The organism is Pseudomonas mediterranea CFBP 5447, from assembly GCF_000774145.1.
GTDB classification, from domain to species: domain Bacteria; phylum Pseudomonadota; class Gammaproteobacteria; order Pseudomonadales; family Pseudomonadaceae; genus Aquipseudomonas; species Aquipseudomonas mediterranea.
In genome coordinates, this window is the sequence record NZ_KN322984.1 from 396,274 (window position 1) to 511,616 (window position 115,343).

General features: G+C 61.7%; 101 protein-coding genes, 1 other RNA gene, 1 pseudogene and 1 riboswitch (2 of these 104 only partly in view). Of the genes and pseudogenes, 46 read left to right on the forward strand and 57 right to left on the reverse strand.

Features of this window, described 5'->3' with window-relative positions; translation table 11 throughout:
* The 3 genes from N005_RS11580 to N005_RS11585 all read right to left on the reverse strand — a co-directional run.
* A protein-coding gene (locus tag N005_RS11580; protein ID WP_047701322.1) for a PhoH family protein crosses the window boundary here: on the reverse strand, positions 1-969 show its 5' portion. 426 nt of this gene lie to the left of the window's left edge; 969 of the gene's 1,395 nt are visible here — the first part of the coding sequence; the start codon lies at positions 967-969; its stop codon lies off the left edge, out of view.
* A gap of 86 nt (positions 970-1,055) precedes the next feature.
* Entirely contained in the window at positions 1,056-1,262 is a 207-nt protein-coding gene (locus N005_RS29315; protein WP_154673551.1) for a hypothetical protein, read from the reverse strand.
* A gap of 43 nt (positions 1,263-1,305) precedes the next feature.
* On the reverse strand, positions 1,306-2,430 hold the full coding sequence (locus tag N005_RS11585; RefSeq protein ID WP_047701323.1) for a polysaccharide deacetylase family protein: 1,125 nt from the start codon (positions 2,428-2,430) through the stop codon (positions 1,306-1,308).
* Positions 2,431-2,761: 331 nt separating this feature from the next.
* Here N005_RS11585 and yaaA point away from each other — a divergent pair, with 331 nt between their 5' ends.
* The 13 genes from yaaA (at position 2,762) to N005_RS11650 (ending at position 20,863) form a co-directional block, all read left to right on the forward strand.
* On the forward strand, positions 2,762-3,541 hold the full coding sequence (gene yaaA / locus N005_RS11590; RefSeq protein ID WP_047701324.1) for a peroxide stress protein YaaA: 780 nt from the start codon (positions 2,762-2,764) through the stop codon (positions 3,539-3,541).
* 810 nt (positions 3,542-4,351) lie between these two features.
* Positions 4,352-5,668, forward strand: coding sequence for a nucleotide sugar dehydrogenase (locus tag N005_RS11595; protein ID WP_047701325.1), 1,317 nt, complete (start codon positions 4,352-4,354; stop codon positions 5,666-5,668).
* A 100-nt stretch (positions 5,669-5,768) separates the two neighbouring features.
* Complete coding sequence (alg8, locus tag N005_RS11600) at positions 5,769-7,250, forward strand: mannuronan synthase (protein WP_392397495.1); 1,482 nt, start codon at positions 5,769-5,771, stop codon at positions 7,248-7,250.
* A gap of 35 nt (positions 7,251-7,285) precedes the next feature.
* A complete protein-coding gene (locus N005_RS11605) occupies positions 7,286-8,455 on the forward strand; it encodes an alginate biosynthesis protein Alg44 (RefSeq protein ID WP_047701327.1) in 1,170 nt (389 codons plus the stop codon).
* A gap of 14 nt (positions 8,456-8,469) precedes the next feature.
* Positions 8,470-9,972, forward strand: coding sequence for an alginate biosynthesis TPR repeat lipoprotein AlgK (gene algK / locus N005_RS11610; protein ID WP_047701328.1), 1,503 nt, complete (start codon positions 8,470-8,472; stop codon positions 9,970-9,972).
* Positions 9,973-9,977: 5 nt separating this feature from the next.
* Complete coding sequence (locus N005_RS11615; RefSeq protein ID WP_047701451.1) at positions 9,978-11,462, forward strand: alginate export family protein; 1,485 nt, start codon at positions 9,978-9,980, stop codon at positions 11,460-11,462.
* 26 nt (positions 11,463-11,488) lie between these two features.
* Entirely contained in the window at positions 11,489-13,078 is a 1,590-nt protein-coding gene (gene algG / locus N005_RS11620) for a mannuronan 5-epimerase AlgG (RefSeq protein WP_047701452.1), read from the forward strand.
* Positions 13,079-13,089: 11 nt separating this feature from the next.
* On the forward strand, positions 13,090-14,538 hold the full coding sequence (locus N005_RS11625; RefSeq protein ID WP_047701329.1) for an alginate O-acetyltransferase: 1,449 nt from the start codon (positions 13,090-13,092) through the stop codon (positions 14,536-14,538).
* Positions 14,539-14,561: 23 nt separating this feature from the next.
* Positions 14,562-15,683 carry a mannuronate-specific alginate lyase gene (locus tag N005_RS11630; protein ID WP_144402673.1) on the forward strand — a complete coding sequence of 374 codons (1,122 nt, stop codon included), beginning with the start codon at positions 14,562-14,564 and terminating at the stop codon, positions 15,681-15,683.
* A 193-nt stretch (positions 15,684-15,876) separates the two neighbouring features.
* Positions 15,877-17,442, forward strand: coding sequence for an MBOAT family O-acyltransferase (locus N005_RS11635; RefSeq protein ID WP_047701331.1), 1,566 nt, complete (start codon positions 15,877-15,879; stop codon positions 17,440-17,442).
* A gap of 11 nt (positions 17,443-17,453) precedes the next feature.
* On the forward strand, positions 17,454-18,629 hold the full coding sequence (locus tag N005_RS11640) for an alginate O-acetyltransferase (protein ID WP_047701332.1): 1,176 nt from the start codon (positions 17,454-17,456) through the stop codon (positions 18,627-18,629).
* A 14-nt stretch (positions 18,630-18,643) separates the two neighbouring features.
* On the forward strand, positions 18,644-19,309 hold the full coding sequence (locus tag N005_RS11645; protein ID WP_047701333.1) for an alginate O-acetyltransferase AlgF: 666 nt from the start codon (positions 18,644-18,646) through the stop codon (positions 19,307-19,309).
* A 102-nt stretch (positions 19,310-19,411) separates the two neighbouring features.
* The gene (locus N005_RS11650; RefSeq protein ID WP_047701334.1) at positions 19,412-20,863 is read left to right on the forward strand and encodes a mannose-1-phosphate guanylyltransferase/mannose-6-phosphate isomerase; all 1,452 of its coding nucleotides are present in this window, start codon (positions 19,412-19,414) and stop codon (positions 20,861-20,863) included.
* Positions 20,864-20,947: 84 nt separating this feature from the next.
* Here N005_RS11650 and N005_RS11655 read toward each other — a convergent pair whose 3' ends face one another.
* Positions 20,948-23,785 (reverse strand): RHS repeat domain-containing protein, encoded by a 2,838-nt coding sequence (locus tag N005_RS11655; RefSeq protein ID WP_081993257.1) that lies wholly within the window; start codon positions 23,783-23,785, stop codon positions 20,948-20,950.
* Positions 23,786-23,950: 165 nt separating this feature from the next.
* On the opposite strand from N005_RS11655, the gene N005_RS11660 reads away from it, so the two are divergent.
* Together N005_RS11660 and N005_RS11665 are read left to right on the forward strand one after the other, a co-directional pair.
* Positions 23,951-24,415 (forward strand): hypothetical protein, encoded by a 465-nt coding sequence (locus N005_RS11660; protein ID WP_047701335.1) that lies wholly within the window; start codon positions 23,951-23,953, stop codon positions 24,413-24,415.
* A gap of 39 nt (positions 24,416-24,454) precedes the next feature.
* Complete coding sequence (locus tag N005_RS11665; protein ID WP_047701336.1) at positions 24,455-25,279, forward strand: SDR family oxidoreductase; 825 nt, start codon at positions 24,455-24,457, stop codon at positions 25,277-25,279.
* 233 nt (positions 25,280-25,512) lie between these two features.
* Here the strand turns inward: N005_RS11665 and N005_RS11670 are convergent, their stop codons facing one another.
* The 4 genes from N005_RS11670 to N005_RS11685 are packed head-to-tail and all read right to left on the reverse strand — an operon-like array spanning position 25,513 to position 30,360.
* Complete coding sequence (locus N005_RS11670) at positions 25,513-26,376, reverse strand: efflux RND transporter periplasmic adaptor subunit (RefSeq protein WP_047701337.1); 864 nt, start codon at positions 26,374-26,376, stop codon at positions 25,513-25,515.
* 10 nt (positions 26,377-26,386) lie between these two features.
* Positions 26,387-26,587: a DUF1656 domain-containing protein gene (locus tag N005_RS11675; protein WP_024780658.1), complete on the reverse strand. Its 201-nt coding sequence runs from the start codon at positions 26,585-26,587 to the stop codon at positions 26,387-26,389.
* Positions 26,577-28,769: an FUSC family protein gene (locus N005_RS11680; protein WP_047701338.1), complete on the reverse strand. Its 2,193-nt coding sequence runs from the start codon at positions 28,767-28,769 to the stop codon at positions 26,577-26,579. The genes N005_RS11675 and N005_RS11680 overlap by 11 nt, the downstream gene beginning before the upstream one ends.
* Before the next feature lie 22 nt (positions 28,770-28,791).
* Positions 28,792-30,360, reverse strand: coding sequence for an efflux transporter outer membrane subunit (locus N005_RS11685; RefSeq protein ID WP_231983259.1), 1,569 nt, complete (start codon positions 30,358-30,360; stop codon positions 28,792-28,794).
* Positions 30,361-30,691: 331 nt separating this feature from the next.
* On the opposite strand from N005_RS11685, the gene N005_RS11690 reads away from it, so the two are divergent.
* Entirely contained in the window at positions 30,692-31,660 is a 969-nt protein-coding gene (locus N005_RS11690) for a LysR family transcriptional regulator (RefSeq protein ID WP_047701339.1), read from the forward strand.
* Between the two features lie 30 nt (positions 31,661-31,690).
* Here the strand turns inward: N005_RS11690 and N005_RS11695 are convergent, their stop codons facing one another.
* Positions 31,691-31,921: a hypothetical protein gene (locus N005_RS11695; RefSeq protein WP_047701340.1), complete on the reverse strand. Its 231-nt coding sequence runs from the start codon at positions 31,919-31,921 to the stop codon at positions 31,691-31,693.
* 275 nt (positions 31,922-32,196) lie between these two features.
* Between N005_RS11695 and N005_RS11700 the strand changes: the two genes are divergently transcribed.
* From N005_RS11700 to N005_RS11720, 5 genes are all read left to right on the forward strand, one after another.
* A complete protein-coding gene (locus N005_RS11700; RefSeq protein ID WP_047701341.1) occupies positions 32,197-33,354 on the forward strand; it encodes an efflux RND transporter periplasmic adaptor subunit in 1,158 nt (385 codons plus the stop codon).
* On the forward strand, positions 33,351-36,464 hold the full coding sequence (locus N005_RS11705) for a multidrug efflux RND transporter permease subunit (protein WP_047701342.1): 3,114 nt from the start codon (positions 33,351-33,353) through the stop codon (positions 36,462-36,464). The genes N005_RS11700 and N005_RS11705 overlap by 4 nt, the downstream gene beginning before the upstream one ends.
* A 9-nt stretch (positions 36,465-36,473) precedes the next feature.
* On the forward strand, positions 36,474-37,148 hold the full coding sequence (locus tag N005_RS11710) for a heavy metal response regulator transcription factor (RefSeq protein WP_047701343.1): 675 nt from the start codon (positions 36,474-36,476) through the stop codon (positions 37,146-37,148).
* On the forward strand, positions 37,123-38,502 hold the full coding sequence (locus N005_RS11715) for a heavy metal sensor histidine kinase (RefSeq protein WP_047701344.1): 1,380 nt from the start codon (positions 37,123-37,125) through the stop codon (positions 38,500-38,502). The genes N005_RS11710 and N005_RS11715 overlap by 26 nt, the downstream gene beginning before the upstream one ends.
* Positions 38,503-38,727: 225 nt before the next feature.
* Positions 38,728-40,221, forward strand: coding sequence for a GGDEF domain-containing protein (locus tag N005_RS11720; protein ID WP_047701345.1), 1,494 nt, complete (start codon positions 38,728-38,730; stop codon positions 40,219-40,221).
* A 235-nt stretch (positions 40,222-40,456) separates the two neighbouring features.
* On the opposite strand, the gene lpxC is transcribed toward N005_RS11720, so the two are convergent.
* The 18 genes from lpxC to rsmI form a co-directional block, all read right to left on the reverse strand.
* The gene (gene lpxC, locus N005_RS11725) at positions 40,457-41,368 is read right to left on the reverse strand and encodes a UDP-3-O-acyl-N-acetylglucosamine deacetylase (RefSeq protein WP_010452622.1); all 912 of its coding nucleotides are present in this window, start codon (positions 41,366-41,368) and stop codon (positions 40,457-40,459) included.
* Between the two features lie 112 nt (positions 41,369-41,480).
* A complete protein-coding gene (gene ftsZ / locus N005_RS11730) occupies positions 41,481-42,674 on the reverse strand; it encodes a cell division protein FtsZ (RefSeq protein ID WP_047701346.1) in 1,194 nt (397 codons plus the stop codon).
* A gap of 106 nt (positions 42,675-42,780) precedes the next feature.
* The gene (gene ftsA / locus N005_RS11735) at positions 42,781-44,040 is read right to left on the reverse strand and encodes a cell division protein FtsA (protein ID WP_003205342.1); all 1,260 of its coding nucleotides are present in this window, start codon (positions 44,038-44,040) and stop codon (positions 42,781-42,783) included.
* Positions 44,041-44,055: 15 nt separating this feature from the next.
* Positions 44,056-44,922 carry a cell division protein FtsQ/DivIB gene (locus N005_RS11740; RefSeq protein ID WP_024781279.1) on the reverse strand — a complete coding sequence of 289 codons (867 nt, stop codon included), beginning with the start codon at positions 44,920-44,922 and terminating at the stop codon, positions 44,056-44,058.
* Between the two features lie 3 nt (positions 44,923-44,925).
* A complete protein-coding gene (locus N005_RS11745; protein ID WP_047701347.1) occupies positions 44,926-45,891 on the reverse strand; it encodes a D-alanine--D-alanine ligase in 966 nt (321 codons plus the stop codon).
* Positions 45,888-47,348: a UDP-N-acetylmuramate--L-alanine ligase gene (gene murC / locus N005_RS11750; RefSeq protein ID WP_047701348.1), complete on the reverse strand. Its 1,461-nt coding sequence runs from the start codon at positions 47,346-47,348 to the stop codon at positions 45,888-45,890. Before murC ends, N005_RS11745 begins: the two co-directional genes overlap by 4 nt.
* The gene (gene murG / locus N005_RS11755) at positions 47,341-48,411 is read right to left on the reverse strand and encodes an undecaprenyldiphospho-muramoylpentapeptide beta-N-acetylglucosaminyltransferase (protein WP_047701349.1); all 1,071 of its coding nucleotides are present in this window, start codon (positions 48,409-48,411) and stop codon (positions 47,341-47,343) included. The genes murC and murG overlap by 8 nt, the downstream gene beginning before the upstream one ends.
* Positions 48,401-49,618, reverse strand: coding sequence for a putative lipid II flippase FtsW (ftsW, locus tag N005_RS11760; protein WP_047701350.1), 1,218 nt, complete (start codon positions 49,616-49,618; stop codon positions 48,401-48,403). The genes murG and ftsW overlap by 11 nt, the downstream gene beginning before the upstream one ends.
* A complete protein-coding gene (gene murD, locus N005_RS11765) occupies positions 49,615-50,961 on the reverse strand; it encodes a UDP-N-acetylmuramoyl-L-alanine--D-glutamate ligase (RefSeq protein WP_047701351.1) in 1,347 nt (448 codons plus the stop codon). The genes ftsW and murD overlap by 4 nt, the downstream gene beginning before the upstream one ends.
* 5 nt (positions 50,962-50,966) lie before the next feature.
* Positions 50,967-52,049 (reverse strand): phospho-N-acetylmuramoyl-pentapeptide-transferase, encoded by a 1,083-nt coding sequence (mraY, locus tag N005_RS11770; protein ID WP_041020571.1) that lies wholly within the window; start codon positions 52,047-52,049, stop codon positions 50,967-50,969.
* Positions 52,049-53,416 carry a UDP-N-acetylmuramoyl-tripeptide--D-alanyl-D-alanine ligase gene (locus tag N005_RS11775; RefSeq protein ID WP_047701352.1) on the reverse strand — a complete coding sequence of 456 codons (1,368 nt, stop codon included), beginning with the start codon at positions 53,414-53,416 and terminating at the stop codon, positions 52,049-52,051. Before N005_RS11775 ends, mraY begins: the two co-directional genes overlap by 1 nt.
* The gene (locus N005_RS11780; protein ID WP_047701353.1) at positions 53,409-54,872 is read right to left on the reverse strand and encodes a UDP-N-acetylmuramoyl-L-alanyl-D-glutamate--2,6-diaminopimelate ligase; all 1,464 of its coding nucleotides are present in this window, start codon (positions 54,870-54,872) and stop codon (positions 53,409-53,411) included. The genes N005_RS11775 and N005_RS11780 overlap by 8 nt, the downstream gene beginning before the upstream one ends.
* Complete coding sequence (locus tag N005_RS11785) at positions 54,872-56,611, reverse strand: peptidoglycan D,D-transpeptidase FtsI family protein (protein WP_162843632.1); 1,740 nt, start codon at positions 56,609-56,611, stop codon at positions 54,872-54,874. The genes N005_RS11780 and N005_RS11785 overlap by 1 nt, the downstream gene beginning before the upstream one ends.
* A complete protein-coding gene (gene ftsL, locus N005_RS11790) occupies positions 56,611-56,904 on the reverse strand; it encodes a cell division protein FtsL (RefSeq protein WP_041020575.1) in 294 nt (97 codons plus the stop codon). The genes N005_RS11785 and ftsL overlap by 1 nt, the downstream gene beginning before the upstream one ends.
* Positions 56,901-57,848, reverse strand: coding sequence for a 16S rRNA (cytosine(1402)-N(4))-methyltransferase RsmH (gene rsmH, locus N005_RS11795; protein WP_047701355.1), 948 nt, complete (start codon positions 57,846-57,848; stop codon positions 56,901-56,903). The genes ftsL and rsmH overlap by 4 nt, the downstream gene beginning before the upstream one ends.
* Positions 57,845-58,300 (reverse strand): division/cell wall cluster transcriptional repressor MraZ, encoded by a 456-nt coding sequence (gene mraZ / locus N005_RS11800; RefSeq protein WP_003205355.1) that lies wholly within the window; start codon positions 58,298-58,300, stop codon positions 57,845-57,847. The genes rsmH and mraZ overlap by 4 nt, the downstream gene beginning before the upstream one ends.
* A gap of 307 nt (positions 58,301-58,607) precedes the next feature.
* Positions 58,608-58,961: RNase P RNA component class A (gene rnpB, locus N005_RS27790), an RNA gene on the reverse strand.
* Positions 58,962-59,035: 74 nt separating this feature from the next.
* Positions 59,036-59,908 (reverse strand): 16S rRNA (cytidine(1402)-2'-O)-methyltransferase, encoded by an 873-nt coding sequence (gene rsmI / locus N005_RS11805; protein WP_047701356.1) that lies wholly within the window; start codon positions 59,906-59,908, stop codon positions 59,036-59,038.
* 198 nt (positions 59,909-60,106) lie between these two features.
* Between rsmI and N005_RS11810 the strand changes: the two genes are divergently transcribed.
* From N005_RS11810 to N005_RS11825, 4 genes are all read left to right on the forward strand, one after another.
* Complete coding sequence (locus tag N005_RS11810; protein WP_047701357.1) at positions 60,107-61,918, forward strand: penicillin-binding protein activator; 1,812 nt, start codon at positions 60,107-60,109, stop codon at positions 61,916-61,918.
* Positions 61,918-62,280: a YraN family protein gene (locus N005_RS11815; RefSeq protein WP_047701358.1), complete on the forward strand. Its 363-nt coding sequence runs from the start codon at positions 61,918-61,920 to the stop codon at positions 62,278-62,280. The genes N005_RS11810 and N005_RS11815 overlap by 1 nt, the downstream gene beginning before the upstream one ends.
* Before the next feature lie 111 nt (positions 62,281-62,391).
* Entirely contained in the window at positions 62,392-62,985 is a 594-nt protein-coding gene (locus N005_RS11820; protein WP_024781264.1) for a phosphoheptose isomerase, read from the forward strand.
* A complete protein-coding gene (locus tag N005_RS11825) occupies positions 62,982-63,560 on the forward strand; it encodes a BON domain-containing protein (protein WP_024781263.1) in 579 nt (192 codons plus the stop codon). The genes N005_RS11820 and N005_RS11825 overlap by 4 nt, the downstream gene beginning before the upstream one ends.
* Positions 63,561-64,105: 545 nt before the next feature.
* Here N005_RS11825 and N005_RS11830 read toward each other — a convergent pair.
* The 8 genes from N005_RS11830 to rplM form a co-directional block, all read right to left on the reverse strand.
* Positions 64,106-64,465, reverse strand: a complete 360-nt coding sequence (locus tag N005_RS11830) for a DUF6124 family protein (RefSeq protein WP_047701359.1) — start codon at positions 64,463-64,465, stop codon at positions 64,106-64,108.
* Between the two features lie 1,236 nt (positions 64,466-65,701).
* A complete protein-coding gene (locus N005_RS11840; protein WP_041020582.1) occupies positions 65,702-66,115 on the reverse strand; it encodes a ClpXP protease specificity-enhancing factor in 414 nt (137 codons plus the stop codon).
* A gap of 16 nt (positions 66,116-66,131) precedes the next feature.
* The gene (locus N005_RS11845) at positions 66,132-66,749 is read right to left on the reverse strand and encodes a glutathione S-transferase N-terminal domain-containing protein (protein ID WP_047701361.1); all 618 of its coding nucleotides are present in this window, start codon (positions 66,747-66,749) and stop codon (positions 66,132-66,134) included.
* A gap of 148 nt (positions 66,750-66,897) precedes the next feature.
* Positions 66,898-67,680, reverse strand: a complete 783-nt coding sequence (locus N005_RS11850) for a cytochrome c1 (RefSeq protein ID WP_041020584.1) — start codon at positions 67,678-67,680, stop codon at positions 66,898-66,900.
* Positions 67,680-68,891, reverse strand: coding sequence for a cytochrome b (locus tag N005_RS11855; RefSeq protein ID WP_047701362.1), 1,212 nt, complete (start codon positions 68,889-68,891; stop codon positions 67,680-67,682). The genes N005_RS11850 and N005_RS11855 overlap by 1 nt, the downstream gene beginning before the upstream one ends.
* Positions 68,891-69,484: a ubiquinol-cytochrome c reductase iron-sulfur subunit gene (gene petA, locus N005_RS11860; RefSeq protein WP_047701363.1), complete on the reverse strand. Its 594-nt coding sequence runs from the start codon at positions 69,482-69,484 to the stop codon at positions 68,891-68,893. Before petA ends, N005_RS11855 begins: the two co-directional genes overlap by 1 nt.
* 257 nt (positions 69,485-69,741) lie before the next feature.
* Positions 69,742-70,134, reverse strand: a complete 393-nt coding sequence (gene rpsI / locus N005_RS11865; RefSeq protein WP_003228056.1) for a 30S ribosomal protein S9 — start codon at positions 70,132-70,134, stop codon at positions 69,742-69,744.
* Between the two features lie 14 nt (positions 70,135-70,148).
* The gene (gene rplM / locus N005_RS11870; protein WP_024781110.1) at positions 70,149-70,577 is read right to left on the reverse strand and encodes a 50S ribosomal protein L13; all 429 of its coding nucleotides are present in this window, start codon (positions 70,575-70,577) and stop codon (positions 70,149-70,151) included.
* Positions 70,578-70,822: 245 nt separating this feature from the next.
* Here rplM and N005_RS11875 point away from each other — a divergent pair, with 245 nt between their 5' ends.
* On the forward strand, positions 70,823-71,863 hold the full coding sequence (locus N005_RS11875; RefSeq protein WP_047701364.1) for an NADP(H)-dependent aldo-keto reductase: 1,041 nt from the start codon (positions 70,823-70,825) through the stop codon (positions 71,861-71,863).
* Positions 71,864-71,985: 122 nt separating this feature from the next.
* Here the strand turns inward: N005_RS11875 and N005_RS11880 are convergent, their stop codons facing one another.
* Complete coding sequence (locus tag N005_RS11880) at positions 71,986-73,122, reverse strand: acyl-CoA dehydrogenase family protein (RefSeq protein ID WP_047701365.1); 1,137 nt, start codon at positions 73,120-73,122, stop codon at positions 71,986-71,988.
* 243 nt (positions 73,123-73,365) lie between these two features.
* Between N005_RS11880 and N005_RS11885 the strand changes: the two genes are divergently transcribed.
* Positions 73,366-74,262: a GlxA family transcriptional regulator gene (locus N005_RS11885; RefSeq protein WP_174245351.1), complete on the forward strand. Its 897-nt coding sequence runs from the start codon at positions 73,366-73,368 to the stop codon at positions 74,260-74,262.
* A gap of 184 nt (positions 74,263-74,446) precedes the next feature.
* Here N005_RS11885 and zapE read toward each other — a convergent pair whose 3' ends face one another.
* From zapE to N005_RS11900, 3 genes are all read right to left on the reverse strand, one after another.
* Positions 74,447-75,541 (reverse strand): cell division protein ZapE, encoded by a 1,095-nt coding sequence (zapE, locus tag N005_RS11890; RefSeq protein WP_047701367.1) that lies wholly within the window; start codon positions 75,539-75,541, stop codon positions 74,447-74,449.
* 102 nt (positions 75,542-75,643) lie between these two features.
* Positions 75,644-76,999: a tryptophan--tRNA ligase gene (locus tag N005_RS11895; protein WP_047701368.1), complete on the reverse strand. Its 1,356-nt coding sequence runs from the start codon at positions 76,997-76,999 to the stop codon at positions 75,644-75,646.
* 24 nt (positions 77,000-77,023) lie between these two features.
* Positions 77,024-77,653: an alpha/beta hydrolase gene (locus N005_RS11900; protein ID WP_047701369.1), complete on the reverse strand. Its 630-nt coding sequence runs from the start codon at positions 77,651-77,653 to the stop codon at positions 77,024-77,026.
* Between the two features lie 148 nt (positions 77,654-77,801).
* Between N005_RS11900 and N005_RS11905 the strand changes: the two genes are divergently transcribed.
* The gene (locus N005_RS11905) at positions 77,802-78,236 is read left to right on the forward strand and encodes a Z-ring associated ZapG family protein (RefSeq protein WP_024778106.1); all 435 of its coding nucleotides are present in this window, start codon (positions 77,802-77,804) and stop codon (positions 78,234-78,236) included.
* 284 nt (positions 78,237-78,520) lie between these two features.
* Here the strand turns inward: N005_RS11905 and N005_RS11910 are convergent, their stop codons facing one another.
* The 5 genes from N005_RS11910 to N005_RS11930 all read right to left on the reverse strand — a co-directional run bounded on the left by N005_RS11910 (position 78,521) and on the right by N005_RS11930 (position 87,363).
* Positions 78,521-79,021 (reverse strand): methylated-DNA--[protein]-cysteine S-methyltransferase, encoded by a 501-nt coding sequence (locus N005_RS11910; protein ID WP_047701370.1) that lies wholly within the window; start codon positions 79,019-79,021, stop codon positions 78,521-78,523.
* Between the two features lie 57 nt (positions 79,022-79,078).
* Positions 79,079-81,814, reverse strand: coding sequence for a winged helix-turn-helix domain-containing protein (locus N005_RS11915; RefSeq protein ID WP_047701371.1), 2,736 nt, complete (start codon positions 81,812-81,814; stop codon positions 79,079-79,081).
* A 251-nt stretch (positions 81,815-82,065) separates the two neighbouring features.
* Positions 82,066-83,430 carry a DUF1329 domain-containing protein gene (locus tag N005_RS11920; RefSeq protein ID WP_047701372.1) on the reverse strand — a complete coding sequence of 455 codons (1,365 nt, stop codon included), beginning with the start codon at positions 83,428-83,430 and terminating at the stop codon, positions 82,066-82,068.
* A gap of 24 nt (positions 83,431-83,454) precedes the next feature.
* A complete protein-coding gene (locus N005_RS11925) occupies positions 83,455-85,347 on the reverse strand; it encodes a DUF1302 domain-containing protein (RefSeq protein ID WP_047701373.1) in 1,893 nt (630 codons plus the stop codon).
* Between the two features lie 333 nt (positions 85,348-85,680).
* On the reverse strand, positions 85,681-87,363 hold the full coding sequence (locus tag N005_RS11930; protein WP_047701374.1) for a fatty acid--CoA ligase: 1,683 nt from the start codon (positions 87,361-87,363) through the stop codon (positions 85,681-85,683).
* A 221-nt stretch (positions 87,364-87,584) separates the two neighbouring features.
* Between N005_RS11930 and N005_RS11935 the strand changes: the two genes are divergently transcribed.
* Positions 87,585-88,202, forward strand: coding sequence for a CatB-related O-acetyltransferase (locus tag N005_RS11935; RefSeq protein WP_047701375.1), 618 nt, complete (start codon positions 87,585-87,587; stop codon positions 88,200-88,202).
* A gap of 45 nt (positions 88,203-88,247) precedes the next feature.
* Here N005_RS11935 and N005_RS11940 read toward each other — a convergent pair whose 3' ends face one another.
* Positions 88,248-88,877, reverse strand: a complete 630-nt coding sequence (locus N005_RS11940; RefSeq protein ID WP_047701376.1) for a LysE family translocator — start codon at positions 88,875-88,877, stop codon at positions 88,248-88,250.
* Positions 88,878-89,114: 237 nt separating this feature from the next.
* Between N005_RS11940 and N005_RS11945 the strand changes: the two genes are divergently transcribed.
* The 3 genes from N005_RS11945 (at position 89,115) to N005_RS11955 (ending at position 91,957) form a co-directional block, all read left to right on the forward strand.
* A complete protein-coding gene (locus N005_RS11945) occupies positions 89,115-90,080 on the forward strand; it encodes a 2-hydroxyacid dehydrogenase (RefSeq protein WP_047701377.1) in 966 nt (321 codons plus the stop codon).
* Between the two features lie 33 nt (positions 90,081-90,113).
* Positions 90,114-91,112: a methyltransferase gene (locus N005_RS11950; protein WP_047701378.1), complete on the forward strand. Its 999-nt coding sequence runs from the start codon at positions 90,114-90,116 to the stop codon at positions 91,110-91,112.
* A 50-nt stretch (positions 91,113-91,162) separates the two neighbouring features.
* Positions 91,163-91,283, forward strand: a riboswitch (yybP-ykoY riboswitch).
* 89 nt (positions 91,284-91,372) lie between these two features.
* Positions 91,373-91,957 carry a TMEM165/GDT1 family protein gene (locus tag N005_RS11955; RefSeq protein ID WP_047701379.1) on the forward strand — a complete coding sequence of 195 codons (585 nt, stop codon included), beginning with the start codon at positions 91,373-91,375 and terminating at the stop codon, positions 91,955-91,957.
* Positions 91,958-92,107: 150 nt separating this feature from the next.
* On the opposite strand, the gene N005_RS11960 is transcribed toward N005_RS11955, so the two are convergent.
* Positions 92,108-92,923, reverse strand: a complete 816-nt coding sequence (locus tag N005_RS11960) for a M48 family metallopeptidase (RefSeq protein ID WP_047701380.1) — start codon at positions 92,921-92,923, stop codon at positions 92,108-92,110.
* 1,302 nt (positions 92,924-94,225) lie between these two features.
* Here N005_RS11960 and N005_RS29970 point away from each other — a divergent pair.
* Together N005_RS29970 and N005_RS29975 are read left to right on the forward strand one after the other, a co-directional pair.
* Positions 94,226-94,420, forward strand: a pseudogene (locus N005_RS29970) (HAMP domain-containing protein); the annotation flags it as partial.
* A gap of 114 nt (positions 94,421-94,534) precedes the next feature.
* Complete coding sequence (locus N005_RS29975) at positions 94,535-95,278, forward strand: methyl-accepting chemotaxis protein (RefSeq protein WP_392397197.1); 744 nt, start codon at positions 94,535-94,537, stop codon at positions 95,276-95,278.
* A gap of 105 nt (positions 95,279-95,383) precedes the next feature.
* Here the strand turns inward: N005_RS29975 and N005_RS11970 are convergent, their stop codons facing one another.
* Genes N005_RS11970 through N005_RS11980 form a run of 3 tightly spaced genes read right to left on the reverse strand, consistent with a single transcriptional unit; the run spans position 95,384 to position 96,498 of the window.
* Positions 95,384-96,007: an SOS response-associated peptidase gene (locus N005_RS11970; protein WP_047701382.1), complete on the reverse strand. Its 624-nt coding sequence runs from the start codon at positions 96,005-96,007 to the stop codon at positions 95,384-95,386.
* 35 nt (positions 96,008-96,042) lie between these two features.
* Complete coding sequence (locus N005_RS11975; RefSeq protein WP_047701383.1) at positions 96,043-96,303, reverse strand: putative signal transducing protein; 261 nt, start codon at positions 96,301-96,303, stop codon at positions 96,043-96,045.
* A 12-nt stretch (positions 96,304-96,315) separates the two neighbouring features.
* Entirely contained in the window at positions 96,316-96,498 is a 183-nt protein-coding gene (locus N005_RS11980) for a CPXCG motif-containing cysteine-rich protein (RefSeq protein WP_047701384.1), read from the reverse strand.
* Positions 96,499-96,639: 141 nt separating this feature from the next.
* Here N005_RS11980 and N005_RS11985 point away from each other — a divergent pair, with 141 nt between their 5' ends.
* Complete coding sequence (locus N005_RS11985; protein ID WP_047701385.1) at positions 96,640-97,806, forward strand: 1-acyl-sn-glycerol-3-phosphate acyltransferase; 1,167 nt, start codon at positions 96,640-96,642, stop codon at positions 97,804-97,806.
* A 129-nt stretch (positions 97,807-97,935) separates the two neighbouring features.
* Here the strand turns inward: N005_RS11985 and N005_RS11990 are convergent, their stop codons facing one another.
* Positions 97,936-98,220 carry a hypothetical protein gene (locus tag N005_RS11990; RefSeq protein WP_047701386.1) on the reverse strand — a complete coding sequence of 95 codons (285 nt, stop codon included), beginning with the start codon at positions 98,218-98,220 and terminating at the stop codon, positions 97,936-97,938.
* A gap of 179 nt (positions 98,221-98,399) precedes the next feature.
* Here N005_RS11990 and N005_RS11995 point away from each other — a divergent pair, with 179 nt between their 5' ends.
* Positions 98,400-98,606, forward strand: coding sequence for a hypothetical protein (locus tag N005_RS11995; protein ID WP_041020607.1), 207 nt, complete (start codon positions 98,400-98,402; stop codon positions 98,604-98,606).
* 129 nt (positions 98,607-98,735) lie between these two features.
* Here N005_RS11995 and N005_RS12000 read toward each other — a convergent pair whose 3' ends face one another.
* Complete coding sequence (locus N005_RS12000) at positions 98,736-99,320, reverse strand: YajG family lipoprotein (protein ID WP_047701387.1); 585 nt, start codon at positions 99,318-99,320, stop codon at positions 98,736-98,738.
* A 201-nt stretch (positions 99,321-99,521) separates the two neighbouring features.
* On the opposite strand from N005_RS12000, the gene N005_RS12005 reads away from it, so the two are divergent.
* Positions 99,522-99,755, forward strand: a complete 234-nt coding sequence (locus N005_RS12005; RefSeq protein ID WP_047701388.1) for a hypothetical protein — start codon at positions 99,522-99,524, stop codon at positions 99,753-99,755.
* 734 nt (positions 99,756-100,489) lie between these two features.
* A complete protein-coding gene (gene mqo / locus N005_RS12010; protein ID WP_047701389.1) occupies positions 100,490-101,995 on the forward strand; it encodes a malate dehydrogenase (quinone) in 1,506 nt (501 codons plus the stop codon).
* A 134-nt stretch (positions 101,996-102,129) separates the two neighbouring features.
* Here mqo and N005_RS12015 read toward each other — a convergent pair whose 3' ends face one another.
* Complete coding sequence (locus N005_RS12015) at positions 102,130-102,417, reverse strand: PA4642 family protein (RefSeq protein ID WP_047701390.1); 288 nt, start codon at positions 102,415-102,417, stop codon at positions 102,130-102,132.
* Positions 102,418-102,478: 61 nt separating this feature from the next.
* Positions 102,479-102,964 (reverse strand): hypothetical protein, encoded by a 486-nt coding sequence (locus tag N005_RS12020; RefSeq protein WP_047701391.1) that lies wholly within the window; start codon positions 102,962-102,964, stop codon positions 102,479-102,481.
* 289 nt (positions 102,965-103,253) lie between these two features.
* Between N005_RS12020 and dauA the strand changes: the two genes are divergently transcribed.
* Positions 103,254-104,978, forward strand: coding sequence for a C4-dicarboxylic acid transporter DauA (gene dauA / locus N005_RS12025; RefSeq protein WP_047701392.1), 1,725 nt, complete (start codon positions 103,254-103,256; stop codon positions 104,976-104,978).
* Positions 104,979-105,001: 23 nt separating this feature from the next.
* Here dauA and N005_RS12030 read toward each other — a convergent pair whose 3' ends face one another.
* Positions 105,002-105,475, reverse strand: a complete 474-nt coding sequence (locus tag N005_RS12030; RefSeq protein WP_047701393.1) for a WbuC family cupin fold metalloprotein — start codon at positions 105,473-105,475, stop codon at positions 105,002-105,004.
* 3 nt (positions 105,476-105,478) lie between these two features.
* Positions 105,479-106,036 carry a hypoxanthine-guanine phosphoribosyltransferase gene (locus tag N005_RS12035; RefSeq protein WP_041020499.1) on the reverse strand — a complete coding sequence of 186 codons (558 nt, stop codon included), beginning with the start codon at positions 106,034-106,036 and terminating at the stop codon, positions 105,479-105,481.
* A gap of 162 nt (positions 106,037-106,198) precedes the next feature.
* Here N005_RS12035 and upp point away from each other — a divergent pair, with 162 nt between their 5' ends.
* Together upp and N005_RS12045 are read left to right on the forward strand one after the other, a co-directional pair.
* Entirely contained in the window at positions 106,199-106,837 is a 639-nt protein-coding gene (gene upp, locus N005_RS12040; protein WP_024778135.1) for a uracil phosphoribosyltransferase, read from the forward strand.
* A 2-nt stretch (positions 106,838-106,839) separates the two neighbouring features.
* Positions 106,840-108,114 (forward strand): uracil-xanthine permease family protein, encoded by a 1,275-nt coding sequence (locus N005_RS12045; protein WP_047701394.1) that lies wholly within the window; start codon positions 106,840-106,842, stop codon positions 108,112-108,114.
* A gap of 132 nt (positions 108,115-108,246) precedes the next feature.
* On the opposite strand, the gene hemH is transcribed toward N005_RS12045, so the two are convergent.
* Both hemH and N005_RS12055 read right to left on the reverse strand, forming a co-directional pair.
* Positions 108,247-109,272 (reverse strand): ferrochelatase, encoded by a 1,026-nt coding sequence (gene hemH, locus N005_RS12050; protein WP_047701395.1) that lies wholly within the window; start codon positions 109,270-109,272, stop codon positions 108,247-108,249.
* 13 nt (positions 109,273-109,285) lie between these two features.
* The gene (locus N005_RS12055; RefSeq protein WP_047701396.1) at positions 109,286-110,185 is read right to left on the reverse strand and encodes a TIGR01777 family oxidoreductase; all 900 of its coding nucleotides are present in this window, start codon (positions 110,183-110,185) and stop codon (positions 109,286-109,288) included.
* 196 nt (positions 110,186-110,381) lie between these two features.
* Here N005_RS12055 and N005_RS12060 point away from each other — a divergent pair, with 196 nt between their 5' ends.
* The 5 genes from N005_RS12060 to N005_RS12080 form a co-directional block, all read left to right on the forward strand.
* Complete coding sequence (locus tag N005_RS12060; protein ID WP_047701397.1) at positions 110,382-111,368, forward strand: NAD(P)/FAD-dependent oxidoreductase; 987 nt, start codon at positions 110,382-110,384, stop codon at positions 111,366-111,368.
* Positions 111,369-111,543: 175 nt separating this feature from the next.
* Positions 111,544-112,506 (forward strand): YbgA family protein, encoded by a 963-nt coding sequence (locus N005_RS12065; protein ID WP_047701398.1) that lies wholly within the window; start codon positions 111,544-111,546, stop codon positions 112,504-112,506.
* The gene (locus N005_RS12070; protein ID WP_047701399.1) at positions 112,506-113,444 is read left to right on the forward strand and encodes a MerR family transcriptional regulator; all 939 of its coding nucleotides are present in this window, start codon (positions 112,506-112,508) and stop codon (positions 113,442-113,444) included. The genes N005_RS12065 and N005_RS12070 overlap by 1 nt, the downstream gene beginning before the upstream one ends.
* 13 nt (positions 113,445-113,457) lie before the next feature.
* Positions 113,458-114,912, forward strand: coding sequence for a deoxyribodipyrimidine photo-lyase (phrB, locus tag N005_RS12075; RefSeq protein ID WP_047701400.1), 1,455 nt, complete (start codon positions 113,458-113,460; stop codon positions 114,910-114,912).
* Between the two features lie 121 nt (positions 114,913-115,033).
* A protein-coding gene (locus N005_RS12080; protein WP_047701401.1) for an SDR family NAD(P)-dependent oxidoreductase crosses the window boundary here: on the forward strand, positions 115,034-115,343 show its 5' portion. 449 nt of this gene lie beyond the right edge of the window; the window shows 310 of its 759 coding nt (coding positions 1-310); it begins with the start codon at positions 115,034-115,036; its stop codon lies beyond the right edge, outside the window.

Below are 115,343 nucleotides of genomic sequence, written 5' to 3' on the forward strand. Positions count from 1 at the left end.
CAGGAAGCCGATCTCCTGGTCCAGGCCCTGCACGCTGCGGGTGGCGATGATGCGCCGGTAACGCTTGCTGACCATGGTCTGCTCGATGGCGGCGGCCAGGGCCAGGATGGTCTTGCCGGAACCGGCGGCGCCGGACAGGTTGACCAGGTGGATATCGGGGTCGAGCAAGGCGAACAGGGCCAGGCTCTGGTAGATGTCGCGGGGCTTGAGGCCCCAGGCCTCCTGGTGCAGCAAGGGCTCCTGGTGCAGGTCGAGAATCAGCAGCTTGTCATCCTCGATCTCCTTGATCCAGCCGACGAATCCCTGTTCGTCGATGATGAATTCATTGATGTGCACCGCCGGCAGGTTGTCGATCAGTTGCACCTGGTGCCAGGTGCGACCATGGTCCTGGCGGGTATCGACCTTGCTCACACGGTCCCAGAAGGAGCCGGTCATGGTGTGGTAGCCGTTGGGCAACAGCGAGACGTCGTCGACCAATTGGTCGGTGCTGTAATCCTCCGCCGCAATCCCGCAGGCCCGGGCCTTGAGGCGCATGTTGATGTCTTTGGTCACCAGCACCACGGCGCGATCCTTGTTGCGCGCGTGCAGGTCGATCAACTGGTTGATGATGATGTTGTCGTTCAGGTGTTCAGGCAGCACCAGGTTGGGTTCGGTGCGCTTGCTCATCAGGATCGAGAGCAGCCCCTTCGGGCCACCCTTGCCGCGCTGGATCGGTACGCCCAGCTCGACATCTTCGGGAGAGGCATCCCCCAGGGTCTTGTCGATCAGGCGAATCGCCTGCCGGCATTCGGCCGCGACGCTGTGATGGCCGCTCTTGAGCTTGTCCAGCTCTTCGAGCACGGTCATCGGGATGGCAACGTGGTGTTCTTCGAAATTGAGCAGTGCGTTTGGATCGTGGATCAATACGTTGGTATCGAGTACATAGAGGATTGGCTGGTTGGAGGAAGGGCTACGTCCGTGGTCATCCATACTCGGTCACCTTTGTGGGGGCCATTCGACGCAATACCATGACAGTGCTGCGCCTCGAGGTAGCCACCGGATTCACCCGCGAGGATTCAGGTGAACTGCACACAAACGGGGTCTTGGAAGACGCCACCTGTGTTGCAGGTTTCGGCGGTCTGACTTCTTGATACTCCAAAAACCATGACAGGAAAAAGCACTTTGACGCTTTTTTGAAGTTTATTTTTCAGAGTGACGAAAAGCCCTTGGCGTACTGCCGCTACGCCGTTAAAGTCGGAAGTCCGGTTGCCATGAATGCGCACCGCTTTTTTCCTTTTCCCCAATGTTTCCGGGCCTTGCGCGGTTTCAGCGAAACGCCTCCTGACAATCTTCCCAACCGATCCCGCTTTGCGCCGTTTGCGTGATGAGCCAGGGCATCGCCGTCTTCACCGCATCCTGCTTGGCGTTGAAGTTGATCACTCCGTGGCGCCACAGCAGCATCAAGGTCAGCGCGCGCTGGGCACTCTGCTCGGGCTTGAGCCGGTTGGTGCCGTCCTGGGGATCGATATCCCACAACGCCACTTGCAGGCCCTGCTGCCTGAAAAATGCCTCGGCATCGCCACGCCGCTGGCCCTGGGGCGGGCGGAACAGCGGTACATAGTTCTCCGGCAGCTTGCCCTTCACCAGATCGACGCTGCGCCGTACCGAGTCCTGCCAGTCCTGCCAATAGCTATGGGAGCGGAACTCCCAGCCCTGCACACCCACGCACTGCTCTGAATACAACGACTGGAGGTCGTTGACGGACTCTTCCACCAGCCGCGCCTGGATGTCCTTGCCCAGCACGAAGAACGTGCCGTTTATGTTCGACTTGCGCAAGTAATCCGTCAGCCAAGGCGTGTTGTCCGGCGCAACGTTGGCACCGCTGTCGAACGTCAGCAAGAACAGCCGGTCGTGCATCTCTTCGCCGTTGCGTTCGTAATCGCCAAAACGTTCGATTTCGCTGGTGGTTTGCGGAAAAAGCGCGGCTTTTCGCAACAACTCATCCCGGTATTGGGTATGAAAGATCTGGCTCGGCCCGGCCCATTTGAAATAGAACGAGTCCTCATCGAGATGGAATCGGCGCGCCTCCTCACGCAAGGTTGCCATGTTCTCCACCAGGTAGCAGAAAGAGGCGTCCTGGTCACAACTTTGCTGGGCGAAGTTGTAGCCGGCCAGCAAGCGCTGCCACAACCGGGCACGCAGGGCAGTGATCGCCGCCATGTTCACCGAGCGCAGCCCCAGGTACTGCTTGAGGGCGATTTCGTCCATGGCATCGGTATCCAGCAACACCCGGGCGAACATCAGGATCTCGGCCCGCGAAGCGACGTCGAACAGGGTCGGGCTGGTGAGTTGTTCCGGCCAGGTGCTGCGATCCAGGGTGGCGATGTCATTGGGCGCGGCAAGGGCGTTGAGACTCAGGAACCAGGCCGATAACAGAAGCACGATGCGCAAAAGGGATATCTCCATTAACGAAACCCGCGCGGCATCATAGCTGATCCAAGAACGACGCCCGCTTATCTCATTGCTCGAACAGGCTTTTGTGGCGAGGGGATTTATCCCCGCTGGGCTGTGAAACAGCCCTAAAAGCGCCCGCGCGGTGCTTCAGGCTGATCTCGCTTCACTTTGTTGGGCGTGCTGCGCAGCCCAGCGGGGATAAATCCCCTCGCCACAATTGAGGGGCTTTGAATATTTCCTTTACACCACCGATCACCTATCACCCCAATAGCTGGAGTCCACCCGGACAACCCCCTAGAATCGCCGCACCTTTAAAAGGAGACGATTCATGCTGATGGTGATTTCCCCCGCCAAGACCCTCGATTACGAAACACCGCCGGCCACCGAACGCTTTACCCTGCCGCAGTACCTGGACCACTCCCAGGAACTGGTCGAGCAATTGCGCGAGTTCTCGCCGGCACAGATCAGTGAACTGATGCACGTCTCCGACAAGATCGGCGGCCTCAATGCCGCGCGATTCGGCAGTTGGACCCCGGCGTTCACCCCGGCCAATGCCAAGCAGGCCCTGCTCGCTTTCAAGGGTGACGTGTACACGGGCCTGGATGCACAGAGCTTCAGCGAAGCCGACTTCGATCATGCCCAACGGCATCTGCGCATGCTCTCCGGTCTCTATGGCCTGCTGCGACCGTTGGACCTGATGCAGCCCTACCGCCTGGAAATGGGCACGAAACTGGCCAATGCCCGGGGCAAGGATCTTTATGCATTCTGGGGCAACCGCATCAGCGAATGGCTGAACGAAGCCCTGGCCGACCAGGGCGACGACGTGCTGTTGAACCTGGCCTCCAACGAGTACTTCTCGGCGGTCAAACGCAGCGCCTTGAATGCACGCATCATCGATACCGAATTCAAGGACCTGAAGAACGGCCAGTACAAGATCATCAGCTTCTACGCAAAAAAAGCCCGCGGGTTGATGAGCCGGTTTGTCATTCAGGAACGCATCAACGATCCAGCCTTGCTCAAACAGTTCGATGTGCAAGGCTATCGTTACAGTGCCGAGCAATCCTCGACCGAAAAACTGGTTTTCCTGCGCGACCACGCCCCACAATAACGCAGCCCCCTTCCGGGCCCCTGATCAGGGGCCTCGATCAGACCCCGACAAGTCATCCCACTTCCCCACTCAATTCGCCACTTTACTGGCGTCAATATTCAAACCACTCTCTGGCCTAACTTTTCTTTCACTCGACAATTGTCAGTTTTTTCCGTAGTGGCACAGAAAATTTTCAACAGTAGTGGCAAAAAAATATCGAGGCCTTTTAACGCCCCGTAACTAAAGGGCGAAATCGCCAGTGCTATCAATTTGAGAGCAGTGCCATCTCGGCCAATATTTCAAAAAATTTCAGAAATCGCGATGAGCGGGCTGGAACTATGTCCAAATGCACGGCTCATACCACCCGTAACGATTCTCGCCGAGCGTGTACGAGATAACTTACAAGGGACGTCGACTGAAGTAACCAAGTTGTCACAGCAACTAAGCGAAACGGTCGTCCTTATGGATCCAAGATGAAAAGGACAGGAGATAAGGCACCATCACTATCCCCTACAAGGCCAAGGCTGCGCCCCTATAACGTGTTCACCCGAACACACAAGCTTCTGATTTTGTGGGCTTTTTGCCAGAAATCAGAAGTGAACGACCTTTGCACGAACGTTCTGGACAACGAGGACTGGCTGCATAACAGGGCAGGTCATAACAAGAAGGCCGCATTGCGCACAACTTGAGTGCAATTATTTAGACACTCGGAACTTAGTATGCCTGCACACGGCACTGTGGCGCCTGCATTCCACACTTCCGAGTGCACTATGACCGCTGAACACTATTAACTCCGGCCATTTAATGGCGTGAAAAACAGAGGTAAATGCGATGCGCATTAGCATATTTGGTTTGGGTTACGTCGGTGCAGTATGTGCCGGTTGCCTGTCTGCACGGGGCCATGATGTGGTTGGCGTAGATGTCGCCAAAGACAAGATCGATATGATCAACGCCGGCAAATCGCCAATTGTTGAACCGGGTCTTGGGGAGTTGTTGGCACAAGGTATTCAAACAGGTCGCCTGCGTGGCACCACCAACTTCGCGGAAGCCATTCGCGATACGGACCTGTCGATGATTTGCGTCGGCACGCCGAGCAAAAAGAACGGCGACCTGGAACTGAACTACATCGAAGCCGTCTGCCGCGAGATCGGTTTTGTCCTGCGTGAAAAAACCACCCGCCACACCATCGTAGTGCGCAGCACAGTATTGCCAGGCACTGTCGCAAACGTTGTCATCCCGATCCTCGAAGACTGCTCCGGCAAAAAGGCCGGTGTCGATTTCGGCGTCGCGGTCAACCCTGAATTCCTGCGTGAAAGCACCGCGATCAAGGACTACGACCAGCCTCCGATGACCGTCATCGGCGAGTTCGACAAGGCCTCCGGCGACGTCCTGCAATCGCTGTACGAAGAACTCGATGCGCCGATCATCCGCAAGGACATCGCGGTCGCCGAGATGATCAAGTACACCTGCAACGTCTGGCACGCCACCAAGGTGACCTTCGCCAACGAGATCGGCAACATCGCCAAGGCCGTGGGTGTCGATGGCCGTGAAGTGATGGATGTGGTCTGCCAGGACAAGGCCCTGAACCTGTCCCAGTACTACATGCGCCCAGGCTTCGCCTTCGGTGGCTCGTGCTTGCCCAAGGACGTACGCGCCCTGACCTATCGTGCCAGCTCCCTGGACGTGGAAGCACCGCTGCTCAACTCGCTGATGCGCAGCAACGAATCCCAGGTGCAGAACGCCTTCGACATCGTCTCCAGCCATGAAAAACGCAAAGTCGCCCTGCTGGGCCTGAGCTTCAAGGCCGGTACCGACGACCTGCGCGAAAGCCCACTGGTAGAACTGGCGGAAATGCTGATCGGCAAGGGCTATGACCTGCGCATCTACGACAGCAACGTCGAATACGCCCGCGTCCACGGTGCGAACAAGGATTACATCGAGTCGAAGATTCCTCACGTCTCGTCCTTGCTCAACTCCGACTTCGACTCGGTGATCGACAACTCCGACATCATCATCCTCGGCAACCGCGACGAGAAGTTCCGTGCGCTGACCGAGAACGTACCGGAAGGCAAGCAGGTCATCGACCTGGTTGGCTTCATGTCCAAGGCCACGACTCCAAATGGCCGGACCGAAGGCATCTGCTGGTAAGTCTGTTTGCCGGCCGGGGCTCGCCCCGGCCGGCCTTTCGCCTGCCTTAACCCATCGGGCCGCCCACAAGGCCCGCCCGAGATAGAGACGGATGCAGATTATGCACAGGCTAAAGCACGGCCTGCTTCAGGCCGCCGGTTGGCTGTTTTACTTGAGTTTATTGATGGGCATCGCCACGGCGTTGCCCACGTCCACGTTCGACTCCGAATCCAAGGATTTCATTTTCCTGATCGGCGCCGTGGGCATCTGGCGTTACTCCATGGGAGCAACGCATTTCGTGCGTGGCATGATCTTCCTGTACATCGTCTACCCGCACCTGCGTCGCAAGGTACGCAAGCTGGGCGCGGCGGCGGATCCTTCCCACGTCTACCTGATGGTCACCAGTTTCCGTATCGACGCGCTGACCACTGCCCAGGTCTACGGCTCGGTGATCCGCGAGGCCATCGACTGCGGGCTGCCGACCACCGTGGTCTGCTCCATCGTGGAAATGTCCGACGAACTGCTGGTCAAGAGCCTCTGGGCCCGCCTGAACCCGCCAGAGCGGGTCAAGCTCGACTTCGTGCGCATCCCGGGCACCGGCAAGCGTGACGGCCTGGCCTACGGTTTCCGCGCCATCTCCCGCCACTTGCCGGACGACCGTGCCGTGGTTGCCGTGATCGATGGCGACACCGTGCTCGCCGAAGGCGTCGTGCGCAAGACCGTGCCGTGGTTCCAGCTGTTCGGCAACGTCGGCGGCCTGACCACCAACGAGTTCTGCGAAGTACGTGGCGGCTACGTCATGGCCGAATGGCACAAACTGCGGTTCGCCCAGCGTCACATCAACATGTGCTCCATGGCCCTGTCCAAGCGCGTGTTGACCATGACCGGGCGCATGTCGGTGTTCCGCGCCACTGTGGTGACCAACCCGGACTTCATCGCCGACGTGGAAAGCGACTCGCTGCAACACTGGCGCCTGGGTCGCTTCAAGTTCCTGACCGGTGATGACAAATCGAGCTGGTTCAGCCTGATGCGCCTGGGCTACGACACCTTCTACGTACCCGATGCGGCGATCAACACCGTTGAGCACCCGCCGGAAAAAAGTTTCATCAAGGCCAGTCGCAAGCTGATGTTCCGTTGGTACGGCAACAACCTGCGGCAGAACTCCCGGGCACTGGGCCTGGGCTTGAAACGTCTGGGCCTGTTTACCTCGGTGGTGCTGTTCGACCAGCGCGTGTCGATGTGGACTTCGCTGCTGGGCCTGACCGTGGCACTGATCGCCAGCTTCAAGTACGGCACCGCGTTCATCCTGGTGTACCTGCTGTGGATCGGCATCACCCGGTTGATCCTGACCCTGTTGCTGTCGTGCTCCGGACACCGCATCGGCCCCGCTTACCCGGCGATTCTCTATTACAACCAGATCGTCGGCGCGCTGGTGAAGATCTATGTGTTTTTCCGCCTCGATCAACAGTCCTGGACCCGCCAGCCCACTTCTCTTACCCGTGATCTCGCCAGCTTTCAACGTTGGTTCAACACCTGGTCGTCTCGGACCATGACCTTCTCTGCCGGCAGTATTTTCGTCGCCGTGCTGTTGACGATGGTCTGACCGAACTCGCCTGAATTAACTAGGAAATCGCCCCTATGAACACCGCCGTGAACGTCAACGTAGTGCATGAATCCGAAGCCCAGCGCCAACACGCCCGAGTGAAAATCCCGGCCAAGTTGCGCTTCTTCGGCCCCGACCGTACCCCTATGGAAGTCAAGGTCCTGGACCTGTCCGCCGGCGGCCTGAGCTTCAACGCCGGCCAGATGCCGCTCAAGGTGGGCGAGGCCTACAAGGGTCGCCTGCAATTCGTCATCGACAACCTTGGCCTGGCCATGGACGTGGAATTGCAGATCCGCTCCCACGAGCGCCAGACCGGCCGCACCGGCTGCCAGTTCCAGAACCTGGAACCACGGGACATCTCGACACTGCGTCACATCATCACCTCGCACCTGGCCGGCGATATTGTCGGCGTCGGCGATGTGCTGGCGACCCTGCAACGCGACAACTTCACCAAGGCGCGCAAGCAGAAGGATGAAAGCAATGGCATGAGTGCCCTGGGCCGCCTGCGGGCCGTGACCTTCAGCCTGGGCGTGTTCATCGTCGGCCTGGCGGCGTTCGGGTTCATCTTCAAGTCGTTGTATGGCATGTACTTCGTCAGCCACGCCCAGGCAGGCCTGGTGAACGTGCCGGGCATGGCGATCACCATGCCGCGCGACGGCACCGTACAGAGCCTGGTCAAGGCTGACGGCGTGGCCGCCAAAGGCGCCCCGCTGGCGACCTTCAGCACCAGCATGCTCGACGTGCTCAAGGGTCACCTGGACGATAACCAGCTGCAACCGGCCAAGGTCGAAGAGCTGTTCGGCAAGCAAATGACCGGCACCCTGACCTCCCCTTGCGACTGCATCGTGGCTCAGCAATTGGTCGCCAACGGTCAATACGCCAGCAAGGGCGACGTGATCTTCCAACTGGTTCCCCGCGGCACCGAAGCCAACGTGGAAGCCCGCTTCTCCTATCGCCAGTTCGGTGAAGTGCGTCCAGGCACCTCGGTCAACTTCCAGGTCGCCGGCGAAGACGTCACCCGCACCGGCAAGATCATCAGCAGCACCAGCCTGAAAAGCGAAGACCTGTCGTCGGATATCCGCGTGCTGATCAAGCCCGACGAGCCTCTGGACAGTGCCCTGGCCGGTCGTCCCGTGGAAGTCAACAGCGACCGTGGTCCGAACCTGAACTGGCTGGTCGAAAAAGCCATGGCTGTCGGTAAGTAAGCGGAGGACTGCCCGTGACGACTCCACAAAACAACAATGCGCTGCATTCCCTGTGGGAGCGAGCCTGCTCGCGATGGGATCAGCGCGGTGTGTCTGATGTATCGAGCTGCCCGCATCGCGAGCAGGCTCGCTCCCACACGGGTGCATTCTGTGCGTTGGCATTGGCCGTAAGCCTGGCCGGTTGCGCCGGCCTGCCCGACCAGCGCCTGGCCAACGAGGCCCTCAAGCGTGGTGATACGACGCTGGCACAGCAGAACTACCAGCAACTGGCCGACCTGGGCTACAGCGAGGCCCAGGTGGGTCTGGCCGATATCCAGGTGGACAGCCGCGATCCCGAGCAGATGAAAAAGGCCGAGGCCACCTACCGCGCCGCCGCGGATATTTCGCCGCGGGCCCAGGCTCGCCTGGGTCGCCTGCTGGTGGCCAAGCCGGGCTCCACCGAGGCCGAAAAGCACGAAGCCGAAGGCCTGCTGAAGAAAGCCTTCGCCAACGGTGAAGGCAATACCCTGATCCCGCTGGCGATGCTGTACCTGCAATATCCCCACAGCTTCCCGAACGTCAACGCCCAGCAGCAGATCAGCCAGTGGCGCAGCGCCGGCTACCCGGAAGCCGGCCTGGCGCAGATCCTGCTCTATCGCACCCAGGGCACCTACGACCAGCACCTGGACGAAGTCGAGAAGGTCTGCAAGGCCGCCCTGGCAACGACCGACATCTGCTACGTCGAACTGGCCACGGTCTATCAGAAACGCGGCCAGCCGGAACAGCAGGCCGAATTGCTCAAGCAGATGCAGGCCGGCCACGCCCGTGGCGTCGTATCCGCCCAGCGCGTAGACAGTGTCGCCCGCGTCCTGGCCGATGCCAGCCTGGGCAAGACCGATGAGAAAACCGCTCAGTCGCTGCTCGAAGGCATCGCCCCCGGCTACCCCGCTGCCTGGGTCAGCCTGGCGCAACTGCTTTACGACTTCCCCGAACTGGGCGATGTCGACAAGATGATGCAATACCTGGAAAACGGCCGCGCCGCCGACCAGCCTCGCGCCGAGCTGCTGCTGGGCAAGCTGTACTACGAAGGCAAATGGGTGCCGGCCGACGCCAAGGCCGCCGAGGCACATTTCCAGAAAGCCGTCGGCCGCGAAGTGGCCGCCGATTACTACCTTGGCCAGATCTATCGCCGTGGCTACCTGGGCCAAGTGTACTCGCAGAAGGCCCTGGACCATCTGCTCAAGGCCGCCCGCAACGGCCAGAACAGTGCCGACTTCGCCATTGCCCAGTTGTTTTCCCAAGGCAAGGGCACCAAGCCCAACCCGGTCAACGCCTATGTGTTCAGCCAGTTGGCCAAGGTCCAGAACACCCCGCAAGCCATCGAGCTTGCCCAGACCCTCGAAGCACAATTACCGCCGGAGCAGCTTGCCCAAGCCAAACGCCTGCTACAACAAGAGCAGGCCATTCGTGGCGTCATGAGCCCCGATACGCTGGAACTGCAAGCCCTAAAAGAAGATAACGGCGAGGAACAACTATGAAGCCCTTGAAGCTCAATCCTTTTGTGCAGGCCGGAATTGGCCTGACGTTCGCACTGATGTGGTCCTGCCCGACCCTGGCGGCCCTGACCGAAAGCAAGAATTTCGGCCTGGAAGTGAAGATCACCGGCCAATCCGAAGACGACCGCGACCTGGGTACCCAGAGCGGTGGCGACGTCAACGGCGTGGGCCTGGACCTGCGTCCATGGGTCTATGGCGAAAGCGGTAACTGGAGCGCCTACGCCATGGCCCAGGCGGTGACGTCTACCGATGTCATCGAGACCGACACCCTGCAACAGTCCGATGGCGCCACCCAGCAGACTGACAGCGGCGACCGCGAAGCCAAGAAGAACTACTTGGCCATGCGTGAATTCTGGATTGGCTACAGCGGCCTGACCCCGTATCCGGGCGAACAGTTGAAGTTCGGGCGCCAGCGCCTGCGTAACGACGACGGCCAATGGCGCGACACCAACATCGAAGCCCTGAACTGGACCTTCGACACCACGTTGCTGCGAGCCAACGTCGGCGTCGCCGAACGTTTCAGCGAATACCGCACCGACCTCAAGGAACTGTCGCCCAAGGACAAGGATCGCCTGCACGTCTATGGCGACGTGGCTTACCAGTGGATGCCAGGCCAATGGGCCGGTATCCGTGCCCATCACACCCATGACAACGGCAGCCTCGATTACCCGACCCCGGGCGAGCCCACCGACACCCTGGACAAGACCCAGAACGGCGACTTGACCTGGCTCGGCCTGGAAGCCAACAGCGACGCCTACAACTGGCGCAACACCAACACCGTCAACTACTGGGCCAGCCTCACCGGCATGTCCGGCGACAGCGACACCGTCAACCCGCTCAACGCCGACGGCACGCGTCCTGCGCAAGCCAAGCGCAGTGAAGACCTGAACGGCTGGGCCACTGACCTGGGTATCCGCCTGCGCCTCGATCCGCAATGGCAAGTCGGTGCGGCCTATGCCCGCGCCAGCGATGAGTACCAACAGAACGGCCTGCAGAGCAACCGCTCGAACTTCACCGGCACCCGCTCGCGGGTCCACCGTTTCGGCGAAGCGTTCCGTGGCGAGATGGCCAATACCCAGAGCGCCAGCCTGTTCGGCTCCTGGCAGCTGCGCGACGAATACGACGCCAGCCTGGTGTACCACAAGTTCTGGCGTGTGGACGGCAACAAGCCGGTGGGCAGCAACGGCATCAACGCCGTGCAGAACAACACCGACGACGTGACCGGCGCCATCCTCTCCACCTCGACCCTGCCGCTGCGTGACGGCGACAAGGACCTGGGCCAGGAGGTCGACCTGGTGGTCACCAAGTACTTCAAGCAAGGACTGCTGCCGGCCGCACTGAGCCAGTCCATCGATGAACCCTCGGCGCTGGTGCGCTTGCGTGGCGGCGTGTTCAAGCCAGGCGATGCCTACGGCAAAGACGTCGACTCGTACATGCATCGCGCCTTTGTCGACGTGATCTGGCGCTTCTGATGCGAATGGCCATGGGAGTGCCCGAAATGAACCGCTACCTCAGGAACAGCCAGGCGATGAAAGGTTCGATCAGCCTGTTGGTCGCAGCGATGCTGCTGGCCGGCTCGCCGGCGTTCGCCAACGTTGAACCGGTGGTCAAGCCGGGCAACGTGGTCAAGGAACTGCAACGCGCCAAGACCTACACCGTCAACAGCGCGCCGACCGCGCCACTGGAACTGGCCAAGCCGACCTTGCCCGACCTCAAAGGCTTCACTGCCGAAGCGGTCGCGGCCAAGATCGTGCGGACCAAGCCCGGCAAGGTCAGCGTGCGCCGGATGATGCAGGAAAACGCCCTGAAGGACTTCATCGGCGGTGACAACAAGATGGCCGAGTGGGTGGTGCGCCAGCACGGCATCCCGCAGGCCATCTTCATCGACGACGGCTACATGAACTTCAAGGACCTGGCCAAGAAGCTGCCCAAGTACATCATCGAAACCTCGCCGGGTGTCTACCTGGCGAAGATTCCGATCGTGGTCGGCCAGAAAGGCATCCTGGAAATCGACAAACAGACCCAGGAACTGCGCCTGTCCCAGGAGGGCGGCTCGTTCCTGGTCAACGATGGCCGGATGTTCATCCGCGACACCAAGGTCACCGGCTGGCGTGAAAAGGACAACGGCCCCGCCACGTTCCGTTCGCCCAAGGAGTTCCGTCCGTTCCTGCTCGCGTGGGGCGGCACCGAGACCTACGTCGTCAACACCAAGATGGCCAGCTTCGGCTACTCCAACAGTAAGTCGTACGGGGTGAGTATTTCCCAGTACACGCCGAACATGGCCAAGGTCCTCAAGCGCCCGGAACCGACCGGCTGGATCATCGATTCCGAGTTCTCGGACATGTGGTACGGCTTCTACTGCTATGAAACCCGCGACTTCGTGGTCAAGGGCAACACCTACAAGGACAACATCGTCTACGGCATCGACCCCCACGACCGGTCCCATCGGCTGATCATCGCCGACAATACCGTCTACGGGACGAAGAAGAAGCACGGGATCATCATTTCCCGTGAGGTTAACGACAGCTTCATCTTCAACAACCGCAGCTACGACAACAAGCTCTCGGGCCTGGTGATCGACCGTAACAGCGTCAACAACATCATTGCCTACAACGAGATCTACAAGAACCACACCGACGGCATCACCCTCTACGAGAGTGCCGACAACCTGTTGTGGGACAACAAAGTGATCAGCAACCAGCGCCACGGCATCCGGATTCGTAACAGCGTGAACATCCGCCTCTACGAAAACGTGTCCATGGCCAACGGCCTGACCGGCATCTACGGCCACATCAAGGACCTGTCCAACACCGACCGGGACATCAAGCTCGACCCGTTCGATGCCGAGGTTTCGCTGATCGTCGTCGGTGGCGAACTGGCCGCCAACGGCAGTGGGCCGCTGTCCATCGACTCGCCCCTGAGCGTCGAGCTGTACCGCGTGTCCATGCTCGCGCCGACCAAATCCAGCGGCATCAGCTTCACCGGGATCCTGGGCGAGCGCCAGGACGAAATTCTCGACCTGCTGGTGCGCCAGCAGAAAGCCGTACTGATCGACCCTGTCGAACGCCAGACCGAATTGCGGGACTGAGGATGACCTTTATGAACCCACAGATGATCAAACTCCTGGGCCTGTCTGCCCTGACTGCCGGCATTCTCGCCGCTGCAAGCGGCGCGCGCGCCGACGACATCAAGGCGCCTGCCTTCACCGCAGAGCCCTGCTGCAACCTGTGCCCCGCCGCTCACGATGAAAAGAACTACACCACGCGCTATCAGCAGAACTTCACCACACTGGTACAGGCCCAGGGCGACTGGCTGTTCCGCACCCGGGAAGACCTGCGCACCGAATTCAACACCACGCCGGCCGGCTACAAGCGCATGCAACAGCTGCACGATGCGTTCAAGAAGAAAGGCGTCGAACTGGTCATCGTCTACCAGCCGACCCGGGGCCTGGTGAATCGCAACAAGCTCAACCCGCAGGAGAAGGCCAGTTTCAACTATGAAAAAGCCCTGGCCAACTACAAGACCATGCTCGGCCGTTTCGCGCAGATGGGCTACGTGGTGCCGGACCTGTCGCCACTGACCAACGAAAACCTGCCCGAAACCCTGCCGGCCCACGATTTCTACTTCCGTGGCGACCAGCACTGGACGCCTTACGGGGCCCAGCGCACGGCGAAGATCGTCGCCGAGAAGGTCAAGCAGATCCCGGCCTTCGCCGACATTCCCAAGCGTGAATTCGAGACCAAGAAATCCGGCCGCATGGGCAAGACCGGCACTTTGCATAACATGGCCGGCCAACTGTGCGGCACCAGCTACGCCATCCAGTACATGGATCAGTTCACCACCGAGCCTAAAGGCGAGGCCGGTGACGGCGATCTGTTCGGCGATTCCGGCAACCCGCAGATCACCCTCGTAGGTACCAGTCACAGCGGCAAGAACTACAACTTCGCCGGTTTCCTGGAAGAAGCCATCGGCGCCGACATCCTCAACGTGGCCTTCCCCGGCGGCGGTTTCGAAGGCGCGATGATCCAGTACCTGGGCAGCGAAGAATTCCAGAAGAGCCCGCCGAAAATCCTGATCTGGGAATTCTCGCCGCTGTATCGCCTGGACCAGGAAACCATCTATCGCCAGATGATGGCGCTGCTGGACGACAACGCTTGTGAAGGCAAGCCGGCGCTGATGAGCAGCAAGACCGCCCTCAAGCCGGGCAAGAACGAATTGATGGTCAATAGCAAGAACATGGATCTGCGTAACAGCAGCCACCAGGTCGATATCCGTTTCGCCGATACCTCGGTGAAAACGTTGCAAGCCACCCTCTGGTACATGAATGGGCGCCACGAGGATATCAAGATCGAAAAACCGAATACCTCGGACACCGATGGACGTTTCGCCTTCCAGTTGCGCACCGATGAGGACTGGGCTTCGCAAAACCTGCTAGCCGTTGAAGTCCAGGGCCCCGAAGCCGGTGCCGCGCCACAACAAGTCGAAGCGAAAATCTGTAAACGCAATGTCTCTCCGCAAGCCGAACAAACGGCTCAAATCGGACAATGAGGTCTCGCTTTATGACCAGGAACATGCGCAACCGAACGTTGAAAACGCTGCTGGCGCCGTCCCTGCTGACCCTGGCGATGTTCGCCGGGGCCACCCAGGCCGCGGCGCCGCTGCGCCCACCGCAGGGTTACTTCGCACCGATCGAAAAGGCCAAGGCCGGCGACTCCGGCCAAGGCTGCGACGCCGTACCGACGCCTTACACCGGCTCCCTGCAGTTCCGCAGCAAGTACGAGGGTTCCGACAAGGCACGGGCGACGTTGAACGTGCAGTCGGAAAAAGCCTTTCGTGACAGCACCGCCGACATCACCAGGATCGAGCGCGGTGTCAGCAAGCAAGTGATGCAGTTCATGCGCGACGGCCGTCCCGAGCAGCTGGAATGCACCTTGAACTGGCTGACCACCTGGGCCAAGGCCGATGCGCTGATGTCCAAGGACTTCAACCACACCGGCAAGTCCATGCGCAAATGGGCCCTGGGCAGCATGGCTTCGGCCTACGTGCGCCTGAAGTTCTCCGATTCCCATCCGCTGGCGAACCATCAGGAACAGGCACAACTGATTGAAAGCTGGTTCAGCAAGATGGCCGACCAGGTGGTCAGCGACTGGGACAACCTGCCGCTGGACAAGACCAACAACCACTCCTACTGGGCCGCCTGGTCGGTGATGGCGACCTCGGTCGCAACCAACCGCCGCGACCTGTTCGACTGGGCCGTCAAGGAATACAAGGTCGGCGTCAACCAGATCGATGCCGACGGCTTCCTGCCCAACGAACTCAAGCGCAAGCAACGGGCCCTGTCCTACCACAACTATGCCCTGCCGCCATTGGCGATGATCGCCAGTTTCGCCCAGGTCAACGGTGTGGACCTGCGCCAGGAAAACAACGGCGCCCTCAAGCGCCTGGGTGAGCGGGTGCTGGCCGGGGTGAAAGACCCGGACATCTTCGAAGAGAAGAACGGCGAAGAGCAGGACATGAAGGATCTGAAGATCGATTCGAAGTTCGCCTGGCTCGAACCGTTCTGCAGCCTCTACACCTGCTCCGGCGATGTGCTGGAGCGCAAACATGAAATGCAACCGTTCAAGACCTTCCGCCTCGGCGGGGACTTGACCCGGGTCTACGACCCGGCCAACGAGAAAGGCAAAGGAAGCTGATTCACCGCTGATCGTTCCCACGCTCTGCGTGGGAATGCAGCCGGGGACGCTCTGCGTCCCAAAAAGCCGAACGCGGAGCGTCCGTAGAGGCATTCCCACGCAGAGCGTGGGAACGATCATCACCGCCCTTTTTCATGGGGGGGTTTGGGGGGGCTCTGGCCCTTGACTGTTGATTCAACATGGAGAGATCGGGATGGTATTTTCATCCAACGTGTTCCTGTTCCTGTTCCTGCCGATCTTTCTCGGCTTGTACTACTTGAGCGGGCAACGCTATCGCAACCTGCTACTGCTGATCGCCAGCTATGTGTTCTATGCCTGGTGGCGGGTGGACTTCCTCGCACTGTTCGCCGCCGTGACCCTGTGGAACTACTGGATCGGCCTGAAAGTCGGTGCCGCCGGCGTACGCACCAAGCCGGCCCAGCGCTGGCTGTTGCTCGGCGTGGCGGTGGACCTGTGCATCCTGGGCTACTTCAAGTACGCCAACTTCGGGGTGGACAGCCTCAACGCGATCATGACCAGCTTCGGTCTCGAACCCTTCATCCTGACCCATGTGCTGTTGCCAATCGGGATCTCGTTCTACATCTTCGAGTCCATCAGCTACATCATCGACGTCTATCGCGGCGACACGCCGGCGACCCGCAACCTGATCGACTTCGCAGCGTTCGTGGCGATCTTCCCGCACCTGATCGCCGGCCCCGTGCTGCGTTTCCGTGACCTGGCCGACCAGTTCAACAACCGCACCCACACCCTGGACAAGTTCTCCGAAGGCTGCACGCGCTTCATGCAGGGCTTCATCAAGAAAGTGTTCATCGCCGATACCCTGGCGGTGGTGGCCGACCATTGCTTCGCCCTGCAGAACCCCACCACCGGCGATGCCTGGCTCGGCGCCCTGGCCTACACCGCGCAGCTGTACTTCGACTTCTCCGGCTACAGCGACATGGCCATCGGCCTGGGCCTGATGATGGGTTTCCGTTTCATGGAAAACTTCAAGCAGCCCTACATCAGCCAGTCCATCACCGAGTTCTGGCGGCGCTGGCACATCAGCCTGTCCACCTGGCTGCGCGACTACCTCTACATCACCCTGGGCGGTAACCGCAAAGGCACGTTGATGACCTATCGCAACCTGTTCCTGACCATGCTGCTCGGTGGTCTGTGGCACGGCGCGAACATCACCTACGTGATCTGGGGCGCCTGGCACGGGATCTGGCTGGCCATTGAAAAAGCCGTCGGCATCAACACCACGCCACGCAGCATCAACCCGATCCGCTGGGCGCTGACCTTCCTGCTGGTGGTGATGGGCTGGGTGATCTTCCGCGCCGAAAACCTGCATGTGGCCGGACGCATGTACGGCGCCATGTTCAGCTTCGGTGACTGGTCGCTGTCGGAACTGACCCGCGCCAACCTCACCGGCCTGCAGATCGCCACGCTGGTGGTGGCCTACGTCACCCTGGCCTTCTTCGGCCTGCGGGACTTCTACACCAACCGTCCGCCGGTCAAGACCAAGCCGGAGGTCAACACCGAGGCCAATGGCCCCGCCACTGCACAACCGGGGCTGATCAAGGCCGTACCGGGCGATAACCCGTCGACGATCCACGAACCGGGCTACACCGTGGGCGTCGAGGCCCAGGTGCAACCGGCCTACTGGGTCGCGGACTGGCCGCGCTATGTCATGCGTGCGTTGGTGCTGCTGCTGTTCATCGCTTCGATTCTCAAACTCTCGGCGCAAAGCTTCTCGCCGTTCCTTTACTTCCAGTTCTGAGGGATCTGAACATGACCCGCTCATTACGCATCTTTTACATCGCACTGTTCCTGCTGATCCTGGCGGTCCTGGGCCTGTGGTCGATGCGCAGTTTCTTCGGCTTCAGCACCAACCCCGATGCCACCGTGCTCAACGGGCGTTGGGCCAAGGCTGTCGAAACCTACTACGACGACCAGTTCCCGATCAAGCGCCTGGGCACCAATATCTGGGCTGCGCTGGACTACAAGCTGTTCAACGAGGGCCGCAAAGGCGTGGTCCTCGGCCGCGACCAGTGGCTGTACAGCGACGAAGAGTTCAACCCGATCGTCAACGAAGAACTGAACCTGCAAGGCAACTACGCGCTGGTCGAAGGCGTGCGCCAGAAACTCAAGGAACAGGGCATCACCCTGGTGATGGCGATCGTGCCGGCCAAGGCGCGGCTGTATCCGGAACACCTGGGTGAAGTAAAGCCGGCGAGCATTCACGCCAATCTCTACCAGGATTTCCATGCCCGCGTCGCAGCCGACAAGATCCTCGCCCCCGACCTGCTCGGCCCGCTGCAACAGGCCAAGCAGAGCGGCCAGCAAGTCTTCCTGCGCACCGACACCCACTGGACCCCGGAAGGCGCCCAGGTCGCTGCCGAGAACATCGCCAAGGCCATTGCCGAGCGCGCGCCCCTCAACGGCGAGCCGCAACGCTTCGTCACGGAACCTGCGGAAAAGATCATCCACAAGGGTGACCTGCGCCAATTCCTGCCCCTGGACCCGCTGTTCGAAAACCTGATGCCGGCCCAGGAGCCACTGGTCAAGCGCAACACCCGCGAGGCCGACGACCAGCCGGCCGGCGACGACGCGCTGTTTGCCGATGCCCAGGTTCCCGTGGCCCTGATCGGCACCAGCTACAGCGCCAACCCCAACTGGAACTTCGTCGGTGCGCTCAAACAAGCCCTGCACAGCGACGTCGTGAACTACGCCGAAGACGGCCATGGCCCGATTCTGCCGATGCTCAGCTACCTCAAGAGCGACGCTTTCAAGAACAGCCCGCCACAAGTGCTGATTTGGGAGTTTCCTGAACGTTATCTGCCCGTAAACAACGAAATCGGCGACGCCGACCCGCAGTGGGTCGCAGAGCTCAAACAAGCCGGTGCGCGCCAACAGAACGTTGCCGCCAACACTCAATCCGAGACGCCCGACCGGGCGCAAAACTGAAAGAGAGGTCCACCATGACTTTCAACACTACTCCTCGCCGTCTCGCTGCTCGTTCCTTCAAGGCCGTTGCCCTGGTTGCCAGCATCAGCGCCCTTTCCTTCTCCGCCTTTGCCGGTGACTCGGCGCTGTATGGCCCGGTCGCACCAAAAGGCTCGAGCTTCGTGCGCATCTACAACGCCAGCAACAGCGAAGTCAGCGCCACCGTCGGCAGCACCAACCTCAACGACGTCGCCCCATTGGCCAGCAGCGACTTCAGCTTCATGCCCGGCGGCGACTACAGCGCCAAGGTAGGCAGCCAGACCGTTCCGGTTAAACTGGCTCCCGATCACTACTACACCCTGGTCAACAACGCGACCGGCCAGCCGCAACTGATCGAAGAACCACCGTTCAAGAACAAACAGAAATCCCTGGTGCGGGTGCAGAACCTCACCGACAAGGCGCTGACCCTCAAGACCGCCGACGGCAAGACCGAAGTGGTGCCGAACGTGGCGGCCAAGGGCCGTGGCGAGCGTGAAATCAACCCGGTGAAAGTCAGCCTGGCGCTGTTCGAGGGCGACAAGAAAGTCGGCGACCTCAAGCCCGTGGCCCTGGAGCGCGGCGAAGCGGCCGTGCTGTACGTCACCGGCTCCGGAAGCAGCTTGTCGCCGGTCTGGGTAAAGCGTCCAGTGTCAACGCGCTAAACGCGCGAGCTAATCAGCTACAAGCTACAAGCTGCAAGTGAAAAGCTTTAACTTGCAGCTTGCAGCTTGCAGCTTCCAACTGCATCTATAGGAGTAACACACATGATTCCGGTGATCTTGTCAGGTGGTAGCGGCTCACGTCTTTGGCCGCTTTCGCGCAAGCAGTTCCCTAAACAGTTCCTGGCCCTGACCGGCGAACACACCCTGTTCCAGCAAACCCTCGAACGCCTGGTGTTCGAAGGCATGGATACGCCGATCGTGGTCTGCAACAAAGACCACCGTTTCATCGTCAGCGAGCAATTGAACGGTCGCAATCTCGAAGCCCAGCGCATCCTGATGGAACCGTTCGGCCGCAACACCGCTCCAGCCGTCGCGCTGACCGCGATGATGCTGGTCAACGAAGGTCGCGACGAGTTGATGCTGGTGCTGCCGGCCGACCACGTGATCGAGGACCAGAAAGCCCTGCAACGCGCCCTGGCCCTGGCCACCGTGGCCGCCGAGCGTGGCGAGATGGTGTTGTTCGGCGTACCGGCCACCAAGCCGGAAACCGGCTACGGCTACATCAAGTCGACCAACGATGCGCTGCTGCCTGAAGGCGTGAGCCGTGTGTCGCACTTCGTCGAAAAACCTGACGTCAAGCGCGCCACCGAGTTCGTCGAGGCCGGCGGCTACTTCTGGAACAGCGGCATGTTCCTGTTCCGCGCCAGCCGTTTCCTCGAAGAGCTGAAAAAACACGATCCGGATATCTACGACACCTGCCTGCTGACCCTGGAGCGCAGCGAGCAGACCGCGGACACCATCACCTTCGACGAAGCCACGTTCGCCTGCTGCCCGGATAACTCCATCGACTACGCCGTGATGGAAAAGACCCAGCGCGCCTGCGTGGTGCCGCTGTCGGCCGGTTGGAGCGATGTCGGCTGCTGGGCGTCGTTGTGGGAAGTCAATCCCAAGGATGCCGACGGCAACGTCACCAAGGGCGACGTCGTGGTCCAGGACAGCCGCAACTGCATGATCCATGGCAACGGCAAGCTGGTATCGGTGATCGGCCTGGAAAACATCGTCGTGGTCGAAACCAAGGACGCCATGATGATTGCCCACAAGGACAAGGTCCAAGACGTCAAGAAAATGGTCAACACCCTCAACGCCCGGGGTCGCACCGAAACCCAGAACCACTGCGAAGTCTATCGTCCGTGGGGCTCGTACGACTCGGTGGACATGGGTGGGCGTTTCCAGGTCAAGCACATCTCGGTCAAGCCGGGTGCATGCCTGTCCTTGCAGATGCACCACCACCGCGCCGAACACTGGATCGTGGTCAGCGGCACCGCCGAAGTGACCTGCGACGAGAACGTGTTCCTGCTCACCGAAAACCAGTCGACCTACATCCCGATCGCGTCGGTTCACCGCTTGCGCAACCCGGGCAAGATCCCGCTGGAAATCATCGAAGTGCAGTCCGGCAGCTACCTGGGCGAAGACGACATCGAGCGCTTCGAAGACATCTATGGTCGCTCCACCCCGATCGAACGCGGCGTGTCGGTGAAAACCATCGCGCAGTAACGATCAGCGAAACAAGAAGCCCCCATCCAGCCCACTGCGTCCCCTATCCGCAGCGGGTTGGGTGGGGGCTTTTTTCGTCCTGGATCAAAATGTCAGGGGCTTGTTTTTCCGCTTGGCAAAATCCTTCCACTTCGACAACGACGGCTCTGGCAGCTTTCTCAACTTGCCGGTCCCGAAATAGCTGCCTGCCAACTCTCGATCCGTCACGTGTCCCGAGTCGACCATGAATTTGGCGAGGTTCCCGCCCCATTGCATGAAATTGTTGTTGTTATCCTTCGTGAAATAACCGGTCTTATAGACCGCACCGGGAAACATCTTGGTAAAGACCTTATAGGCGAAATAGTCGGTCACATACTCATCATAATTAAGATTTTGCACGCCCAAGTCCGTTTCGGCCTGGAAACCGACATGCCGGTAGGAAGAATAGTGCAGGCTCTCGTGAACAATGGTGGAGCGAATCTTGTCCACGTCGAGCTGCCCGTTATCGGAATAATCCGGCGAGTCCACGCCCATGTAGATGATCCCTTCGGGTGCCGTCCACGCAGCAGGATTGACACTCAGGTTCATCGCATCAAACTCCATGGTTTCGTTGCCCGGAGCGGCCCTTATCTTATTGAAGAGTTCTTCCTGCGAAACGCCCGTTATGACAATGGGTCGCCGGGGCGAACCAAACAGCTCACTGATGACGCTGGCCAGTTCGACAATGTCCACATGACTTTCCACTTCCCAGTTGGCCGAGGGCAGGTTGCCCGGCATGTTGGGCGGCGCTAGCACAATAGCTTCAAATTCACGCGCGGGCGCCGCCCGAGGAGCGAGCCCCGGTAGGGGGGGTGGACCGCCCGTGAGTGGCGGCGGGGGCGGTACTCCCCTTCCAAGTGGTGGAGGTGGTGGAAGTGGCGGTGAACCGGGAGGACGCATGGGAGGCGGCACAGGTGCAGCGCCTGTGGGTATCCTGCCATCGGTGTCGAACAGGGTGAGCGGGTTGTTTCGGACCATCCGATAGAAATTCAGCCCATCCACCGCCCAGGCCGGATCCGGACTGGCCCAACGCTGCAACCACGGCGCATAGAGCCGATAGCCGTAGTAGTAAAGTCCTGTCGCATCCCGCTCCTTGCCCGAGTACCGGACCGTCTTGTAGCTGACTTCGATCACATCGTCCCCGGCCAGGAACGCCGTTTCACCGAAGGGATAGAAATGTTCCCGGCTGATGATTCGCCCGTCCTGGTCAAGCTCAAGGCTGACCGAACCCAGGTGCTCGGCAACACCATACCGATAGCGGTCATTCGCGCCTGAGGGCGGTGGGCTGTCCCAGTGCAAGACCCGCACGCTGCCGAGCCCGCCCTGGGCGGTGATGACCTGCAGTGATTCCCCGGTGCCGCTGTCGGCGCGCAGTTCCAGTCCCGGCAGATAACGCACCTCGGCGACCAGGGTCCGGGCTCCGGTGTGCAACGTGCGCAGCTTGCGCACGCGCTGGCCGCCGCCATCGTAGACATAGGCCTCGCGGTCATCGAGCCCCGACGCTCGCTCGATCGGCGTGACCGAGCGCAGCTGGTTGCGCAGATCCCAGGCCAGGGTCCGGCTGCTTTCCAATGCCAGGCAATTGCCCCGCGCATCGAACGCCGCGGCGATCTCCTGTTCTGTCGGCGGCACGCCGTCACGATACGGCAGGCAACGATTGCTGTAGCGCGCCGCTTGCAACTGGCGACCATGGTTCTGCGCCCCGACGTGGATCAGCTCCAGCAGGTTGCCGCTGTCGTCGTAGCGATAGGTTTGGCGGTAATTGCTGAGGGCGGCAGGGTCGACGCGCCCCACAGAGTCGGGCCCCTGATTCGGGCCGCCCGCCTCCCATCCGATGGCCTCGATCAATTGATAGAGGCTGTCGTAACGGAAACGACTGATCGGGTCGATGCGCCGGTTGGCAAAGTAACGCACCGGCAACGCCTTGTCCTCGATGCTCAGTACATTGCCCACGGCGTCGTAGGCATAAACTTGGTGCTGCAACGACTGACCGCTCCGCCGGACATGGCGCTCCATCAGCCATCCATTTTCAGGGGCGTAAGTGACGGTAGTCTGCACGTCGTTGCCGGCTACTTCCCGTTCGATCTGGCCTTGGGCGTTGTAGTCGATCTCGCTCACCAGCGCTTGCCATTGGCTCTGGCCCTGCAACAACAATTGGCTGCTGGACAACCGGCCATCGCGGGTCAGTACCTGGCGCTGCCGATTGCCCCTGGCGTCGACCTGCTCCAGTACATCGCCCAGCGGACCGAGACGCCAGGTCGACAAGGCACCGTCGCCGGGTTCGAGCAAGGATTCGCGATCGGCTTCCGACGCCGGCCAGTCCGGCATGGCTCCATCCAGGCAGAAACGTCGGCTCAGCGTCAGGTTCTGGCCGGTCAGGGCAAAGGACGCCAGCAACAAGGTGCCCGCTGGGTCATCGTGACGGATCAACTGCCCGTACTGATTGAAAGCCTGCTGGCCCTGGCCCGGAGCGCCATATTGCATCCGCTCGACGCAGGTGCGCGGCTGCCCGCCCGCTTGTTCAAACACCGCCACCGGGCGGAGCAAGTTGTCGAAGACTACCTCCCGCTGCGTGCCCCGGCTATCCCAGCCTCGCAGGCTTTCACTGGCGAGCCCGGGCAGGTCGAGCTGCCAGCCCGCATCGACACTGTTCGCCAGCAACACGTCACCGGACAGCGTATGCACCGTAGAAAGATTGGCCGGGGTTGCCGCATCGTCCTGTTGCAGGGCCCACAGGCGCGGGTCCCATTGCTTGACCACACGCCCGGCCGGGTCGAAAAGGCTGCGGTTGACCCGCGATTGCACGGGCTCACGCTCGTGTGTGCGGCAATAATCCACCGAACGAACCGGCAGGAACCTGGGATCCACCGCAATCAGCCTCGGCGTAGCGTGATCCATGTTCATGCCCGAGTCTCCTGATAGTCGCGTGATCTGGCGACATCTAACAAGGGGCAACCCTTGGTGACTACTGTCAGAGATAACAGTGACGACCGATGGGGCAGGATGGACGAGATATCCATGGCCCGTCCCCTTCGGTAGGATGAAGCAACGGTATCGGAGGCTTCGAACATGCTTATCGGCGTCTTGCTGGTCATTACCTGGCTGGTCCTGCTGCTGCGCTATCCCGCCAAGGCGCTGCCGGTGTCCCTGGCCGCATTCGTCGGCCTGGGGCTGGTCGCCGCCTGGGTGGTCTGGCAGGAAAACCGTGAAACCCGGCAACTGGCGCGCCTGGAGCTGCGCATTACCTACGCCCCCGAACACTGCCCCGTCGATCGCCCGCTGTTGCTGAACTTGAACAACGGCAACGACGTACCCTTGGTTGAGCTACGCTGGCGAATCGCGGCCTATGCCCCCGGCGATACCATCAACCTGGCCGACACCCCCTACAGCGCGCCGCGCTACCGGGGCCCTGGCCAATTGCAGGCGGGCAAGGACTGGCAGGATTGCCTGCCACTGCCATCCTTGCGACCCGGCTACCGCCCGCGGACCCTGGAGTTTCGCGCCGAGCGTTTGCAGGGTAGTTTCTCCGACTGATCACTTCTTTCCGACTTTATCCTGCACAAGGAACGCGCCATGCCCGTTGCGTTGATTACCGGATGTTCCAGTGGCATCGGCCGCGCCCTCGCCGATGTGTTCAAGACCGCCGGGTACCAGGTCTGGGCCAGTGCCCGCAAAGCTGAAGACGTCGCCCAACTCAGCGCCGCCGGGTTTACCGCGGTGCAACTGGACGTGAACGACGGCCAGGCCCTGGAGCAATTGAGCGAACGGATCAACCAACAGCACGGCGGCCTCGACGTGCTGATCAACAACGCCGGCTACGGCGCCATGGGTCCGCTGTTGGACGGTGGCGTACCCGCGATGCAGCGTCAGTTCGAAACCAACGTGTTCGCCATCGTCGGCGTGACCCGGGCGCTGTTCCCGGTACTGCGCCGGGCCAAGGGCCTGGTGGTGAACATCGGCAGTGTGTCCGGTGTGCTGGTGACACCGTTCGCCGGCGCTTACTGCGCCTCGAAGGCCGCGGTGCATGCGTTGAGCGATGCGCTGCGCATGGAACTGGCGCCCTTCGGCATCCGCGTGATGGAAGTGCAGCCCGGCGCCATTGCTTCGAGCTTTGCGAAAAACGCCGGTCATGAAGCCGAACAGTTGATCCATGAACAATCGCCCTGGTGGCCCCTGCGCGACGGCATCCGCGCCCGGGCCAGAGCGTCCCAGGACAACCCCACTCCTGCCGGCGAATTTGCCGCCGGGCTGCTCAAGGCCGTGCAACAACCTCGGCCACCCCGCCTGCTGCGCCTGGGCAACGGAAGCCGGGCGCTGCCGTTGATGGCGGGATTGTTGCCCAAAGGGTTGCTGGAGAAAGGCTTGATGAAACGGTTCGGGCTGGGTGGGTCGCTCTGATCGAAATGGCATGGACCTGGCGGGGATCATCTACAACTGCCCCACCGCCATCGCGAGCAAGCTCGGCTCCCACAGGGATTGGCGGCGAACACAAGTCTCTCGCACATGCAGGAAGCCTTGTGGGAGCAAGGCTTGCCCGCGATGACGGCGGCACTGGCAACCTTATATGCAAGTGAGCCACCGCTATCGCGAGCAGGCTCGCTCCCACAGGGGTTTGTGGCGCTCTCAGACCCTCAGTTGCCGGCCTGAGCCTCGACCACCACCGTACAGGTCATCCCCGCCGCCAGCAGCACGTTGTCCGGCACTTCGTCGAGATGGATCCTTACCGGTACCCGCTGGGCGAGGCGAACCCAGTTGAAGGTCGGGTTCACATCGGCGATCAACTCGCGACTGACTGGGTTGTCGCGGTCGTAGATCCCTCGGGAGATGCTTTCCACATGCCCCTTCAGCACCTCGCCACTCATCAACTGCAACTGCACCGGATCGCCGATCCGCACCTTGGGCAGCTTGGTTTCCTCGAAGAAGCCATACACCCAGAACGAATGCATATCGACCACCGCCATCTTCGCCTCGCCGATGCGCGCATAGTCGCCACGGTGCACGTTGAGGTTGGTGACATAACCATCCACGGCTGCGCGAACCTCAGTGCGCGACAAGTTCAATTCGGCCGCCTCCAGTTGCGCCTGGGCTTGCTGGTAATCGGCCAACGCCGAGTCGGCAATGTTGCTGGCGTCGTCGCGGTTTTCCCGGGAAATCACCAGGCTGTCCAGGTCGGCACGCCGATGAGCATTGAGCTTGCGCATTTCCCACGTCGCCTTGCGCGAGGCTACCAGCGATTGCGCCTGCTTGACCGCGATACGGTAATGCTCGGGATCGATGCGCATCAGCAAGTCGCCCTTTTTCACCTGCTGGTTGTCATGCACCGGCACGTCCACCACTTCGCCACTGACATCGGCGGCGACGTTGATGATGTCGGCGCGTACCCGACCATCGCGGGTCCAGGGCGTATTCATGTAATGGACCCACAATGCACGACCGATCCACAGCGCAAGGGCCAGCACCAGCAGCGTCGCAAGCAGACTGAAAAACTTTTTCATTGCATCGATCTCAACGGTAGACCGTCAGCGCCAGCGCACCGAACAGACAGGTAAACAGACTCAGGCGCAACAGCGCCGGGTGCCAGAAGAAGCGGTACAGGTCCAGCCCCGACAGGAAGCGATCCAGGGCCCAGGCCAACGCCGCGGCGAGGAAAAACATCAAGGTCAGGGTGGGCATGTATACGCCGTGGAAGGCGATTTCACGGGGCATGTTGACGGTCCTGGGACAGCGCGGCGGCGAAGGCCGCCATGGGCGATTGCGGGTCCAGCAGCGAAGTGCGGATGAAATGCAGGTAGCTCTTCACCCGGCGCAGGGCCGAGGTGTCGAAATGCGGGGCGAACGGTTCGTCGGTGGCCTGCACGCGGCAGATGGCTTGGTCCACTGCCACCAGGGCACGCTCCAGGTTGTTCTGGCTCGGCTGGCGGAACAGCCGCACCAGCGCCCGCCCCATCACGCGGATGGCCTGGCGCCACGGCTGGCTCTCGGCATAGGCCGGATGCACCGGCAGGATCGCCTGCTCCTTGCGCAACTCGATAATCCCGTGGCCGACTTCCAGCACCACGAACATCCAGCGCAAGAGATCCCGTTGCACGGCGGGTTGTCCCGCCGCCAACCCGTAGGCCTGGTGCAACAGGTCGCGGGTACGGCTCTCGAAGCCCGACGCCAGCCCCTTGAGCCTGCCGCTGATGGCGAACACCACTTGCTCGCGCAGATCCTGCTCGAGCCGGCACCACAGCCAGCGGCTATTGGGCGGCAGGATGATCGCCCCGGCGGCGGCGCACACCAGCATGCCGAGGATCATCGCGAGGTAATCGTTGATGAAGGTATAGGGGTTGTACACCGTCAGGTTGTCGGGCACCGAACCCGTGCAGAAAAAGATCAGCAACCCCAGCCCGACCCCGGCGTATTGCGGTCGCGAACTGAGGAACGAGCCGAACATGATCACCGGCGCCAGCATCACGCAGAGCAATGGGAAGCCATCGATCAGCGGAAAGATGAAGAACATCTCGACGAAACCGACCAGCGCCCCGAGCAAGGTGCCGCAGGCCATCTGGAAGGCCATGCGCTTGGGGTTCGGCGTGGCGGCCGACAAGCCCACCGTGGCCGCGGCAATCATCGTCATGGTCGCGCCGCTCGGCCAGGCCGTGGCAACCCAATAGCTGCCCAGCACCAGCAGGATGAAGCCGGCGCGCAACCCCGAAGCCGCGGCGGCCAGCCAATTGGTCTGCGACACGAACGGCTCGTCCCAGTGTTCACGCTCGTGACGGTGCTCGGCCAGGGACGCATGGGTCAGGGCGTATCCGTGCAGGTCATCGACGAAGCGATAAAGCAATTCACAGGCGGTGTGGAAATCCAGCCACTGCGCATCGCTCGGTCCTGTTGCCTGGAACGCTGCCCGCAACTGACGGACCTGGGCCGGCAAGTCAGCCTTGTAGCGGGCCAGGGCCTGGGCCAGGCGTGCCGCGTCCCGATCGGTCAAGGCCCGCGCACTGAAGCCGTCCAGCAATTCGGCGAGGTTCTGCAGACCGGGCTTGATCGCGTCCACCCCATGCTCGACGACACCGGCGCGCAGGCGCTGGAGCAACTGGTGCAAGGCGTTGAAGCGCGTGGTGATGCCCATGAACTCGCTGTTCAGGCGACTGAGTCGGCCGTTGCGCCGACGCATGTGCGGGTCTTCGAATACCGTCACGCTGCGCAGGCTCTCCAGGCCCACCGCTTCGGCAATGAAACCCACGTTGGCCGCTTCGAAGGCATCCCGCTGGCTACGCCCGCGCAAGCCATCGGTGACGAACAGCGCGAACACCCCAAAGCGCTGGTACAAGGCGTTGCGCATGGCCGCGCTGGCGGTCTGCGGCAGGATCGCGGCGCTGACCAGGGTGGCGCAGAGAATGCCCAGGGAAATCTCCAGGACCCGCCAGAGCGCCGCCATGAACGCCCCTTCCGGATGGGCCAGGGCCGGCAAGCCGATCATCGCCGCGGTGTAGCCGGCCAGCACAAAGCCGTAGGCCCGGAAGTTGCGATAACGCGCCGCACCCGCCGTGCAGACACCGACCCAGAGGGTCAGGCAACCGAGGAACCATTCGGTGGTCTGGGCGAATAGCGCAATCAACGCCACCATCACCGCCGAACCGGCCAACGTGCCGAGAAAGCGGTAGAAGCTCTTGGCGAACACCTGGCCGCTCTGCGGCTGCATGACGATGAACACGGTGATCATGGCCGTGCGCGGTTGCGGCAGCTCCAGGCGCATCGCCAGCCACAACGTCAGGAACGCGGCAAACAGCACCTTGAAGATATAGACCCAGGTCACCCCGTCGCTGCGGGCCCAATCGAAAAAGCCACGGCGCCATTCGAGGCGGTGGAGCCAGCGTACCGGGGTCATTAAAGAGGTCATGAGCAAGCACTCACTGGGCAGTTCAGCATCGTGGCGAGGGAGCTTGCTCCCGCTTGGGGGCGCAGCACCCACCTGAGGGGCCTGCTACGCAGTCCAGCGGGAGCAAGCTCCCTCGCCACGGCGTGTACGCGGGATCAGGCGCGGCGTCGCCGCCGGCCTCCAGCCCCCCGCCCAGGGCCGTCACCAGATTGGCATGGGCACTGAGGCGCGCCGCCTCCACCTGCTGCTGCACCTGTTGCTGCTTGAACAACAGGCTCTGGGCGTTGAGCACATTGAGGTAGTCCGTCAGCCCGCGCTGGAACGCCACCAGCGCAATGTCGTAGGTACGTTGCGCGGCGGCCACGGATTCGGCGGCGAAGGCCTGTTGCTTGTCCATGGACTCGCGACGGATCAGTTGGTCGGAAATGCCCTTGAGCGCATTCACCAGCGTCTGGTTGTAGTGCGCCACGGCGGCGTCATAGCCGGCCGCCGCCTCGCCCAACTGCGAACGCAGGCGCCCGCCGTCGAAGATCGGCAGGGTGACGGCCGGCCCGACTCTGTAGGTCAGCTTCTTGCCCGTCAGGAACTCCAGCGCACCGCCGCCCGTGGCCATGTAGCCCAGGCTCGCCATCAGATCCACATTGGGATAGAAACCGGCCCTGGCCACCTCGATGCCCCGCGCCTGCGCCGCCACCTGCCAGCGTCCGGCAACCACATCCGGTCGCTGGCCCAGCAACTCGGCGGGCAACGCCGACGGCAGCTTCAAGGGGGCCCCCAGGGCCAGGGCCGGACGCTGCAGGCCCGCGCCCTCCCCCGGTCCCTTGCCCGCCAGTGCCGCCAATTGATTGCGACTCAAGGCGATGGCTTCGTCGAGGGCGTCGAGTTGACGATGGGTCTCGGGCAACGGCGCCTGGGCCTGGCTGACTTCGAAATGAGTACCGATGCCACCGTCGAGACGCTTTTGCGCCAGGTCGAGAATCTGTTCCTGCTGGCGCAGGGTCGCGGCGACGATATCGCGCTGGGCATAATGCAACGCAAAGCGGATATAGGCCTGCACGACGTTGTTCTGCAACTCCAGCTGCGCCTGTCGTGCCTCGGCGACGCTGGCGTGGGCCAGGTCGACTGCCCGCTCGCTGGCGTTGCGCTCCCGCCCCCACAGGTCCAGAGCGTAGCTCAGGCCCAGGCCGGCGTCGTTGTCCCAGGTGGTCGTATTGGCCAGTTCGCCAGGACCGTAGAACTGATCGGTGGGCCAGTTGTGGCGCTTGAGAGTGGCCTGGCCATTGACCTGCGGCGACTCGGCCGCCTCGGCAACACCGGCCATGGCCTTGGCCTGTCGCACCCGGGCGGCAGTCAGGGCCAGGCTCGGGCTGTCCTGCACCGCCAGGTCGATCCAGCGATCCAGTTGCGGGTCGCCATAGGCCTTCCACCACTGGCGACTGGGCCAGTGGGCATCGCGGGCGGCCTCGCGGATCGCTTCATCGGTGGCCAGTCGGTCGGCTGACAACGCCTCGCCCCGGGGTGCGATCCCTCCCGTCCCGATGCAAGCGCTGAGGGTCAACGATAAAGCCCAAACACTGAGAGTCTTCAGCTCTCTGCTGATGCAACGCGGCACTTGCGCAAGATTCCTGGGAAAGGGACAAGGAAAAGCAACGAGCGTGCATGCCGGTTAAGCGACCTGTGGGAGCGAGCCTGCTCGCGAAGGCGGCGGCACCCGCCCTATCGCAGGCAACTGACCCAACGCCTCGCGAGCAGGCTCGCTCCCACATGAGGTCCGTGCCAGACAGCCCGCCCCTACAACGCCGGCAATTCTAGGCACCCAGCCAAACGGCGATAAGCCGATCTTTCTGCGAATCTTTGTTACCGTAAACGCGATAATCCGTAAGTCGGATCCCGTAGCGCCGTAACTTCGTGTCACAATTTGCTATCGCCCTAGAGAGCCCTTCATGGACACCTTGCAAAACATGCGCGCGTTCTGCTGCGTTGCCGAAGCCGGCAGTTTCACCGCCGCCGCCGTGCAACTCGATACCACGACAGCCAACGTCTCGCGTGCGGTTTCCAACCTGGAAGCCCATCTGCAAACCCGCTTGCTCAACCGCACCACCCGGCGCATTGCCCTGACCGAAGCCGGCAAACGCTATCTGCTGCGTTGCGAACAGATCCTGGCCTATGTCGAGGAAGCCGAAGCCGAGGCCAGCGACGCCCATGCCCGGCCGGCCGGACAGTTGAAGGTCCATACCATGACCGGTATCGGCCAGCATTTCGTGATCGACGCTATCGCCCGCTATCGCAAGACCCATCCGGACGTGACCTTCGACCTGACCCTGGCCAACCGCGTGCCGGACATCCTGGACGAGGGCTATGACGTCTCCATCGTGCTGGCCAGTGAACTGCCGGATTCGGGCTTCGTTTCCCAACGCCTGGGCATCACCTACAGCATCGTCTGCGCGTCACCGGCCTACGTGAAGGCCAATGGTTGCCCACAGAAGCCCAGCGAGCTGCTGAACCACGCCTGCCTGCGCCTGGTCAGCCCGGTCATTCCACTGGAGAAATGGGTGTTCGACGGCCCCGAAGGCCAGGAGATGGTCACCATCAACCAGTCACCCTTCCTGGTGAACTCCGCCGATGCGATGAAAACCGCGATCACCAGCGGCATGGGTATCGGTGTACTGCCGGTTTATGCGGCCATCGAAGGCCTGCGCAACGGCACGCTGGTGCGGGTAATGCCCAACTACCGCTCCCAAGAATTGAACCTCTACGCCATCTACCCTTCGCGCCAGTACCTGGACGCGAAGATCAAGACCTGGGTCGAGTACCTGCGAGGTTCGCTGCCGGAAATCCTGACAGCGCACCAGGCCGAGCTGACGGCGTATGAGTTGAGCGGAAGCCTGGCGGGTGCGCGAACCGCGAATTGAAATCGCCGCTCCTGGATCGGGAAACGTCCCTCAGCGTTTGCCCATCGAACGACGGGTGCCGGGCGGTGCCGCACCCGGGGACTTGGCGTGACCGTCCTTTACGCCGTTCTTGTACCAAGGCAGTTGCCCCGCGCCTTTGGCCGTGCCCAGTTCACCGGGTTTGAAGGGAAACTTGAAGGCCGGGATCGCCGCTTTGCCGCTCTCGGCGCTGGAAACATCGCCGTCAGGCAGGTCGGCCGGTTCGCCGTTAGGGGAAGTCATGTAAATGCCGTTCACTCAAGGTAGGCCATCAATCCGTGGCGAAGGGTTTGCTCCTCGCCATACTGTGCAAGTCAGGCCTGGAGGGAGGCGCGACGGGCACCAGTATACCCGCCCGCTGCCGCAACGTATCGGGCAGATTCAACCTGACACTCATCCGACAGTAATCCAGGACGAAACTGACAAGCCTGTCAGTTAGCCGTCACCTTCCTGACCGTCTCGCAACGCTATATAAGAGTCCTGTAAATCCCTTCGTCCCGGACCGGCTTCCCACATCCATGCACATCCAGAAAAAAACCGTCCTGCTCGTCGCGCTATTGATCGCCCTGGCGGCCCTCGTCCTCTGGTTCGTCATGAAACCCAGCGCCGCCAAATCCGGTGCGCCTGCCGCCGTTCCGGTACGGGTCGTCAGCGTGGAGCAAAAGGATGTGCCGCGCTTCGCCAGCGGCATCGGCACGGTGCTGTCACTGCACAGCGTGGTGATCCGTCCGCAGATCGATGGCATTCTCACCCGACTGCTGGTCAAGGAAGGGCAACAGGTGAGCAAGGGCGATCTGCTGGCGACCATCGACGACCGCTCCATTCGCGCCAGCCTCGACCAGGCCCGGGCCCAGCTTGGCGAAAGCCAGGCGCAACTGGCGGTGGCCCAGGTCAATCTCAAGCGTTATAAATTGCTGAGCGTCGATGATGGCGTCTCGAAGCAGACCTACGATCAGCAGCAGGCCCTGGTCAATCAGCTCAAGGCCACCGCCCAGGGCAACCAGGCAGCCATCGATGCCGCCCAGGTGCAGTTGTCCTACACACAGATCCGCTCCCCGGTGACCGGTCGCGTCGGCATCCGCAATGTGGACGAAGGCAACTTCCTGCGCACCAGCGACAGCGACGGCCTGTTCACCGTGACCCAGATCGACCCGATTGCGGTGGAATTTTCCTTGCCCCAGCAGATGCTGCCCACCCTGCAGCGGTTGATCGCCGCGCCCGAGCAGGCGCTGGTCAAGGCCTACGTCGGCGCCGATGGCACGGCGGGCGAGCTGCTTGGCGAGGGTCGGCTGAGCCTCATCGACAACCAGATCAACCCCAATACCGGCACCCTGCGGGCCAAGGCCGAGTTCAACAACGCCGGGCAACGGTTGTGGCCAGGGCAACTGGTCACGCTGAAAATCCAGACCGCCCTCGACAAGGGCGCCCTGGTGGTGCCGCCGACCGTGGTCCAGCGCGGGCTGGACCAGCACTTCGTCTACCGGCTCAAGGGTGACAAGGTCGAGAACGTGCCAGTGGAAATGGTCTACCAGGACAGCGGCATGCAGATCATCAGGGGGGTGAACGCCGGCGATCAACTGGTGAGCGACGGCCAGTCACGCCTCAGGCCGGGGGCCAGCGTCCAGGTGCTCACTGCCCCACCGGTCATCGCCAAGACCACGGAGCCGCGGTCGTGAAGGGTCGCGGCTCGATTTCGGCGTGGTGCATCGATCACCCCGTCGCCACGGTGCTGCTGACGTTCGCCCTGATACTGCTGGGGTGTATCGCCTTCCCTCGCCTGCCCGTCGCCCCCTTGCCGGAGGCGGAATTCCCGACGATCCAGGTCAACGCCCAACTGCCCGGCGCCAGCCCCGAAACCATGGCCTCTTCGGTGGCGACGCCGCTGGAAGTACAGTTCAGCGCGATCCCCGGTATCACCCAGATGACCTCCAGCAGCGCCCTGGGCTCGACCAACCTGACCCTGCAATTCAGCCTCGACAAGAGCATCGACACCGCCGCCCAGGAAGTGCAGGCGGCCATCAACACCGCCGCCGGCAAACTGCCCAGCGACATGCCTAACCTGCCTACCTGGCGCAAGGTCAACCCGGCCGACAGCCCGGTGCTGATCCTCAGTATCAGTTCCAGCCTGATGCCCGGCACCGAACTGAGCGACTACGTCGAAACGCTGCTTGCCCGTCAGATCAGTCAGATCGACGGCGTAGGACAGGTCAACATCACCGGTCAACAACGCCCGGCGATCCGGGTCCAGGCCTCCGCGGACCGTCTTGCCGCCATCGGCCTGACCCTGGCCGACATCCGTACCACACTCCAGCAGGCCAGCCTCAACCTGGCCAAGGGCGCCCTGTACGGCGATTCGAGCATTTCAACCTTGTCCACCAACGATCAATTGTTCCAGCCGGAGGAATACGGCGACCTGATCGTGTCCTACCGGAATGGGGCACCGGTGCACCTCAAGGACATCGCCAAGGTGATCAATGGCTCGGAAAACGCCTACGTCCAGGCCTGGTCCGACAGCGAGCCAGGGCTCAACCTGGTGATCTTCCGGCAGCCGGGGGCGAACATCGTCGAAACCGTCGACCGCATCCAGGCGGCCCTGCCCACCCTGGAAGCCATGCTGCCCGCCGCGGTACAGGTCAAGGTGCTGATCGATCGCACCCAGACCATCCGCGCCTCGCTGCATGAGGTGGAGCTCACCCTGCTGATCGCCGTGCTGCTGGTGGTGGCGGTCATGGCGTTGTTCCTGCGCCAGCTCTCGGCGACGCTGATCGTCTCGGCCGTGCTCGGGGTGTCCCTGACCGCGAGCTTCGCACTGATGTACGTGATGGGCTTCAGCCTGAACAACCTGACCCTGGTCGCCATCGTCATCTCGGTGGGCTTCGTGGTGGATGACGCGATCGTGGTGGTGGAGAACATCCACCGGCATCTCGAGGCCGGTGACGGCATGCGCGAGGCGGCGATCAAGGGCGCCGGCGAGATCGGCTTCACGGTGGTGTCCATCAGTTTCTCCCTGATTGCCGCATTCATCCCGTTGCTGTTCATGGGCGGCGTGGTCGGGCGACTGTTCAAGGAATTCGCCTTGACCGCCACCTCGACCATCCTGATTTCCGTGGTGGTGTCCCTGACCCTGGCGCCAACCCTGGCGGCGCTGTTCATGCGCGCCCCGGTGCATCATGCCCACCGAGGTCTAAGCTTTGGCGAACGACTGCTGGGCGGCTATGAAAAAGGCCTGCGCAAGGCACTGGCCCATCAAAAGCTGATGATCGGCGTGTTCGGCCTGACCCTGGCACTGGCGGTGACAGGCTATGTGTTCATCCCCAAGGGGTTCTTCCCGGTGCAGGATACCGGCCTGGTGCTCGGCACCAGCGAAGCGGCCGCCGACGTGTCATTCCCCGACATGGTGGCCAAGCACAAGGCCCTGGCCGACATCGTCGCCGCCGACCCGGCGGTGCAGACGTTCTCCCACTTCGTCGGGGTCTCGGGCAGCAACCAGACCATTGCCAACGGCCGTTTCTGGATCGCCCTCAAGCCCCAAGGCGAGCGTGACGTCTCGGCCAGCGGTTTCATCGACCGGATCCGCCCCCAGTTGCAGAAAATTCCCGGCGTGGTGCTGTACCTGAGGGCCGGGCAGGACATCAACCTCGGTTCCGGCCCCAGTCGCGCCCAGTATCAGTACGTCCTCAAGAGCAACGACGGGCCGACCCTCAATGCCTGGACCGAGAAACTCACCGACAGACTGCGCAGCAACCCGGCATTCCGCGATGTCTCCAACGACCTGCAACTGGGCGGCAGCATTACCCACATCAACATCGACCGCAGCGCGGCGGCACGCTTCGGCCTGACCGCCAGCGATGTCGACCAGGCGCTGTACGACGCGTTCGGCCAGCGGCAGATCAACGAATTCCAGACCGAGACCAACCAGTACAACGTGATCCTGGAACTCGACACCCGGCAACGTGGCAAGGCCGAAAGCCTGGCCTACTTCTACCTGCGCTCGCCGCTGAGCGGGGAAATGGTGCCGCTCTCGGCCCTGGCCCGCTTCGATCCGCCCACCAATGGCCCGCTGTCCATTGCCCACGATGGCATGTTTCCGGCCGCGAACCTGTCGTTCAACCTGGCCCCAGGCGTGGCACTGGGGGACGCGGTGCGCATGCTCGACCAGGCGAAGAACGAGATCGGCATGCCGGCCGCCATCAGTGGCAACTTCCAGGGCGCGGCGCAGGCGTTCCAGAGTTCCCTGGCCAGCCAGCCGTGGCTGATCCTCGCCGCGCTGGTGGCGGTGTACATCATTCTCGGCGTGCTCTACGAGAGCTTCGTGCATCCGCTGACCATCATCTCGACCCTGCCCTCGGCCGGCCTCGGCGCCCTGATCATGCTCTGGCTGCTGGGCCAGGACTTCTCGATCATGGCGCTGATCGGGCTGGTGCTGCTGATCGGCATCGTCAAGAAGAACGGCATCCTGATGATCGACTTCGCCCTCGACGCGCAGCGCAATGGCGGACTGACTCCGCAGGAGGCGATTTTCCAGGCGGGCATGACCCGCTTCCGTCCGATCATCATGACCACCCTGGCCGCCCTGCTGGGCGCCCTGCCGCTGATGCTTGGCCATGGTCCCGGCGCGGAGTTGCGCCAGCCCCTGGGCATTGCGGTGGTCGGTGGCCTGCTGGTGAGCCAGGCGCTGACGCTGTTCACCACACCGGTCATATACTTGTGGCTCGAGCGGTTGTTTCATCGGCCCACCCAGCATTCCGGGCCTGCGCCGGCCGCGGCGCTGGCGACTACAGACTGAGGCGGAGCCATGCGCGTTCTGATCATCGAAGACGAAGAAAAAACCGCGGACTACCTGCATCGCGGGCTGACCGAGCAGGGTTACATCGTCGATGTAGCCCCCGACGGCGTCGAAGGGCTGCACCTGGCCCTGGAAAGCGAATATGCGGTGATCGTGCTCGACGTGATGCTGCCGGGCCTGGACGGCTTCGGCGTGCTGCGAGCCCTGCGCGCCCGCAAGCAGACCCCGGTGATCATGCTCACCGCCCGGGAGCGGGTCGAAGACCGCATCAAGGGCCTGCGCGACGGCGCCGACGACTACCTGGGCAAGCCGTTCTCCTTCCTGGAACTGGTGGCCCGCCTGCAAGCCCTGACCCGTCGCAGCGGCGGCCATGAGCCGGTGCAGGTGAACATCGCCGACCTGTGGATCGACCTGATCAGCCGCAAGGCCACCCGCGCGGGCCAACGCCTGGACCTGACGGCCAAGGAGTTCTCACTGCTCAGTGTCCTGGCCCGCCGCCAGGGTGAAATCCTGTCCAAGACCGCCATCGCCGAAATGGTCTGGGACATCAATTTCGACAGCGACGCCAACGTCGTGGAGGTGGCGATCAAACGCTTGCGGGCCAAGCTCGACGGGCCGTTCGAGCGGAAGTTGCTGCACACCATCCGCGGAATGGGTTATGTGCTGGAGAGCCGCGGTGAGTAACAGCATCGCGCTACGCCTCAGCGGCCTGTTCACCCTGGTCGCCGCGCTGGTGTTCCTGCTGATCGGTGGCGCCTTGTACCAGCAGCTCGAAAAAGGCCTGGGCCTGTTGCCCGAAGCCGAACTCGACGCCCGCTACAGCGTGCTCGAATCCACGGTAGGCCGTTACGGCACGCCCGAGCACTGGGTGAAGATCCACAACAAGCTGCGCTTGCTGGGCGAGGAAGACAAGCGCATCCACTTCTGGATCGTCAGCGGTGATCCGCACTTCGAATATGGCGATCCCGACCCGCAGATCCGCGCCTTCACCCAGGGGCCACTGGGTAAACGCGACCTGCAATTGCCCAACCGCCACTACCCGATGAAAGTGCTGGTGAGCCAGTTTCCGGCCAAGGACCAACGACCGCCGCTGCGCTTCATGATCGGCATCGACACCGAGACGTTCTACCAGACCCAACACCAACTGCTGGTGGCCTTGGTAAGCCTGGCGATTGTCGGGGTGCTGCTGGCGTCCTTGCTCGGCTACTGGGTGGCGCGGATCGGCCTCAAGCCGTTGATCAAGCTGTCCGATGAGGCCCGGCGCCTGACCCCTCCACGCCTGTCCGGGCGCCTGCGGCTATCGCCGCTGCCACCGGAACTCAGCCAGTTCGTCAGCTCCTTCAACGCCACCCTTGACCGGGTCGAACAGGCCTACTCACGCCTGGAATCGTTCAACGCGGATGTCGCCCATGAACTGCGTTCACCGCTGACCAATCTCATCGGCCAGACCCAGGTGGCGCTGACCCGCGGCCGTTCGGCCGAACATTACTTCGAAGTGCTGCAATCGAACCTCGAGGAACTGGAACGGCTGCGTTCGATCATCAATGACATGCTGTTCCTCGCCAGCGCCGACCAGGGCAGCAAGGCCACCAAGCTGATCACCACGTCCCTGGCCGATGAAGTGGCCACCACCCTCGATTATCTGGATTTCATCCTCGAGGACGCCCAGGTCCAGGTCCGGGTCAGCGGCGACGCCCAGGCCAGCATCGAGATCGCCCATTTGCGCCGGGCGCTGATCAACCTGCTGAGCAACGCCGTACAACACACAGCCCCCGGACAGGTTATCGACGTGTGCATCGAAGCCCAGGCCGACCAGATCACCCTCGCCGTCACCAACCCCGGCGAACCGATCGCCAACGTACACTTGCCGCGGCTTTTCGAACGCTTCTACCGGGTCGATGCTTCTCGCAGCAACAGTGGGGCCAACCATGGACTGGGGCTCGCCATCGTCAGGGCCATCGCCCTGATGCATGGAGGGGATGTCTTCGTGCGCAGTGAACGGGGTGCCAATACCTTCGGGATCCGCTTGCCAGCCTGACCTGCGTCGAGGGATCCGGTCGCCTTTTACGCGATATTGAATGCTGGGCGAAAGGCTATTAGTCCAGAATCCCCAAGTCTCGGTCTCCGCCGGCCACTCCGGCTTTTGCTCGAACACGGATTGCCCCTTCTCGTCGATCCAAGCACAATCTGCAAAAGGCCAGCATCTGGTGAATTGCCAGCTATGCTCCCTTCGGAATGGATCGGCCCTACAGACATCGGAATCATGAGCCCCAGCAGTGCGATATCCGGCAACACCCCGCGATCGATACGTTCGGAGCGGGTCCTCGTACTGGCCAGCTCACTGGTTGTCATTGCCATCCTGGGCATCGTCACCTTCCTGCTGATTCGCGAACACGCCAGCGCCCGTGAAGCGGCAACACGTGCGGCCACCAATATCGTGCAGTTGATCGATGCCGACGTGCTGCGCAACGTCGAGCTCTACGACGTGTCGGTGCAAGGCCTGATTGCCGCGGCCAAGCGCGACGACCTGAAAGACGTTTCACCGGAAATCCGCCATCTGGCCTTGTTCGACCGCGCCACCGCCGCGCCCTACAAAGGCGACATCCTGCTGCTGAACAAGCAAGGTGATGTGATCGCTGACTCGGCCTCGGTCGAGCCTCGTGTCGGTAATTATGCCGAGCGGGAATATTTCCAGTCCCACGTCCAGAACCCGAGCCCGGACATGATGATCAGCCGCCCCTTCCGAGCCAGGAGTGGCGAGCACGACTGGCGTATCAGTTTCAGTCGCCGGCTGAGCGACGACCGCGGCGACTTCCTCGGCGTGGCCGAAGCCGCGATGCGCTTGAGTTACTTCAGCCAGTTGTTCAAGAGCTTGAACATCGGGCATGGCGGTACGGTCAACCTGATCAGCCGCGAGGGAATCCTGCTGGCCCAGGAGCCGCCTCTGGCCGAGGACATGATCGGCCGGGATTTCAGCAACCGGCCAAACTTCGTGCGCATCCTGCGTGAAGGGAACGGCAGCTTCACCAGCATTTCCGGTTTTGACCAGAAACAGCGCCTCTACACCTTTTCCCAGGTCGGCAACTTGCCGTTGATCGTCGTGGTGGCGCTCTCCTCCGAGGAAGTCTTCGCTTCATGGCTACGTACGACTTTGATCGTCAGCGGCGCTACCGGCGCGCTGTGCATCGGCCTGCTCTGGCTCACTTGGTTGCTGCGCCGTGAACTGAGGCGCCGCCATCGTGCTGAACGGGAACTGGCCCGGCGGGCGGCCACCGATCCGCTGACGGGCCTGGCCAACCGCAGGGCCCTGGACGAGACGCTGCAAAGAGAATGGCTGCGGGCCTTGCGCTCCGGCCAGCCGCTGTCGGTGCTAATGATCGATGCCGACCACTTCAAGGCATTCAATGATCGCCATGGCCATCAACAGGGTGACGAGGCATTGCGGGTCCTGGCACGCCTGATCGGTGAACGTGTCCGTCGTCCAGCCGACCTGGCCGCCCGCTATGGCGGCGAAGAGTTTTCGGTGGTGTTGCCGGAAACCAACACTGCCGGGGCGTTTGCCACGGCCCAGAGCATTCGCGAAGCAGTGGAACAGCTGCCCGTCCGGCCGGGCGAGGCGCCCATGACCGTCAGCATCGGCATCGCCACCTGGTCCCAGGGGCCGTATGGCGATTTCGAACAGCTGCTGTTCGCCGCCGACAAGGCGCTATACCAGGCCAAGGCCAGCGGACGCAATTGCGTGGTCTGCGCGATGTAATGCCCCGATACCCTTGTGGCGAAGGGATTTATCCCCGCTGGGCTGCGGAGCAGCCCTATCACTATGGGCCAATCCATTTGACCCACCGAGTTGCCTGGTTTTGGGGCTGCTCTGCAGCCCAGCGGGGATGAATCCCCTCGCCACAGATAAATCCCCTCTCCACAGATGCTTCCCTGACAGCCATAAAAAAAGGCCACCCGAAGGCAGCCCTTAAAAAACTAGAGAGGTTTTTTGCTTACACGGCCGCAACAGGGCGCATATAAGAGATCGGTGCGGTACTGGCGTCTTCGAACGTCACGACTTCCCAAGCATCTTTCTGCTCAATCAACTTGCGCAGCAGCTGGTTGTTCAGTGCGTGGCCGGACTTGAAGCCCTTGAACTCACCAATCAGGCTATTGCCCAGCAGGTAGAGGTCGCCGATCGCATCGAGGATCTTGTGTTTGACGAATTCATCTTCATAGCGAAGGCCGTCTTCGTTCAACACGCCATCGGAATCGACCACGATCGCGTTTTCAACACTGCCGCCGAGTGCGAGGTTGTGCTTGCGCAGGTACTCGATGTCACTCATGAAACCAAAGGTACGGGCGCGGCTGACTTCTTTTACGAACGAAGTGCTGGAAAAATCCACGCTTGCACTCTGGGTGCGGTCACGGAAAACCGGGTGATCGAAATCGATCTCGAAGCTCACCTTGAAACCATCGAAAGGGACGAAAGTGGCGCGCTTGTCGCCGTCTTCCACTGTCACTTCCCGCAGGATGCGGATGAACTTCTTGGCCGCGTCCTGCTCTTCCAGGCCAGCCGATTGAATCAGGAATACGAAGGGTCCGGCGCTGCCATCCATGATCGGGACTTCGGACGCGGAGAGCTCGACGTAGGCGTTATCGATGCCCAGGCCAGCCATGGCCGAGAGCAAATGCTCCACCGTGTCCACTTTGGTGTCACCGTTGACCAGTGTGGTCGACATGGTGGTTTCACCAACATTTTCCGCGCGAGCAGGAATCTGCACCACAGGGTCGAGGTCGGCACGACAAAACACAATGCCGGTGTCGACAGGCGCGGGCTTGAGGGTCAGGTAGACCTTCTCGCCGGAGTGCAGGCCGACACCTGTGGCACGGATAATATTCTTCAGGGTGCGTTGTTTAATCATGGCATGGGCCGCTTCAGCGCAAATTGCGAACTGGTATCAACAAAGGCTGGCGATGATAGCAGACCAGACCTTTGCTGAACACCAATCACCCGAATACCCCTGATACATTTCATCAATCGGCCTGACGACGCAGGAAGGCCGGGATGTCCAGGTAGTCCAGATCGTCTTGTGGATTCATCTTCGCGGCAGTCGCAGCACCGGCCTGGGCCTGGTTGCGCATGACGGTCGGACGGTCCAGGTCGCGGTAGTTCACCGCTGGCTGTTCCTGACGAACGGGGGCTTGCTGCTGAGGCTGCGAGGCCATGGTGGTCTGGACAGTGTTGTCGATCACCTTCATCGGTTTCTCGATTTTCGCGCCCAGGCCGGTGGCAACCACGGTCACGTGCAGCTCGTCACGCATGTCCGGATCGATCACGGTGCCGACCTTGACCATGGCGTGGTCGGAAGCGAACGCTTCGATGATGCTACCCACGTCGGAGTACTCGCCCAGGGACAGGTCGGGACCGGCGGTGATGTTCACCAGGATGCCGCGGGCGCCCTGCAGGTTCACATCTTCGAGCAACGGGTTGCGGATGGCCGCTTCGGTGGCCTCGCGCGCACGGTTCGGACCGCTGGCGCAGCCAGTGCCCATCATCGCCATGCCCATTTCGGACATCACGGTGCGTACGTCGGCGAAGTCGACGTTGATCATGCCCGGACGCTTGATGATGTCGGAGATACCGCGAACGGCACCGGCCAATACGTCATCGGCCTTGGCGAAAGCCGACAGCAGGCTGGCGTCTTTACCGAGGATGGTCAGCAGTTTCTCGTTGGGGATGGTGATCAACGAGTCGACGCTGTCGCTCAACGCACGGATGCCTTCATCGGCAATCTGCATGCGCTTGCGGCCTTCGAACGGGAACGGACGGGTCACCACCGCAACGGTGAGGATGCCCATTTCCTTGGCCACTTCGGCAATGATTGGCGCCGCACCGGTACCGGTACCGCCGCCCATGCCCGTGGTGATGAACACCATGTTGGTGCCGGCCAGGACTTCAGCGATGCGCTCGCGGTCTTCCAGGGCAGCCTGACGGCCAACCTCGGGATTCGCGCCGGCACCCAGGCCCTTGGTCACACCGGTACCCAGTTGTAGGATGGTCCGCGCGCCAATGTTCTTCAGCGCTTGAGCATCGGTGTTGGCGCAGATGAACTCGACGCCTTCGATGTTGCTCTTGACCATGTGGTTGACAGCGTTGCCGCCGCCACCGCCGACACCGATTACCTTGATAACCGGGCTAGCGGGGATGTTGTCTACGAGTTCGAACATTTTCCCTCTCCTTACATTCTCTAGTTTTTTTCGCCTACTGCATCTTCAGCTACAAGCTGCAAGCCCTTGAGCTGCAAGCTTGCCGCTTGAAGCTTGAAACTTGTCGCTAAAAGTTACCTTTGACCCACGCCTGGAGCCGCTCGAACAGCGGTGCCTTCGGCTCGTCGCTGCTGTAGCTGTCGCGGCTGCCTATCCCTGAGAACGAGATGCCGTCGGACTGCTTCTGCAGGCCGTACATCAACAGGCCCACGCCGGTGGAATAGATCGGGTTGCGCACCACGTCATCCAGGCCCTTGACGCCATGGGGCACGCCCAGGCGTACCGGCATGTGGAAGATTTCCTCGGCCAGCTCGACCGCGCCTTCCATCTTCGACGTACCGCCGGTCAACACGATGCCGGCCGGGATCAGGTCTTCGTAGCCGCTGCGGCGCAGTTCAGCCTGGATCAGCGTGAACAGTTCGTCGTAGCGCGGCTCGACCACCTCGGCCAAAGCCTGGCGGGACAGCTCGCGCGGTGGACGGTCGCCGACGCTCGGGACCTTGATGGTTTCACCGGCACCGGCCAGTTTCGCCAGGGCGCAGGCGTAGCGGATCTTGATTTCCTCGGCGTACTGGGTCGGGGTGCGCAACGCCATGGCGATGTCGTTGGTCACCTGGTCACCGGCAATCGGGATCACCGCGGTGTGGCGGATGGCGCCTTCGGTGAAGATTGCGATGTCGGTGGTACCGCCGCCGATGTCCACCAGGCACACGCCCAGTTCCTTCTCGTCGTCGGTCAGTACCGAGTAGGCCGAAGCCAGTTGCTCGAGGATGATGTCGTCGATTTCCAGGCCGCAACGGCGCACGCATTTTTCGATGTTCTGCGCAGCGTTCACGGCGCAGGTGACTACGTGGACCTTGGCTTCCAGGCGCACGCCGGACATGCCCAGGGGCTCGCGCACGCCTTCCTGGTTGTCGATCACGTAATCCTGCGGCAGGGTGTGCAACACCCGCTGGTCGGCCGGAATCGCCACGGCCTGTGCCGCGTCGAGCACGCGCTCAAGGTCGGCGGAGCTGACTTCACGATCACGAATCGCGACGATGCCGTGGGAGTTCAGGCTGCGGATGTGATTACCCGCCACGCCGACGAATGCCGAGTGGATCCGGCAACCGGCCATCAGCTGCGCTTCTTCGATGGCGCGCTGGATCGATTGCACGGTGGACTCGATGTTCACCACCACACCTTTCTTCAGGCCACGGGACGGATGGGTACCGATCCCGACGATGACCAGCGTGCCGTCGTCCGCAACCTCGCCTACCAGCGCAACCACCTTGGAAGTGCCGATATCCAGCCCGACGATCATTTTTCCGCTTTGCACGTTTGCCATGGGTCCTGCCTCTTCTTAATTCTTCGCGACGGCGGGTTGGGCCGTCGTGGGCGCTACCGGTTCCCGCCAGCCAACAGCCAGGCCATTGGCGTAGCGCAGGTCGATGCGCGCGATGTTCGTAATCTGTTCTTTGAGCGTCTTGTCATAGATGGCGATGAAACGGCGCATCTTTTCCACCAGGTTGCCGCGGCCGAGCAGCAGCTCGATGCCCGGCCCCGAGCTGCCTGCGCCAGTGGTCAGGAACCAGCTGCCGCGTTCGCGCAATTCCAGGCGCGCGATGGAGAAGCCCAACGGCCGGAGCATCTGGCTCAACACCTGGTATTGCTGCATCACCTGCTGCTGGGCCCGCTGCGGGCCGAACAACTGTGGCAAATGTTCGTAATTGGCCAGTTCCCGCGGCGTGAACGCCTGGCCCTGGTTGTTCAACAGCGACTCGTCGCCCCAGCGGGCCACCGGCAGTTGTTCTTCCAGGCGGATCGAAACCTGGTCGGGCCACACACGCCGGACTTCGGCGTGGGCGATCCAGGGCATCTGCTCCAGCTCCGTGCGCATACCCGCCAGGTCGATGGTGAAGAAGCTCGACGCCACGAACGGGGCGATCCGCTGCTGCACCGCCTGCTGGCTGATGTAGCTGAGGTCGCCCTGGACGTTGATCCGGGCGATCGGCCGGTCGGCGTAAGGCAGCAACCGCTGGGCGCCTTCATAGGTACCGAACCCCAACGCCACCAGCAGTACCGGCCAGAACAGGCTCTTGAGAAAACCAAAGTTGGCTTTCGGCAAGCGCGCCGACATCGGCTCTTTGGCCACCATTCGGCTGGCACCCCGCGGCACCGGCTTGCGACCGGGTGCGGATGGCTGATGACGAAGCGATGCGCCTTGCATGGCTTAACCTCTTGGCTCTTGAGTGCCGACACTGGCGGCCAGGATCGACAGCACCAGTTGCTGGAAATCCAGGCCGGCGGCACGGGCCGCCATCGGTACCAGGCTGTGATCGGTCATGCCGGGCGCGGTATTGACTTCCAGGAACCAGAACTGCCCCTCGGCGTCCTGCATCACGTCCGCCCGTCCCCAACCGGCAATACCCAGCGCCTCACAGGCCTTGGCCGTGAGGTCCATCAGTTCTCTTTCCTTGGTGCTGTCCAGCCCGCAGGGAATGCGGTACTGGGTGTCATTGGCCACGTACTTGGCGTCGTAGTCGTAGAACGTGTGGGGCGTGCCCAGCGCAATCGGCGGCAACACCTGGTCACGCAGGGTGGCGATGGTGAACTCGGGACCGGTGATCCATTGCTCGACCAACACTTGCGAATCGTAGGAACTGGCGTCTTTCCATGCCGCGGTCAACTCAGGCAGCGAATTCACTTTCGCCATGCCGATACTTGAACCTTCATGGGCCGGTTTGACGATCAAAGGGAAGCCCAGTTCCGTGGCCGCCGAAATACAGTCGGCCTCGGACGCCAGCACGGCATGCCGCGGCGTCGGGATGCCGAGGCTGTGCCAGACCTGCTTGGTGCGCAGCTTATCCATCGCCAGGGCCGAAGCCAGGATGCCGCTGCCGGTGTAGGGAATGCCCAGGCATTCGAGCAGGCCTTGCATACTGCCGTCTTCGCCGCCACGACCGTGGAGGATGATGAACGCACGGTCGATCTTTTCACTCAGCAAGCGCTGCAGGAAGTCATCGCCCACGTCGATGCCGAATGCATCGACGCCGGCGCCTTGCAAGGCTTCAAGCACAGCCTTGCCGGACTTGAGGGATACCTCGCGCTCGGCACTCTTGCCACCGAACAGCACGGCGACACGGCCGAAGGCTTTCGGGTCAAGGGTGGAGACCAGGTTGGCGTAGGCAGCAGTCATTTCAGTTTCCCCTCGCTGGAGGCCACGGTGGCACCGGCGAATAACGGACTTTTCAACAGTTTCGGCGCCAGGCCGCCGATGTCACCGGCCCCTTGGCACAACAGGATGTCGCCGGCGCGCAGCAGCGGCTTGACCAAGGGCGCGAGGTCCACGCCGCGTTCGATGTAGATCGGGTCCAATTGACCGCGCTGACGGATGCTGTGGCACAGCTGACGGCTGTCGGCACCCGGGATCGGCTCCTCCCCGGCTGGATAGACTTCCATCAGCAGCAGCACGTTGGCGTCGGCCAGCACCTGGACGAAATCGTCGTACAGGTCGCGGGTACGGCTGTAGCGGTGCGGCTGGTAGACCATCACCAGGCGGCGCTCCGGCCAACCACCGCGCACGGCCTTGATCACCGCCGCAACTTCGGTCGGGTGATGGCCGTAGTCGTCCACCAGCATCACCTGGCCGCCGTCCACTGGCAGCTCGCCATAGACCTGGAAGCGTCGCCCCACGCCCTGGAAGCCGGACAGCCCCTGGACGATGGCTTCGTCGCTGACGCCTTCGTCGGTGGCGATGCAGATGGTGGCCAGGGCGTTGAGCACGTTGTGGTTGCCCGGCATGTTCACCGACACGTCCAGCGGCTCGCGGTCGGGGCGCAGCACGGTGAAGAACGTCTGCATGCCCTGCTGGCGCACGTTGATGGCGCGCACGTCGGCTTCTTCGCCGAAACCGTAGGTCACGGTCGGGCGCTTGATCAGCGGCAGAATCTCCCGCACCACCGGATCGTCCAGGCACACCACCGCCAAGCCGTAGAACGGCAGGTTGTGGAGGAACTCGACGAAGGTCTTCTTCAACTTGTTGAAGTCGCCGTCGTAAGTCGCCATGTGGTCGGCGTCGATGTTGGTGACCACGGCCACCAGCGGTTGCAGGTGCAGGAAGCTTGCATCGCTCTCGTCGGCTTCGGCGATCAGGTAGCGGCTGGTGCCCAGTTGGGCATTGGTACCCGCGGCATTCAGGCGACCGCCGATCACGAAGGTCGGATCCAGGCCACCGGCGGCGAACACCGAGGCGATCAGGCTGGTGGTGGTGGTCTTGCCATGGGTGCCGGCCACGGCGATGCCGTGGCGATAGCGCATCAGCTCGGCCAGCATCTCGGCACGGGGCACCACTGGAATGCGGCGTTCCAGGGCGGTGGCGACTTCCGGGTTGGAGGTGTTCACGGCGCTGGAAACCACCAGCACGTCGGCATTGGCGGCGTTCTCGGCACGGTGGCCGATAAAAATCTGGGCGCCAAAGGACTCCAGGCGCTCAGTGACCGGCGAAGCCTTCAGGTCGGAACCGGAGACCTGATAGCCCAGGTTCAATAGCACTTCGGCGATCCCGCACATGCCCACGCCGCCGATACCGACGAAGTGGATGCGGCGGATACGGCGCATTTCCGGCTGTGGCATGGCTTTGCGATTCTCAACCATGGGCCACCTCCAGGCAGGTATCGACCACTTGGGCCGTTGCATCGGGTTTGGCCAGGCGGCGCGCGGCGCGGGCCATGTCTTCTAGTCGTTGCGGTTGCATCAAGACCTCTGTCAGGCGGGCGGCAAGATCCGCGGCGCCGGTCGTTCTTTGCGGCAGCAGGAAGGCAGCGCCTTCGCGGGCCAAATAATCGGCATTGCGGGTCTGGTGGTCGTCGATGGCGTGGGGCAAGGGCACCAGCATCGAGGGCAGACCGGCGGCAGCCAGTTCACTGATGGTCAACGCGCCTGCGCGACAGATCACCAGGTCGGCCCAGCCATAGGCTTGGGCCATGTCTTTGATGAAAGGCTGCACTTGCGCCTCGACGCCTGCGGCGCGGTAGCGCTCGGCGGTCACTTCATCGTGGTGCTTGCCAGCCTGGTGAAAGACTTCCGGCCGCAGTTCGGAAGCGACCTGCGACAAGGCTTCGGGCAGCAATTTGTTCAACGGCTCTGCCCCCAGGCTTCCACCCAGGACCAACAAACGCGCCTTGCGTCCGGCCAGGGCCGGGCGCGGGTTATCAAGAAACAGCTCGGTACGCACCGGATTACCGGTGGTGCGGCGGCTGCCCGACAGGGTAAAGGTGTCGGGAAAGGCTTCACAGACCCGGGCGGCCAACGGCACCAGTAACCGATTGGCGGTACCGGCGACGGCGTTCTGCTCGTGAACGATCACCGGCACGCCGGCCAATTTGGCTGCGACACCGCCGGGGCCGGTCACATAACCACCGAACCCGACCACGCAGACCGGCCGTAACCGGCGAATGATCGCCCGCGCCTGCCAGACCGACTTGAGCAGCATCAGCGGCGCCTTGAGCAAGGACAGCTTGCCTTTGCCCCGCAGGCCGCTGGCGTCGATCCGATGCAACTCCAGGCCCGCGCCAGGGACCAGTTCGTTCTCGATCCCCCGTGGCGTGCCCAGCCAGTGCACGGTGTAGCCGCGCGCCTGGAACTCTCGGGCACAGGCCAGCGCCGGGAAGACATGCCCGCCGGTGCCACCGGCCATGATCAGCACGTTAGCGCCCATGAGACGGCTCCTCGGCGAAGTCGCTCTCCTGGAATTCCATCTCTTCGCTGCCCAGGTGGGTCCGGCTCTCCCATTCGATGCGCAACAACAGGCCGAGACAGGCACAGCAGATCACCAGGGAGCTGCCGCCATAACTAAGGAATGGCAGCGTCAGGCCCTTGGTCGGCAGCAGGCCGACGTTCACACCGATGTTGATCAGGAACTGACCAATCCACAGGAACGACAGACCATAGGCCACATAGGCGGCGAAGAACTGTTTGGCCTTCTCGGCCCACAAGCCGATGTACATGCCACGCACGCAGACGAACACGAACAGGGCCACGGTGCACAGCGACCCCACCACGCCGAGTTCTTCGGCCAGCACCGAGAACACGAAGTCGGTGTGGGCTTCCGGCAGGTAGAACTGTTTCTGCACGCTGTTGCCCAGGCCCACGCCCAGCCATTCGCCGCGCCCGAAGGCGATCAACGCCTGGGTCAATTGATAGCCGGAACCGAACTGGTCGGCCCACGGGTCGGTAAAGGTGATCAGCCGCGCCATCCGATAGGGTTGCGCCTGCACCAGCACCGTCACGGCAGCCACCGCCAGCGCCACCATCAGGATGAAGCGGAACAGTCCGACTCCGCCCAGGAACAACATCGCCGCCGCCGCGCCCATCATCACCACCGTAGCGCCGAAGTCCGGTTCCATCAGCAGCAGGCCGGCCATGGGCAGCAACACGATGAACGGCTTGAAGAAACCCATCCAACTCTCGCGCACTTCCTTCTGGCGACGCACCAGATAACCGGCGAGGAACAGCACCACGAAGACCTTGGCGATTTCCGAGGGCTGTACGTTGAAGAAACTGAAACCGATCCAGCGCATCGAACCGTTGACCTCGCGGCCAATACCCGGCACCAGCACCATCACCAGCAGGCCAAAGGCACCGAGCAGCATCATCCAGCCCAGGCGTTGCCAGGTGGCGATCGGCACCATCATGGTGACGACGCAGGCCCCCAGGCCGATCACCAGGTAAATCAGGTGGCGGATCATGTGGTACAGGGTGTTGCCGGACTGCACGGCCGCCACTTCCGACGACGCGGAAGTGATCATCACCAGGCCCAGGCCCAGCAACGCCAGGCAACCGGCGAGCATCGGGAAATCGAGGTCGATACCACGCCCGGTGATCAGCGGCGACGGATACGGCTTGATGACGTTTCTCAGGCTCATGCCAAGTCCTCCGCAGCCCGGGCGAACAACTGCCCGCGCTCTTCGTAGTTCTTGAACATGTCGAAACTGGCGCAAGCCGGCGACAGCAGGACGGCATCGCCCGGTTGAGCGAGGGCACGGCATTGCTGCACGGCTTCGTCCAGCGAAGCGACGCGAACCAGCGGTACGCCGTCGCCGATGGCCTCGGCGATCAATTCGCGGTCGCGTCCCATCAGCACCACGGCGCGGCAGTTGGCCGCCACCGGATCGCGCAGGTCCTTGAAGTCGGCCCCCTTGCCGTCGCCACCGGCGATCAGCACGAGCTTGCCTTCGATGTCTGCGCCCAGCCCCTCGATGGCGGCCAGCGCCGCCCCGACATTGGTGGCCTTGGAATCGTTGTACCAGGCCACGCCATCCAGGTCGCGAACCCATTGGCAGCGGTGTTCGAGGCCGGCGAAAGTACGCAGCGCCGACAGCATGGCATCGAACGGCAGGCCGACCGCATGCCCGAGGGCCAGGGCCGCCAGTGCGTTGGCCTGGTTGTGGGCACCGCGGATCTTCAGCTCGCGCACCGGCATCAGGTTCTGGAATTCGAAGGCCAGGTATTTCTCGCCATTCTCTTCACGCAACCCGAAGCCCTTGAAGTCCGGCACGCCGAGGCCGAAGGACCAGCATGGCATGCCCTCGCCCAGCAACGGACGGGTCAGTGCGTCCTGGCGGTTGAACACCACTTGCCGGGCACCGCGGAAAATCCGGTGCTTGGCCAGGTGATAAGCCGGCAGGCCGCTGTAGCGGTCCATGTGGTCTTCGCTGATGTTGAGCACGGTCGCCACTTCGGCACCGAGATGGTCGGTGGTCTCGAGCTGGAAGCTCGACAACTCCATCACGTACAGCTCGACATCATCGCTGAGCAGGTCCAGCGCCGGGGTCCCGAGGTTGCCGCCCACGGCGACCCGCTTGCCGGCCGCCGCGGCCATTTCGCCCACCAGGGTGGTGACGGTGCTTTTCGCGTTGGAGCCGCTGATAGCAATGATCGGCGCCTTGGCGTTACGCGCGAACAGCTCGATATCACCGGACAATTTCACTCCACGGGCAGCAGCGGCCTGCAGGGCCGGCGTCGCCAGGGCCAGGCCGGGGCTCACGTAGAGCTCGTCGGCGCGGCACAGGAACTCGACGTCCAGCTCGCCACAACGCACGTCCACCTGCGGATAGTCACGCCGCAGCGTGGCCAGCTCAGGCGGATTCTCCCGCGTATCCGCGACGGCAAACGACACGCCCCGGCTCGCCAGGAAGCGAACCAGGGACATGCCGCTCTTGCCGAGGCCGACAACGATGCGGAAGTGGTCAGAAGCGATCAGGGACACTCGTTCTACCTCAGCTTCAGGGTGGCAAGGCCGATCAGCACCAGAATCACGGTGATGATCCAGAAACGGACGATCACGCGCGGCTCGGGCCAGCCCTTGAGTTCAAAATGGTGATGGATCGGCGCCATGCGGAATACGCGGCGGCCGGTCAATTTAAAGGACGCAACCTGAATGACTACTGACAGGGTCTCCATCACGAACACACCGCCCATGATGAACAGGACGATTTCCTGGCGAACGATAACGGCGATGGTGCCCAGGGCCGCGCCCAGCGCCAGCGCGCCGACGTCACCCATGAAGACCTGGGCCGGGTAGGTGTTGAACCAGAGGAAACCCAGGCCGGCGCCGATCAACGCGCCGCAGAACACGATCAGCTCGCCCGCCCCCGGCACGTAGGGGATCAACAGGTATTCGGCGAACTTCACGTTACCCGACAGGTAGCAGAAGATCCCCAGCGCGCCGCCGACCATCACTGTCGGCATGATCGCCAGGCCATCGAGGCCGTCGGTGAGGTTGACCGCGTTGCTCGAACCGACGATCACCAGGTAGGTCAGCACGACGAAGCCTGCGCCCAGCGGAATGCTGTAGTCCTTGAGCATCGGCAGGATCAGGGTGGTTTCCACCGGCGAGGCGGCGGTCATATAAAGGAAGATCGCCGCGCCCAGGCCGAACACCGACTGCCAGAAATATTTCCAGCGGCTCGGCAGCCCACGGGAGTTTTTCTCGATGACCTTGCGGTAGTCGTCCACCCAGCCGATGGCGCCGAACAACAGGGTCACCAGCAGCACGGTCCAGACATAGCGGTTGGCCAGGTCGGCCCAGAGCAAGGTGCTCACGCCGATGGACGACAGGATCAACGCGCCGCCCATGGTCGGGGTGCCGGATTTGGACAGATGCGACTGCGGCCCGTCGTTACGCACCGACTGGCCGATTTGCAGGTTCTGCAGGGTGCGGATCATCCACGGGCCCAGGAACAGCGACAACGACAACGCGGTCAGCACACCCAGGATCCCGCGCAGGGTCAGGTACTGGAAGACCGCGAAGCCTTTGTAGAACTGTTGCAGGTACTCCGCTAGCAGCAGCAGCATCAATGTTTCTCCGTACGGGTGCCGCACAGCGCCGCGACGATGTTTTCCATCGCTGCGCTACGAGAGCCCTTGATCAATAAAGTGGTGTTCGGGTCTTGCTCGGCACCCAGGGCCTGGATCAGGTCGGCCTGAGTGGTGAAATGCTGTGCGTGCTCGCCGAACGCGGCGACGGCATGGGCCATCATCGGGCCGACGGCATACAGCGCATCGACCTTGCCACGGGCATAGGCACCGACGTCGTGGTGCCCCTGTTGCGCCCATTCGCCCAATTCGCCGATGTCCCCCAGCACCAGCACGGTGCGGCCGGAAAAACCGGCGAGGATATCCACCGCCGCGCACATGGACGTCGGGTTGGCGTTGTAGGTGTCGTCGATCACCCGCATGCCGTTGCTGGCCAGTTGCGCCACGGTGCGGCCCTTGACCGGCTGCACGGCGTTCAAGCCTGCGACGACGCCCGGCAGGGACACGCCCAGCGCATGGGCGGCAGCGGCAGCGGCCAGGGCATTGGCGACGTTATGGGTGCCGAGCAGGTTCAACTGGACCCGCTCCGCACCGTCGGGGCTGTGCAGGTTGAAGGCCGGGCAGCCACGGGCATCGCGGTCCAGGTCGCTGGCGTAGAAGTTCGCGGCGAGGTTGCTCAGGGCAAACGTCAGCACCTTGCGCTCACCCGCTCGCGCCTTCCAGATTTCGAACGCCTTGTCGTCGAGATTCAATACGGCGACGCCATCGGCCTCCAGCCCCTCGATGATCTCGCCCTTGGCCTCGACGATTTTTTCCGGGCCGCCGAACTCGCCGACATGGGCGGTCCCGGCGTTGTTGAGCACGGCGACGTGGGGCTTGGTCATGCCCACGGTGTAGGCAATCTCGCCGAGCCGCGAGGCACCGAGCTCGATGACGGCGGCGCTGTGCTCCGGCGCCAGCTCGAGCAGGGTCAACGGCACGCCGAGGTCATTGTTCAGGTTGCCGCGGGTTGCCAGCACCGGGCCACGGGTACGCAGGATGCTGGCGAGCATTTCCTTGACCGTGGTCTTGCCGCTGGAACCGGTGATGGCGGCGACCGGGTTGCCGAATGCCGCACGGTTCAGTGCGCCGAGCTGGCCCAGGGCCTGACGGGTATCGTCGACCAGCAGCTGTGGCAACGCGCTGTTGGTGACCTCGCGCTCGACCAATGCCGCGACCGCCCCTTTGGCCGCCACGTCATTCAGGTAATCGTGGCCGTCAAAACGCGGGCCGGCCAAGGCGACGAACAGTTGTCCTGGAGCAATGGCCCGGCTGTCGATGCTGACGCCGTCGAAACGGGCATCCGCCGCGATGAGGCGCGCATTCAGGGCGCCGGTCAGTTCGCTGAGTTTCAAGGCCTTAAGCATGGGCCACCTCCCAGGCGGTCAAGGCATGATCGGCCTCGACCAGATCGGAGAAGTCATGGCGCACGCCGTTGATTTCCTGGTAATCCTCGTGCCCCTTGCCAGCCAGGACGATCACATCGTCCGCCGAAGCGCTGGCGATCAACTGGGCAATCGCCTGGCCGCGACCGGCCACGAAGGTCACCTTGTCCGCCGCCGAGAACCCGGCACGGATGTCGTCGAAAATCTGCATCGGGTCTTCGCTGCGAGGGTTGTCATCGGTGACGAGTACGCCATCGGCCAACCGCTCCACCACCTCGGCCATCAGCGGGCGCTTGCCGCGGTCACGGTCGCCGCCGCAGCCGAACAGGCAGAGCAACTTGCCTTTGGCGTGAGGTCGCAGGGCCATCAGGACTTTTTCCAGGGCATCGGGGGTGTGGGCGTAGTCGACCACCACCAGCGGTTGAGTGCCGCCGCCCAGGCGCTGCATGCGACCGGCCGGGCCTTCGAGCTTCGGCAGGACCTTGAGGATTTCATCCAGCGCGTAGTCCAGCCCCAGCAAGGCGCCGATGGCGGCCAATACGTTGCTCAGGTTGAAACGGCCCAGCAAGGTGCTGCGCAGATGGTGTTCGCCCTGCGGGGTGACCAGCGTCGCCCGTACGCCCTCGTCGTCGAACTGCGCCTGGCGTACATAAAGGTGCGCACTGGCATCTTCCAGGCTGTAGGTGATCAACCGCGACTCGCCCTGATTGGCCGCCAATTGCCGGCCGAACTCATCGTCGAGGTTGATGACCCGGCATTTCAGGTTGTTCCAGGCAAACAGCTTGGCCTTGACTTCGCCATAGGCCTGCATGGTGCCGTGATAGTCCAGGTGATCCCGGGACAGATTGGTCAGTACGGCAATGTCGAACGCCAGGGCGGTGACGCGTCCCTGATCCAGGCCATGGGAAGACACTTCCATCGCAACGGCCTTGGCGCCAGCCTTTTTCAGGTCGGCCAGGGTCGCTTGCACGGCAATCGGGTTCGGCGTGGTGTGCAGGCCGCTCACCAGGGCGCCGTGGAAACCGTTGCCCAGTGTCCCGACAATGCCGCAGTGCTGCCCCAGCAGGTCCAGCGCCTGGGCCACCAGTTGGGTGACGCTGGTCTTGCCGTTGGTACCGGTCACGCCAATCAGGTTCAGATGACGGCTCGGCTCGCCATAGAAACGCCCGGCGATGTCCGACAACTGCGCCGCGAGGCCCTTGACCGGAATCAGCGGCACGTCGGTGATTGGCAGTACCGTCGCACCTTCTACTTCATAGGCCACCGCAGCCGCGCCGCGCTGCAAGGCATCGGCGATGTGGGCGCGGCCGTCATAGCGTCCGCCCGGCACGGCCAGGAACAGGTCCCCGGCGCGGACGTTGCGGCTGTCCAGGGCCAGTTCGCGAATCAGCAGATCGTGACCGGCGTGGGCAAAAATCTTGTTCAGGCTCAGGGACATCAGCCACGCCCTCCATCGGCTTTCAAAGGGACGACCGGCGCAGTGCTCGCCTGCTGGGTGGGCGGCAGGTTATCCGGGGTGACGTTCATCAGGCGCAGGGTGCCGGACATGACCTTGCTGAATACCGGCGCCGACACCAGGCCACCGAAGTAGCCCGCCTTGCTCGGCTCGTCGATGACCACAACGATGGCGTAGCGCGGGTCACTCATCGGCCCGAAGCCGGCGAACAGCGAACGGTAGGAGTTTTCGGCATAACCCTTGGTGCCCACGGAGGTCTTGCGGGCCGTACCCGATTTGCCGGCGACGTGATAGGCCGGTACCTGGGCGCGGTAGACGCCGCGCGGCGCCTCGATCACCTGCTGCAACATGCCTTGCATGGTCTTGGCGACATTCTCCGGGATCACCTGGGTGGTCTGCGGCGGCTTGTCGGTCTTGATCAGGGTCAGCGGCGCGATGCGGCCGTTGTTGGCCAATGCCGAGAACGCGTGGACCAGCTGGATCGCCGTCACGGATACGCCATAGCCGTAGGACAGGGTTGCCGTCTCGGCTTTGCGCCACTCGCGGTAGTTCGGCAGGTTGCCGACACGCTCACCAGGGAAGCCCAGGCCGGTGTCCTGGCCGAGGCCGATCTTCTGCGCCAGGCGATAGATAGTCTCGCCGCCGATATCGAAGGCGATCTTGCTCATGCCCACGTTACTGGAGTTGATCAGGATGCCGGTCAGGTCGAGCACCGGGCCTTCGGTCTTGGACACGTCACGAATGGTGTACTTGCCGATCTGCAAGGTCCCCGGATACACCTCGACGGTGTCGCTCGGCTTCCAGCGTCCGGTTTCCAGCGCAGCGGCCATGGAAACGGCTTTCATGGTCGAACCCGGCTCGAACACGTCGATCATCGCGCGGTTGCGCATCATCGCCGGCTGCAGGTTGCGACGGTTGTTCGGGTTGTAGGTGGGCTGGTTGACCATGGCCAGGATCTCGCCGGTCTTCACGTCCATGATCACCAGGCTGCCGGCCTTGGCACCGTTCTCGACGATGGCGTTGCGCAGTTCGCGGTTGGCCAGGTATTGCAGGCGCAGATCAATGGACAACGCCAAGGGCTTGCCGGCCTTGGCGTTTTTAGTGACCTGGACATCCTTGATCAGCCTGCCGCGCCGATCCTTGATGACCTGGCGCTTGCCGGCGACCCCGGCGAGCCATTCGTCATAAGCCAGTTCCACACCTTCGCGCCCCCGGTCATCGATATCGGTAAAGCCGACCATGTGCGCCGTCACTTCACCGGCCGGGTAAAAACGCCGGAACTCTTCGATGCCATACACGCCCGGCACCTTCAGGTCGAGCACGCTCTGGCCCTGCTCGGGGGTCAAGCCACGGACCAGATAGATGAACTCCTTGTTGGCCTGGGCTTCCAGGCGTTCGGCCAGGGCCTTGGGGTCCTGCCCGAGGGCAGCGGCCAGGGCTGGCCACTTTTCCTTGGCCAGCTGCATTTCCTTGGCGTTCGCCCACAAGGTGGTCACCGGGGTACTCACGGCCAGGGGTTCGCCATTGCGGTCGGTGATCAGACCACGGTGAGCCGGGATCGGGATATGACGCACGCTGCGGGCATCGCCCTGCCCCTTGAGGAAGTCACGGTCGACCACTTGCAGGTCGATGATGCGCCAGGAGATAGCAGCCACCATGATCCCGAGCAACCCCAGGACCAGACGGAACCGCCATGGGAACAGCGCCCCTTCGAGCTTCATCATGGCGCCACCATCTGTACTTCGGCAGCATTCGGGATGCGCATCTTCAGCTGTTCGGTGGCCAATACTTCGATACGGCTGTGGGCCGTCCAGGTGCTCTGCTCCAGGATCAACCGGCCCCACTCGGCCTGCGCCTTGTCGCGCACACTCAGTTCGTTATAAAGCGTGTTGAGCAGTTGCCGGTTCCAGTGCGCGCTATAGGACACGCCGATGGCCGACACGAGCACGCCGATAAACAGCAGCAGCATGAAAAAGCTGCCGCCCGGCAGGGGCTTGGCGAAGAGCTTGCTCACCGCAACTTCTCCGCAACACGCATGACGGCGCTACGGGCCCGGGGATTGGCCTTGAGTTCCGCCTCGGAGGCGAACTGCGCCTTGCCATGAATCTTGATTTTCGGCACGAAGGCCTCGAAACGCACCGGCAGATTGCGCGGCAGGTTGTCGGCCTCGCCCTTGGTGAGCTTGCGCATGAACAGCTTGACGATGCGGTCTTCCAGGGAATGGAAGCTGATCACCACCAGGCGACCGCCGATCTCCAGCGCTTCCAGCGCGGCATCGAGGCCGGCCTCGAGGTCGCCCAGTTCGTTATTGACGTGGATGCGCAACCCCTGGAAAGCCCGGGTCGCCGGGTTCTTGCCCTTCTCCCACGCCGGGTTGGCGATTTTCAGCACTTCGGCCAGGTCGCCGGTGCGCTCGAATGGCTTGATGTCGCGGCGCTCCACAACGGCGCGCGCCATGCGCCCGGAGAAACGCTCTTCGCCGTACTCCTTGAAGACACGGGCGATCTCTTCTACCGGCGCGGTGTTGACGAATTCGGCGGCGCTGATTCCGCGAGACGGATCCATGCGCATGTCCAGCGGGCCATCATTGAGGAAACTGAAGCCGCGCTCAGGATCGTCCAGTTGCGGCGAAGAGACGCCCAAGTCGAGCAGGATCCCGCCGACCTTGCCGGCCAGGCCACGCTCGGCGACCTCCGACCCCAGCTCCGCAAAGCTGCGCTGCACAATGACAAAGCGGCCGTCTTCGGCCGCCAGCGCTTGCCCGGTGGCAATCGCTTGAGGATCCTTGTCGAATCCCAGCAGCCGGCCGTCCGGACCGAGCTGGCTGAGAATCAACCGGCTGTGCCCACCGCGCCCGAACGTGCCGTCCAGATAGCAGCCATCAGGACGTACGGCGAGGGCCTCGACGGCCTCGTCAAGCAGTACGGTGATGTGGTTGAAGCCGCTATTTATAGTCACAGGATCAGATCACGCAGTTCATCGGGCATGGCGCCCGGTTGTTGAATAGCAGCGAGGTCGGCGGCGGAAACCGCATTCCAGGCATCTTCGTCCCACAATTGGAACTTGTTCAGTTGGCCCACCAGCATCGCGCGCTTGTCCAGCTTGGCGTATTCGCGAAGGCGCGGTGGGACCAGGAAGCGACCACTGCCGTCGAGCTCCAGGTCGACGGCATTACCGATCAGCAAACGTTGCAGCCGGCGGTTTTCTTCACGCAGCGAAGGCAGTGCGCGCAGTTTGGTTTCGATGATTTCCCATTCATCCAACGGGTAGACGCAAAGACAGGGGTCAACGGCATCGATCGTGACGATCAACTGACCGGAACTACGCGAAACGAGCTCGTCACGGTACCGGCTCGGCATGGCGAGACGGCCCTTTGCATCGAGACTGATAGCGTTGGCTCCGCGAAACACGTCAGCGTTTCTCCAAAATCTAGCGTTTTACGTCCAAAAAACCCACTTCATGCCACTTTCCTCCACTCGCGCACACTATAGGAATGCGCCCACCGCACCGTCAAGGCGCGGATTGAAGGAAAAGCCTTATAGATCGGAGATTTAGGAGCGTTTCAGGAGGGGCAACAAGAATCTGACGTAGGATTTTTCACCTCAACCCGAGCAACCACAGGAAGCTGCGCGCACAAGTTAAAGTGATTTATTAAGAGTAAGATTTTTTTGGTCTTAGGAAATGCGTCTGCCAGTGATTTCGGCAGGAAGGGAAAAGGTGGAGAGTCGATCTGTAAGCCGGGTTCTGTCTTGAACAGTCATTCGTCTACGATGGCCATCACTGGACATCTTTAGCAACCTACCCGGTCCCAGCGCGGGCCACGCCTTGGGACCCTATTTGGTCTTGCTCCAAGTGGGGTTTACCTAGCCACGAACTGTTGCCAGCCGTGCGGTGCGCTCTTACCGCACCTTTTCACCCTTACCGGCGCCGAAACGCTTAGGCGGTTATTTTCTGTGGCACTTTCCGTAGGCTCACGCCTCCCAGGCATTACCTGGCACTTCGCCCTATGGAGCCCGGACTTTCCTCCCCCCTCTAATTCTCATAGAGGGCAGCGACTGTCCGATCGACTCTCCGCCGCGAAGGTTAACGGCAGAGCGCCTGAAGAACAAGCGCTAAAAGCCTTTGGCCATGTTGCCTGTCCGGTTTTACCGGGCCTTCTGCCGGTCCAGCGCGACCTGATACAGCACGTTCTTGCGCTCGCCGGTGATTTGCGCAGCCAGGGCGGCCGCACGCTTGAGCGGCATTTCCTCGAGCAGCAGATCCAGGATGCGCATCGCTTCGCTACTGACGGCCTCTTCACTCTCCGGCGCGGTCCAACCCGCCACCAGTACCACACACTCACCACGCTGCTGGTTGCTGTCGCTTTCGACGAAGGCCCGCAATTGCGCCAGCGGCAGTCCCTTGAGGGTTTCGAAGGTCTTGGTCAGCTCACGTGCCAGAAGTGCCGGACGCTCGGGACCGAACACCAGTTCCATGTCTTGCAGGCATTCGAGGATGCGGTGCGGCGCTTCGTAGAAAATCAGCGTGCGCGGCTCTTCCTTTATAGACTCCAAGCGCGCCCGACGCCCCACGGCCTTGGCCGGCAGGAAGCCCTCGAAGATAAAGCGGTCCGATGGCAAGCCGGCCGCCGACAGTGCAGCGATCAAGGCACAGGCCCCCGGCACCGGTACCACATTGATGCCCGCCGCGCGGGCCTGGCGCACCAGATGGTAGCCGGGGTCGGAAATCAGTGGCGTGCCCGCATCGGAGATCAGCGCGACGTTGTCGCCCGCCAGCAGGCGCGTGATGAAACGACTGCCCTCGTCCCGTTCATTATGTTCGTGGCAGGCGGCCAGCGGCGTGGAAATACCGAAATGCTGCAGCAGCCGCTGGGAATGGCGGGTGTCTTCCGCCGCGATCAGGGCGACCTCCCGCAGGATCTTCAGCGCCCGGGCACTGATATCGTCCAGGTTGCCGATGGGCGTCGCCACCACATAAAGCGAGCCTGCAGCGGAATTCAAAGCACCTGGAGCAGTCAAAACGCGCACCTCACAATCGGTAAAACCGCCATTGTAGCGCGTAGTGACCGTGTAGGCTGTTCGAGGCCGGGTAACCTTTTGTGCTGCACCGCAACATTTGAAATAGCTAAATTGATCGATTCACGCCACTGACATCGCGCCCCGGCCAGCGCTTGGGTACAATTCGACGCTAATTTGATCTCGTATCAGGACATTTACATGATCGCTTGCCTGCGGCTGCTCTCCGCCCTTTGCCTCGCTGCCCTTCTGGCGGCCTGCGTCAGCTCGCCCTCGTCCAGCCTTGGCGAACTTCCCCGGACCCCGGATGCCAGTATCGAGCAACTGCTCGAACAGGCCGCCCAAAGCAAGACCCCGGAAAAAGCCGCCCTGCTGCGCCTGAGCGCGGCAGACCTGGCCTACCGCCAGGGCAATGCCGGCCAGTCCGCACAGATCCTGCAACAAGTGCCGATGGAACAGCTCAAGCCAGGCCAGCAGATTTTCGCCAGCACCCTGGCGGCGGAACTGGCAATGACGCGCAACCAGCCCAAGGCGGCGCTGACCGCCCTGAGCCACCCGAGCCTGCAACACCTGGGCGAAATGCCGGTGGAACAGCAGGTCCGCACCGGGACGGTCCATGCCCGCGCCCTCGAAGCCGATGGCCAGACCCTGGCCGCCGCGAAGGAACGCATCTTCATTGCGCCCCTGCTCGAAAACGAAGCCGCCGCCAAGAACCACGAAGCAATCTGGTCGCTGATTGCATCGCTGCCCACCGATCAATTGCAACCAACCACCACCGACGATCTCGGCGGCTGGCTGAGCCTGGCCCGTGCCGTGAAAACCGCCGGCACCCTGGAACAGCAGCAAGCGGCCATCGACCATTGGCGCGAACAGAATCCGAAGCACCCGGCCGCCCTTCAACTGCCGACACCCCTGGTCAAGCTCAAGGAACTGGCGAGCCAGCCCCTGGGCAAGATCGCCCTGCTGCTGCCCCAGAACGGGCAACTGGCCGCAGTCGCCAAAGCCCTGCGTGAAGGCTTCATGGCATCGCACTATCAGGCCCAGCAAGCCGGGCAGAACCCACCGAGCATTCAGTTCTACGACAGCTCGACCCTGACGTCCATGGACGACTTCTATCGCAAGGCCCAGGCTGACGGCGTGCAACTGGTGGTCGGCCCCCTGGAAAAACCACTGGTCAAGCAGATCAGCACACGCGCGCAGTTGCCGATCACTACCCTGGCATTGAACTACAGCGAACGCGAGCAAGGTCCACCCCAACTGTTCCAGTTCGGCCTGGCCCCCGAGGACGAAGCCCGCGAAGTCGCCCGCCGCGCCCGTGCCGACGGTCTGCATCGCGCAGCGGTCATGGTGCCGAAGGGCGAATGGGGCGATCGCGTACTGAAAGCCTTCAGCCAGGACTGGCAAGCCTCCGGTGGCAGCATCCTGGCCATCGAGCGCGTCGACCAGCCGGTGCAACTGGCCCAGCAGATTGCCGACATGTTCCAGCTGCGCCAGAGCGAAGGTCGCGCCAAGAGCCTGCAGAACACCGTAGGCACCACGGTCGCGGCCCAGCCTTCCCGTCGCCAGGACATCGAGTTCATCTTCCTGGCGTCGACCCCGCAGCAGGCCCAGCAGATCAAGCCGACCCTGAACTTCCAGTATGCTGGAGACGTGCCGGTCTATGCGACGTCCCAGGTGTTCAGCGCCAGCGGCGACCAGAACCAGTACAACGACATGAACGGTATCCGCTTCTGCGAAACCCCGTGGTTGCTCGATGCCAACGACCCATTGCGCAAGCAGGTCACTGCCCAATGGCCACAGGCTGCCGGCAGTCTGGGCCGCTTGTACGCGATGGGTGCCGATGCCTATCGCCTGGCACCGCGCCTGGGCCAGCTCAAGACACTGCCGGACAGCCGCATCGAAGGCCTGTCGGGCAGCCTGGCGGTGTCCCAGTCCCAACGGGTTCAACGTCAATTGCCCTGGGCTGAATTCGTCAATGGCCAGGTACAGCGCCTGCCGGACACCCAGCGCTGATGCCCGAACGATCACGCCAGCAAAGCGGACGGGATGCCGAGGGCCTGGCCCTCGCGCATCTCCAGCAGCAAGGCCTGCGCCTGGTGGCGCAGAACTGGTTGTGTAAACGCGGCGAGCTTGATCTGGTCATGCTTGACGGCGATACAGTAGTATTCGTCGAAGTCCGCTACAGAAAAAATACCCAATGGGGTGGCGCGCTCGATAGCATCGACCAGCGCAAGCGCCAGAAACTGGTTTTCGCCGCGCAGTATTTCCTGCAGAACGAATCCCGCTGGGCTGATCACCCCTGCCGTTTCGACGTGGTTGCCATCGACAGCAACGCCGATCAGTTGAATTGGCTGCAGAACGCCTTCGACAGCTGAACGTCCACGTCCATGACGAACCGAGCCGGACACCTTCACTCAACTTTTGCTCTTTGCTTTGCGCGCCGCACACGTTTGTGCCGATAAGTCGCGCTACTTAAGGTCACACAGATGGACATGCAATCGCGAATTCGCCAGCTTTTTCAGGCCAGTATCGACACCAAGCAACAGGCGATGGACGTACTTGCACCCTACATCGAGCAAGCCAGCCAAGTGATGGTCAACGCCCTGCTCAACGAAGGCAAAATGCTTTCCTGCGGCAATGGTGGTTCCGCCGGCGACGCCCAGCACTTCTCGTCCGAGCTGCTCAACCGCTTCGAACGCGAGCGTCCGAGCCTGCCGGCCATCGCCCTGACCACCGACAGCTCGACGATCACCTCGATTGCCAACGACTACAGCTACAACGAAGTCTTCTCCAAACAGATCCGCGCCCTGGGCCAACCCGGCGATGTGCTGCTGGCTATTTCCACCAGCGGCAACTCGGCCAATATTATTCAGGCGATCCAGGCCGCACATGATCGCGAAATGATTGTCGTAGCATTGACCGGGCGTGACGGCGGCGGCATGGCTTCACTGCTGCTGCCTGAAGATGTCGAGATCCGCGTACCGGCCAAAGTCACCGCACGCATCCAGGAAGTCCACCTGCTGGCGATCCATTGTCTTTGCGACTTGATCGACAGCCAAATATTCGGGAGTGAAGAATGACCCCTAATCGCCTGGGCCTTCTGGCCCTGACCCTGTGCCTCGGCATCAGCGGCTGCACATCGGTGGTTAATGCCAGCCGGGAAAAGCCGATCGAAGACGACCGCGGCACCCGCACCTTCGGCAGCAAGATCGACGACTCCCTGATCGAAACCAAAGTCGGGGTGAACATCGCCAAGGCCGACCCGGACCTGGACAACAACTCGCACATCGTCGTCACCAGCTTCAACGGCGTCGTGCTGCTGGCCGGCCAGACCCCACGGGAAGACCTCAAGGCCAAGGCTGAGCAGGAGGCCAGTGCCGTACAACGGGTCAAGACCGTGCATAACGAATTGCAGGTCCTGCAGCCGTCCTCGCTGCTGGCGCGGCAGAACGATGCCTGGCTGACCACCAAGATCAAGACCCAGATGCTCACCGATGCGAGCATTCCTGGTTCGCGCATCAAGGTTGTGACCGAGAATGGCATTGTTTATCTGCTGGGGCTGCTGACCAAGAAGGAGGCTGCCCAGGCGACCAATCTGGTGCAGGGGGTGTCTGGGGTGCAGAAGATCGTGAAGTTGTTTGAGTATATTGACTGAGGGTAGTTGCGGTTCTTGATGCTGCGCTTGGCTAGAAAACGGTGCTTCTTCAGACGGGGAAGCGCCGTTTTTTTTGGGGAGGGTGGTTAGTGTGTATATCCGTTTTTTTGGTAACGGCCACTTAAGGTTCCGCCCTTACGGCGGGTCACTTTTGGAAGAGCGCCAAAAGTAACCAAAAGCGCCTCGCCCCACCACTGGGCACCTCGCCAAGGCTCGGTGTTCCCTCACTCCGGCATCGCTCCGTGGGCCCGCCGCGAAGGGCCATCCATGGCCCAGCGCGGCTATCCCGGCATCCATGCCGGGATACCCACTACGCAATGCCTGCGTTCGGCCCTTGTGGTTAATGGGGCGCCTAAGATCAAAAGCAAAAGCAAAAGCAAGAGCGAGGCGGGTTGACAGCCGACCTATCTTTCCCAGCCGTCCCCGATCAATTGTGGGAGCGAGCCTGCTCGCGATGGCGGTGTGTCAGCCAACATCAATGTTGCCGAGCTGACGCCATCGCGAGCAGGCTCGCTCCCACAGAGGGCTGGGTGCTTAGTGCAAAGCTATCGCGGGTCGACGTTATCCAATACTTGGTTTGCCAGTAATGAACTCAGTTCGATCATCTGCTGGATGCCAAGTGCCAGGCTACGCGGTGAGCCTTCCAGATCGAAGGCGAGTTCGTTGGCCATGGCGTCCGCCGAGGCCAGGGTTTCGCTCAGATTGGCGAGCAAGCATTCGTTATCGAGGCCTTTCACGACGGTGAATACCTGGCCCGGTTTTGGTTCGTCTTGGGAATTATCCGACTTCGGCAGTAAGTAGTGATCAAGCACGCGTTGGGTGGTTTCGTCTTGCTGCTTGGCTTTGGATTTTGCGGATTGGGCGGTGGAGTCTTTTTCTGGAGGGTTTGGAGTTATTTTGAACATCTGGGACTTCCTTCAGTAGGGCCGCAACCGTCTCGCTACTAAACGAAAGGAGGCAGCTGTGCGCAAGTTAGTAGACCGGTGAAGTCACCAAACCCGGCGCGCCCGAAGGCGCCATGCGCACAGCCACCATCAAGTGCAGGCGAAGGCCTGACTGGATGACACTCATGCTACCGAAGATGACTAACCGGGCTACTAAACCCGACCACTGATGGGCAGTGGCAGGAAAGACAATAGAACCCAGGGACAAGGCGCACAAGCGGGCGGATTCTGGCGTAGTTGTAGGTAAAGGCGCAAGGATGCGTGGGGTTGCAGGGACAAAAATGGTCGGGTTGAACATTTATCTGANGAGCAAAAGCGAGGCGGCTTGACGGCCGGCCTGACTTTTCCGGCTATGCTTGGATTCACCTGTGGGAGCAAAGCTTGCTCGCGAGGCGGCCTAACAGCCGACCTGTCTCTGGCGGTTGTACCTCGCTCCAAATTGTGGGAGCGAGCCTGCTCGCGATGACGGCCTGGCAGCCAACCTATCTCTCAAGGAATATCCCAGGTGAAGCGAATGCCATGGCTGAGCACAGCCCTGGATTGCAACACCCAGCCCCTGTGGCGAGGGAGCTTGCTCCCGCTCGGCGGCGTAGCCGTCGTGGGGCGGGTTCAGGTGGTTTACCTGGAGGAATACGTCGCTGGTTTTGGGGCGGCTTTGCCGCCCAGCGGGAGCAAGCTCCCTCGCCACAGGGGCTGGGTGTTGCAATCCAGGGCTGTGCTCAGCCATGGCATTCGCTTCACCTGGGATATTCCTTGAGAGATAGGTTGGCTGCCAGGCCGTCATCGCGAGCAGGCTCGCTCCCACAATTTGGAGCGAGGTACAACCGCCAGAGACAGGTCGGCTGTTAGGCCGCCTCGCGAGCAAGCTTTGCTCCCACAGGTGAATCCAAGCATAGCCGGAAAAGTCAGGCCGGCCGTCAAGCCGCCTCGCTTTTGCTCTGGCTTTTGCTCTGGCTTTTGATCTTGGGCGCCCCATTAACCACAAGGGCCGAACGCAGGCGTTGCGTAGTGGGCAACCCGGCATGGATGCCGGGTTAGCCGCGCTGGGCCATGGATGGCCCTTCGCCTTCGCGGCGTGCCCAAGTGGTGGGGCGAGGCGCTTTTGGTTACTTTTGGCGCCTTTTCAAAAAAGTGACCCGCCGTAAGGGCGGAACCCTAAGCAGCCCTCACCAAAGAAACGGATATGTACACCAATCCTTACTTCACCACCTTAAGACTAGGCCGACCACTAGGCCGCGGCGGCTCATCATCCGGTGGCGGCAGGTCATCATCCACCTCGTACTCTTCCTCGCCATCCAGCGGCGCTTCCAGCTCAAACACCATACCCTGCCCATTCTCCCGAGCATAAATCCCCAGGATCGAAGCAATAGGCACGTACAGTGTGTGCGGCACACCGCCGAAGCGGCCTTCAAAACTCACCGCATCGTTATCCATGTGCAGATGACGCACGGCAGCCGGCGAAACGTTCAGGACAATCTGCCCGTCATTGGCAAACCCCTGCGGCACCTGTACCGATGGATACTCGGCATTGACCAACATGTGCGGGGTGCAATCGTTGTCCACAATCCACTCGTAGAGCGCGCGGACCAGATAAGGTCGACTGGAGTTCATAGCGGCTCCCTAAGCCTTAGCGCATGTCGCGTTCGACGCCAGACAGACTCGCCTGGAAAGTCTCACGCGCAAATTGGCGCTCCATATAATCAAGCAGCGGCTTGGCGGGCCGCGGCAGTTCGATACCCAGGATCGGCAAACGCCAGAGTATGGGCAATAGGCAGCAATCCACCAGACTTTGTTCCTCACTGAGGAAAAACGGTTTGTCGATGAACAGCGGCGATACGCCCGTCAGGCTTTCACGCAACTCCTTGCGCGCCACGACCCGTGCCGGCTCCTTGGTCCTAGGATCCAGGATCAGGTCCACCAACCCACACCAGTCACGCTGGATGCGGTGGATCAGCAAGCGGCTGTTGGCACGCGCCACAGGGTATACCGGCAGCAAGGGCGGATGCGGATAACGCTCATCCAGGTATTCCATCACCACCGTCGACTCCCACAATGCCAGGTCACGATCGACCAGCGTGGGCAGGCTGCCGTAGGGGTTCACCTCGATCAGCTTCGGCGGCTGGCGACCAGCCTCGACGTAGATGATCTCAGCGCTGACACCCTTTTCTGCCAGTACGATACGTACCCGGTGGGAATAGTGGTCGGCGGGGTCGGAGTAACAGGCCAACCGATTGGTCACGCCCATGGCGATCCTCCTCGCTTGTTGAAATTTTAGAAAAGAAAAACGAGCGCGCCCAGAGGGCGCCTCCCGTAACACCTGGCTGACCAGGTTCGTTACACCTTCAGAGACGCCCTTGGGCGCGCACGATTAACAACAACGGCTTACAGCTTTATCAATGTACGTCTTTCCAGTATTCACGCTTGAGCAGATAAGCGAATACGAAGAAGAACGCCAGGTACAGCAAGACATACGTACCGATGCGCTGATGTTGCAGCTTCACCGGGTTGGCCGAGTAGGCCAGGAAGGTCACCAGGTTCTTGACCTTCTCGTCGAACTGCTCAGGGGTCAAGGTGCCGCTGTTCGGCACGATGGTCAACTGATCGCAGGCTTCGTGAGTCAACGCGGTACCGGTCAGCGGATCGTATTGCTTCTTGCCGTGCTCGACGACCTGCACCTGTTTGCAGCCTACCACCTGACGACCCTGCAGGCCGACCAGGACGTTCGGCATGCCGACGTTCGGGAAGACCTTGTTGTTCACGCCCCAGGGACGCGCAGGATCTTCATAGAACGAACGCAGGTAACCATAGAGCCAGTCGGTACCGCGCACACGGGCCACCAGGGTCAGGTCGGGCGGCGCGGCGCCGAACCAGGTCTTGGCATCCGCCGGCTGCATGCCGATGGTCATGTGGTCGCCCAGCTTGGCACCGGTGAACACCAGTTTCTCGAGCATCAGCTCATGGGGAATGCCCAGGTCATCGGCCACGCGCTCGTAGCGCTGGAACTTGGCACTGTGGCAACCCATGCAGTAGTTGGCGAACGTACGCGCGCCGTCCTGCATGGCGGCTTTGTCGGAAACGTCGATGTCGACTTTTTCCAGCTCTGGACCACCGTGTTCAGCCGCGAAGGACAAGACAGGCATGGCAGCAAGAATCAGTACAGCAAATAGCTTTTTCATCAGCCAGTCACCCTTTCCGGAACCGGTTTGGTCTTCTCGAGCCTGGTATAGAACGGCATCAGAATGAAGTAGGCGAAGTACAGGAACGTACAGACCTGCGACAGCAACGTACGCTCAGGAGTCGGTGCCAGTACACCCAGCACACCCAGGATCATGAACGAGATGCAGAACACCACGAGCCAGATCTTGCTCAGCCAGCCTTTGTAGCGCATCGACTTGACCGGACTGCGGTCCAGCCATGGCAGGACGAACAACACGGCGATGGCCGCGCCCATGGCGATAACACCCATCAGCTTGTCCGGGATCGCCCGCAGGATCGCGTAGAACGGCGTGAAGTACCAGACCGGGGCAATGTGTTCAGGGGTCTTGAAGGCGTTCGCCTGTTCGAAGTTCGGCTTCTCGAGGAAGTAGCCGCCCATCTCCGGGAAGAAGAACACGATGGAGCAGAAGATGAACAGGAACACCACCACGCCGACGATATCCTTCACGGTGTAGTACGGATGGAAGGCGATGCCATCCAGCGGTACGCCGTTTTCGTCCTTGTGCTTCTTGATATCCACACCATCGGGGTTGTTCGAACCGACTTCGTGCAGCGCCAGGATGTGCAACACCACCAGGCCGAGGATCACGATCGGCAGGGCAACCACATGCAGGGCGAAGAAGCGGTTCAGGGTGATGCCCGAGATCAGGTAGTCACCACGGATCCACTGGGTCAGGTCGTTGCCGATGACCGGGATCGCACCGAACAGCGAGATGATCACCTGGGCACCCCAGTAGGACATCTGGCCCCATGGCAGCAGGTAACCCATGAAGGCCTCGGCCATCAGCGCCAGGTAGATCAACATGCCGAAGACCCACACCAGCTCACGGGGCTTCTGGTACGAACCGTAGAGCAGACCACGGAACATGTGCAGGTAGACCACGATGAAGAACGCCGAGGCGCCGGTGGAGTGCAGCAGGCGCAGGATCGAGCCGTACTCGACGTCACGCATGATGTACTCGACGGAAGCGAACGCCTCTTCCGCCGACGGGGTGTAGCTCATGGTCAGCCAGACACCGGTAACGATCTGATTGACCAGAACGAGCAATGCCAGGGAGCCAAAGAAATAGAAGAAGTTGAAGTTTTTCGGAGCGTAGTACTTGCTGAGATGGTCTTCCCACATCTTGGTCGCGGGAAAGCGCGCATCAACCCAATCCATGAATTTGCTCATCACGCTTTCTCCGTGTCGACGCCGATGACAATGATGTCATCCGACTCATAGGAATGCGGGGGAACTGGCAGGTTCAGAGGTGCAGGCTGCGATTTGTAGACGCGACCCGCCAGGTCGTAGTGGGAGCCGTGGCAAGGGCAGAAATAGCCACCAACCCAATCCTTGCCCAGATCGGCAGGGGCCACCTCGGGACGGAACGTAGGCGAGCAACCCAGGTGCGTGCAGATCCCGATCAGCAGCAGGATCTGCGGCTTGATCGAACGCGTTTCAGGATTGACGTATTCCGGTTGGACCGAGTTCTTGGAAGAGGGATCGGACAACTGGCCCTCGATCTTTTTCAGATTCCCCAGGATCTCCTCTGTACGGCGGACGATGAACACCGGCTGGCCGCGCCACTCAGCAATCATCTGCTGGCCTGGCTCGATCTTGCTGACATTCACTTTCACCGGTGCACCTGCAGCTTTCGCCTTGGCACTGGGAAACCATGACCCCACGAACGGGACCGCAGCCCCCACCGCTCCTGCAGCACCCACCACGGATGTGGCTGCTACCAGGAAGCGACGCCGGCCTGCATTCACGCCGTCATTGCTCATTCAGTCCTCTCCCATCAGCTTTGTGGCCTGTTAGATCAGGCGTCTACTAAGTAAAAATCTGAACTTATAAAAATTTTGCCGAATGGTAATGAAAACCCCCAATTCTGACAAGGTAATTACCAAGCGGCTGTACCGCCAAGCCTTGTAGTATAGGGGCTCTACGAATGTGGCAAGTTGTCACAGAGCATTTATTTCGCACATAAAAAAACGCCCAGCTCCGTGAGGAAACTGGGCGCCTTTTGAAAGCGGAAGCGAAATTAACGCTTCGAGTACTGCGGACGCTTACGCGCTTTACGCAGACCGACTTTCTTACGTTCAACTTCGCGAGCGTCGCGAGTCACGAAGCCAGCTTTGCGCAGGGCGCTACGCAGGGTTTCGTCGTAGTCCATCAGGGCGCGAGTGATGCCGTGGCGGATTGCGCCAGCCTGGCCACTTACACCACCACCGATAACGGTGACGTAGATGTCGAATTTTTCGACGGTCTCGGTCAGTTCCAGCGGCTGACGAACTACCATGCGGGCAGTTTCGCGGCCGAAGAAGTTATCCAGGGAGCGGTTGTTGATGGAGATGTTACCAGTGCCCGGACGCAGGAAAACGCGTGCGGTTGCAGTCTTGCGACGGCCAGTGCCGTAATTTTGAGTCGCCGACATAATGAACTATTCCGTTAAAACTTCAGTTCTTGGGGCTGCTGAGCAGTATGAGGGTGAGCAGCGCCCGCATAAACCTTCAGCTTACGATACATGTCGCGACCCAGCGGGTTCTTAGGCAGCATGCCTTTAACCGCGGTCTCGATCACGCGCTCAGGGGCCTTGGCGATCAGCTTTTCAAAGTTGATCGACTTGATGCCGCCCGGAAAACCGGAGTGGGAGTAGTACATTTTGTCAGTGGTTTTAGCGCCAGTAACACGTACTTGCTCGGCGTTGATCACGACGATGTAGTCACCGGTGTCAACGTGAGGGGTGTACTCAGGCTTGTGCTTGCCACGCAGACGGCTCGCGATTTCGGTGGCCAGACGACCCAGGGTCTGACCAGCAGCGTCGACGACGAACCAGTCGCGCTGTACTGTTTCCGGTTTAGCAGTAAAAGTTTTCATTCTTTATAGCCTCAGGGGCCGCCCTGTAAATTAGACGGCGGATCTTACTGAATAGTGCGTACTTTGACAAGTCAAAGGCAGCCGGATACAGACGCTTTCGGGGGCTCGGGTCGGCGCGTCCGTTCAACGGCAAGATTCTTCGGCGGCGGGGCATCACTTCCACTGCAGAAAGAGGTGCGCAATTATGCAGATTGCGAAAAATATTTCAACCTGCTTTTATGATTGTTTTGCCCAAGGAGTCCCCGATGGACTATCGCCAGCTAGGCCGTACCGATCTGAACGTGAGCGCCCTGTGCCTCGGAACCATGACCTGGGGCGAGCAGAACAGTGAGGCCGAGGCTTTCGCCCAGATCGAGCGCGCCAAGGGCGCCGGCATCAATTTCATCGACACTGCCGAGATGTACCCGGTCCCGCCCAAGGCCGAGACCTATGCCACCACCGAGCGCTATATCGGCAACTATTTCAAGAGCCGTGGCGACCGTGCCGACTGGATCCTGGCGAGCAAGATCGCCGGTCCCGGCAACACCATCGATTACATCCGCGACAAAAATCTCAAGCACAACCGCCGGCACATCGTCGAAGCCCTGGACGCCAGCCTCAAGCGCCTGCAGACCGACTGGATCGATCTCTACCAGCTGCACTGGCCGGAACGCAGCACCAACTTCTTCGGGCAACTGGGCTACAAGCACAAGGCCGACGAAGACTTCACCCCACTGGAAGAAACCCTCGAGGCCCTCGACGAACAGGTCCGGGCCGGCAAGATCCGCCATATCGGCCTGTCCAACGAGACACCGTGGGGCACCATGAAATTCCTCACCCTGGCCGAAGCCCGGGGCTGGCCGCGAGCGGTGTCGATCCAGAATCCGTACAACCTGCTCAACCGCAGCTTCGAGATCGGCCTGGCGGAGATCGCCCTGCGCGAACAGTGCGGGCTGCTGGCCTACTCACCCCTGGCGTTCGGCTTCCTGTCGGGCAAATATGAAGGCGGCGCACGGCCGGCCAAGGGCCGCCTCACGCTCTATAGCCGCTTCATGCGCTACTTCAATCCACAGTCGGAAGCGGCGTGCAGCCGTTATGTGGCGCTGGCCCGCGAACATGGCCTGGACCCGGCGCAGATGGCCCTGGCGTTCGTCACGCAACAACCGTTCGTGACCAGCAACATCATCGGCGCCACCACCCTGGAACAACTGGACAGCAACATTGCCAGCTTCGACCTGAAGCTGTCGGACGAAGTGCTCGCGGGGATCGAGGCGATTCACAAGGATCATCCAAATCCTGCCCCTTGAGTGACCCGTAGACCCAATCGCGAGCAGGCTCGCTCCCACAATGGATCGTCGTCTACTGACAGAACGCGGTCTACTGTGGGAGCGAGCCTGCTCGCGATAGCGGTCTCAAGAGCACAACGCAATCAAAGCGACCGCGCAATGATCTCCTTCATGATTTCATTGGTCCCCGCATAGATCCGCTGCACCCGGGCATCCGCCCACGCCCGGGCAATCGGGTACTCCCACATGAAACCGTAGCCGCCATGCAATTGCACGCATTCGTCGAGCACCTTGCATTGCAGATCCGTGCCCCAGTACTTGGCCATCGCCGCCGTCGGCACATCGAGCTTGCCCTGCAGGTGCAGTTCCAGGCAGCGGTCGACGAAGACCCGGCCGATCTGGATCTCGGTGGCCATTTCCGCCAGCTTGAAGCGGGTATTCTGGAACTCTGCGATGGACTTACCGAAGGCCTTGCGGTCACGGGTGTAGTCCAGCGTCCATTGCAACGCCGCCTCGGCCGAGGCCAGCCCCCCAATCGCGACGGTCAAACGCTCCTGGGGCAACTCCTGCATCAGATAGGCAAAGCCCATTCCGGCCTGCCCGAGCAAATTTTCCTTCGGCACCCGGACATCCTGGAAGAACAACTCCGAGGTGTCCTGGGCCTTCATTCCAACTTTCTCCAGGCGCTTGCCCTTCTCGAAGCCAGGCGTGCCCGCTTCCACCAGGAACAGGCTGGTGCCCTTGGCGCCGGCTTTCGGATCGGTCTTGGCAACCACGATCACCAGGTCGGCGAGAAAGCCATTGGTGATGAAGGTCTTCGAACCGTTGATGACGTATTCATCGCCGTCCAGCACCGCCGTGGTTTTCACCCCTTGCAGGTCGGAACCGGCACCGGGTTCGGTCATGGCGATGGCCGTGACCATTTCGCCGGACACCAGTTTCGGCAGGTATTTGTGCTTCAACGCTTCGCTGCCGTAATGCAGGATGTACGGCGCAACGATATCGGAATGCAGTGAGAAGCCGATGCCCGTCAGCCCCAGGCGGCCGATCTCCTCGATCACCACCGTACTGTAGAGGAAATCCGCATCGAGCCCGCCATAGGCTTGCGGCAGATGCGAACACAGCATCCCCGCCTCCCCCGCCTTGTTCCAGAGCCGGCGATCGACATGCCCCTGTTTTTCCCACTGACTGTGGTACGGCACGGCCTCCTTTTCCAGGAACGTTCGCACGCTGTCGCGAAACAATTCGTGCTCGGGACTGAACAGGGTTCTCGGGATCATGGCGCACCTTTGCTTATTGTTGGACGGGGTCATCCGAAGAGCCTAAGCCCGGGAGGTACCATCGGACACTGGACACATCCGACAAAAAATAAGACGATCCAGCCGTCTGGTGACCACTTTCCCCTATAAAAACAAGATGAAATTATGTCTATGCATTCCTCCACGCCCTTGCGGCGCGTCAGCATCCTGGCAGTCGACCGGGTTTTCGCTTTCACCCTCATGCAGGCCAAGGACTTCTTCCACCTGGCCAGCCTGCGCTACGGCAAGCAACTGGGCCAAGGCCTGACACCGGCGTTCGAAATCCGCCTGGTCAGCCCCGATGGCAAACCGGTGAACAGCTTCAGCGAAGTGATCATGCCGGTGGATGGCGGCCTGGAAAACACCGATGTGATTATCCTGCCGGCGTTCTGGGATGACTTCTCCACCCTTTGCCAACGCTATCCCCAGGTCCTGCCCTGGCTGCGGGAACAGCACGCTCGCGGCGCCGTGCTGTGCGGCGAAGCCACGGGCGTGTTCTGGCTGGCGGAAGCCGGGCTGCTCGATGGCAAGGAAGCCACGACTTACTGGCGCTTTTTCAACGCCTTCAGGGAGCGCTTTCCCCAGGTACACCTGAATCAGGACAAGCACCTGACCGACGCCGACAATCTGTTCTGCGCCGGCGGCACGACCTCGGTGTGCGACCTTTACATCTACCTCATCGAACGCTTCTGCGGCGCCAACATCGCCCAGGCCGTGGCACGGGATATCCTGTATGAAGTGCAGCGCAATTATTCACCGGGCAGGATCGGTTTCGGCGGGCAGAAACTCCATCAGGACGTGATCATCCTGCAGATCCAGCACTGGCTCGAAGAACACTTCGCCGACAAATTCCGTTTTGAAGACGTCGCTCGGGAACACGGCATGAGCATTCGCAATTTCATGCGCCGCTTCCAGACCGCCACTGGCGACAAACCGTTGCATTACCTGCAGCGACTGCGCATCGAAACCGCCAAGGGCCTGCTGTCCGGCAGCCGCAAGAGCATCAAGACCATCAGCTACGAAGTCGGCTACGACGACGCGAGCTTCTTTGCACGTCTGTTCCGGCAGCACACCGACCTGTCGCCGAACCAGTATCGGCAGCAGTTTCAGCAGGCGGCGTGAATCGATGGCGTAACACCGTCCAGTGTGGGAGCGAGCCTGCTCGCGATGACAGCGGCACATTCAGCATCGCAGCAAGCTGACCCACCGCCATCACCGCCATCGCGAGCAGGCTCGCTCCCACAGGGTTATGCGGTGCACATGAAAAGGCCTGCAATCGCAGGCCTCTTTTATTGTCTGTGCAGTCCTAAGGCTTATGCGCCCGCGACAGGAACTCGTGGGACTGCATTTCCAACAGACGACTCAACGTCCGCTGGAATTCGAATGTCAGGCGACCACCGGTGTAAAGGTCCTTGAGTTCGACTTCGGCCGAGATGATCAGCTTCACGTTACGGTCGTAGAACTCGTCCACCATGTTGATGAAGCGACGGGCGATGTCGTCGGTGGTGACGCTCATCTGCTCGACGCCGCTGAGCAGCACGGCATGGAAAATCTTGCCCAGCTCGATGTAGTCGTTCTGGCTGCGTGGACCGTCGCACAGCTCACGGAAATCGAACCAGGCCACGTCGTCACAGGTGCGGATGGCGCGGATCTCGCGGTTCTCGATCATCAGCACATCGTTCTCGACCGCCTGGGTGCATTCCGGGGTCAAGGCACGGAAGCTCTTGCGCAGGCTTTCCTCGGCAGCGGCATCCAGCGGGAAATGAAACAACTCCGCCTGTTCGAGATGGCGCAGACGATAGTCGACGCCGCTGTCGACGTTGACGATCTCGGTGTGTTCCTTGATCAACGCAATGGCCGGCAGGAAGCGTGCCCGTTGCAGCCCATCCTTGTACAAGCCGTCCGGTACGATGTTCGAGGTGGCGACCAGGGTCACGCCGTTCTTGAACAGCTCTTCCATCAAGGTGCCGAGGATCATGGCGTCGGTGATGTCGGACACGAAAAACTCATCGAAACAGATCACCCGCGTTTCACTGGCGAAACGCTTGGCGATAATGGTCAATGGGTTCTTCTCGCCGCCCAGGGTCTTCATTTCTTCGTGCACACGCTTCATGAAGCGGTGGAAGTGGGTACGGGTCTTTTCCTTGAACGGTAGCGCTTCGAAGAAGGTGTCCACCAGGTAGGTCTTGCCACGGCCGACGCCACCCCAGAAGTACAGGCCTTTGACCGGTGCCAGTTCCTTCTTGCCGAACAGTTTTCCCAACAAGCCCGGCTTGTTGTTCGACGCGGCGATCAGGTCGTCGTACAGGCGTTGCAAATGCCGCACTGCCGTTTCCTGGGCTGCGTCGTGGAAGAACTCCGGGCGTTTCAGATCAGCTTGATATCGTTCTAGGGGGGTCATATTCGTTAGCAAGGCAACAAAAACGGGCCGTCACTGTAGCGACGGCCCGCAGGAATGGCAATCGGCCCTTATCCAGGGCCGATGGTCGGATGATGCTTTGGCTCAATCCTGCACGGGCGTCAGCGCGATGCGCAATGCATCGATGGCCGCATCCCGCGCAGTGTCATCGGCAAACGCCGGGCTGTCCGCTACGCATTCGCCTTCGAGCCAGACGCTGAAACCCGCCGCCTCGCTGCGGACGTCCAGTGGTTGGCCGGCTTGCAGTTGCTTGGTCACCTGGCCTGCGGTCTTGCCATCGGCAAAATGGCGAGACAGCAGCAGTTGCTCGCCATCGGCTGCCAGCAGGCGGAAGCGGAAACTGCCGTCGTCTTCGCGAAAGCTGACGAAGCGTGCGGCCTTGGCAGCTTTCTTCTTCGTGCTGGCCGCCACCTGGACCTGGCTGACGAACGAACGCAGGCCAACGGCTTCACGCAGTTCATTGAGGAACGGCGTCGCCACCGCGCGGGCTTTTTTCGCGCCCAACTGCAGGATGTCTTCGAGGTCCGACGGACGCTCGATCAACTGGTGATAACGCTCGCGGGCCTCTCCCAGCTCGCTGTCGAGCAACTGGAACAGACGATTCTTCGCTTCGCCCCAACCCAGGCCTTGCAACAGCTCGCTGCGGAAGTCCGCTGACTGGGCTGGGGTGGCGAAGGCCTGGAACAGCGTGAACAGGTGTGAGTTATCCGGATCCTTCGCTTCGCCCGGGGCGCGGGAGTCGGTGACGATCCGCGAGATCGCGTCCTTCATGTCCTTGGCGCTGCTGAACAACGGAATGGTGTTGTCGTAGCTCTTGGACATCTTGCGGCCGTCGAGCCCCGGCAGTGTGGCGACACTTTCTTCGATCAGCGCTTCGGGCATGGTGAAAAACTCCTTGCCCTGGCCAAACAGGTGGTTGAAGCGCTGGCCGATGTCCCGGGCCATTTCCACGTGCTGGATCTGGTCGCGACCGACCGGCACCTTGTGGGCATTGAACATCAGGATGTCAGCGGCCATCAGCACCGGGTAGCTGTACAGCCCCATGGTGATGCCGGCGTCCGGGTCTTCGCCGGTTTCGACGTTCTTGTCCACCGAGGCCTTGTAGGCATGGGCGCGATTGAGCAGGCCCTTGGCGGCGACGCAGGTCAGCAGCCAGGTCAGTTCCGGGATCTCGGGGATATCGGATTGGCGATAAAAGGTCACGCGGTCAACATCCAGGCCGCCAGCCAGCCAGGTCGCGGCGATTTCCAGGCGCGAACGCTGGATGCGCAGCGGGTCATCGCATTTGATCAGGGCGTGGTAGTCGGCCAGGAAGTAGAACGAATCGGCATTGCTGTCGCGGCTGGCGAGAATCGCCGGGCGGATGGCGCCGGCGTAGTTGCCCAGGTGCGGGGTGCCAGTGGTGGTGATACCGGTCAGGATACGGGTACGAGTCGTCATGGATTATCGCTTGTCAGACTGCTGTCAATTCGAAAGGCGCGGCAGGAGCAGATCCTTGAGATCGGTCAGCTTGCCATGAAAAAAGTGCCCGCATTCTGCCACTTTCAGCAGCTCATGGGGGCGTTGGAGCGCATCGGACCAATCGTAGACCAGTTGGGGATCGACGACTTCATCATTTTCCGGTTGGATCACCGTCAACTCGCCACGCATCGCCAAAGGCGACTGCTCGTCCAGGCGCATCACCGCCGGAGCCACCATGAACAGGTGCTTGAGCGATTGCCCCTGGGCTTCGAGCCGCCCACCCAGGCTGGCAGCGACGAAGCCGCCAAAGGAAAAACCGAAGAGGCTCAAGGGCAGTTGCGGGTGTTTTTCCCGCAGCCACGCGGCGGCGGCCTCGGCGTCGTCCACTTCACCGGTGCCCATGTCATGGCTGCCGGCACTGGTGCCGACACCGCGATAATTGAAACGCAATGTGACCAGGCCGGCATCCCGGGCCGTGCGTTGCAGGGTCGAGACCACCTTGTTGAGCATGGTCCCGCCCTGCACCGGGTTGGGGTGGCAGATCAGCGCCAGGCCACGGGGCGCCTCGCTGTCCAGGTACAAGGCTTCCAGTTGGCCCACCGGGCCTTCGATGACTACAGGGGTTTCGCGCATAAGCAAGGGAAAGAACTCCGTGACCCCGGATAGGGTCGACTCGTCTAGCTAAAAGTCTGTGCCTGGCATGATTGCGATGTTCTTCGCGGTATACAGCGCAGGTCCGAGCCGTTAACGTAAAGCAAAGCCGTTTATAGAGGAAGGACTCGTGGAACACTCGCTCTTAGTTTGGTTGTTGCCGACTCTTGCCCTGGTTGCCGGTGTCGCCATTGGATTCCTGCTTGCCCGACTGCTGCCCAACGCAGTGCCCAACAGCACGCAACGTCAGCTGGACGACATTCAGGAACGTTTCGACAGTTATCAGAATGAGGTGGTCACCCACTTCAACGCCACCGCTTCTCTGGTGAAGAAACTCACCCAGAGCTACCAGGATGTTCAGGATCATTTGTCCGAGGGCGCCAATCGCCTGGCCCTGGACGAACAGACTCGCCAGCGCCTGCTGGCCGCCCTGCACGCCGACTCGGCGCAGGCTCCACGGGAACGCCTGACCCCGCCAAGGGATCAGGAGCCACCTCGGGACTACGCGCCCAAGGCACCGAATTCGCCCGGCATGCTCGATGAGCATTACGGTTTGAAGAAGTAAGCTGCAAGCCATACCAGAAGCCCGCCCGATCCTGTGATCGGGCGGGCTTTTTCATGGGTATGCCGTTTATGAGTTTGTGGCGAGTTGGCTTGTTGTGGTTGGACTTGTGTGGCTGGACTTCTATGGCTGGACTTGTGTGGCGAGGGAGCTTGCTCCCGCTGGGCTGCACAGCAGCCCTAAAAAAGCAGGCGAGCGCTGCGCACTCGAGCGGGAGCAAGCTCCCTCGCCACAGAAGTTCCTGGCATGACATCTCACCAAGCCTCACACACCTCACAACAGCGCATTCAGAACACCAATTGAAGGCTCTGCTGGCCTTCGAGGCTGAGCAGCAATTGCTTGGCTGCCAGCCCGCCGGCGAAACCGGTGAGGCTGCCGGAGGTGCCGATGACGCGGTGGCACGGAGCAATGATCGAAATGGGATTCCGGCCGTTGGCTGCGCCCACCGCCCGAACGGCGGTCGGCTGGCCGATCTGGATGGCGATGTCGCGGTAACTGCGGGTCTCGCCGAAGGGAATGGTCAGCAATGCCTGCCAGACCCGCTTCTGGAAATCAGTGCCGGCGAAATCCAGCTCCAGCTCGAAACGGCGCCGCTGGCCGGCGAAATACTCCAGCAGTTGACGCTCGGTTTCCTGGAGCACCGGATGATGGATGTCTTCCTCCAAGGGGCCCAGGCGCACACGGTTGAGTCGCTCGTTTTCCCACAGGATGGCGGCGAGTCTTGCGCCCCGGGCGACGAGGATCAATTGGCCGACCGGAGATTGGATGGTTTTGTACCGGGGTAGCATCGAGTCCTTCCTTTACTGGCTGGCTTTTGTGGCAGATGGTTCTGCGGCGCGGGATGCTCAGCCCAACAACCCCAGCTCCTTCGCCCTCGCCACGGCCTGGGTGCGGCGCTCCACGCCAAGCTTGCTGTTGATATGGCTGGCGTGGGTCTTGACGGTGTGCAGCGAAATGAACAACTGCTCGCTGATTTCCTGGTTGGAACAGCCCCGGGCAATCAATTGCAGCACCGCCCGCTCCCGGCTGCTGAGGTTTTCGACAGGTGCCGGCGAGTCGGCAGTTTGCGTCGACGTCGGCAGGTGTTCGAGCAGATTCTGGCACAAGGTGCTGGGGGGCGCGTGCAGCAGTTGCTCACGCAGCCACTCACGATGCTCATCACCCAGCAACCATTCGAAAGGTTGCAGCACACCACCGGCGGCGGCTTCGAAAGCCTGGGCCAGGGTACTGCGGGCCGCCGGCTCGCGGCCAAGGCTCAGCAACAAGGCGACTTTCTGGTTGAGGGCCATCACGCTGAGCATCTGCCGACCGGTTTGCTGGCCGTGTTCAAGCAAGGCGTTGAGCCGCCCTTCCGCCAGCATCGGTTGGCCCAGGATGGATTCCAGCAGCGCCTGTTGCAACTCGACATGCAACGGCAGTTGCGGATGGAACTCCGGCGGCGCGGCGGCCTGTTCGCCGGTATAGGTTCGCCCCAGGCGCGCCAACCAGGCTTCAGCCAGTTCGGTGCGGCCCTGGGCCAGCCAGAGCTCGCACTTGACCAGGGTGATCATCGCCAGGTAGTAGATCGGCGGCACATCCCAGATGTGCATCAGGCGCTCGGCTTCGGCCAGTTCGGCAAAGGCACGGGCGAACTCGCCATGGTTGCCTTCGATGCGGGCGATCACACAATGCCCCAGCAGCACGCTGATGTCGCGGCAGGCCCGTGCTTCGGTAAGGCCGGCCTGCAACCGCGCCAACCCGGCCTGGGACTGCATGCGCAAAGTCAGCAGGAAACCCTCGTACAGGGTCAACCGCGCCCGTACCGCATAAAGCCGCTGGGGCGAGAGCCCGTGCAAACGTTGCAGGCCCTGGCGCACTTCATCCAGCGCCCGCAGGATCTCTCCCCGCGCCTGCAGGACCCGGGCGCGATCGTAGTGGGCCAGGGCTTCGAACAAGGGGTTGCCGACCCGCTGCGCCAGTTCCAGGGAGTCGCGGTTCAAGCCACGGGCGCGCCACAGGTCACCGTCGGCAATCGCCAGGTTCGACAGCGTGGACAGGCACATCAGGCGTTGGCCGTAGCGTTTTTGCGGCAGGCTTTCCAGGGCTTCGGTGCAATAACGCACCGTGGCTTCACGGTCCCCGCGGCCACGGGCGACGATCCCGCTCAGGGCCAACCATTGGGCAAGCATGGATTTTTGCGCGGTGGCCGACGGTGCCGGCAGGAAACGGCTCAGGTGGGCGGCCAGTTCCTCGGCGGCATCCAGCTGACAGGCCAGCCCCAGCGCCCAGCTGTAGAGCACGATCAGCCTCGGGGTACTGATGAGCAGGCTGTCGGGCAAGTCCATTTTCCAGCGCAACAACATGCCGACGTTCTGCTCGGCCAGCAGTTGCTCCTCCGAAAGGGTTTGCACCAGGTTCGCCGCCACATCCAGGTGCCCGGCCCGCAACGCCTGCTCCACGGCTTCGTCGATCAGGCCCTGGGCGTTGAACCAGCGGCAGGCGCGCAAGTGCAGGGTCGCGGCCGGCACCATGGCCGGTGCACTGGGGCGGCTGCGCAACAGATCGGAAAACAGGTGGTGATAGCGATACCAGTGTCCGTGTTCGTCCAGAGGCACCAGGAATACCTGATGGGCCGCCAGGTATTGCAGGATCTCGGCGCTGTCATGGGCTTCGCGCACCGCATCGCACAGTTCGCTGCAAAAACGATCCTGTGGCGCGGTGTCGTAGAGAAAGGCCTGCACCTCGGCGGGCAGGCAGTCGATGACTTCTTCGAGCAGATAATCGCGGATCAACCCTTCCCCGCCGTGCAGCGCCTGGGGCAGCCGGCCCGCGGAACCGGCTTCGGAAGCGGCCAGCAACCAGAAACGCAGCCCGGCGACCCAGCCTTCGCTGCGCTGGATGAGGTTCTCCAGCGCTTCACCGCGCAACGAGCTGCTGTGGTGCTCGAGCAGGGTCAGGGCTTCGCCATGGGTCAGGCGCAGATCCTGTTCATTCAACTCGAGCAACTGCCGCGACAGGCGCAGGCGCGCCAGATGCCAGTTCGGCCGCTGGCGACTGGTGACCAGCACCAGCAAGCCGTCGGGCAGGTGATTGAGGAAAAACTGCAGGCAACGATCCAGCACGGGGCCTTGGGCCAGGTGGTAATCGTCGAGCACCAGCAGCAAGGGATTGCGCAGCGTCAGGTGGCTGGTCAACTCATCCAGCAGGCCGTCGAGCCACTCTTCGAACGCGAAGGGCTGGTGGCGCTGACGCATCTTCAGCAGCCCCGCTGCCCGGCCGCCCAATTGTGGAAAGAGTGCCTGAAGCCCTTCGAGCAGCCGCTCCAGGAAACGTCCAGGATCATTGTCCCGGGCATTGAGCCCCAACCAGAGGCTTTGCCAATGGACCGGCAGGCTCTGGCAGAACTCCACTGCCAGGGAGCTTTTGCCGAACCCCGCCGGCGCACTGACCAACAGCAGTCGACCGCCAAGCCCCGCACTCAAACGCTCGCACAACCGCGGTCGCACGACATGCCCGTCGGGCAGCGGCGGTCGGTAGAAGCGCCCGTCCTGTACCGCGATGGCTGCGCGGGCAGAATCCGGAAGTGAAGACAGATCGGTCATGGCCGGCTCTTGTTTAAATGCAGATGGCGGCGTTGCAGATGTCCGCAGACTAGCTGCAAACGAAGAGGTATTGAAGGGAGTGCTACAAATGGCTACAAAAAGACTACAAATCGCCTGACGCTGCCTACCCTGTGGCGAGGGAGCTTGCTCCCTCGCCACAGGGGTCTGTGGATTCTGGACAAGCGTAAAAATAAACGCCCCGAACCAGTCGGGGCGTTTATTCGAGGATGCGGCCTCGGGGTAAAGCGGTTTTAGCGGATGCCGTCCTGGCGCAGCGCGTTCGGCGTGAAGTCTGCCGTGGTGGCGGTGAAGCCGAAATCGTAGGCCGATTTCTCTTCGTTCTTCATGCCCAGGGCCAGGTAGCGTCCGGACTGCAGGTCGTAGAGGGTTTCCAGGGCGTACCACGGCACTTGCTTGTCGTAGTAGTTCTCGGCATGGGCCTCGGCAACGCGCCACAGCTGGCCACGACCGTCGTAATGGTCGATCACCGCCGCCTGCCAGGTGTCTTCATCGATGAAGAAATCGCGCTTGGCGTAGATGTGGCGCTGGCCTTCCTTCAGGGTCGCGGTGACATGCCAGACCCGACGCAACTCGTAGCGCGCCAGGTCCTGGTTGATGTGGCCGGCCTTGAGGATGTCGGCGTACTTGAGTTGCGGCGAATCGATCTTGTAGCTGTTGGCGGCGATGTACAGCTCTTTCTTGCCTTCCAGCTTCCAGTCGTAGCGATCCGGCGCACCGTTGTACATGTCCAGGTTGTCGGAAGTACGCAGGCCATCGGCCGCAGTACCCGGACCATCATAGGAGACCTGCGGCGCACGACGCACCCGACGCTGGCCGGCGTTGTAGACCCAGGCCGAACGCGGTTCCTTCACCTGGTCGAGGGTTTCGTGCACCAGCAGCACGCCACCGGCCAGGCGTGCCGGCGCGGTCACTTGCTGCTTGAAATAGAACAGGATGTTGCCGGGGTTGGCCGGATCGAAATCCTTCATCTTGTCGCGGAACACGAACTGGTCGCGGAAGTACACCAGGCTGTAGGAGCCGTTGGGTTGCGGCGTGGCCTGGGTCACCAGGCGCGTCACGCTGCCGCCACGATAGCGGGTGATGTGGTTCCAGATCACTTCGACGCCGCTCTGGGGAATCGGGAACGGTATGGCCGTCTCGAAATTCTCCAGGCCGTTGCCGCCGGAGACCAGCTTGGTGTTGACCGCGTTCTTCTTGATGGAGGCGAACACCTCATCCGGCACGGTGGCGCCACGATGGGTCGGGTAGACCGGCATCTTGAAGGTTTCCGGGTAGCGCTTGAACATCGCGTACTGGCCCGGCGCGAGCTTGTCCTTGTACTGCTCGACATTCTGCGCGGTGATGGTGAACAGCGGTTTCTCGCTGGCATACGGGTCGGCGAGGAATCCCTTGCTGTCCACGCTACCGGCGTTCTTCGCCATGGGCTTCCAGGCGGAAATCGAACCGTCGGCATTACCGGCCATTTCGGCGCCCATCGGCGTCAGGCTCTTGCCCAGTTTGTCGGCCTCGCCCGCAGGCACCGCGGCCATGACGCTGGCGGCCAGCAGGGACAGTCCCAGCGCGCCGACCTGCAACAGACTCTTGGTTATTTTCATCGTGTGTCGTCCTGAATACGGTGCTTAGAAGGTCATACCGACGCTGAGCGCCAGGAAGTCGCGGTCGTCCACGGTGGTGTACTTGCCGTCGAAGAAGTTGGTGTATGCCAGGCTCGCGTTGTAAGTGTTCTGGTATTCGGCATCGATCCCCAGACTCACGGCTTTACGACCCTCTTCGAAGTTGCCCCCTGGACCAGGCGAGTAACCACTGACGTCATGAGACCAGGCGACATTGGGCTTGAGGTTCACGCCAGCGAAAACATCGTTGTAATCCCAGATCGCCCGGGCGCGGTAGCCCCAGGAATTTGCGGTTGTGAAACCGTCGTTTTCGCAGTAGCGACTGACATTATTCTGCGCGCCGCCAGCCAGAGTGGAAGAGTTCAATATCTGGCACTGTCCATTTGGCAACGGACCGGGGCCATAGCTCGGGTCACGACCGTAGCGCGCCTTGGAAGTACTTTCCAGACCGCCCACATGAGTGAAACCGACCTCACCGACCAGTGTCAGTCGCTCAGCCCCCATGACTTGGTCAAAGAAGTGGGTCAACGTGGTCTGCAGCTGGGTTACTTCTTTGCGACGATACCCTTGCTGATCCTGTCCTGGCTGCCCTTGAAGCACAGAAACATTGGGGTTCAGTGGCGTCAGACCGGAAAAGAGAATATCTGTGGTATTGAGCTGCACCGGCGCATTTGGCCGATAGCTGACTTCACCACTCCACGCGGTACCTGTAGGTAAAGTGGTGGAGAAGCTCAGACCATACAGACGGATATCTTCAGGGTATTCAACGTAGTAGCTGGAATTACCCGCCACCACCATGGGCAGCAAGGTCGGAGCAAGACCAACCGCGACACCGGGCGGAATACCGGCACCGATCAGCGAACCCACCAGTGTCGCCGGGTTATAAGCACTCGCCGGCGCTCCATGACCACTAAAAATCGGAGCACGGCTATGGTAGTTCATAAAGTAAGCGCCAAACTCGGTGTCCAGCGGCTCGAACATGTATTTGAATGACACACCAAATTGGCCGCTGTCACGAGCATCGCGGTCAGGACCACGGCGCACCAGCGCACCTTCCTCATTGATGTTCACCCCCAACGAATTCAACGTAGGCATAACTGCCGTTGGAATCGCTGAAGCGCTCCTCAACACCCGCAGATTATCCGTACAACCATCGGCAATCACATCCGGCTGGGAAAAGAACGTCCCGCAGTTATCGACAACCGTCTGGTCCCACTCCAACTGATAGAACGCCTCGGCCGACAGGTTATCGGTCAGGCTCTGGGACACGTAGAACATGTTGACCGGGATCAGGCCTTCCTTGATCTCGGCACCGGGACGACGGAACGCAGACACGTCGACCGGGTTGATGGAGTTGATGCCGCCCTGGATGAAGGTACTTTCACCCCAACTGACGACTTGCTTGCCCAGGCGAACGGAGCCCGGCTGATCGGCAATGGCGTAGTTGTGGTAGACGAAGGCATCGAGAATCTGCCCGCCGGAGGACTTGGCGCCTTCCTTGCGGTTGCTGTCGCTGATGTCCTTGTACAGGCGATTCTCGTCCTTGAGTTCGAAGTCATACCAATACTTGCCCCGCACAAACACACCGGTATCGCCGTACTTCAGCTCCAGGTCATGAATGCCCTTGAAGATCTTCGAGAAGGTCTCTCCGCGCTTGAAGTTCAAGTGACCGTCATCGGAGGTCTGGGACAAGCCCCTGCCACCGTTGTTGACGCCGATCAGGTCCTTGTTGGCATTGGCCGTGGACCAGCTCGCCCCCACCGACAGGGAGGAATCGAACTGGCCCTCGATTTCACCGATGTTGAAACTGACGCCGAATGCAGGCCCGGCGAGCGAAGAGGCGAGGCTGACCGCCAGAGGCAATTTTGCCCGGCGCCAGAACGTGTTTGCAGAGGTCATTCGACGCTACTCCATGTTCTTTATTGTTATGGCAGGGGGTATTTTCAAGGAACGTCTTCGACGACCAGAGACTGGGTTGCGGCACTCATTCAAAGTCGCATCGCCCGTTCGTGCAGGTGCCCTATTCTTGAAAATCCTTGAGCGGACTATAGCCAGCAGGTAGTACGGCTTGATCCCTCTAAAGTGTGATTTGCAGCCCCCGACCACTCTGGAACAGTCCCTTGCCAGGCCGACACCTGTCGGCACGGCAAGGATGGCTGAATTCTGCAGTTTGACAAGGCAAGCGCTTGCTCGGTGGGGCTGCCGCGCCCTTTCGGGCACGGCAGGACCACCTCAAAGCGTGGACAGGAAGGCGCTGTTGTTGCTCTGCCATTCGGCGATGTCGACGCGGATGCGTTTCTTGTCGAGCTTGCCGACACTGGTCTTGGGAATTTCCGTAACAAGGGCGATCTGGCTCGGGATCGCCCACTTGCTCAGGTGCCCCTGTTCGACAAAAGGCTTGAGGTGTTCCTTGAGCTCGCGAGCCCCGATCTGCTGCCCGTCGTGAATCACCAGCAGGGCAAACGGGCGCTCGCCCCACTGCGGATCGGGAATGCCCACCACTGCTACTTCGCGTACCGCCACGTGACGGCTGATGAGGTCTTCCAGGTCCAGGGACGAGACCCACTCGCCCCCCGTCTTGATCACGTCCTTGATACGGTCGCGGATATCGATGAAGCCCATGCTGTCCAGCGTGGCGACATCGCCGGTATGCAACCAGCCGCCGGCCCAGAGCTCGGCGCCCTTCTGCGGTTCGTTGAAATAGCCTTCGGTGAGCCAAGGCGCGCGCAGCACCAGTTCGCCCTGGGTCTCGCCATCGGCAGGCAGGAACCGGCCTTCGGCATCGACGATCGCCGCTTCCACCAAGGGCCCCGGCACACCGGCCTTGATCCGATAGCTGATGCGTTCGTCCTCGCTGCCGGCCATCAATTCCTCGTTGAGGTGGGCGCAAGACACCAACGGGCCGGTTTCCGACATGCCATAGGCGGCGGTGAGCTGGATCCCCCTGGCCTTCGCCGCGTCGTACAGGCTGCGATTCAGGGCGCTACCGCCGATGACGATTTTCCAACCGCCGAAATCGGTGCCCTGGGCACCCTTGGCGTTGAGCACCATCTGCAGGATGGTCGGCACGCAATGGGAAAAGCTGACCTTCTCCTTGCGCCACAACTGAACCAGGAGCTCGGGGTCGTAGCGGCCGGGATAGACCTGCTTGAGGCCGAGCATGGTCGCCACGTACGGCAGGCCCCAGGCATGGACATGGAACATCGGCGTGATCGGCATGTACACATCATTGGTGCCCAGCAAGCGCACGCTGTCGACGGCGCCCATGATGGTCGCCTCTCCAAGGGAGTGCAGCACCAGTTGCCGGTGCGTGAAGTAGACCCCCTTGGGATTGCCCGTGGTGCCGGTGGTATAGAAGGTCGTGGCGACGGAGTTTTCGTCGAAGTCCTGGAAGTCGTAGACCGGGCTGGCAGCCGCCAGCAACTGCTCGTATTCGCCCACCAGGTTGGGCAGCTCGGCGGTTTTCTCCGGCAGGTCGGTCAGCAGCAGGGTCTTCTCCACCGTGGTCAGGTGCCCGGCAATGGCCTGGTACAACCCGACGAACTCGCTGTTGACCAGCACGAAGCGGTCCTCGGCGTGGTTCATGGTGTAGACAATCTGCTCGGGGGAGAGCCGCACGTTGATGGTGTGGATCACTGCGCCGATCATCGGAATTGCGAACATGCATTCCAGGTAACGATGGCTGTCCCAGTCCATCACCGCCACGGTATCGCCCGCCTTGACCCCGGCCTCGGTCAGCACGTTGGCCAACCGCGCCACCCGTTCCATCAATGTCGGATAGCTGTAGCGCAACTGGTCACGGTAGACGATCTCGCGGGTTTTCTCGTAACGCACACCGGACATCAGCAGCCGCTTGATCAGCAGTGGATATTGATAAGCGCCTTCGGCGGGAGGAATAACGCGAGTCTGCAACATAAGAATCCTTTTCTGACTGCATGGTCGTGACTGGAGGTAAGCACTCTAGAGGGCTTATACACGGTTCAAATCAGCCAAAGGAATGATTTGATCAGCCGGCAATTGCTGGCCCAACGCCACCAACTCACCCATCTCGGCTGCTTTGAGTGGTAAATTTCGTCATAACGGCCCCCCAGAAGCGAGCGTACGCTCGCCACTACTCATCAATTCCCAGGACGGTCATGAAGTTTCTGAAGAAAATCAAAGAGCGCAAAGTCCGGAAGGACCTCAAGCGTCTCGAAAAAATTGAAAGGGCACCGCAGAAAATCCGTCTGCGCTACCCAAGATACGAAATCGGGGTAGGGACTTACGGCAATCCCGAGGTGATCGAATTCGATGACGTAACCATTTTGAAAGTCGGTTGTTACAGCTCGATTGCCGAAGGGGTGAAAATTTTGCTGGGCGGTGGACATCGTACCGACTGGGTAAGTACTTACCCGTTTCCGAAGATGATCGATGAGGCCAAGGAGCTTCCTGGCTGTTGTCCGAGCAAAGGTAACGTCGTGATCGGCAGCGACTGCTGGATTTGTACAGGGGCCATGATCCTATCCGGCGTGACCATCGGCCACGGGGCCGTGGTCGCCGCCGGAGCGGTAGTCACCCGCGATGTCGAGCCTTACGCCATTGTCGGCGGCAACCCGTGTCGGTTCATTCGCTGGCGCTTCGAAGAACCGGTACGGCGGGCGCTATTGGAATCGGCCTGGTGGGAGTGGCCGGTGGAGGAGGTCAAGGCAGTGTCAGCGTTGCTGTGCAGCGATAACATCGAGGCATTCCTGGACTATGCCCGTCAACGTCCCTGATCGTTACCCCCCCTTTAGGCGTAACGATCAGGATCGAACCGACGGTCAATGCGCTTCGGTAAACGCCAGCTTCACACCGATGGCAACCAGTACCGCGCCCATGGTCCGATCGAACCAGTGACCCATGCGGGCGAAACCGGCGCGCACTCGCTGCTGGCTGAACAGCATGGCCACCAGGCAGAACCAGGCAGCCGTTGCGGCCGCCAGGTACACACCGTAACCGGCCTGGATCGCCAGCGGCGTATGGGGGTTGATCACCACGGTGAACAGCGACAGGAAGAACAGCGTCGCCTTCGGGTTCAGGCCATTGGTGACGAAGCCCGAGGTGAATGCGCCGCGGGCGGTCCGCTCACCGGCTTCCTTGTGCAGTTTTTCCTCGCTCGGCTTGGCCGGTTGCGCCCGCAGCGCCTTGAAGCCGATGTACAGCAGGTACGCGGCGGCGGCCCATTTCAGCGCGTTGAACAACACGATGGACTGCGACACGATCAGCCCAATGCCCAACAGCGAATAACCTACGTGCAGGAAAATCGCCGTGCCGACGCCCAGCGCCGTCCAGGTCCCGGCGCGGCGGCCATGGGTCACGCTTTCGCGCACCACCACGGCGAAATCCGGCCCGGGGCTGGCAACCGCCAGGAGGTGGATCAGGGCGACGGTGAGGAATTCGGTGAGGTACATGGCGGGCTCCTTGGTGGCAGTTTTATTAAATGACATACCGTGGCGAGGGAGCTCGCTCCCGCTCGAGTGCGCAGCGCTCGCAAGCTTTTTTGGGGGGCTGCTGCGCAGCCCATCGGGAGCAAGCTCCCTCGCCACAGCAAGCTCCCTCGCCACAGGTGCGCGCGGCACCAGGGCCGCAATTCATCTGATAGGCTCGTCACCTTACGCCTTCGGTTCCAGACTAAAAAGGTACAGCTGATGACAAATACCGGCCGCGCAGTTTTCCTCGACCACCCGTCCCTGGATCTAGGCGACCTGGATCTGGCCCCGTTGCGCAATTGCTTCGACGAACTACAACTGTTTACCCGCACCACACCGGACCTGGTGATCGAACGACTCAAGGGCGCCAGCGTGGCGATCACCAACAAAATCGTGATCGATGCCGCCGCCATGGCCGCCAGCCCCGAATTGAAGTTGATCCTGATCAGCGCCACCGGCACCAACAATGTCGACCTGGCGGCCGCTCGCCATCACGGCATCACGGTGTGCAACTGCCAGGGCTACGGTACGCCATCGGTCGCCCAGCACACGATCATGCTGTTGCTGAACCTGGCGACGCGGCTGGCCGATTATCAGAAGGCGGTGGGCGACGGGCGTTGGCAACAGGCTTCACAATTCTGTCTGCTGGACTATCCCATCGTCGAACTGCAGGGCAAGACCCTGGGCCTGCTGGGCCACGGCGAACTGGGAAGTGCCGTGGGGCGGCTGGCGGAAGCCTTCGGCATGCGCGTGCTGCTGGGGCAGATCCCAGGACGGCCTGCTCGCCCTGATCGCTTGCCACTGGATCAGCTGTTGTCGCAAGTCGACGCCCTGACCCTGCACTGTCCCCTCAATGAGCACACCCGCCACTTCATCGGCATGCGAGAACTGGCGCTGCTCAAGCCCGGCGCTTTCGTGGTCAACACCGCCCGTGGCGGCCTGATCGATGAACAGGCCCTGGCTGATGCCCTGCGCAGCGGCCACCTGGGGGGCGCGGCCACCGATGTGCTGAGCGTGGAGCCGCCGACCCAGGGTAATCCGCTGCTGGCCGGCGACATTCCCCGCCTGATCGTCACGCCTCACAACGCCTGGGGCAGCCGCGAGGCGCGACAGCGGATCGTTGGTCAACTGACGGAAAACGCCCGCGGTTTTTTCAGCGGTACAGCGCTACGGGTCGTCAGTTGATAAACTGCCGCACTTTTTTTCAAGGAGCAGACCATGGATCCGCGCAGTGAAGTACTGCTTCGTCAGCCCGAATTATTCCAGGGCTCGGTCCTGCTGGCCGGCCTGCCCGCCGACGACCTGCTCGGTCGCTTGCCCGACGCCCATGGCTGGTGCTGGCACGCGGGCGATCAGGCCGCACTGGATGCCCGCTTCCCCGAGCGCAGCCACTTTGGCGTAGACATCCCCGCCCGTGGGTTCGACAGCGCAGTGGTGTTCCTGCCCAAGGCCAAGGACCTGACGGACTACATCCTCAATGCCGTGGCCTCACGCGTGGCCGGTCGCGAGGTGTATCTGGTGGGGGAAAAGCGCAGCGGCATCGAAGGGGCTTCCAAGCAGCTCAACCCGTTCGGCAAACCGCGCAAGCTCGACAGCGCGCGGCATTGCCAGCTGTGGCAGGTCACCGTTGCCAACGCTCCAGAGGCCAAGCCCCTGGAAAGCCTGGCCCAGACCTACGAGCTGCCGCTGGAGGAAGGCCCGCTGAAGGTCATCAGCCTGCCAGGGGTGTTCAGCCACGGTCGCCTGGATCGCGGCAGTGCGCTGCTGCTCGAACACCTGGACAAATTGCCCAGCGGCCATCTGCTGGACTTCGGTTGCGGTGCCGGTGTACTCGGGGCGGCCGTCAAGCGTCGTTATCCGCACAACACCGTCACCCTGCTGGATGTGGACGCTTTCGCCGCCGCCAGCAGTCGCCTGACCCTGGCCGCCAACGGCCTCGAAGCCGAGGTGCTGACCGGTGACGGTATCGATGCCGCGCCGATGGGCCTGAATGCGATCCTGAGCAATCCGCCATTCCATGTCGGCGTCCATACCGATTACTACGCGACGGAAAACCTGCTGCGAAAAGCAGCCAAACATCTGAAAAACGGTGGGGAGTTGCGCCTGGTTGCGAACAGTTTCCTCAAATACCAACCGCTGATCGAAGAACATCTGGGCACGTGCACCATCAAGGCCGAGGGCCAGGGCTTTCGCATCTACCGGGCCAAGCGCGGTTGAAAGCTTTTTAAGGCACAGCACTTGCCCAATCGGATTTGCCTAGGCAGAATCCGCAGCGTCCTAGGGGAGTAGTCTCCCGCGAGCGCCCTGCTCGCCCGGCATACGTCAACATACTTGGTCGGCAGACCATGGCGTATGCGGCCCAAGCGTCCGGAACCGGTCGCAGGGTTTGACAAGACCTATGACACGCACACCTTACCCGGGGCGGGGAGGCTGTACGTGTCATAGCCGTGTCGACCCGCCCCTCTAGGAATCACCTGATGCTGGACTCTTTCCTCGTACCCACCACCATCGTTGCGCTGGCCGAAATCGGCGACAAGACCCAATTGCTCGCGCTCGTCCTTGCGGCTCGCTTTCGCAAACCCTGGCCGATCATCGCCGGCATTGTCGCCGCGACCCTGGCCAACCATGCGGCAGCCGGGGCCGTGGGGGCCTGGGTGGGCAGTATTTTCTCGGATGCGGTGTTGCACTGGATCCTGGCAGCGAGCTTCGCCGCCACGGCGCTGTGGACCCTGGTTCCCGACAAACTGGATGACGAAGAAGCCAGCACCGCGCGCAAGTTCGGCCCCTTCCTGACCACGCTGATCGCATTCTTCCTGGCGGAAATCGGCGACAAGACCCAGATCGCCACCGTGATGCTCGCCGCGCAGTACCCGGAGTTGTGGCTAGTGATCATCGGTACCACCGTGGGCATGCTGATTGCCAACGTGCCGGTGGTATTGGCCGGCAATTTCGCCGCCGACAAGCTGCCCCTGACCCTGATCCGCCGCCTGGCCGCCTCGGCATTCTTCATCCTGGCGATCGTGGCGGTGTACAAGGCGATGCAGAGCAGTGGATGGGTTTGATCAGGTAGCCAAGCAACCGTGCCATCGTTCATCGCGAGCAGGCTCGCTCCCGCAGGGATTTGCAGTGGCCACATTTTTTGTGAACACCGCGCCCAATGTGGGAGCGAGCCTGCTCGCGATGAGGCCAGTAGGCTCATCGCATAGGAACGGTTACTTCTTGGCTTGCTGATACAGCGGCATTACCTTCGGAATTGCCGCCTGCAACGAAGCGATCCGACTGCTCGATGCAGGGTGAGTGCTCATGAACTCCGGTGGCGCACCTTCCGAGGCCTTGCTCATCTTGTTCCACAAGGTGATGGCGGCGTTCGGGTTGTAGCCGGCGCGGGCAGCCAGTTCGAGGCCGATCAGGTCGGCTTCGTTCTCGTTGGCGCGGCTGTTGGGCAAAGTCATGCCATAGTTGGCCACGGTGTCGGCCAGCGCCAGGCTATCCTGGCCCAGGCCGAACAAGGCACCGGCGCCCTGCTTGGCCATCTCGATGCCGTAGGCCTTGGACATCGCTTCACGGCCGTGCTCGCGCAGGGCGTGGGCGATTTCATGGCCCATGACCGCGGCGATCTCATCGTCGGTCAGCTTCAGCGAGTCGATCAACCCCGTGTAGAAAATGATCTTGCCGCCGGGGCCGCAGTTGGCATTGAGCTCGTCACTCTTGATCAGGTTCACTTCCCACTTCCACTGCGCCGAATCCGGGCGGAACACCGGGGCCTGGGCAATCAATCGGTCGGCAATGGCCTGGACGCGCCTGGCTTCGCTGCTGGTCTTGTCCAGCACACCCTGGGTGCTCGCCTCGCCTACGGTCTTCTGATAGGACTGGGCGTACATCTGGTTGACCTCATCGGTCGACAACATGCTGAACATGTACTGCTTGCGTTCCACGCCCACGGCGCCGCCGCTGGTGGTATTCACCGATTGGCAACCGGCAAGCAACAGGCTCGTGCCGAGGACACTCACCATCAACGTCTTGTGCATATTAAAGCTCCCTGGAAACGTGGTCGTATCCTATGCGGTGATTGGTATCGGCGCCAGATATACAACGACGGATTACAGGTATTTCGGATAGACCCTACCCCACACCATTAGCGACTCTCACGATTCCAAAACAGTCACCCGACGAACAGCGCCTTATGCAGGCCCCTAAGAACGCCGATACAAACTTCAGACGTCCTTTCCGCGTCCGGAGCCCTTATGAAATTCAAATCGATCCAGTTTTCCGTGGCCGCCCTGGCCGGCGCCATCGTGCTCAGCGTGGTCGGAGCCCTGGTCCTGTACGCGCTATTCGCCGGGGCCCGGACCCAGGACATGGTGCAACAACGGACCAAGGCGCAGTTCGAACAACTCATCGAACAGCGCCTCAGCGCCCTGGCCCGCACCCAGGCCAGCCTGATCCAACGGGAACTGGAAGCCCCGCTGCAGCTCGCCAAAGGGCTTGCCACCACGAACGCGCTGATGGGCATGAAGGGCACGGACGGCAGCCCACAACTGAAGATTGCTCGCGAACAGATGATCGGCCTGCTGCGCGAAACCGTGGTGCGTAATCCGAAGGTCCTAGGTGCCTACATCGCCTGGGAACCGAACGCTATCGACCACGATGACGCCAGCTACGTGAACAGCCCCGTGGTGGGTATGGAAACCAACGGGCGTTTCCTGCCGTGGTGGTTCCGCAATCAGGACGGCACCCTGGGCCTGGAAAAACTCGCCGACGTGACGGACCAGAAGTTGCTGTCCACCGGTATCCGCGCCAGCGAGTACTACCTGTGCTCCCAGGACAGCAGGAAAGCCTGCGTTATCGACCCGGCGCCCTACCGCGTCGGCGACACCATGACCATGCTCGCCTCGTTCATCGAGCCGATCCTCATCGATGGCAAGTTCCAGGGCATCGTCGGGGCGGACCTGTCGGTGAACTTCATCCAGGACATGCTCGTGGCCGCCGATGCCAAGTTGTACAACGGCGCCGGCGAGTTGGCGCTGCTCTCCAGCAACAACCGGTTCGTGGCATTTACGAAGGACCCGAGCAAACTCGGGGAAAAGGCCAGCGACCTGCTCGATGCCAGTGAACTGGACAACCTCGGCAAGCTCGGTACCGGCGAAGTGCGGTACGGCATCGACGAGGAGCACGGGCACATCGAAGTGTATATGCCGTTCGGCATTGGCGAGACCAACGCCCGCTGGACGCTGATGCTGCAATTGCCGCTGAACGCGGTGATGGCCGACCTGCAAGCGCTGCAGAAAGACCTGAACGACCGGCGCCAGTCCGACATTTTCGGCATGGCAATGGTGGGCCTGGCGATTGCCGGTATCGGTCTGCTGGTGATCTGGCTGGTGGGCCATGGCATTGCCCGGCCACTCAAGCAAATGGTGGCAATGCTCGATGACATCGCCCAGGGTGAAGGCGATCTGACCCGTCGCCTGGTGAGTGACCGCGCCGACGAACTCGGCGCCATTGCCAGAGGTTTCAACACCTTCCTGAGCAAGCTGCAGGGGATGATCACCCAAGTGGTGACCTCGGTGCAGAGCGTCAGCGATTCGTCGGAGCACACTGCTGACATCGCAATCCGCACCAACCAGGGCGTCCACAAGCAGATGTCCGAGATCGACCAGGTCGCCACCGCCGTGCACGAGATGACCGCTACGGCCCAGGACGTGGCCCGCAACGCAACGCAGGCCGCCCAGGCCGCCAGTCACGCCGACCAGGCCGCCAGCCAGGGCATGCAAATCGTACGGGATACGTCCACGTCCATCGGCGCCCTGGCGGTGGAAATCGGCAAGGCGGTAGGCGTGGTGCAGACCCTGGCCAAGGACAGCGAGAACATCAACGCGATTCTCACCGCCATCCGTGGCATCGCCGAACAGACCAATCTGTTGGCTCTCAACGCGGCCATCGAAGCCGCCCGGGCCGGTGAACAGGGTCGCGGATTCGCCGTGGTGGCTGACGAAGTGCGCAACCTGGCGCAAAAGACGCAGCAGGCCACGGAAGAAATCCAGTCGATGATCCAGCAATTGCAGCAGGGTACCCGGGACGTGGTGCGAGTGATGGAAGACAGCCAGCACCGCACCGATGAAAGCGTGCAGCATGCGGCGAAAGCGGCCCAGGCCCTGGAAACCATCACCCAGGCGGTGTCGGTGATCAACGACATGAACACCCAGATCGCCAGCGCCGCCGAGGAACAGAGCGCCGTGGCCGATGACATCAACCGCAACGTCATCAACATCGGGCAAGTGGCGAACGAAGTGGCGGGCGGCGCGGATGAGTCCAGCGCGGCCAGTGCCGGCTTGACCAAACTGGCGGAGCAGCAGCGGCGGTTGATCAATCAGTTCAGGGTCTGATCCAGAACCGCTATCGCGAGCAGGCTCGCTCCCAGAGGAGATTGCGGAAATGCCCCTGTGGGAGCGAGCCTGCTCGCGATAGCGGCAGTAAAGACACCACAGCCCTCAAGCCGGAGTCAGACACTCCGGCCCATTGAGCTTCGGATCGTTGACCATGTTGGCCAGCACCCGCTCACGCAGTTGCGCCGGTTCGCTTGCCAACAACCCTTGCAAGGTGTGCAGCGGCGTTTCAGGGCCGAGCCACAGGCGCTGGCCCTCCTCATCCAGAATCAACGGCCGGCGCTGTCCCGCCGCCGGCTGGGTGATGACCGCCGTGCTCAGCCACACCTGTTCCTGCACGGGATACGCCTCCCAGATCGCGGCAAAGCACAACGACGAACCCTCTCCGGGCGTCAGCCAGTAGGGCCGCTTGCGGGTGCCGCCGCGCCATTCGTAAAAGCCGTTGGCCGGCAGCAGGCAGCGACGCAGGCGCAATGCTTCACGGAACATCGGCTGCTCGGCCACGGTTTCGGCCCGGGCATGGGCCGGAGTACGGGACAGGTCGGTCAGCCATGCAGGCGTCAACCCCCAGCGCGCCCGGGCCAGCTCGCGCTGCCCCTCGGCACCGGCCCGCAGCATCAGCACCGAATCGTTGGGCGAAATATTCCATTGGGCCTTCTGGTCGGCAGGAAAGCCGGGCAAGGCCGCGAAAGCGGGGTTCCAGCGAAACAGGGCATAACGTCCACACATGGGGTAACACGACTCTTGATCAAACGGTCGTCAGCCTAACAGACCAACGTACCGGGATAACTCTCCGGCTCATCACCCGGCACCGGCATCGCTGCATTGTACGCGACGATCAGCTCCCGGGCGTATTGCGCCCGGTCGTCCTCCACCGCCAGCCCCAGCAAGCCCTGCATCGGCAACTCCCCCGCACCGCCCACCAGGTCGCGCCCCACCAGATGAGCCGTGATGCCCTCGCTGGCGAGCATGCCTTGTAGCAGTTCGCCCTCCATCAGGCTTTCCAGCTCGTAGATTCGTTGCATGGGCGCCCCCCATCAATCATTTTCACTGAAGACCTCCAGATGCCACTCCTCGCCATGCACTTGCAGGTTGAAAGTGATCGGTCGACAGCACACCTGACAATCCTCGATATAGACCTGATCCCCACCCGACAGATCCACGGTCGTCTCGACCTCTTCACCACAATACGGACAATCATAAAGAGCGGCTTCCAGCATCGCGGTCTCCCAGGTGACTTGTGCGTATAATCGCCGGTCTATTTGCAGGGCTATTTTCGTCTGGCTTATCTGCCAGGCCGTGCCCCGTCGTTTTTTTCGAGCGAACCTTTAACTTACCCTAGCCGTTTCCAACAAGAGAGCATGATGGGCGAATTCGATGCCATCCGACCTTACGACGACAGCGAAGTCCCAGCGGTGCTGGCCCGGCTGCTCGGCGACAAGGCGTTTCTAGATATCCTCACCCACTTCCGCTTCCCGCGCCTGGCCGGCGCCTTCGGCTGGATGCTCAAACCTCTTATAGCGCAAAGATTGCGCCGTGAGTTCGCCAGCGTGACATCGGTCGCCACTTTGCAGGATAAAGTGGAGTTTTATGTCGACCATACCATCGAGCGTGCCACCGACGGCGTGACCTATACCGGGGTGGAGCAGTTCAAGTCCGGCAGCGCGTACCTGTTCATCGCCAACCACCGCGACATCGTGATGGATCCGGCCTTCGTCAACTATGCCGTATACCATGCCGGCCTGCCGACGCCGCGCATCGCCATTGGCGACAATCTGCTGCAAAAACCTTTCGTCAGCGACCTGATGCGCCTGAACAAGAGCTTCATCGTGCACCGCTCCCTCACCGGACGGCGGGAGAAGATGGCGGCCTATCAGTTGCTGTCAGCGTACATCAACCACTCGATCCGCAACGACTGCGCCTCGATCTGGATCGCCCAGGCCGAAGGGCGGGCCAAGGACGGCGACGACCGTACCGAGTCGGCCATCCTCAAGATGTTCCACATGAGCCGCAAGGACGAGCCGTTCGGCGAGGTGATCCAGTCGCTGAACCTCACGCCCGTGTCGATCAGCTACGAATACGACCCGTGCGACCAGGCCAAGGCCCGCGAGCTGTACATCCGCGCCACCACCGGCACCTACACCAAGGCACCGGGCGAGGATGACGTGAGCATCGCCAAGGGCATCACCGGCTACAAGGGCCGGGTGCACGTGAATTTCGCCGCGCCGATCACCGAGCTGTTCGAAGACACCAAGCAATTGGCCCAGGAGATGGATCGACAGATTCTCGGCGGCTACCGCCTGTTCCCGGTGCATTACCTGGCTTACGCCCAATGGGTCGACGCCGATCCGCAGTTACAGGTTCCGCAGGCGGCCGAGGTGTTCGGCGCCGATGAACTGGCCAAGGCCCAGGAAGAGTGGCAACGCCGGCTGGATGCGTGCCCGGCGGAATATCGGCCGTTCCTGATCCTGCAATATGCGACACCGGTGCGTAATCAATATCGGGTCAAGGCGGGGTTGGGGTTGTAACGCGGCATACCTGTGGGAGCAAGGCTTGCCCGCGATGAAAGCGACACGATACTTTCGGAAATCGAGGTGCCTGTTTCGCGAGCAAGCTTTGCTCCCACGGGCACCCTCGCCACTTCGCCGCCGGTCATCTCAGCTGATCTGCGTGCTGATCCACGACACCAGCAAGGCCAACGCCAGGCAGCCGAAACCGAACCGGTAGAAGAACCGGTTCATGCGCTGGGTCGCCAGGTCCAGCAGCGCTTCGAAGCGTTCCTCGCCATTCCCGCTGCGCGTTTGCAAACTGGCACGCGCCCGCAGTTCGCGGCGGCGCGTCGCATGCAGCACCCAGCCGCCCGGGCAGGCAAACAGCAGCGCGAGCAGGTTGATCAATTTGGCCGGGTGGGCAGCGAACAACGAAAACAGATGCAGCGACATCACAAACCTCAAGCAAAACAGGCGAGACCTTCGGACAGGGCGCGAATTCTACCGAAAGCCCAGCGCCCTGCCCCGTTTTTTCCGACCTGTGGGGCTGAGCTACAGACTGCTTTCCCCGTCACGGTTTCGTCATCTGGATAAGCCACCCTGTCGCCCTCCAAACCTGCACGGACCCCGTCATGCTTCACGCCGAAAACCAGGATCGCCTCTACCTCATCACGCCGAGCGACGAACAGCAGAACCTCGTCGGCAGCCTGTCTTTCAACGTACAGGACCCACATTGGCTGGTGTACTGCGCCCTCGGTGGTCATCAACATGCCGACCTGCCGGAGACGGACCTGCTGACGGGCATCAGTGTGCTGGAACTGTATTCACAGGCCGCCTAGAAAAATCGCGAAAAAAAAACTGTGGGAGCGAGCCTGCTTGCGATAGCGGCGTCACATCTGAATCAATGTGACTGATAAACCGCTATCGCGAGCAGGCTCGCTCCCACAGGTGGAGGTCAGGCCCGGATCTTACTCAGCCAGGACCTGCCCGATGGTCGGATCCTTGAACAGCCGGGTCAGGGCGTCGCTCAACACATCGCTGACCAGCTTGGTATTGGTGTCCTGGTTGGGCGCCATGCCGAAACGCTGATCCAGGGAAGCCCCGTAACGACCGCTGTAACGACGGTTGGCGTTCTGCACATCGGAGCGGAAAGTCGCGCCGATGGTGGCTTCGGTCACGTACATGCCTTCCTTGGGCGATTGGTACTTGAGTTCGGCCAGGGTAACGGTCAGTTGTGGCGCATTCATCGCGTTCGCGGTCGGGGTGAAGCCCAGCAAACGCACGGCGGCTTCAGCCTGGGCCTGCAGCTTTGGCAGGATCTGCGCGCCCTGTACCGTGATGACGCTGGTTTCCGGATACAGACCGCCACGGGTGCCGAGGGTCGGCGACGGACGGCCGTCCACTACCCGTACCACCACCGGCTGGCCATGACCCACAGGCGCCAGCTGGGCGTTGAGCTTGGGTTCCGGGTTAAGTTGTTGCGGGCTGTGGGCGCAGCCGACAAGGGTCAGACTGGTCACAGCGATCAAACCGAACAACAGGCGTTGCAACATGCTCATCTCTCCAGAATCGGGCACTGACAGACCCGCAGTATAGCGGTGCGCCATCGCGGCGAACCAGCCGAATGAATACTGAAATTTCTGACATGTACCGCCAACGCCGGTTCCTGTCACTCCACTGTCACGGTCCTTACACCGGCATGTCATGGCTCGCTGTCAGGCTGCTCACAAGTCCCTCGACACGGAAATCCGACCATGCGTCTTCTCATCTCTCTGTTCACCCCACGTCCACAGCATCGCAGCTTTGCCCTGCTGGATCGCAACGGCCACTGCCAGGCCTTCAAGCAATGCAGCTTGCAACCCATGGGCGAAGGCTGGGTGGAAATTGAAGAAATCCGTCTGAGCTGGCTGCACCGCCCGTTGCCCGCCAGCGCCCGTGTACAACCGCTTCGCAGTCGCGCGCGCAGCCGTCAGTTGTTGGCCATCTGACCGAATGGCTAATAAAAGTCATTAAACACGACCATTTTCCTGCGTTTCTTCGTTACAATCTCCCCCCGATTATAAGGACGTCTCCTGATCGGGCCTCGCAACACCGCCGATGCGCTTGTATTGGCACCCCGCATTGCCCACAGAGAGCCGCCCACACAGATCGAGTGAAGCTGGCGCGCCTGCTGTTCCGGGCCGATCACCACCTTTTCGCGAATCTGCAGAGCTGTCATTACGCTCGGTTACGGAGCTGTCTGACCGTTTTGCCTGTCATGTACTGCATGGGCCAAACAATCCGGACACGGTACCTGGCTGGGACAGCCCTTTTTTGAGGTTCACGTCTTCAAAAGAGCGTGAAAAAACGGGTTTTCACAACTTCACAAGAGTGTGGCGAGCAAATGAAGAGTTTTGCGTCTGAACAAGCACCATTGGCGTCTGAAACAGCCCAACGACACAGGACCGGATATCGCTCAAGAACCGGCGCCTGAAGCCTGTCCGCTACGGATTTGGTTGCACGAACGGATGTCTCGGCCATAAGTCGAATTGCCCGCCCGGCGCTTAAATGAGTTCATGTGACTCTTGAGGCCAGGCTGCATGCATCCGTAGCAGTTGCAAAAAATTGCGAAGATTCGGACATGGCGATCCTGGCCATGGGTACCTGGGGCGCAACCGACCTGCCCCGCCACTCTGGCCGCTATGCCGACAATTTGGTGCTGCAGATTTTGGAGACGCGTTAAATGGCGCATAACGAAGCAGTCGATGTAGTTCTGGTAGGGGCTGGCATCATGAGTGCCACCCTGGCCGTGCTGCTCAAGGAGCTCGACCCCGCGATTTCGCTGGAAGTCGTCGAGCTGATGGATTCCGGTGCCGCGGAGAGTTCCAACCCCTGGAACAACGCCGGTACCGGCCACGCCGGGTTGTGTGAGCTGAACTACACACCGCAGGCGGCCGATGGCAGTGTCGACATCAAGAAAGCCGTGCACATCAACACCCAGTTCGAGGTGTCGAAGCAGTTCTGGACGTACCTGACCCGGAAAAGCACGTTCGGCTCCTCCAAGTCCTTTATCGCCCCGGTGCCGCACCTGAGCTTCGTGCAGGGCGAAAAAGGCGTGTCGTTCCTGAAGAAGCGCTTCGAACTGCTGAGCCAGCATCACGCCTTCGCCGACATGGAATACACCGAAGACAAAGGCAAGATGGCCGAGTGGATGCCGCTGATGATGCCGGGTCGTCCGGCCGACGAAGTCATCGCCGCCACCCGGGTCATGAACGGCACCGACGTCAACTTCGGCGCCCTGACCAACCAACTGCTCAAGCACCTGACCAGCGCCCCCGACACCCAGGTCAAGTACTGCAAGCGCGTCACCGGCCTCAAGCGCAACGGCAGCGGCTGGACCGTGAGCATCAAGGACGTCAACTCCGGCAGCAGCCGTGACGTCGATGCCAGATTCGTCTTCCTGGGTGCCGGTGGCGCCGCGTTGCCGTTGCTGCAAGCCTCGGGCATCGAGGAAAGCAAGGGCTTCGGTGGCTTCCCGGTCAGCGGCCAATGGCTGCGTTGCGACAACCCGGAAGTGGTCAAGCACCACCAGGCCAAGGTCTACAGCCAGGCTGCGGTGGGCTCGCCACCGATGTCGGTGCCGCACCTGGATACCCGCGTGGTTGATGGCAAGAAATCCCTGTTGTTCGGACCCTATGCCGGTTTCACCACCAAGTTCCTCAAGCACGGCTCGATCATGGACCTGCCGCTGTCGGTACGCGCCGGCAACATCGGCCCGATGCTGGCGGTAGCCCGGGACAACATGGACCTGACCAAGTACCTGATCAGCGAAGTGATGCAATCCATGGAGCAGCGCCTGGAATCCCTGCGCCGCTTCTACCCCGAGGCGAAAGCCGAGGACTGGCGCCTGGAAGTGGCCGGCCAACGGGTGCAGATCATCAAGAAAGATCCGAAGAAAGGTGGCGTCCTGCAGTTCGGTACCGAGCTGGTGGCAGCCAAGGACGGTACCCTCGCCGCCCTGCTCGGCGCATCGCCAGGCGCTTCGGTGACCGTGTCGATCATGCTGGACCTGATCGAGCGCTGCTTCCCGGACAAAGCCAAGGGAGAGTGGGCCGCCAAGCTCGCGGAAATCTTCCCGGCCCGGGAAAAAGTGCTGGAAACCGACGCGGCGCTGTATCGCAAGATCAACGCGCAGAACAACATCGCGCTGGGACTGGTTGAAGACAGCAAGGCTCAAAGCTACGCCTGATACTGTCTCGCTATAAACAAAAAGCCTCCAACTGATGGAGGCTTTTTTGTGCTTCTTTCACGCTGAACTTGACGCGTGTTTCGCCAGAAGGCGATCAAGCGCTCTGAGAGGCGTTTAAATTCGCTATGACACGCTCAGCCGCGTGCCTTGTTGAACAACTCGATGTAATCCTCGGCGTTGCGCTGATCCTGGATCAGCGCAACGAAATCGTTACCGTGCTCATCCTTGCCATTGAGGTCATAGCCGGCTTCGACGAAGAAGGTCAGGAAGCGCTCGAAATCATCGACCCGCAGGCCACGGTAGCCCTTGATCAGTTTGTGCAACGACGGCGAAGTGGCATCGGCCGGTTCGAAATTGAGGAACAGCTTGATCTGTTCATCGCCAATCTCGTCACCAATCACTTGTTTCTTGTCTTTACGCATAGCCGGCTCCAACTCGCACAGTTCACGGGGCGGGCAGTTTACCCTCGGCAAGCCCCGGGGCTCAACGCGAGCGTACCGCTCCGGTGTGCAGGTCGGCCCAGACGTGGCCGTTGGCGTAGCTGAGGAACTGCACGTACACCGTATCGTTGCGCAGCAGATCGATGATCGCCCGATAATGCGCCTGTGGATAAGACAGGGTCAGGGTCTTGCTCGCCTCGTCGAAGACCGGTTTCTTCAGGCTCTTGCTTTCGCCATCGAAGCTGAGGATCACCTGATTGAGGGTGGCGCCCTTGTTCAGGGGCTTGCCCTTGAGGCGAACCAGCAGCGGCGACGTCACCGGTATCGGTTGTTGGTTGGACTGACGTTGATTACCCACTACCACCGAGTATTCGGTGACTTGCAGCAGTTGCTGCTGTTCGGGCTGTTCCTGGCGTACCGTCAGGTCATCGGGCGGCAGGAACTGGCTGTGCATCGGCGCGGCAACGGCCACCAGCGGCAGGCTGGAAATCAGAAGCAAGGCGGCACGGCGGCGGATCGATACAGTCATGACAGGCTCCGGGATCTTGGCCCGGCACTCTAGCATGAGCATGGTCGGTAAAAATAAACGATACGGGTCAATACTGCCGGCCATTGCAGGAGGCATACTCAAAGGGCCATCATCCTGAAATCAGTGGCGATGCCTTTGTGGCGAGGGAGCTTGCTCCCGCTCGATTGCGCAGCAATCGCAAAAACAGCCAGGGGCTGCTACGCAGCCCAGCGGGAGCAAGCTCCCTCGCCACAGGGATTGGTGTCCGGCAGGTCCGGTGTCTTTGCCCATTCATTTTTGAGGAGTGCCCATGTCCTTCTCCGCTCCACCGCTATTCGCCGCCTGGCGTCAAAGCTGGCGGGCCGGTTATACCCTTGAACGCTTGCGCGGCGACCTGGTGGCCGGGCTGACGGTCGGGATCATCGCCATTCCCCTGGCGATGGCCCTGGCAATCGCGGTGGGCGTACCGCCGCAACACGGCTTGTACACCGTGTTGGTGGCCGCACCGCTGATCGCCCTGACCGGTGGCTCGCGTTTCAACGTGAGCGGGCCGACGGCGGCATTCGTGGTGATCCTGCTGCCCATCACCCAGCAGTACGGGCTAGGCGGCCTACTGCTGTGCACGATGCTCGCCGGGCTGATTCTGATCGCCTTGGGATTGATGCGCGCCGGGCGGTTGATCCAGTACATCCCCTATCCGGTCATCCTCGGTTTCACCGCCGGCATCGGCGTGGTCATCGCCACCCTGCAACTGAAGGATCTGTTGGGCCTGACGACTGCCGGCCAGGCCCGACACTACATCGAACAACTGGGCGAGCTGATCGTGGCACTGCCGGGGGCCCACCTCGGTGACAGCCTCATCGGTGCCGTGTGCCTGGCAGTCTTGATCGTCTGGCCACGCTGGGTTCCGCGGGTGCCAGGCCACCTGGTCGCCCTGCTGGTCGGCGCACTGCTGGGGCTGGCGCTGGAGCGCGGCGGCTGGTCAGTGGCGACGCTGGGGGAACGCTTCAGTTATGTGGTCAACGGCATCAGCCACCCCGGGATTCCACCGTTCCTGCCGAGCTTCGACTGGCCCTGGAATCTTCCTGACGGCCAGGGGCGACCGTTGGTGCTGTCCTACGACCTGATCCGACAGTTGCTGTCACCCGCCTTCGCCATCGCCATGCTCGGTGCCATCGAGTCGCTGTTATGCGCCGTGGTGGCGGACGGCATGACCGGCAGCAAGCACGATCCCAACGCAGAGCTGTTGGGCCAGGGCCTGGGCAACCTGGTGGCGCCGCTGTTCGGCGGCATCACCGCCACCGCCGCGATTGCCCGCAGCGCCACCAACGTGCGCAGCGGCGCGTCTTCGCCCTTGGCGTCGATTATCCACAGTTTGGTGGTACTGGCGGCGATCATGCTGTTGGCGCCGCTGTTCAGCTACCTGCCCATGGCCGCGCTGGCGGCGCTGCTGGTGATGGTTGCCTGGAACATGAGCGAAGCCGGACACGTGCTGCACACCCTGCGCATCGCCCCGCGCAGCGATGTACTGGTGCTGCTGACCTGCCTGGGCCTGACGGTGTTGTTCGACATGGTCCTGGCGGTCTCCGTCGGCCTGCTGCTGGCGGCCGGGCTGTTCATCAAGCGCATGAGCGAACTGACCGACAGCGCCGAACTGCCGCGGCACTTTCATCAAGCCTTGCAGGACATGCCTGAGCATGTGCGTTGCTACGGGATTCGCGGCCCGCTGTTCTTCGGTGCGGCAGAAAAGGCCCTGGATGTGCTGCGCCGGTTCGATCCGGGGGTCCGCGTCGTGGTAGTGGAAATGAGCGCCGTGCCAATGCTCGACATGACTGCACTGGCGGCCTTTGAAAATATCCTGAAGGACTATCGCAAACAGAACATCGGCCTGATCCTGGTCGCCACCGCGCCACGGGTGCGCCTGAAACTGCGCCGCGCCGGCATTCATCGCGAGCAGCGCAAACTGGCGTATGTACAGACCCTGGAGCAGGCGCGGATCAAGAGTGAGCGCTGGCTTGAAACCAGTTCTACCTGACCTGTTCCAGACATCGACAGGTCTCAGTCGAACTGCGCACGCATCCACGCCTGATATTCCGCCACGCCCGGCTCGCCTTCGCGGGGCGCCCAGTGGGCCAGCTCGCCCTCACCCACGGGCCGGTAAGGACCGGCCTTGCACTCGAACATCAGGCTGTCGGCTTCCAGCACCACCAGGCCGTGATACACGCCCGCCGGCAGGTCGACCCCGAGGCAATCGCCTCCGGCCTGAAGGATGCGCTTGTCCGTCACCGCACCGGCGTCGTCGAAGATCAACACACCCAGGCGCCCCCTGAGTACCAGCAGAGTTTCTGCCTTGTCGGCACTGAGGTGACGATGGGGCGGAATGTACGTGGACGGTTGCAACCCCACAGCCATACGATGGCAGGGTTCGTCCATCCGATGGAAGTTGTGGTGCTGCCGCCCGCGAGGGCTATCGGCAGCCTTCTCGGCCAGTTCATCGAACAGCGCTTGATCCAGGAAGCTCGACCGAGTCATCGATTACATGCCCTTGACGGCGAAAATACCGTTGGCGTTGCGCCAGTAACCTTTGTAGTCCATGCCATAACCGAAGATGTAGCGATCGATGCACGGCAGGCCGACGAAATCGGCCTTCAGGTCTGGACGGGCCTTGCGGTCGTGGTCCTTGTCGATCAGCACGGCGGTGTGCACGGCGCGGGCGCCGGCATGCCGGCAGAAATCGATGATCGCGCCCAGGGTGTGCCCCTCGTCGAGGATGTCGTCGATGATCAGCACGTCGCGGTCGATGAACGAGACTTCCGGCTTGGCTTTCCAGAACAGGTCGCCGCCGCTGGTTTCGTTGCGATAACGGGTGGCATGCAGGTACGACGCCTCCAGCGGGAAGTTCAGGTAGGTCAGCAGCTTGCCGGAGAAGATCAGCCCACCGTTCATGACACAGAACACCACCGGGTTGGAATCGGCCAGCTGGTCGTTGATCTGCGCACCGACCCGGGCAATGGCCGCTTCGACTTCGGCTTCGGTGTACAGGCAGTCAGCCTCCGCCATGATTTGACGGATGTGTTCGAGATCAGCGGACATGTCGCTCTCCAGGGGTGGCAGGTCGGAAAAGCGGGCAAAGGTACGCATCCCGTCCGGCCAGATCAAGGGTTTGTGGACTAACGTTCTGTATTGTCTATAGGACAAGCCTTCGGGATAGATTAATCTAGCCCGGTTTTTTTGCCCGCCGCCGGAGCCTTCCCCATGCCCATCCTCGAGATCCGCCATCCGCTGATCAGACACAAACTCGGCCTGATGCGCCGCGCCGATATCAGCACGAAGAACTTCCGCGAACTCGCCCAGGAAGTCGGTGCGCTGCTCACCTACGAAGCCACCAAAGACCTGCCGCTGGAATCCTACGAGATCGACGGCTGGGCCGGTGCGGTCCAGGTGGAGAAAATCGCCGGCAAGAAGATCACCGTGGTGCCGATCCTGCGCGCCGGCATCGGCATGCTCGAGGGCGTGTTGAGCCTGATCCCCGGCGCCAAGGTCAGCGCCGTGGGCGTGGCTCGCAATGAGGAAACGCTGCAGGCCCACACCTACCTGGAAAAACTGGTGCCGGAAATCGACGAGCGCCTGGCCATGATCATCGATCCGATGCTCGCCACCGGCGGTTCCATGGTCGCCACCATCGACCTGCTGAAAAAAGCCGGTTGCCGCGACATCCGCGCCATGGTTCTGGTTGCCGCCCCCGAAGGCATCAAGGTGGTCCAGGACGCTCACCCGGACGTGACCATCTATACCGCTTCCATCGACCAGAAGCTCAACGAGCACGGCTACATCATCCCGGGCCTGGGCGATGCCGGCGACAAGATCTTCGGCACCAAGCAGAAGGACGCCTGAGCATGCAGGACGAGTTCAACGATCCGCTCTGGCGCCAGGTGCTGTCCGGTGCACAGATGCTGTTCGTCGCCTTCGGCGCCCTGGTGCTGATGCCGTTGATCACCGGGCTGGACCCGAACGTCGCGCTGTTTACCGCGGGCCTGGGAACGATCCTGTTCCAGGTCGTCACTGGGCGGCAGGTGCCGGTGTTCCTGGCGTCGAGCTTTGCCTTCATCACCCCGATCATTCTCGCCAAGGGCCAGTTCGGCCTCGCGGCGACCATGGGCGGCGTGATGGCGGCCGGTTTCGTCTACACCTTCCTGGGCCTGGCCGTGAAGATCAAGGGCACCGGTTTCATCGATCGGCTGTTGCCGCCGGTGGTCATCGGCCCGGTGATCATTTCCATTGGCCTGGCGATGGCGCCGATTGCCGCGAACATGGCGATGGGCAAGGCCGGCGACGGTACCGAGCTGATTCACTACCAGACCGCCATGATGATTTCGATGCCGGCCCTGCTCACCACGCTGATTGTCGCGGTGTTCGGCAAAGGTATCTTCCGTCTGGTGCCGATCATTTCCGGCGTGCTGGTGGGCTTCGCCATGGCGTTTTTCTTCGGCGTGGTGGACACCGCCAAGATCGCCGCCGCACCATGGTTCTCCCTGCCGGCCTTCACCGCCCCTGAGTTCAATTGGCAGGCGATCCTGTTCATCGTGCCAGTGGCCCTGGCGCCGGCCATCGAGCACATCGGCGGGGTGATTGCGGTGGGCAGCGTGACCGGTCGCGACTACCTGAAAAAACCCGGCCTGCACCGGACCCTGCTCGGTGACGGCATCGCCACCACCGCAGCCGGCCTGTTTGGCGGCCCGCCCAATACCACCTACGCCGAAGTCACCGGCGCGGTGATGCTGACCAAGAACTACAACCCGAAAATCATGACCTGGGCGGCGATCTTTGCCATCGCCCTGGCCTTCATCGGCAAGTTCGGGGCGCTGCTGCAAAGCATCCCGGTACCGGTCATGGGCGGGATCCTGTGCCTGTTGTTCGGTTCGATTGCGGCGGTGGGCATGAACACCCTCATCCGCCACAAGATCGACCTGGGCGAAGCGCGCAACCTGGTGATCGTTTCGGTGACGCTGGTGTTCGGCATCGGCGGCGTGCTGGTGGGGACCGGCACCGGCCCGGATGACTTCGGCCTCAAAGGCATCGCGCTGTGCGCGGTGGTGGCGATCGGGCTGAACCTGCTGCTGCCGGGTAATGACGGTTGGAAGCAGAAGAAAGTGGATGAGCCGCTGATCTGAGATGTTCGTTGCCTGAGATGGCCCCATCGCGAGCAGGCTCGCTCCCACAAGGGATCGGTTGTGTACACAGATTTTGTAACCAACCTCAATTCACTGTGGGAGCGAGCCTGCTCGCGATAGGGCCCTTGAATGTTACAGCGCGATCGGCGCCCGCTCGCATAACGTGCTCAACGCCTCGGCCCATTGCGGCTGGTCATTGAGACATGGCACCAGTACCAACTCCTCCCCCCCGGCCTCGCGGAACTGCTCGCGCCCGCGATCACCGATTTCCTCCAGGGTCTCAATGCAGTCGGCCACGAACGCCGGACACATCACCATCACCTTCTTGACCCCGCTCTTGGCCAACTCTTCCAGGCGCGCTTCGGTGTAGGGTTCGATCCACTTGGCACGACCCAGTCGGGACTGGAACGACACCGACCATTGCCCTTCCTTGAGGCCCATCTGCCGGGCGAACAGTTCGGCCGTGCGAATGCACTGGGCGCGGTAGCACGTCGCGATAACCTCCGGTGGCGCGTTCTTGCAGCAGTTGGCATCCTTGAAGCAATGAAATCCCGTCGGGTCGAGCTTGGTCAGGTGCCGTTCCGGCAAGCCATGGAAACTCAACAGCAGGTGATCGTAATCCTGCATCAGATAGGGCCTGGCACTGGCAACCAGCGCGTCGAGGTACTCCGGCTGATCGTAGAACGGCTGGAGAATCGAAAACTGCACGTCGAGCTTCTTGTCCCGCACGACCCGCTTGGCTTCTTCGACCACGGTGGTGACGGTGCTGTCAGCGAATTGCGGGTACAACGGCGCCAGCGTGATCTTCTTGTGCCCCTGGCTCGCCAGGCGTACCAGTGCCGACTCAATGGACGGTTCGCCGTAACGCATCGCCAATTCCACCGGCCCCTGGGTCCACTGGGCGGCCATCGCCTGTTGCAGCCGACGGCCGAGCACCACCAGCGGCGAACCCTCCTCCCACCAGATCGAGGCGTAGGCGTGGGCCGATTGTTCGGGGCGCTTGATCAGGATCAGCGACACCAGTAAACGCCGCACCGCCCATGGCAGGTCGATGACGTACGGGTCCATCAGGAATTGATTGAGGTAGCGGCGTACATCGGCCACCGAAGTGGAGGCAGGCGAACCCAGATTCACCAGAAGCAACGCGTGATCGGTCATGCAACGTCCTATTTCAAAAGCGGCCGGACAAATCGTCCAGCGCCGCAGGCAAATCCGTGAACCGGAAAGTGAAACCCGCCGCCTGCAACCGGGCCGGCGTGGCGCGCTGGCCGCCGAGCAACAGCGACGACAATTCCCCCAGTGCGACTTTCAATACCAGCTCCGGCATCGGCATCACGGCGGGCCGATTCAACACGTGTCCCAGGGCCTTGGCGAAATCACGGTTACGCACCGGGTTCGGCGCGCAGGCATTATAAGGACCGCTGGCGTCATCGCGGTGCAGAAGAAAATCAATCAGGGCGATTTGATCGTCGATGTGGACCCATGGCATCCATTGCCGACCATTGCCGATACGCCCACCCAGCGCCAGTTTGAAGGGCAATAGCAGCCGCGACAAAAAGCCGCCCTCGGCGGACAGGACCAGGCCGGTACGGACCAGTACCACGCGTATGCCCATGGCCTCGGCCCGTTGCGCGGTTTCTTCCCAGGCGATGCACAGCTGGCTGGCGAAATCCTCGCTGACGGGCCCCGATTCCTCGGTCAATTCCCGTTCGCCACCGTCGCCATACCAGCCCACCGCGGAACCCGATATCAACACGGCGGGTTTCTGCTCGCAGCGCTCCAGCCACGCCAGCAAAACCTCGGTCAAGGTAACGCGACTGCTCCATAACAACATTTTGCGCTTATGGGTCCAGGGTCGATCGGCAATCGGCGCCCCGGCGAGGTTGACCACCGCGTCCACCGGCTCGTCGATCTCATCGAGCCTGGCGACGCCCCGCACTTGCGCTCCACAGATTTTCGCCACCTCTGCGGGTTGGCGACTCCATACCGTCAGCCGATGTCCTTGCTCCAACCAGAGGCGGCAGAGCTGACGCCCGATCAAACCAGTACCGCCGGTCAGCAATATGTGCATGAGATGTTCCTCGCAGCGCGTTTTACCCGGCCCACTAGTCTATTTTTATAAGCAGGGATTTTTCGTATCGGACAGGGTCTGTGTTTAACAATAGGTCAACCTGTCCAAACGCGAACGGTAAAACTTATACCAAAAACCCGAATTGTACAGGTTTAAACGACGGCGTAGTCTGTACAGAAAGGTAAACGAGGCCCTCATGACTGTACCCATCGCAATCATCGGCACCGGCATCGCCGGACTCTCAGCCGCCCAGGCCCTGACGGAGGCCGGGCATGTCGTTCAACTCTTCGATAAAAGCCACGGTAGCGGCGGACGCATGTCCAGCAAACGCAGCGACGCTGGCTCACTGGACATGGGCGCGCAATATTTCACCGCCCGTGATCGCCGCTTCGTCACCGAAGTCCAGCGCTGGCAGGCCAATGGCTGGGCTGCGGAGTGGAACCCGCAACTCTACAATTTCCAGGGCGGACAACTGACCCCCTCCCCGGACGAACAGACCCGTTGGGTCGGCACCCCGCGCATGAGCGCCATCACCCGCGCCTTGCTCGGCAAGTTGCATGTGCAGTTCTCCTGCCGGATCACCGAGGTCTACCGCGGCCAGGAACACTGGCACTTGCAGGACGCGGAAGGCTTCACCCACGGCCCCTTCGGCCAGGTTGTCATCGCCACGCCCGCACCCCAGGCCACCGCATTGCTGGCGGCCGTGCCGAAACTCGCCGGGGTGGCCGCCGGCGTGAAGATGGACCCCACCTGGGCCGTGGCCCTGGCTTTCGAACAGGCGCTGGATACGCCCATGGAAGGCTGCTTCGTGCAGGACAGCCCCCTCGACTGGCTGGCCCGTAACCGCAGCAAGCCGGGACGCGACAGCACGCTCGACACCTGGGTATTGCACGCTACCAGCGACTGGAGCCGGCAGCACATCGACCTGCCCAAGGAGGCAGTGATCGAACACCTGCACGGTGCCTTCGCCGAACTGCTGCACAGCGCCATGCCCGCGCCGAGCTTCAGCGTGGCCCATCGCTGGCTCTATGCCCGCCCTGCCGGCAACCATGAGTGGGGCGCCTTGGCCGATGCCGACCTGGGCCTGTATGTCTGTGGCGACTGGTGCCTGTCCGGCCGGGTCGAAGGTGCCTGGCTCAGCGGCCAGGAAGCCGCGCGGCGCTTGCACGCCAGCCTGCAATAGATCGCGTCACCCTGCGTCACCCGCTGCTGTCGAACGAGACGGCAGCCTGCCCGTGAATAACGCCAGCGGCTTCTCCACCCTGCAAACCGGGTTGACTTGTACAGCCATGGATCTATGATGAATAAAATTGTACAAATAATCACTTCTTGTACAAGTTTATACGCCAGAGGTCCCAATGTCCGACTCAGCCGCTATCCGCCCGAAAATCGCCGTCAGCGCTTGTCTGATGGGCGCAGAAGTTCGCTTCAACGGCGGGCACAAGCAATCGCAGCTGTGCAGTCGGCTCCTCGCGGAGCATTTTGACTTCGTGCCGGTCTGCCCGGAAGTCGCCATCGGCCTGGGCATTCCGAGAGAACCGATCCGGTTGGTGGGCAACCCCGAACGCCCCGAGGTGGTCGGCACGGTGACACAAGGCCTCAACGTGACTCGCCCGCTGGCCGATTACGCCCGGCGGATGGCTGCGGAACTGGACGACATCTGCGGCTACATCTTCATGCAGAAATCGCCGTCATGCGGCCTGGAGCGGGTCAAGGTCTATGACCATAACGGTGCGTCGCAGCCAGGTGGCGGACGTGGCGTCTACGCCCAGGCATTCTGCGAGTTCCATCCGGACCTGCCGGTGGAAGAAGACGGCCGCCTCAACGATCCGGTACTGCGAGAGAATTTCCTCACCCGGGTGTACGCCTACGCCGCCTGGCAAGCGCTGCGCCGCAAGGGCCTGACCCGGCGCGACCTGATTGCGTTCCACTCGCGCTACAAGTACCTGCTGATGGCCCATAACCCTGTGCAGTACAAAGTCCTGGGCAACCTGTTGGGCAACATGGGCAAGACCGACCCCAACGAGCTGGGCCCGCGATACTTCAGCGCACTGATGACGGCCCTGAAAAAATGCGCCACCCGCCGCACCCATACCAATGTGTTGCAGCACCTGAGCGGTTATCTCAAACGTGCCATCGACGCCGGGGACAAACAGGAAGTCCAACATCTCATCGCCCAGTACCGTCTCGGCATCGTACCGCTGGTCGTGCCGCTGACCTTGCTCAAGCATCATCTTCGCCTGCATCCCGATCCCTATCTGGCGCAGCAGGTCTACCTGCAACCGCACCCGGAAAATCTCAGTTTGCGGAACGCCATCTGATGAAAGGCGATACCGACTCGAGTGCTCGCGAAGACCTTGGCGGCGATTTCGCCCAGGCCCTGGCAGACGGCTGGCTGCCCATACGCGAAGTGGCGCGGCGAACCGGTGTCAACGCCGTGACGTTGCGCGCCTGGGAGCGCCGTTACGGCTTGATCGTACCGTTGCGCACGCCCAAGGGACACCGGTTGTTCAACGCCGAACATGTACAGCGAATCCAGAGCATCCTCACCTGGATCGACCGGGGCGTGACGGTCAGCAAGATCAAGCCCTTGCTCGACGCGCCGCAACCGCCCACCGATCCGCAGGACAACGACTGGCTGCGCCAGCGTCACGCCCTCACCCTGGCAGTGACGCAACTGGCCGAGCGCCAGATCGATGACCTGGTCAACCAGGCCATGGGCCTGTACCCACCCTGGACCGTGTGCGAACAGTTGCTGTTGCCCCTGCTCGAGGAACTGCAATTGCGTTGGCAGGGCCAGTTCGGCGCACAGCTGGAACGGGTGTTCCTGTACTCCTGGCTGCGCAGCAAATTCGGCAGCCGGATCTATCACAACAACCGTCAGCTACGCGGCGCGCCGTTGCTGTTGGTCAACCAGTCGGACGTTCCCCTGGAACCGGGCCTGTGGCTCACCGCCTGGCTGACGAGCAGCGCCGATTGCCCGGTGGAAGTCTTCGACGGGCCGATACCGGCGGGCGAACTGGCCTTGGCGGTCGAACGCCTCAAGGCCCGCGGCGTACTGCTGTACTCCAGCCATGCCATGAATCTGTCCCAACTGCCCAGGCTGCTGAATGGAGTCGACTGCCCGATCATCGTTGCCGGCAGTGCCGCCTCGATCCATCACGCCAAATTGTCCACCGGCGTCTCGATGAAGGACATCGCCTGGGCCGAAGACCCGTTAGCGGCTTACCGCGAGCTGAGTCGCAGAGCACTTCTTTGAAATGGAAAAACCCATGCAATTGATCTGGCTGCGCAGCGACCTGCGCGTGAACGACAATACCGCCCTGGCGGCTGCCGCGGCCCGGGGGCCTTGTGTGGCGGTGTACCTGACGAGCCCAGCACAGTGGCGTGCCCATGATGATGCCCCGTGCAAGATCGATTTCTGGCTGCGCAACCTGGCTGCGCTGAGCAAGGCCTTGGCCGAACTGAACATTCCCTTGCTGATCCGCCATGCACCGCACTGGGATCAGGCTCCGTCGGTACTGCTCACGCTGTGCCGCGAACTGAACATCGAAACCGTTCACGCCAACGAGGAATACGGAGTGAATGAGGCCCGGCGCGATGCCGAAGCAGCCCGTTGCCTGAAAGCCCAGGGCATCGATTTTCATAGTTATCTCGACCAACTGCTGTTCAAGCCCGGCAGCGTGCTGACCCGAACCGGCAGCTATTTCCAGGTGTTCAGCCAGTTTCGCAAAGTCTGCTACAGCCGCCTGCACCTTTCACTGCCGAAGCTGATCCGTGCACCGGCCCGGCAGGCACCGACCGGCATCCACAGCGACCCGGTGCCCACAGAGGTCGAAGGATTTGCTCTCCCCAGTGATTCCTTGCGCGCTCTCTGGCCCGCCGGTGAAAACGAAGCCCGGCGGCGCCTCGACACGTTCGTCGATCAACACCTGGACTTTTACCAAAGCGAACGGGACTTCCCGGCCAGGCCCGGTACCAGCCAGCTTTCGGCTTATCTGGTGGCGGGCGTGGTCTCGCCGCGCCAGTGCCTGCATGCCGCATTGCAAGCCAACCAGGGCGAATTCGAGAGTGGAAGTGCCGGAACCGTGACCTGGATCAATGAATTGCTCTGGCGTGAGTTCTATAAACACATTCTGGTGGGCTTTCCCCGTGTGTCCCGTCATCGTGCGTTCCGCCCGGAAACCGAAGCCCTGGCCTGGCGCAATGCGCCCGAAGAGCTGGCGGCCTGGCAGCAGGCCCGCACCGGACTGCCGATCATCGATGCAGCCATGCGTCAGCTATTGGAAACCGGATGGATGCACAACCGCTTACGGATGGTCGTTGCGATGTTTCTTAGCAAGAACCTGCTGATCGACTGGCGCGAAGGCGAGCGTTTTTTCATGCAGCACCTGATCGACGGAGACCTGGCCGCCAATAACGGTGGCTGGCAATGGAGTGCCTCCACCGGTACCGACTCGTCGCCCTGGTTTCGCATCTTCAATCCGCTGAGCCAATCGGAAAAATTCGACCGTGACGGCCTGTTTATCAAACGCTGGTTACCGGAGCTGAACGATCTCGATAAGCAACAGGTCCATAACCCAATAGGCGGATTATTCGATAGGTCGGACTACCCGGCTCCGATCGTCAATCTCAGCCAATCCCGGGAACGGGCGTTGGGGGCTTTCAGGAATTTGCCGACGCGGCAACAGGCCGTGGCTGGAAAATCGGGCGATCAGCGAACGTGAAATTAACGACATCTGGAGTGCAGGCCCAGTCAGGCGGGATATAGTCAGACTATACGCAAGGACTTGTCTTGGGCGCCCCTTACCCGTCGCGGCGTACCGCCCCGATCAAGAGGAGTATGGAATGGGTCAGAGACCACCACGACGATATTGGCTAACGGGTGCCGGTAACGGAGTCGGCGCTTCGTTGGCCCAGGCGATACTCGAAACCGGGGCGAACCTGGCCATCAGCTCACGCTCGGCTCAATCCTGCGAAGCCCTTTCGGCACGTTATCCAGGTCAGATACTGACGATGCCTGGCGACTTGACCGACAGCCAGACGGTACGCGACATCATCGATCAAATCGCTCAGCAGTGGGGTGCCCTGGACACGCTGATCCTGAACGCCGGCACCACCGAGTACGTCAACGGTCAACTTGCCGACGCTGCTCTCA

Bases quoted from the DNA above. Each gene is read 5' to 3' on its own strand.
- yaaA (WP_047701324.1), top strand. From the start codon at position 2,762: ATGCTGATGGTGATTTCCCCCGCCAAGACCCTCGATTACGAAACACCG.
- N005_RS11595 (WP_047701325.1), top strand. From the start codon at position 4,352: ATGCGCATTAGCATATTTGGTTTGGGTTACGTCGGTGCAGTATGTGCC.
- alg8 (WP_392397495.1), top strand. From the start codon at position 5,769: ATGCACAGGCTAAAGCACGGCCTGCTTCAGGCCGCCGGTTGGCTGTTT.
- N005_RS11605 (WP_047701327.1), top strand. From the start codon at position 7,286: ATGAACACCGCCGTGAACGTCAACGTAGTGCATGAATCCGAAGCCCAG.
- algG (WP_047701452.1), top strand. From the start codon at position 11,489: ATGAACCGCTACCTCAGGAACAGCCAGGCGATGAAAGGTTCGATCAGC.
- N005_RS11625 (WP_047701329.1), top strand. From the start codon at position 13,090: ATGAACCCACAGATGATCAAACTCCTGGGCCTGTCTGCCCTGACTGCC.
- N005_RS11630 (WP_144402673.1), top strand. From the start codon at position 14,562: ATGCGCAACCGAACGTTGAAAACGCTGCTGGCGCCGTCCCTGCTGACC.
- N005_RS11635 (WP_047701331.1), top strand. From the start codon at position 15,877: ATGGTATTTTCATCCAACGTGTTCCTGTTCCTGTTCCTGCCGATCTTT.
- N005_RS11640 (WP_047701332.1), top strand. From the start codon at position 17,454: ATGACCCGCTCATTACGCATCTTTTACATCGCACTGTTCCTGCTGATC.
- N005_RS11645 (WP_047701333.1), top strand. From the start codon at position 18,644: ATGACTTTCAACACTACTCCTCGCCGTCTCGCTGCTCGTTCCTTCAAG.
- N005_RS11650 (WP_047701334.1), top strand. From the start codon at position 19,412: ATGATTCCGGTGATCTTGTCAGGTGGTAGCGGCTCACGTCTTTGGCCG.
- N005_RS11655 (WP_081993257.1), bottom strand. From the start codon at position 23,785: ATGAACATGGATCACGCTACGCCGAGGCTGATTGCGGTGGATCCCAGG.
- N005_RS11660 (WP_047701335.1), top strand. From the start codon at position 23,951: ATGCTTATCGGCGTCTTGCTGGTCATTACCTGGCTGGTCCTGCTGCTG.
- N005_RS11665 (WP_047701336.1), top strand. From the start codon at position 24,455: ATGCCCGTTGCGTTGATTACCGGATGTTCCAGTGGCATCGGCCGCGCC.
- N005_RS11670 (WP_047701337.1), bottom strand. From the start codon at position 26,376: ATGAAAAAGTTTTTCAGTCTGCTTGCGACGCTGCTGGTGCTGGCCCTT.
- N005_RS11675 (WP_024780658.1), bottom strand. From the start codon at position 26,587: ATGCCCCGTGAAATCGCCTTCCACGGCGTATACATGCCCACCCTGACC.
- N005_RS11680 (WP_047701338.1), bottom strand. From the start codon at position 28,769: ATGACCTCTTTAATGACCCCGGTACGCTGGCTCCACCGCCTCGAATGG.
- N005_RS11690 (WP_047701339.1), top strand. From the start codon at position 30,692: ATGGACACCTTGCAAAACATGCGCGCGTTCTGCTGCGTTGCCGAAGCC.
- N005_RS11695 (WP_047701340.1), bottom strand. From the start codon at position 31,921: ATGACTTCCCCTAACGGCGAACCGGCCGACCTGCCTGACGGCGATGTT.
- N005_RS11700 (WP_047701341.1), top strand. From the start codon at position 32,197: ATGCACATCCAGAAAAAAACCGTCCTGCTCGTCGCGCTATTGATCGCC.
- N005_RS11710 (WP_047701343.1), top strand. From the start codon at position 36,474: ATGCGCGTTCTGATCATCGAAGACGAAGAAAAAACCGCGGACTACCTG.
- N005_RS11715 (WP_047701344.1), top strand. From the start codon at position 37,123: ATGTGCTGGAGAGCCGCGGTGAGTAACAGCATCGCGCTACGCCTCAGC.
- N005_RS11720 (WP_047701345.1), top strand. From the start codon at position 38,728: ATGAGCCCCAGCAGTGCGATATCCGGCAACACCCCGCGATCGATACGT.
- lpxC (WP_010452622.1), bottom strand. From the start codon at position 41,368: ATGATTAAACAACGCACCCTGAAGAATATTATCCGTGCCACAGGTGTC.
- ftsZ (WP_047701346.1), bottom strand. From the start codon at position 42,674: ATGTTCGAACTCGTAGACAACATCCCCGCTAGCCCGGTTATCAAGGTA.
- ftsA (WP_003205342.1), bottom strand. From the start codon at position 44,040: ATGGCAAACGTGCAAAGCGGAAAAATGATCGTCGGGCTGGATATCGGC.
- N005_RS11740 (WP_024781279.1), bottom strand. From the start codon at position 44,922: ATGCAAGGCGCATCGCTTCGTCATCAGCCATCCGCACCCGGTCGCAAG.
- N005_RS11745 (WP_047701347.1), bottom strand. From the start codon at position 45,891: ATGACTGCTGCCTACGCCAACCTGGTCTCCACCCTTGACCCGAAAGCC.
- murC (WP_047701348.1), bottom strand. From the start codon at position 47,348: ATGGTTGAGAATCGCAAAGCCATGCCACAGCCGGAAATGCGCCGTATC.
- murG (WP_047701349.1), bottom strand. From the start codon at position 48,411: ATGGGCGCTAACGTGCTGATCATGGCCGGTGGCACCGGCGGGCATGTC.
- ftsW (WP_047701350.1), bottom strand. From the start codon at position 49,618: ATGAGCCTGAGAAACGTCATCAAGCCGTATCCGTCGCCGCTGATCACC.
- mraY (WP_041020571.1), bottom strand. From the start codon at position 52,049: ATGCTGCTGCTGCTAGCGGAGTACCTGCAACAGTTCTACAAAGGCTTC.
- N005_RS11775 (WP_047701352.1), bottom strand. From the start codon at position 53,416: ATGCTTAAGGCCTTGAAACTCAGCGAACTGACCGGCGCCCTGAATGCG.
- N005_RS11780 (WP_047701353.1), bottom strand. From the start codon at position 54,872: ATGTCCCTGAGCCTGAACAAGATTTTTGCCCACGCCGGTCACGATCTG.
- N005_RS11785 (WP_162843632.1), bottom strand. From the start codon at position 56,611: ATGAAGCTCGAAGGGGCGCTGTTCCCATGGCGGTTCCGTCTGGTCCTG.
- N005_RS11810 (WP_047701357.1), top strand. From the start codon at position 60,107: ATGATCGCTTGCCTGCGGCTGCTCTCCGCCCTTTGCCTCGCTGCCCTT.
- N005_RS11815 (WP_047701358.1), top strand. From the start codon at position 61,918: ATGCCCGAACGATCACGCCAGCAAAGCGGACGGGATGCCGAGGGCCTG.
- N005_RS11820 (WP_024781264.1), top strand. From the start codon at position 62,392: ATGGACATGCAATCGCGAATTCGCCAGCTTTTTCAGGCCAGTATCGAC.
- N005_RS11825 (WP_024781263.1), top strand. From the start codon at position 62,982: ATGACCCCTAATCGCCTGGGCCTTCTGGCCCTGACCCTGTGCCTCGGC.
- N005_RS11830 (WP_047701359.1), bottom strand. From the start codon at position 64,465: ATGTTCAAAATAACTCCAAACCCTCCAGAAAAAGACTCCACCGCCCAA.
- N005_RS11840 (WP_041020582.1), bottom strand. From the start codon at position 66,115: ATGAACTCCAGTCGACCTTATCTGGTCCGCGCGCTCTACGAGTGGATT.
- N005_RS11845 (WP_047701361.1), bottom strand. From the start codon at position 66,749: ATGGGCGTGACCAATCGGTTGGCCTGTTACTCCGACCCCGCCGACCAC.
- N005_RS11850 (WP_041020584.1), bottom strand. From the start codon at position 67,680: ATGAAAAAGCTATTTGCTGTACTGATTCTTGCTGCCATGCCTGTCTTG.
- N005_RS11855 (WP_047701362.1), bottom strand. From the start codon at position 68,891: ATGAGCAAATTCATGGATTGGGTTGATGCGCGCTTTCCCGCGACCAAG.
- petA (WP_047701363.1), bottom strand. From the start codon at position 69,484: ATGAGCAATGACGGCGTGAATGCAGGCCGGCGTCGCTTCCTGGTAGCA.
- rpsI (WP_003228056.1), bottom strand. From the start codon at position 70,134: ATGTCGGCGACTCAAAATTACGGCACTGGCCGTCGCAAGACTGCAACC.
- rplM (WP_024781110.1), bottom strand. From the start codon at position 70,577: ATGAAAACTTTTACTGCTAAACCGGAAACAGTACAGCGCGACTGGTTC.
- N005_RS11875 (WP_047701364.1), top strand. From the start codon at position 70,823: ATGGACTATCGCCAGCTAGGCCGTACCGATCTGAACGTGAGCGCCCTG.
- N005_RS11880 (WP_047701365.1), bottom strand. From the start codon at position 73,122: ATGATCCCGAGAACCCTGTTCAGTCCCGAGCACGAATTGTTTCGCGAC.
- zapE (WP_047701367.1), bottom strand. From the start codon at position 75,541: ATGACCCCCCTAGAACGATATCAAGCTGATCTGAAACGCCCGGAGTTC.
- N005_RS11895 (WP_047701368.1), bottom strand. From the start codon at position 76,999: ATGACGACTCGTACCCGTATCCTGACCGGTATCACCACCACTGGCACC.
- N005_RS11900 (WP_047701369.1), bottom strand. From the start codon at position 77,653: ATGCGCGAAACCCCTGTAGTCATCGAAGGCCCGGTGGGCCAACTGGAA.
- N005_RS11910 (WP_047701370.1), bottom strand. From the start codon at position 79,021: ATGCTACCCCGGTACAAAACCATCCAATCTCCGGTCGGCCAATTGATC.
- N005_RS11915 (WP_047701371.1), bottom strand. From the start codon at position 81,814: ATGACCGATCTGTCTTCACTTCCGGATTCTGCCCGCGCAGCCATCGCG.
- N005_RS11920 (WP_047701372.1), bottom strand. From the start codon at position 83,430: ATGAAAATAACCAAGAGTCTGTTGCAGGTCGGCGCGCTGGGACTGTCC.
- N005_RS11925 (WP_047701373.1), bottom strand. From the start codon at position 85,347: ATGACCTCTGCAAACACGTTCTGGCGCCGGGCAAAATTGCCTCTGGCG.
- N005_RS11930 (WP_047701374.1), bottom strand. From the start codon at position 87,363: ATGTTGCAGACTCGCGTTATTCCTCCCGCCGAAGGCGCTTATCAATAT.
- N005_RS11935 (WP_047701375.1), top strand. From the start codon at position 87,585: ATGAAGTTTCTGAAGAAAATCAAAGAGCGCAAAGTCCGGAAGGACCTC.
- N005_RS11940 (WP_047701376.1), bottom strand. From the start codon at position 88,877: ATGTACCTCACCGAATTCCTCACCGTCGCCCTGATCCACCTCCTGGCG.
- N005_RS11945 (WP_047701377.1), top strand. From the start codon at position 89,115: ATGACAAATACCGGCCGCGCAGTTTTCCTCGACCACCCGTCCCTGGAT.
- N005_RS11950 (WP_047701378.1), top strand. From the start codon at position 90,114: ATGGATCCGCGCAGTGAAGTACTGCTTCGTCAGCCCGAATTATTCCAG.
- N005_RS11955 (WP_047701379.1), top strand. From the start codon at position 91,373: ATGCTGGACTCTTTCCTCGTACCCACCACCATCGTTGCGCTGGCCGAA.
- N005_RS11960 (WP_047701380.1), bottom strand. From the start codon at position 92,923: ATGCACAAGACGTTGATGGTGAGTGTCCTCGGCACGAGCCTGTTGCTT.
- N005_RS29975 (WP_392397197.1), top strand. From the start codon at position 94,535: ATGTCCGAGATCGACCAGGTCGCCACCGCCGTGCACGAGATGACCGCT.
- N005_RS11970 (WP_047701382.1), bottom strand. From the start codon at position 96,007: ATGTGTGGACGTTATGCCCTGTTTCGCTGGAACCCCGCTTTCGCGGCC.
- N005_RS11975 (WP_047701383.1), bottom strand. From the start codon at position 96,303: ATGCAACGAATCTACGAGCTGGAAAGCCTGATGGAGGGCGAACTGCTA.
- N005_RS11980 (WP_047701384.1), bottom strand. From the start codon at position 96,498: ATGCTGGAAGCCGCTCTTTATGATTGTCCGTATTGTGGTGAAGAGGTC.
- N005_RS11985 (WP_047701385.1), top strand. From the start codon at position 96,640: ATGATGGGCGAATTCGATGCCATCCGACCTTACGACGACAGCGAAGTC.
- N005_RS11990 (WP_047701386.1), bottom strand. From the start codon at position 98,220: ATGTCGCTGCATCTGTTTTCGTTGTTCGCTGCCCACCCGGCCAAATTG.
- N005_RS11995 (WP_041020607.1), top strand. From the start codon at position 98,400: ATGCTTCACGCCGAAAACCAGGATCGCCTCTACCTCATCACGCCGAGC.
- N005_RS12000 (WP_047701387.1), bottom strand. From the start codon at position 99,320: ATGTTGCAACGCCTGTTGTTCGGTTTGATCGCTGTGACCAGTCTGACC.
- N005_RS12005 (WP_047701388.1), top strand. From the start codon at position 99,522: ATGCGTCTTCTCATCTCTCTGTTCACCCCACGTCCACAGCATCGCAGC.
- mqo (WP_047701389.1), top strand. From the start codon at position 100,490: ATGGCGCATAACGAAGCAGTCGATGTAGTTCTGGTAGGGGCTGGCATC.
- N005_RS12015 (WP_047701390.1), bottom strand. From the start codon at position 102,417: ATGCGTAAAGACAAGAAACAAGTGATTGGTGACGAGATTGGCGATGAA.
- N005_RS12020 (WP_047701391.1), bottom strand. From the start codon at position 102,964: ATGACTGTATCGATCCGCCGCCGTGCCGCCTTGCTTCTGATTTCCAGC.
- dauA (WP_047701392.1), top strand. From the start codon at position 103,254: ATGTCCTTCTCCGCTCCACCGCTATTCGCCGCCTGGCGTCAAAGCTGG.
- N005_RS12030 (WP_047701393.1), bottom strand. From the start codon at position 105,475: ATGACTCGGTCGAGCTTCCTGGATCAAGCGCTGTTCGATGAACTGGCC.
- N005_RS12035 (WP_041020499.1), bottom strand. From the start codon at position 106,036: ATGTCCGCTGATCTCGAACACATCCGTCAAATCATGGCGGAGGCTGAC.
- upp (WP_024778135.1), top strand. From the start codon at position 106,199: ATGCCCATCCTCGAGATCCGCCATCCGCTGATCAGACACAAACTCGGC.
- N005_RS12045 (WP_047701394.1), top strand. From the start codon at position 106,840: ATGCAGGACGAGTTCAACGATCCGCTCTGGCGCCAGGTGCTGTCCGGT.
- hemH (WP_047701395.1), bottom strand. From the start codon at position 109,272: ATGACCGATCACGCGTTGCTTCTGGTGAATCTGGGTTCGCCTGCCTCC.
- N005_RS12055 (WP_047701396.1), bottom strand. From the start codon at position 110,185: ATGCACATATTGCTGACCGGCGGTACTGGTTTGATCGGGCGTCAGCTC.
- N005_RS12060 (WP_047701397.1), top strand. From the start codon at position 110,382: ATGACTGTACCCATCGCAATCATCGGCACCGGCATCGCCGGACTCTCA.
- N005_RS12065 (WP_047701398.1), top strand. From the start codon at position 111,544: ATGTCCGACTCAGCCGCTATCCGCCCGAAAATCGCCGTCAGCGCTTGT.
- N005_RS12070 (WP_047701399.1), top strand. From the start codon at position 112,506: ATGAAAGGCGATACCGACTCGAGTGCTCGCGAAGACCTTGGCGGCGAT.
- phrB (WP_047701400.1), top strand. From the start codon at position 113,458: ATGCAATTGATCTGGCTGCGCAGCGACCTGCGCGTGAACGACAATACC.